At 63.8% G+C, this 111,720-nt stretch carries 105 protein-coding genes, 3 tRNA genes and 1 pseudogene (1 of these 109 cut by a window edge); 36 read left to right on the forward strand and 73 right to left on the reverse strand.

Going from position 1 to position 111,720, the window contains the following annotated elements:
• Both ACSFC5_RS10760 and ACSFC5_RS10765 read left to right on the forward strand, forming a co-directional pair.
• Positions 1 to 402, forward strand: the 3' portion of a protein-coding gene (locus tag ACSFC5_RS10760) for an FKBP-type peptidyl-prolyl cis-trans isomerase (protein ID WP_440765249.1). Its footprint begins 561 nt before the window's first position; 402 of the gene's 963 nt are visible here — the last part of the coding sequence; its start codon lies off the left edge, out of view; its stop codon occupies positions 400 to 402.
• 333 nt (positions 403 to 735) lie between these two features.
• Positions 736 to 870: a DUF7503 family protein gene (locus ACSFC5_RS10765; protein WP_440765250.1), complete on the forward strand. Its 135-nt coding sequence runs from the start codon at positions 736 to 738 to the stop codon at positions 868 to 870.
• A gap of 22 nt (positions 871 to 892) precedes the next feature.
• On the opposite strand, the gene ACSFC5_RS10770 is transcribed toward ACSFC5_RS10765, so the two are convergent.
• Both ACSFC5_RS10770 and ACSFC5_RS10775 read right to left on the reverse strand, forming a co-directional pair.
• Positions 893 to 2,929, reverse strand: coding sequence for a hypothetical protein (locus ACSFC5_RS10770; RefSeq protein WP_440765251.1), 2,037 nt, complete (start codon positions 2,927 to 2,929; stop codon positions 893 to 895).
• A 138-nt stretch (positions 2,930 to 3,067) separates the two neighbouring features.
• The gene (locus ACSFC5_RS10775; protein WP_440765252.1) at positions 3,068 to 4,294 is read right to left on the reverse strand and encodes a DUF7504 family protein; all 1,227 of its coding nucleotides are present in this window, start codon (positions 4,292 to 4,294) and stop codon (positions 3,068 to 3,070) included.
• Positions 4,295 to 4,483: 189 nt separating this feature from the next.
• Between ACSFC5_RS10775 and ACSFC5_RS10780 the strand changes: the two genes are divergently transcribed.
• Complete coding sequence (locus tag ACSFC5_RS10780; protein ID WP_440765253.1) at positions 4,484 to 4,933, forward strand: DUF7344 domain-containing protein; 450 nt, start codon at positions 4,484 to 4,486, stop codon at positions 4,931 to 4,933.
• A 68-nt stretch (positions 4,934 to 5,001) separates the two neighbouring features.
• Here ACSFC5_RS10780 and ACSFC5_RS10785 read toward each other — a convergent pair whose 3' ends face one another.
• Positions 5,002 to 5,628, reverse strand: a complete 627-nt coding sequence (locus ACSFC5_RS10785; RefSeq protein ID WP_440765254.1) for an RAD55 family ATPase — start codon at positions 5,626 to 5,628, stop codon at positions 5,002 to 5,004.
• A gap of 357 nt (positions 5,629 to 5,985) precedes the next feature.
• On the opposite strand from ACSFC5_RS10785, the gene pyrB reads away from it, so the two are divergent.
• The 4 genes from pyrB to ACSFC5_RS10805 all read left to right on the forward strand — a co-directional run bounded on the left by pyrB (position 5,986) and on the right by ACSFC5_RS10805 (position 10,024).
• Positions 5,986 to 6,918 (forward strand): aspartate carbamoyltransferase, encoded by a 933-nt coding sequence (gene pyrB, locus ACSFC5_RS10790; protein WP_440765255.1) that lies wholly within the window; start codon positions 5,986 to 5,988, stop codon positions 6,916 to 6,918.
• Positions 6,911 to 7,417: an aspartate carbamoyltransferase regulatory subunit gene (pyrI, locus tag ACSFC5_RS10795; RefSeq protein ID WP_440765256.1), complete on the forward strand. Its 507-nt coding sequence runs from the start codon at positions 6,911 to 6,913 to the stop codon at positions 7,415 to 7,417. The genes pyrB and pyrI overlap by 8 nt, the downstream gene beginning before the upstream one ends.
• Before the next feature lie 279 nt (positions 7,418 to 7,696).
• Positions 7,697 to 8,536, forward strand: a complete 840-nt coding sequence (locus ACSFC5_RS10800) for a hypothetical protein (protein ID WP_440765257.1) — start codon at positions 7,697 to 7,699, stop codon at positions 8,534 to 8,536.
• Between the two features lie 279 nt (positions 8,537 to 8,815).
• Complete coding sequence (locus ACSFC5_RS10805) at positions 8,816 to 10,024, forward strand: hypothetical protein (RefSeq protein WP_440765258.1); 1,209 nt, start codon at positions 8,816 to 8,818, stop codon at positions 10,022 to 10,024.
• 224 nt (positions 10,025 to 10,248) lie between these two features.
• Here ACSFC5_RS10805 and ACSFC5_RS10810 read toward each other — a convergent pair whose 3' ends face one another.
• The 10 genes from ACSFC5_RS10810 to ACSFC5_RS10855 form a co-directional block, all read right to left on the reverse strand.
• Complete coding sequence (locus tag ACSFC5_RS10810) at positions 10,249 to 10,872, reverse strand: DUF8593 domain-containing protein (protein WP_440765259.1); 624 nt, start codon at positions 10,870 to 10,872, stop codon at positions 10,249 to 10,251.
• A 120-nt stretch (positions 10,873 to 10,992) separates the two neighbouring features.
• Positions 10,993 to 11,760, reverse strand: coding sequence for an enoyl-CoA hydratase/isomerase family protein (locus ACSFC5_RS10815; RefSeq protein WP_440765260.1), 768 nt, complete (start codon positions 11,758 to 11,760; stop codon positions 10,993 to 10,995).
• 189 nt (positions 11,761 to 11,949) lie between these two features.
• Positions 11,950 to 12,618: a helix-turn-helix domain-containing protein gene (locus tag ACSFC5_RS10820; RefSeq protein ID WP_440765261.1), complete on the reverse strand. Its 669-nt coding sequence runs from the start codon at positions 12,616 to 12,618 to the stop codon at positions 11,950 to 11,952.
• 351 nt (positions 12,619 to 12,969) lie between these two features.
• Complete coding sequence (gene mobB / locus ACSFC5_RS10825) at positions 12,970 to 13,524, reverse strand: molybdopterin-guanine dinucleotide biosynthesis protein B (RefSeq protein WP_440765262.1); 555 nt, start codon at positions 13,522 to 13,524, stop codon at positions 12,970 to 12,972.
• 235 nt (positions 13,525 to 13,759) lie between these two features.
• Positions 13,760 to 14,578: a TorD/DmsD family molecular chaperone gene (locus ACSFC5_RS10830; RefSeq protein WP_440765263.1), complete on the reverse strand. Its 819-nt coding sequence runs from the start codon at positions 14,576 to 14,578 to the stop codon at positions 13,760 to 13,762.
• A gap of 2 nt (positions 14,579 to 14,580) precedes the next feature.
• Positions 14,581 to 15,780: a 4Fe-4S dicluster domain-containing protein gene (locus tag ACSFC5_RS10835; RefSeq protein WP_440765264.1), complete on the reverse strand. Its 1,200-nt coding sequence runs from the start codon at positions 15,778 to 15,780 to the stop codon at positions 14,581 to 14,583.
• 16 nt (positions 15,781 to 15,796) lie between these two features.
• Complete coding sequence (locus ACSFC5_RS10840) at positions 15,797 to 19,324, reverse strand: molybdopterin-dependent oxidoreductase (protein ID WP_440765265.1); 3,528 nt, start codon at positions 19,322 to 19,324, stop codon at positions 15,797 to 15,799.
• Positions 19,325 to 19,702: 378 nt separating this feature from the next.
• Complete coding sequence (locus ACSFC5_RS10845; protein ID WP_440765266.1) at positions 19,703 to 21,019, reverse strand: P-loop NTPase; 1,317 nt, start codon at positions 21,017 to 21,019, stop codon at positions 19,703 to 19,705.
• A 254-nt stretch (positions 21,020 to 21,273) separates the two neighbouring features.
• Complete coding sequence (locus ACSFC5_RS10850) at positions 21,274 to 21,582, reverse strand: HalOD1 output domain-containing protein (RefSeq protein ID WP_440765267.1); 309 nt, start codon at positions 21,580 to 21,582, stop codon at positions 21,274 to 21,276.
• Between the two features lie 130 nt (positions 21,583 to 21,712).
• Positions 21,713 to 22,378 (reverse strand): MBL fold metallo-hydrolase, encoded by a 666-nt coding sequence (locus tag ACSFC5_RS10855; protein ID WP_440765268.1) that lies wholly within the window; start codon positions 22,376 to 22,378, stop codon positions 21,713 to 21,715.
• A gap of 311 nt (positions 22,379 to 22,689) precedes the next feature.
• Between ACSFC5_RS10855 and ACSFC5_RS10860 the strand changes: the two genes are divergently transcribed.
• The 3 genes from ACSFC5_RS10860 (at position 22,690) to ACSFC5_RS10870 (ending at position 28,001) form a co-directional block, all read left to right on the forward strand.
• Entirely contained in the window at positions 22,690 to 24,297 is a 1,608-nt protein-coding gene (locus tag ACSFC5_RS10860; protein WP_440765269.1) for a hypothetical protein, read from the forward strand.
• A gap of 254 nt (positions 24,298 to 24,551) precedes the next feature.
• On the forward strand, positions 24,552 to 24,863 hold the full coding sequence (ddfA, locus tag ACSFC5_RS10865; protein WP_440765270.1) for a DdfA family disk-determining factor: 312 nt from the start codon (positions 24,552 to 24,554) through the stop codon (positions 24,861 to 24,863).
• A gap of 438 nt (positions 24,864 to 25,301) precedes the next feature.
• On the forward strand, positions 25,302 to 28,001 hold the full coding sequence (locus ACSFC5_RS10870; protein WP_440765271.1) for a PAS domain-containing protein: 2,700 nt from the start codon (positions 25,302 to 25,304) through the stop codon (positions 27,999 to 28,001).
• A gap of 114 nt (positions 28,002 to 28,115) precedes the next feature.
• On the opposite strand, the gene ACSFC5_RS10875 is transcribed toward ACSFC5_RS10870, so the two are convergent.
• Positions 28,116 to 28,189: transfer RNA gene (locus ACSFC5_RS10875), tRNA-Lys, on the reverse strand.
• 189 nt (positions 28,190 to 28,378) lie between these two features.
• Between ACSFC5_RS10875 and ACSFC5_RS10880 the strand changes: the two genes are divergently transcribed.
• Positions 28,379 to 29,830 carry a DHH family phosphoesterase gene (locus ACSFC5_RS10880; protein ID WP_440765272.1) on the forward strand — a complete coding sequence of 484 codons (1,452 nt, stop codon included), beginning with the start codon at positions 28,379 to 28,381 and terminating at the stop codon, positions 29,828 to 29,830.
• A gap of 124 nt (positions 29,831 to 29,954) precedes the next feature.
• Here ACSFC5_RS10880 and ACSFC5_RS10885 read toward each other — a convergent pair whose 3' ends face one another.
• The 12 genes from ACSFC5_RS10885 to ACSFC5_RS10940 all read right to left on the reverse strand — a co-directional run bounded on the left by ACSFC5_RS10885 (position 29,955) and on the right by ACSFC5_RS10940 (position 42,980).
• Entirely contained in the window at positions 29,955 to 30,248 is a 294-nt protein-coding gene (locus ACSFC5_RS10885) for a PRC-barrel domain-containing protein (RefSeq protein ID WP_440765273.1), read from the reverse strand.
• A gap of 104 nt (positions 30,249 to 30,352) precedes the next feature.
• Positions 30,353 to 31,549: a phosphotransacetylase family protein gene (locus ACSFC5_RS10890; RefSeq protein ID WP_440765274.1), complete on the reverse strand. Its 1,197-nt coding sequence runs from the start codon at positions 31,547 to 31,549 to the stop codon at positions 30,353 to 30,355.
• A complete protein-coding gene (locus ACSFC5_RS10895) occupies positions 31,546 to 33,666 on the reverse strand; it encodes an acetate--CoA ligase family protein (RefSeq protein WP_440765275.1) in 2,121 nt (706 codons plus the stop codon). Before ACSFC5_RS10895 ends, ACSFC5_RS10890 begins: the two co-directional genes overlap by 4 nt.
• Before the next feature lie 81 nt (positions 33,667 to 33,747).
• The gene (locus ACSFC5_RS10900) at positions 33,748 to 34,908 is read right to left on the reverse strand and encodes a metal ABC transporter permease (protein ID WP_440765276.1); all 1,161 of its coding nucleotides are present in this window, start codon (positions 34,906 to 34,908) and stop codon (positions 33,748 to 33,750) included.
• Positions 34,909 to 34,922: 14 nt separating this feature from the next.
• Positions 34,923 to 35,663 (reverse strand): metal ABC transporter ATP-binding protein, encoded by a 741-nt coding sequence (locus ACSFC5_RS10905; protein WP_440765277.1) that lies wholly within the window; start codon positions 35,661 to 35,663, stop codon positions 34,923 to 34,925.
• A 112-nt stretch (positions 35,664 to 35,775) separates the two neighbouring features.
• Positions 35,776 to 37,158: a metal ABC transporter solute-binding protein, Zn/Mn family gene (locus ACSFC5_RS10910; protein ID WP_440765278.1), complete on the reverse strand. Its 1,383-nt coding sequence runs from the start codon at positions 37,156 to 37,158 to the stop codon at positions 35,776 to 35,778.
• Between the two features lie 151 nt (positions 37,159 to 37,309).
• Positions 37,310 to 37,900 (reverse strand): hypothetical protein, encoded by a 591-nt coding sequence (locus ACSFC5_RS10915; protein WP_440765279.1) that lies wholly within the window; start codon positions 37,898 to 37,900, stop codon positions 37,310 to 37,312.
• 163 nt (positions 37,901 to 38,063) lie between these two features.
• Positions 38,064 to 38,540 carry a YbaK/EbsC family protein gene (locus tag ACSFC5_RS10920; RefSeq protein ID WP_440765280.1) on the reverse strand — a complete coding sequence of 159 codons (477 nt, stop codon included), beginning with the start codon at positions 38,538 to 38,540 and terminating at the stop codon, positions 38,064 to 38,066.
• A 33-nt stretch (positions 38,541 to 38,573) separates the two neighbouring features.
• Entirely contained in the window at positions 38,574 to 38,996 is a 423-nt protein-coding gene (locus ACSFC5_RS10925) for a DUF7988 family protein (RefSeq protein ID WP_440765281.1), read from the reverse strand.
• A 48-nt stretch (positions 38,997 to 39,044) separates the two neighbouring features.
• Entirely contained in the window at positions 39,045 to 40,217 is a 1,173-nt protein-coding gene (locus ACSFC5_RS10930; RefSeq protein WP_440765282.1) for a YihY/virulence factor BrkB family protein, read from the reverse strand.
• 66 nt (positions 40,218 to 40,283) lie between these two features.
• Positions 40,284 to 41,345 carry a carbohydrate kinase family protein gene (locus tag ACSFC5_RS10935; RefSeq protein ID WP_440765283.1) on the reverse strand — a complete coding sequence of 354 codons (1,062 nt, stop codon included), beginning with the start codon at positions 41,343 to 41,345 and terminating at the stop codon, positions 40,284 to 40,286.
• Positions 41,346 to 41,510: 165 nt separating this feature from the next.
• Positions 41,511 to 42,980: an aldehyde dehydrogenase family protein gene (locus ACSFC5_RS10940; protein ID WP_440765284.1), complete on the reverse strand. Its 1,470-nt coding sequence runs from the start codon at positions 42,978 to 42,980 to the stop codon at positions 41,511 to 41,513.
• Positions 42,981 to 43,186: 206 nt separating this feature from the next.
• Here ACSFC5_RS10940 and dpsA point away from each other — a divergent pair, with 206 nt between their 5' ends.
• On the forward strand, positions 43,187 to 43,732 hold the full coding sequence (gene dpsA / locus ACSFC5_RS10945; RefSeq protein WP_440765285.1) for a DNA starvation/stationary phase protection protein DpsA: 546 nt from the start codon (positions 43,187 to 43,189) through the stop codon (positions 43,730 to 43,732).
• Between the two features lie 362 nt (positions 43,733 to 44,094).
• On the opposite strand, the gene ACSFC5_RS10950 is transcribed toward dpsA, so the two are convergent.
• A complete protein-coding gene (locus ACSFC5_RS10950) occupies positions 44,095 to 44,259 on the reverse strand; it encodes a hypothetical protein (protein ID WP_440765286.1) in 165 nt (54 codons plus the stop codon).
• A 128-nt stretch (positions 44,260 to 44,387) separates the two neighbouring features.
• Between ACSFC5_RS10950 and ACSFC5_RS10955 the strand changes: the two genes are divergently transcribed.
• Positions 44,388 to 44,510: a hypothetical protein gene (locus ACSFC5_RS10955; RefSeq protein WP_440765287.1), complete on the forward strand. Its 123-nt coding sequence runs from the start codon at positions 44,388 to 44,390 to the stop codon at positions 44,508 to 44,510.
• Positions 44,511 to 44,546: 36 nt separating this feature from the next.
• On the opposite strand, the gene ACSFC5_RS10960 is transcribed toward ACSFC5_RS10955, so the two are convergent.
• The 8 genes from ACSFC5_RS10960 to ACSFC5_RS10995 form a co-directional block, all read right to left on the reverse strand.
• A complete protein-coding gene (locus ACSFC5_RS10960) occupies positions 44,547 to 44,924 on the reverse strand; it encodes a hypothetical protein (RefSeq protein WP_440765288.1) in 378 nt (125 codons plus the stop codon).
• A 142-nt stretch (positions 44,925 to 45,066) separates the two neighbouring features.
• Complete coding sequence (gene purM / locus ACSFC5_RS10965; RefSeq protein WP_440765289.1) at positions 45,067 to 46,059, reverse strand: phosphoribosylformylglycinamidine cyclo-ligase; 993 nt, start codon at positions 46,057 to 46,059, stop codon at positions 45,067 to 45,069.
• 82 nt (positions 46,060 to 46,141) lie between these two features.
• A complete protein-coding gene (locus tag ACSFC5_RS10970) occupies positions 46,142 to 46,438 on the reverse strand; it encodes a winged helix-turn-helix domain-containing protein (protein ID WP_440765290.1) in 297 nt (98 codons plus the stop codon).
• A 14-nt stretch (positions 46,439 to 46,452) separates the two neighbouring features.
• Positions 46,453 to 47,124, reverse strand: a complete 672-nt coding sequence (locus ACSFC5_RS10975) for a hypothetical protein (protein ID WP_440765291.1) — start codon at positions 47,122 to 47,124, stop codon at positions 46,453 to 46,455.
• The gene (locus ACSFC5_RS10980; RefSeq protein ID WP_440765292.1) at positions 47,121 to 48,131 is read right to left on the reverse strand and encodes an ABC transporter ATP-binding protein; all 1,011 of its coding nucleotides are present in this window, start codon (positions 48,129 to 48,131) and stop codon (positions 47,121 to 47,123) included. The genes ACSFC5_RS10975 and ACSFC5_RS10980 overlap by 4 nt, the downstream gene beginning before the upstream one ends.
• 2 nt (positions 48,132 to 48,133) lie before the next feature.
• Complete coding sequence (locus ACSFC5_RS10985; protein ID WP_440765293.1) at positions 48,134 to 48,967, reverse strand: ABC transporter permease; 834 nt, start codon at positions 48,965 to 48,967, stop codon at positions 48,134 to 48,136.
• 223 nt (positions 48,968 to 49,190) lie between these two features.
• On the reverse strand, positions 49,191 to 49,820 hold the full coding sequence (locus tag ACSFC5_RS10990; RefSeq protein ID WP_440765294.1) for a zinc metalloprotease: 630 nt from the start codon (positions 49,818 to 49,820) through the stop codon (positions 49,191 to 49,193).
• A complete protein-coding gene (locus ACSFC5_RS10995; protein WP_440765295.1) occupies positions 49,817 to 51,586 on the reverse strand; it encodes a TraB/GumN family protein in 1,770 nt (589 codons plus the stop codon). The genes ACSFC5_RS10990 and ACSFC5_RS10995 overlap by 4 nt, the downstream gene beginning before the upstream one ends.
• Before the next feature lie 172 nt (positions 51,587 to 51,758).
• Here ACSFC5_RS10995 and ACSFC5_RS11000 point away from each other — a divergent pair, with 172 nt between their 5' ends.
• A complete protein-coding gene (locus tag ACSFC5_RS11000) occupies positions 51,759 to 52,205 on the forward strand; it encodes an acyl-CoA thioesterase (RefSeq protein WP_440765296.1) in 447 nt (148 codons plus the stop codon).
• A 35-nt stretch (positions 52,206 to 52,240) separates the two neighbouring features.
• Here ACSFC5_RS11000 and ACSFC5_RS11005 read toward each other — a convergent pair whose 3' ends face one another.
• The 3 genes from ACSFC5_RS11005 to ACSFC5_RS11015 form a co-directional block, all read right to left on the reverse strand.
• Entirely contained in the window at positions 52,241 to 53,293 is a 1,053-nt protein-coding gene (locus ACSFC5_RS11005) for a S66 family peptidase (RefSeq protein ID WP_440765297.1), read from the reverse strand.
• Between the two features lie 133 nt (positions 53,294 to 53,426).
• A complete protein-coding gene (locus ACSFC5_RS11010; protein ID WP_440765298.1) occupies positions 53,427 to 53,672 on the reverse strand; it encodes a glycine zipper 2TM domain-containing protein in 246 nt (81 codons plus the stop codon).
• 95 nt (positions 53,673 to 53,767) lie between these two features.
• Complete coding sequence (locus tag ACSFC5_RS11015) at positions 53,768 to 54,547, reverse strand: HAD-IIA family hydrolase (RefSeq protein WP_440765299.1); 780 nt, start codon at positions 54,545 to 54,547, stop codon at positions 53,768 to 53,770.
• 156 nt (positions 54,548 to 54,703) lie between these two features.
• On the opposite strand from ACSFC5_RS11015, the gene ACSFC5_RS11020 reads away from it, so the two are divergent.
• Complete coding sequence (locus ACSFC5_RS11020) at positions 54,704 to 55,222, forward strand: DUF21 domain-containing protein (RefSeq protein ID WP_440766302.1); 519 nt, start codon at positions 54,704 to 54,706, stop codon at positions 55,220 to 55,222.
• 69 nt (positions 55,223 to 55,291) lie between these two features.
• Here ACSFC5_RS11020 and ACSFC5_RS11025 read toward each other — a convergent pair.
• From ACSFC5_RS11025 to ACSFC5_RS11035, 3 genes and pseudogenes are all read right to left on the reverse strand, one after another.
• Positions 55,292 to 55,456 (reverse strand): annotated as a pseudogene (locus ACSFC5_RS11025) (IS5/IS1182 family transposase); the annotation flags it as partial.
• Positions 55,440 to 55,703: a hypothetical protein gene (locus ACSFC5_RS11030; RefSeq protein ID WP_440765300.1), complete on the reverse strand. Its 264-nt coding sequence runs from the start codon at positions 55,701 to 55,703 to the stop codon at positions 55,440 to 55,442. The pseudogene ACSFC5_RS11025 and the gene ACSFC5_RS11030, both read right to left, overlap by 17 nt.
• Before the next feature lie 119 nt (positions 55,704 to 55,822).
• Positions 55,823 to 56,212, reverse strand: a complete 390-nt coding sequence (locus ACSFC5_RS11035; protein ID WP_440765301.1) for an SHOCT domain-containing protein — start codon at positions 56,210 to 56,212, stop codon at positions 55,823 to 55,825.
• A gap of 207 nt (positions 56,213 to 56,419) precedes the next feature.
• Between ACSFC5_RS11035 and ACSFC5_RS11040 the strand changes: the two genes are divergently transcribed.
• The gene (locus tag ACSFC5_RS11040; RefSeq protein ID WP_440765302.1) at positions 56,420 to 56,890 is read left to right on the forward strand and encodes a DUF7992 family protein; all 471 of its coding nucleotides are present in this window, start codon (positions 56,420 to 56,422) and stop codon (positions 56,888 to 56,890) included.
• 107 nt (positions 56,891 to 56,997) lie between these two features.
• On the opposite strand, the gene ACSFC5_RS11045 is transcribed toward ACSFC5_RS11040, so the two are convergent.
• Entirely contained in the window at positions 56,998 to 57,138 is a 141-nt protein-coding gene (locus ACSFC5_RS11045; protein WP_440765303.1) for a rubrerythrin-like domain-containing protein, read from the reverse strand.
• A gap of 206 nt (positions 57,139 to 57,344) precedes the next feature.
• On the opposite strand from ACSFC5_RS11045, the gene ACSFC5_RS11050 reads away from it, so the two are divergent.
• Together ACSFC5_RS11050 and ACSFC5_RS11055 are read left to right on the forward strand one after the other, a co-directional pair.
• Entirely contained in the window at positions 57,345 to 58,565 is a 1,221-nt protein-coding gene (locus ACSFC5_RS11050) for an MFS transporter (protein ID WP_440765304.1), read from the forward strand.
• Positions 58,566 to 58,642: 77 nt separating this feature from the next.
• The gene (locus tag ACSFC5_RS11055; RefSeq protein ID WP_440765305.1) at positions 58,643 to 58,771 is read left to right on the forward strand and encodes a rubrerythrin-like domain-containing protein; all 129 of its coding nucleotides are present in this window, start codon (positions 58,643 to 58,645) and stop codon (positions 58,769 to 58,771) included.
• A 158-nt stretch (positions 58,772 to 58,929) separates the two neighbouring features.
• On the opposite strand, the gene ACSFC5_RS11060 is transcribed toward ACSFC5_RS11055, so the two are convergent.
• Complete coding sequence (locus ACSFC5_RS11060; RefSeq protein ID WP_440765306.1) at positions 58,930 to 62,709, reverse strand: disk-shape morphogenesis protein volactin; 3,780 nt, start codon at positions 62,707 to 62,709, stop codon at positions 58,930 to 58,932.
• 156 nt (positions 62,710 to 62,865) lie between these two features.
• On the opposite strand from ACSFC5_RS11060, the gene ACSFC5_RS11065 reads away from it, so the two are divergent.
• Positions 62,866 to 63,210 carry a hypothetical protein gene (locus ACSFC5_RS11065; protein ID WP_440765307.1) on the forward strand — a complete coding sequence of 115 codons (345 nt, stop codon included), beginning with the start codon at positions 62,866 to 62,868 and terminating at the stop codon, positions 63,208 to 63,210.
• Positions 63,211 to 63,240: 30 nt separating this feature from the next.
• On the opposite strand, the gene ACSFC5_RS11070 is transcribed toward ACSFC5_RS11065, so the two are convergent.
• Positions 63,241 to 64,077, reverse strand: a complete 837-nt coding sequence (locus ACSFC5_RS11070; RefSeq protein WP_440765308.1) for an MOSC domain-containing protein — start codon at positions 64,075 to 64,077, stop codon at positions 63,241 to 63,243.
• Positions 64,078 to 64,179: 102 nt separating this feature from the next.
• On the reverse strand, positions 64,180 to 64,437 hold the full coding sequence (locus ACSFC5_RS11075) for a HalOD1 output domain-containing protein (RefSeq protein WP_440765309.1): 258 nt from the start codon (positions 64,435 to 64,437) through the stop codon (positions 64,180 to 64,182).
• A gap of 160 nt (positions 64,438 to 64,597) precedes the next feature.
• Here ACSFC5_RS11075 and ACSFC5_RS11080 point away from each other — a divergent pair, with 160 nt between their 5' ends.
• Positions 64,598 to 65,053, forward strand: coding sequence for a dCTP deaminase/dUTPase family protein (locus ACSFC5_RS11080; RefSeq protein ID WP_440765310.1), 456 nt, complete (start codon positions 64,598 to 64,600; stop codon positions 65,051 to 65,053).
• A 134-nt stretch (positions 65,054 to 65,187) separates the two neighbouring features.
• On the opposite strand, the gene ACSFC5_RS11085 is transcribed toward ACSFC5_RS11080, so the two are convergent.
• The 7 genes from ACSFC5_RS11085 to ACSFC5_RS11115 form a co-directional block, all read right to left on the reverse strand.
• Positions 65,188 to 65,988, reverse strand: coding sequence for an enoyl-CoA hydratase/isomerase family protein (locus tag ACSFC5_RS11085; protein WP_440765311.1), 801 nt, complete (start codon positions 65,986 to 65,988; stop codon positions 65,188 to 65,190).
• Positions 65,988 to 67,553 carry a long-chain-fatty-acid--CoA ligase gene (locus ACSFC5_RS11090; RefSeq protein ID WP_440765312.1) on the reverse strand — a complete coding sequence of 522 codons (1,566 nt, stop codon included), beginning with the start codon at positions 67,551 to 67,553 and terminating at the stop codon, positions 65,988 to 65,990. The genes ACSFC5_RS11085 and ACSFC5_RS11090 overlap by 1 nt, the downstream gene beginning before the upstream one ends.
• Positions 67,554 to 67,841: 288 nt before the next feature.
• A complete protein-coding gene (locus ACSFC5_RS11095) occupies positions 67,842 to 68,603 on the reverse strand; it encodes a 2-oxo acid dehydrogenase subunit E2 (RefSeq protein ID WP_440765313.1) in 762 nt (253 codons plus the stop codon).
• 32 nt (positions 68,604 to 68,635) lie between these two features.
• Positions 68,636 to 68,899, reverse strand: a complete 264-nt coding sequence (locus ACSFC5_RS11100; protein WP_440765314.1) for a lipoyl domain-containing protein — start codon at positions 68,897 to 68,899, stop codon at positions 68,636 to 68,638.
• Positions 68,896 to 69,948: an alpha-ketoacid dehydrogenase subunit beta gene (locus ACSFC5_RS11105; protein ID WP_440765315.1), complete on the reverse strand. Its 1,053-nt coding sequence runs from the start codon at positions 69,946 to 69,948 to the stop codon at positions 68,896 to 68,898. The genes ACSFC5_RS11100 and ACSFC5_RS11105 overlap by 4 nt, the downstream gene beginning before the upstream one ends.
• The gene (locus ACSFC5_RS11110; protein WP_440765316.1) at positions 69,948 to 70,961 is read right to left on the reverse strand and encodes a thiamine pyrophosphate-dependent dehydrogenase E1 component subunit alpha; all 1,014 of its coding nucleotides are present in this window, start codon (positions 70,959 to 70,961) and stop codon (positions 69,948 to 69,950) included. Before ACSFC5_RS11110 ends, ACSFC5_RS11105 begins: the two co-directional genes overlap by 1 nt.
• A gap of 173 nt (positions 70,962 to 71,134) precedes the next feature.
• The gene (locus ACSFC5_RS11115) at positions 71,135 to 71,962 is read right to left on the reverse strand and encodes a DUF6159 family protein (protein ID WP_440765317.1); all 828 of its coding nucleotides are present in this window, start codon (positions 71,960 to 71,962) and stop codon (positions 71,135 to 71,137) included.
• A gap of 120 nt (positions 71,963 to 72,082) precedes the next feature.
• Here ACSFC5_RS11115 and ACSFC5_RS11120 point away from each other — a divergent pair, with 120 nt between their 5' ends.
• Positions 72,083 to 72,703 carry a universal stress protein gene (locus ACSFC5_RS11120; protein ID WP_440765318.1) on the forward strand — a complete coding sequence of 207 codons (621 nt, stop codon included), beginning with the start codon at positions 72,083 to 72,085 and terminating at the stop codon, positions 72,701 to 72,703.
• 254 nt (positions 72,704 to 72,957) lie between these two features.
• Positions 72,958 to 74,337, forward strand: coding sequence for a hypothetical protein (locus ACSFC5_RS11125; protein WP_440765319.1), 1,380 nt, complete (start codon positions 72,958 to 72,960; stop codon positions 74,335 to 74,337).
• Between the two features lie 378 nt (positions 74,338 to 74,715).
• On the opposite strand, the gene ACSFC5_RS11130 is transcribed toward ACSFC5_RS11125, so the two are convergent.
• From ACSFC5_RS11130 to ACSFC5_RS11160, 7 genes are all read right to left on the reverse strand, one after another.
• On the reverse strand, positions 74,716 to 75,711 hold the full coding sequence (locus tag ACSFC5_RS11130) for an arsenic resistance protein (RefSeq protein WP_440765320.1): 996 nt from the start codon (positions 75,709 to 75,711) through the stop codon (positions 74,716 to 74,718).
• Positions 75,712 to 75,997: 286 nt separating this feature from the next.
• Positions 75,998 to 76,071, reverse strand: a tRNA-Thr gene (locus ACSFC5_RS11135).
• An 11-nt stretch (positions 76,072 to 76,082) separates the two neighbouring features.
• Positions 76,083 to 76,607: a GNAT family N-acetyltransferase gene (locus ACSFC5_RS11140; RefSeq protein WP_440765321.1), complete on the reverse strand. Its 525-nt coding sequence runs from the start codon at positions 76,605 to 76,607 to the stop codon at positions 76,083 to 76,085.
• Positions 76,573 to 77,799, reverse strand: coding sequence for a phosphoglycerate kinase (locus tag ACSFC5_RS11145; RefSeq protein ID WP_440765322.1), 1,227 nt, complete (start codon positions 77,797 to 77,799; stop codon positions 76,573 to 76,575). The genes ACSFC5_RS11140 and ACSFC5_RS11145 overlap by 35 nt, the downstream gene beginning before the upstream one ends.
• A gap of 167 nt (positions 77,800 to 77,966) precedes the next feature.
• Positions 77,967 to 78,590 (reverse strand): CBS domain-containing protein, encoded by a 624-nt coding sequence (locus ACSFC5_RS11150; RefSeq protein ID WP_440765323.1) that lies wholly within the window; start codon positions 78,588 to 78,590, stop codon positions 77,967 to 77,969.
• A 140-nt stretch (positions 78,591 to 78,730) separates the two neighbouring features.
• The gene (locus ACSFC5_RS11155) at positions 78,731 to 79,492 is read right to left on the reverse strand and encodes a GTP cyclohydrolase III (protein WP_440765324.1); all 762 of its coding nucleotides are present in this window, start codon (positions 79,490 to 79,492) and stop codon (positions 78,731 to 78,733) included.
• Positions 79,493 to 79,600: 108 nt separating this feature from the next.
• Complete coding sequence (locus tag ACSFC5_RS11160; protein ID WP_440765325.1) at positions 79,601 to 79,921, reverse strand: DUF5785 family protein; 321 nt, start codon at positions 79,919 to 79,921, stop codon at positions 79,601 to 79,603.
• 391 nt (positions 79,922 to 80,312) lie between these two features.
• On the opposite strand from ACSFC5_RS11160, the gene ACSFC5_RS11165 reads away from it, so the two are divergent.
• On the forward strand, positions 80,313 to 80,480 hold the full coding sequence (locus tag ACSFC5_RS11165) for a hypothetical protein (protein ID WP_440765326.1): 168 nt from the start codon (positions 80,313 to 80,315) through the stop codon (positions 80,478 to 80,480).
• Between the two features lie 344 nt (positions 80,481 to 80,824).
• On the opposite strand, the gene ACSFC5_RS11170 is transcribed toward ACSFC5_RS11165, so the two are convergent.
• On the reverse strand, positions 80,825 to 85,078 hold the full coding sequence (locus ACSFC5_RS11170; RefSeq protein ID WP_440765327.1) for an Eco57I restriction-modification methylase domain-containing protein: 4,254 nt from the start codon (positions 85,076 to 85,078) through the stop codon (positions 80,825 to 80,827).
• 18 nt (positions 85,079 to 85,096) lie between these two features.
• On the opposite strand from ACSFC5_RS11170, the gene ACSFC5_RS11175 reads away from it, so the two are divergent.
• Positions 85,097 to 85,399: a hypothetical protein gene (locus ACSFC5_RS11175; RefSeq protein WP_440765328.1), complete on the forward strand. Its 303-nt coding sequence runs from the start codon at positions 85,097 to 85,099 to the stop codon at positions 85,397 to 85,399.
• A 56-nt stretch (positions 85,400 to 85,455) separates the two neighbouring features.
• On the opposite strand, the gene ACSFC5_RS11180 is transcribed toward ACSFC5_RS11175, so the two are convergent.
• Together ACSFC5_RS11180 and mct are read right to left on the reverse strand one after the other, a co-directional pair.
• Complete coding sequence (locus ACSFC5_RS11180; protein ID WP_440765329.1) at positions 85,456 to 87,474, reverse strand: hypothetical protein; 2,019 nt, start codon at positions 87,472 to 87,474, stop codon at positions 85,456 to 85,458.
• Between the two features lie 305 nt (positions 87,475 to 87,779).
• On the reverse strand, positions 87,780 to 88,955 hold the full coding sequence (mct, locus tag ACSFC5_RS11185) for a succinyl-CoA:mesaconate CoA-transferase (RefSeq protein ID WP_440765330.1): 1,176 nt from the start codon (positions 88,953 to 88,955) through the stop codon (positions 87,780 to 87,782).
• A 138-nt stretch (positions 88,956 to 89,093) separates the two neighbouring features.
• Between mct and glmS the strand changes: the two genes are divergently transcribed.
• The 6 genes from glmS (at position 89,094) to ACSFC5_RS11215 (ending at position 95,627) form a co-directional block, all read left to right on the forward strand.
• Complete coding sequence (gene glmS, locus ACSFC5_RS11190) at positions 89,094 to 89,549, forward strand: methylaspartate mutase subunit S (RefSeq protein ID WP_440765331.1); 456 nt, start codon at positions 89,094 to 89,096, stop codon at positions 89,547 to 89,549.
• On the forward strand, positions 89,550 to 90,989 hold the full coding sequence (locus tag ACSFC5_RS11195) for a methylaspartate mutase subunit E (protein WP_440765332.1): 1,440 nt from the start codon (positions 89,550 to 89,552) through the stop codon (positions 90,987 to 90,989).
• Positions 90,986 to 92,275, forward strand: a complete 1,290-nt coding sequence (locus tag ACSFC5_RS11200) for a methylaspartate ammonia-lyase (RefSeq protein WP_440765333.1) — start codon at positions 90,986 to 90,988, stop codon at positions 92,273 to 92,275. Before ACSFC5_RS11195 ends, ACSFC5_RS11200 begins: the two co-directional genes overlap by 4 nt.
• Complete coding sequence (gene mch, locus ACSFC5_RS11205) at positions 92,268 to 93,332, forward strand: 2-methylfumaryl-CoA hydratase (RefSeq protein ID WP_440765334.1); 1,065 nt, start codon at positions 92,268 to 92,270, stop codon at positions 93,330 to 93,332. Before ACSFC5_RS11200 ends, mch begins: the two co-directional genes overlap by 8 nt.
• Positions 93,333 to 93,389: 57 nt before the next feature.
• The gene (citE, locus tag ACSFC5_RS11210) at positions 93,390 to 94,433 is read left to right on the forward strand and encodes an L-malyl-CoA/beta-methylmalyl-CoA lyase (RefSeq protein ID WP_440765335.1); all 1,044 of its coding nucleotides are present in this window, start codon (positions 93,390 to 93,392) and stop codon (positions 94,431 to 94,433) included.
• A 126-nt stretch (positions 94,434 to 94,559) separates the two neighbouring features.
• The gene (locus ACSFC5_RS11215) at positions 94,560 to 95,627 is read left to right on the forward strand and encodes a succinylglutamate desuccinylase/aspartoacylase family protein (RefSeq protein WP_440765336.1); all 1,068 of its coding nucleotides are present in this window, start codon (positions 94,560 to 94,562) and stop codon (positions 95,625 to 95,627) included.
• Between the two features lie 57 nt (positions 95,628 to 95,684).
• Here ACSFC5_RS11215 and ACSFC5_RS11220 read toward each other — a convergent pair whose 3' ends face one another.
• The 3 genes from ACSFC5_RS11220 to ACSFC5_RS11230 all read right to left on the reverse strand — a co-directional run bounded on the left by ACSFC5_RS11220 (position 95,685) and on the right by ACSFC5_RS11230 (position 98,590).
• On the reverse strand, positions 95,685 to 97,061 hold the full coding sequence (locus tag ACSFC5_RS11220; protein ID WP_440765337.1) for a COG1361 family protein: 1,377 nt from the start codon (positions 97,059 to 97,061) through the stop codon (positions 95,685 to 95,687).
• 640 nt (positions 97,062 to 97,701) lie between these two features.
• Positions 97,702 to 97,785 (reverse strand) — tRNA-Ser (locus tag ACSFC5_RS11225).
• A gap of 40 nt (positions 97,786 to 97,825) precedes the next feature.
• A complete protein-coding gene (locus tag ACSFC5_RS11230; RefSeq protein WP_440765338.1) occupies positions 97,826 to 98,590 on the reverse strand; it encodes a hypothetical protein in 765 nt (254 codons plus the stop codon).
• A gap of 146 nt (positions 98,591 to 98,736) precedes the next feature.
• On the opposite strand from ACSFC5_RS11230, the gene ACSFC5_RS11235 reads away from it, so the two are divergent.
• The gene (locus tag ACSFC5_RS11235) at positions 98,737 to 98,973 is read left to right on the forward strand and encodes a hypothetical protein (protein WP_440765339.1); all 237 of its coding nucleotides are present in this window, start codon (positions 98,737 to 98,739) and stop codon (positions 98,971 to 98,973) included.
• Positions 98,974 to 98,985: 12 nt separating this feature from the next.
• Here ACSFC5_RS11235 and ACSFC5_RS11240 read toward each other — a convergent pair whose 3' ends face one another.
• From ACSFC5_RS11240 to ACSFC5_RS11260, 5 genes are all read right to left on the reverse strand, one after another.
• On the reverse strand, positions 98,986 to 99,657 hold the full coding sequence (locus ACSFC5_RS11240; protein WP_440765340.1) for a uracil-DNA glycosylase: 672 nt from the start codon (positions 99,655 to 99,657) through the stop codon (positions 98,986 to 98,988).
• Positions 99,658 to 99,821: 164 nt separating this feature from the next.
• A complete protein-coding gene (locus tag ACSFC5_RS11245; RefSeq protein WP_440765341.1) occupies positions 99,822 to 100,829 on the reverse strand; it encodes a helix-hairpin-helix domain-containing protein in 1,008 nt (335 codons plus the stop codon).
• A gap of 312 nt (positions 100,830 to 101,141) precedes the next feature.
• Complete coding sequence (locus ACSFC5_RS11250; protein WP_440765342.1) at positions 101,142 to 101,426, reverse strand: DUF7976 family protein; 285 nt, start codon at positions 101,424 to 101,426, stop codon at positions 101,142 to 101,144.
• Positions 101,423 to 102,499, reverse strand: a complete 1,077-nt coding sequence (locus ACSFC5_RS11255) for an Mrp/NBP35 family ATP-binding protein (protein WP_440765343.1) — start codon at positions 102,497 to 102,499, stop codon at positions 101,423 to 101,425. The genes ACSFC5_RS11250 and ACSFC5_RS11255 overlap by 4 nt, the downstream gene beginning before the upstream one ends.
• 320 nt (positions 102,500 to 102,819) lie before the next feature.
• Complete coding sequence (locus ACSFC5_RS11260) at positions 102,820 to 103,143, reverse strand: DUF7969 family protein (protein ID WP_440765344.1); 324 nt, start codon at positions 103,141 to 103,143, stop codon at positions 102,820 to 102,822.
• Positions 103,144 to 103,559: 416 nt separating this feature from the next.
• Here ACSFC5_RS11260 and ACSFC5_RS11265 point away from each other — a divergent pair, with 416 nt between their 5' ends.
• The 4 genes from ACSFC5_RS11265 (at position 103,560) to ACSFC5_RS11280 (ending at position 108,032) form a co-directional block, all read left to right on the forward strand.
• The gene (locus tag ACSFC5_RS11265; RefSeq protein ID WP_440765345.1) at positions 103,560 to 103,883 is read left to right on the forward strand and encodes a DUF5783 family protein; all 324 of its coding nucleotides are present in this window, start codon (positions 103,560 to 103,562) and stop codon (positions 103,881 to 103,883) included.
• 77 nt (positions 103,884 to 103,960) lie between these two features.
• Positions 103,961 to 105,577, forward strand: coding sequence for an MBL fold metallo-hydrolase (locus tag ACSFC5_RS11270; protein WP_440765346.1), 1,617 nt, complete (start codon positions 103,961 to 103,963; stop codon positions 105,575 to 105,577).
• Between the two features lie 81 nt (positions 105,578 to 105,658).
• Entirely contained in the window at positions 105,659 to 106,510 is an 852-nt protein-coding gene (locus tag ACSFC5_RS11275) for an eIF2B alpha/beta/delta subunit family protein (RefSeq protein WP_440765347.1), read from the forward strand.
• 235 nt (positions 106,511 to 106,745) lie between these two features.
• Positions 106,746 to 108,032, forward strand: coding sequence for a TIGR00341 family protein (locus ACSFC5_RS11280; protein ID WP_440765348.1), 1,287 nt, complete (start codon positions 106,746 to 106,748; stop codon positions 108,030 to 108,032).
• Positions 108,033 to 108,060: 28 nt separating this feature from the next.
• Here ACSFC5_RS11280 and ACSFC5_RS11285 read toward each other — a convergent pair whose 3' ends face one another.
• Positions 108,061 to 108,777 carry a ThuA domain-containing protein gene (locus ACSFC5_RS11285; RefSeq protein WP_440765349.1) on the reverse strand — a complete coding sequence of 239 codons (717 nt, stop codon included), beginning with the start codon at positions 108,775 to 108,777 and terminating at the stop codon, positions 108,061 to 108,063.
• Between the two features lie 279 nt (positions 108,778 to 109,056).
• On the opposite strand from ACSFC5_RS11285, the gene ACSFC5_RS11290 reads away from it, so the two are divergent.
• On the forward strand, positions 109,057 to 110,172 hold the full coding sequence (locus ACSFC5_RS11290) for a Gfo/Idh/MocA family protein (protein WP_440765350.1): 1,116 nt from the start codon (positions 109,057 to 109,059) through the stop codon (positions 110,170 to 110,172).
• A gap of 173 nt (positions 110,173 to 110,345) precedes the next feature.
• On the opposite strand, the gene psmB is transcribed toward ACSFC5_RS11290, so the two are convergent.
• Together psmB and ACSFC5_RS11300 are read right to left on the reverse strand one after the other, a co-directional pair.
• The gene (gene psmB, locus ACSFC5_RS11295; RefSeq protein WP_440765351.1) at positions 110,346 to 111,077 is read right to left on the reverse strand and encodes an archaeal proteasome endopeptidase complex subunit beta; all 732 of its coding nucleotides are present in this window, start codon (positions 111,075 to 111,077) and stop codon (positions 110,346 to 110,348) included.
• 215 nt (positions 111,078 to 111,292) lie between these two features.
• The gene (locus tag ACSFC5_RS11300) at positions 111,293 to 111,472 is read right to left on the reverse strand and encodes a hypothetical protein (protein WP_440765352.1); all 180 of its coding nucleotides are present in this window, start codon (positions 111,470 to 111,472) and stop codon (positions 111,293 to 111,295) included.
• Positions 111,473 to 111,720: the final 248 nt, after the last annotated feature.

Here is a 111,720-nt window from a genome sequence, read left to right on the forward strand (position 1 = left end):
TTCGAGATGTACCTCGGGATGGAGCCCGAACTCTGGATCGAGACGGACGAGGTCGAAGAGGAGGTTCCCGTCGAACCCGACGAGGACGACGAGGACGCCGAGCCCGAGTTCGAGACCGAGACCGTCGAGAAGGAGACGGTCTACCTCGAGGCCACGCCCCAGATGACCATGAACCAGCAGTGGATGATGGGCAAACAGCAGATCGGCCAGCAGATCATCGACCAGATCGGTGTCGACCGCGTCATCGTCCAGGAGACCATCGACGGGATGGGCATGGGCGGTATGGGCGGCATGATGGGCGGTATGGGCGGCATGGGCGGCGGCGACATCGAGGAGGCCCTCGAGGACGCCGACGTCGACGCCGACGAAATCGTCGAAGAACTCGAAGGCGCCGAAGAGTAACGTCGGCCGTTCGGTTCGATTTTCGTATTTTTCGCCGCTCGAGCACTGGCGCTCCCGATTCGATCGACATTCGGGGTGCGAAATCGAATCGGTTTGCGTCTGTACTCCCGCTGCCGGCGGACCCTGTCACGACCCGTAAGCGGTGGTTACTCGGTAGCCGAGCGTAATGTCGTTCGGTTAGATCGCACAACCCGACGACCCTGCTGAAGTAACCCACTTTTGTTCATGGAATAAACACTAAGTTGTTTCACCGGTACGTGTAAGGTCTAATTACTTCGGTGGCATATACCTTGAGTTAATTATATTATCTCCCTCGATCAAGGAACGGTTGCAATGTCCGAAAGCAAATCCCAGATCCAAGCGTTCTTCGCCGAGCATCCGCGACTGATGGGCGTCCTGTTCGCAGCGTGTGTACTACTCTCACAGGCCGGCACCGCCGTTGCCGGAAACGGTGGCGGAACGTACTGAGAGCCGAGACAACGTTCTTTTGTTACAGGTAGCTAAACCGGTCGTCAGTCGACCAGCAGTGCTCACCGTCGAATTCAACCGCGATCTCCTCGAGTCCTAAAAACCGAGCGAGTGCGTCTCCGGGGAGGTCGATCGGGGGCAGTTCCTTGCCCGCGAGATAGTGTCGATCGATGCCGTCGAGATAGGGGATGTACTGCGCGCCGACGCCGCTGTCGACGTGGTAGAGCTGTACGAAGAGCCGATAGCGCTCGTCGTCGATCGACTCGATACGGCAACTGTTCGGAACGATACTTCCGGACTGGCCGACGGCCAGACCACCGTCTCCGACGACGATGTACTGATTGCCGACGAATCGGTACGATCGCGCCATCGCGACCGCAGACCGAAGCGTGAACCCGTTGTTCAGCAGTCGGGCGACGAACTGTCCCACGGCGATTGCGTCCTGGTTGCCGACCTCGCTGAGCGTGACGATCCCCCCGACGCTGCCGCTCTCGATCACTCGCGCTCCGATCTCGTACGACCGACAGCCGTTGATGAGGAAGGCGTCGACGCCGACCTTCGTGAGGGTACTCGGGTCGAGCGTGCCATCGCGACAGACGAACGCGTCGTCCTCGACGTGGCCGACGTAGTGGAGGAAGTCGACGTCTTCGGCGAAGAGCCGCCGCAGTTCGTCGCCGCTGACGTCCCGGTGGACGGTGACGTCGAAGGGGAGTTCCTCCCGGTCGCCGTAGAGGCCGTCGTCGGTCGCCTCGAGTTCGGCCGCCATTCGCTCGTCGTTACAGACGATGGTGACCTCGACGCCGTCGCCCGAAGGCGTGGCCTCGAGTCCGTTCTCGAAGCCGGCCTGGAGGAGTTTGTTCGCACCGATCGGGATCCCCTCGCCGAGCCACGCCCGCTCGAAGGCGTCGACCTCGGGGATCGAAACGTACGAATCGATACCTCGGTCGGCCGTCGACTCACTCTCTCCGGAGCGGGGAGTCGATCTGGTGAAGGCCTCGATCTCGCTCGGCACCGACGGTGCCGTGGCTGGCTCCGGGTTCGCGGGCAGGGACCGAACGCTCGCGAGTTCGTACGCCAGATACGGGAGCGCGGCCGCGTTCTCGGGAGCCGACGTCGCGTACGTGACCAGTCGCCACCGCGGAACGAGGTCCGCGACGGCGTCGAACGGAATCGAGAGCGCGGTAGCGAGTCGGTCCGCCAGCGACTGCTCGTAGAGGTCGTCGAACGCTAGCTCGAGGCGGTCCGCGACGCGCTGGCGCTCGTACAACTCGACCGGATAGAACCCCTCCGTTCGGGTCACGCAGTCGATGAAAAAGACGTGCTTGAGAACGCGATCGACCAGCCGGTCGAACGCGTACTCGGGGCGGTCCAGCGAGTACTCGAAGCCGCGGTCGGTCTCGATGCGCGGCTCGGTCCCCGTTTCGACCGTCGCGCCGAGGTAATAGGCGAGCGAACTGACCGCGTAGACGGCCGCTCGCTCCGACGGGACGACGATCCTGACGCCGGTGTCGGGAGTCTCGAGTCCGTCAGGGATTCGAACGTCGTCGGCCAGCGCGAGCCGCGGCGGGTGACCCCGGAACGACGGCAGCGAGCGCTCGGGGCTCGTCGTTTTCAGCGCGGAGCCAAAGGTCGATACGGCACGCGCCAGGTCGTTCGGATCGGCGGGCGTTTCGACCGTGGTCGCGGGCCGTTCGTGGCGCGACCGCGCGCCCAGTCGGACGGTCGTCGCCTCGCCGAAGTAAAACGCCAGGCGGTCGTCGGATGACGCGACGGTCAACTCGCCGTCGACGCGAACGTAGAGTTTGACCGGCGCCATCAACTCGACGAGGTACGTCCCGTCGGGCAGCGTCTCGTAGGCGTAGTGTTCGGCCTCGAGCAGCAACTCCCCCTCGGGATCGCGAACGTACGTCGGGACGACGAAGGGGAGGACCAACCGCTCGGTCGTCACCGCGGCCGCAGCGTCGACCGGGAAGGAGAAGTCGTCCGTTTCCACTGCGGTCGGCGTGACCCGCTCCGACGTCTGGATCGGGCACTGTCGGTTCTCAATCGGGTCGACCACCGTGAGTCCTGGTCTGTCATCGGCCGATTGAAACGTGGGTGTCAGTGTCATTCGTCGAGGATCGTCGTCTCGTCGGCTTCGGATCGTTCGCTCCCGTCGAACGGCGACCGTCGACGGGCTGGACAGGTCGCCACTCTTCTACCGCGAGTCCCGCAACGCGAACCAGTCGGTCGTGTAGTCGCTCTCGTGGAGGTGCCAGCGCTGTTCGGCCCCAAACTCCCCGACGCGGAGTTCGACCGTCGCGTCGAACAGTGCTTCGAGTCGCCGGACAGCGTCCGACGATCGCTCGATCGGAAGGACGTAGTGTCCCAGCGCCGAGACCGCTTTGACCGATCCGCAGACGGACTCGAGAAATCGCTCTGCCACTTCGATGTCTCGGTCTTCGATGATCGGGCGCAACGAGTCGACACAGAGACGGGTTGTCGCTGGACTCGACTCCGTTTCGGCTGCCGTGATCGTTCGGAGCGTCGAATCGATGGCCTCCTCGAGAGCGTCGATATCGTCGGGTTCGGAGACGATGCTGGGCATCGTCTCGGTATCGACACCGGGCTGAGCGCTCGCAGCAGACCGCGCGGTTGCCGCGTAGTCGACGACGTGTGCGGTCGACGCGTCTCCGGGAGATAATCGCGTACAAACGGCGTCGATATCGCGATCGAGCAGGGCGAAGAGGCGGCATCGGTCGCGCCCGCAGTTGCCCAGGAGTCTGGTGCTCGCGACGTCGACGAGATCGTCCGGAACGGCACCGACGACCAGCACGTTGCCGCCGACCCGTTTTAGTCGCCTGAGCGTCGAGCCGGCCGCGATCGTTCCGTCCGGGCGCACGACGACATCGTATCCGAGCGTCGAGAACGCGACCGTCGCGCCCGATCGCGGTGTGCCGTTCCGTCGGCGTTCGTTGAGTCGCACGACGGCGTCGAGATCGATGGTGTCCGCAATCGCCGACCGGACGTACGTCCGGTCGTGGTCGGTGTGCGCGGCGACCGCCGAGACGATTCGGACCGCTGCATCGTTCTCGCGGGCGACGTCGACGTCGGAGACGTGGGGCCAGTCGTCGGTCGCCGGCGGCTCGTCCGGGCTGGATGTGGTCACTCGGCCGTCGGCGGTTATCCGAACGCGCCGGTTCGCGTAGGAAAACGTGACAACCGCCCCCGCACCGCGATTCGATCCCCGGACGCTGTCGTGGAGGGCGTCGAGCGCGTCCGGATCGACGGTCTCGTTCAACTGCGGGAGTTCCATCGGCGAGACGCCGGTTTCGTCCGCGATCCGTTTCACCACCGCCACGCCGGACCGCATCTGCATCCCCCCGTCGATACCCCGGTGATGGGGAAACTGGTCCCTCCCGTCCCGAGAGGTATCCTTCGTCATCTGGACCCGCGTAGGCGTGGCGCGTACGAATAGTTCTCGTATAATTTCACGACTAACATATAACGTGTTAATTCAGAAACGAGTAGAACGGACTGTACGTCGTGTCGCCTCGTCTCTCTTCCTTTCGAATACGCTAATCCGGTATTCTCCTAGTACGTTTATTGCCGTCCCGCGACTGGCTACGATTATATGGTCGATTTCAGCCCGGAGGATACGGGCGGGCGATCCTCGACGCCTCACCGCCGCTTCGACCCCCCAACCCGGTCCGAACGAGCGTCGCCGCTCGACGAGTTGCTCGTCCTCCTCAGTCACCAGCGCCGGCGCGACGTGCTGTACTACCTCAGCGATCACGAGGTCGCCAGCCTCGAGTTGCTGGCGGCGACGATCGCCGCCAACGAAGCGGGGGTGGCTGCGGAACGGGTCTCCGCCGAACGACGCGAGTCCGTCCTCATCGATCTCTACCACAACCACCTGCCGAAACTGACGGATCGAAAGCTGGTCGAGTACGACCACCGGAGCGGGGCGATCAGGTGGTCTTCGCCCCCGGCGCTGTTCGACGAACTCCTCGAGTGCTGTCACTCGCTCGAGTCGACCGACGGGTCAGCGACGGACGACGAGTCCGGGACGAACGGCAACTGACACCACCGTCACTGACTCGCTCGGCAAGTGCGGCCAAATTGCGACCGGGCGTGTCCGCGTGGGTCTGTTCAGGCGATATCCCGGCTCGTATCGATCGCGACCTCTTCGGTTAACTCGAGTTTGATCGCTTCGGTCGGCTGGGCACCGCCGCGGAACTTGGGAATCGTCAGGTGGTTCTCGAGTTCGCTGCCGGCGGTCTTGGTCCGGAGATCGAAGACGGCGTCGGCGGCGTGGATCGTCCGCGTTCGTCCGTCGGGCACGTCGTCGCCTTCCAGACAGTGTAACACTGCGATCGAACCGGTCTCGAGCATCTGTGACTTGAGTTCGTTGAGAAAGGTAACGTACTCGTCGGTCTCGGCGCCTTCTAGAACGTCCATCGTGTCGATGATGAGATTTGCCCCGTCGGGGAGTGCACCGATGAGCCGGGTCGCCTCCTCGAGCGGGTCATCGCTGGTAACGTGTCGGACGGTCGGACTGCCGACTTCGGAGGGTGAGGCCTCGATCGCGTGACGGACGGCGTCGTCGGAGCGCTCGGTCGAGAGATACAGGGTGCCGCGGGCGGCCGTGAGTTCGTAGAGGAGAAGCTCCGACTGGCTGGCCGGCTGGGCGGTGTACGCGACGATACACCCCGGCGGTAACCCACCGTCGAGTTTCCGATCCAGCACGTCGATCCCGGTATCCAGTCGACCGACCATACAATTGTGATCAGTAGCCACAGCGCCCGCATAACTCTTTGGCTTCGAATCAATTCTTAGAAACAAATCAGTTTGCGCTGTAAATATACTGGTGGATAGCTCTTTGCCGACGTCCGAGCGCGGCGACGCGGGGCGGCCACCGACGCGCTCTGCGGGGTCACGGTGTATGCCGAACTGATCGTCGGCTGGTTCTGATACGGATTGCTGTAACGATTTACCGGCCCGACCGCAGGACGGCTCGCGGTCGGGCCGGAAATGACTTACAGTAAACCGTATGAGGGAGGCTGGTCCATCCGGAGTCTACCGACGACGCCGAATGGAGAGATTCAAGGGCTCGGCAGGAGCCAACACGAACGAATGCGACACGATCACCTCATCACGAGCAAACAACTCTCGCGGGCGGACATCGAGACCGTCCTCGATCGGGCGGCCGAAATCGACGACGATCCGTCGGCCGTCGCCGACCGTCACGCGAACCGATTGCTCGGCTTGCTCTTTTTCGAACCGAGTACGCGGACGAAGATGAGCTTCGAAACTGCGATGAAACGCCTCGGCGGCGACGTCGTCGACATGGGTTCGGTCGAATCCTCGAGCGTCAAAAAAGGCGAGACGCTCGCCGACACCGTTCGGGTCATCGAGGGCTACACCGACGCGCTCGTCCTGCGCCACCCCAAGCAGGGCGCGGCGACGATGGCCAGCGAGTTCGTCGACGTCCCGCTGTTGAACGCCGGCGACGGCGCGGGCCACCATCCCACGCAGACGCTGCTCGATCTCTATACGATCCGCGAGAACGCCGGACTCGACGACCTCACCATCGGGATCATGGGCGACCTGAAGTACGGCCGAACCGTCCACTCGCTGGCCTACGCGCTGACGAACTTCGACGCGCGCCAGCACTTCATCAGCCCCGAAAGTCTTCAGTTGCCTCGCGAGGTCGTCTACGACCTCCACCAGGCCGACGGCGGCGCCGGCATCCGCGAACACGACTCGCTCGAGGAGGTGCTCCCCTCGCTCGACGTACTCTACGTCACCCGCATCCAGCGCGAGCGATTCCCGGACGAACAGGAGTACCAGAAGGTCGCCGGCGAGTACCAGATCGATATGGAGACGCTCGAGGCCGCGAGCGACGATCTGACGATCATGCATCCGCTGCCGCGGGTGGACGAGATCGCCCCGGCGATCGACGAGACCGAGTGCGCGGCCTACTTCGAGCAGGCACACAACGGGGTGCCGGTACGGATGGCGCTGCTCGATCTGTTATTGCGGGAGGGAGGTGATGACGATGAGTAACGGACGCGACGAGTACGCAGACGGCGGTGATTCCCAGAACGGCGACGACCACCAGTTGCGCGTCAGCAAGATCCGCAGCGGCACCGTAATCGACCACGTTCGCGGGGGGCAGGCGCTGAACGTGCTGGCGATTCTCGGCATCGACGGCAGCGAGGGCGAAGAGCTCTCGGTCGGGATGAACGTCCCGTCGGATCGACTCGCGCGCAAGGACATCGTGAAGGTCGAAGGTCGGGAACTCAGCCAGGACGAAGTGGACGTGCTCTCGCTGATCGCGCCGGACGCGACGATCAACATCGTCCGGGACTACGAGGTGATCGAGAAACACCGGGTCGACCGCCCCGAAATCGTCGAAGACGTGCTCTCCTGTCCCAACGCGGGTTGCATCACGACGGGCGACGAACCGGTCACGTCCCAGTTCGAGGTGCTCGACGACGGCGTCCGCTGTGCGTACTGCGGAACGATCGTCCGCGAGGAGATCGCGGCGCTGATCGACACCTGAGGGCCGCACAGCGTCGACGACTGGAATCCGGCAAACCGTTCTTCATTTCTAGAAAACTATCCAGAATATCTAAGTGGGATGCAATGTAGTGTCTAGCTGTACATGTCTCGTACAGTCAAAATCCTGGTCGCCCTGTTCGTCATCGCCGTCCTCTGGAAAGTCGTGCTCAGCGGCTCCTCCGACGTCGATATCGAAGAGGTCGAGTACGACCCAGTCGAGTAAGTAGAGAGAACCGTTCGATTCCGAACGGCTTACGGATGCGGCGCCGTACCCGACAGTATGTACGGCGTCGTCACGCGTAACGCAGAAGAAGTCCGCTGGCCGGAGTTCGACCGCGGCTTTTACGAGGTCAAAGACGTCACCGGCCGGTCCGCCGAACCGATCGAAGACGGCGTGAACATGGTGTCCTGTTTCGGCGACAACGCCGCCGCGGACGCCGATCCGTCGTTGGTCGCCGTCGACGACCTCGGACGGCCGGCCACGCGCGATCGGACGTACTTCGACTGGGCCTACATCTGTCCCTCCAGACAGGACTACCGCGAAGGCCTGTTCGAGATCATCGACGACTGCGTCGCGGCCAACGAGGACGTTCGTCTCGACGACATCGGCTTCCCGCGCGCCGAGTACTGCCGCTGTGGCGTCTGCGAGGAGTCGTTCAAAGCGAGCGAGTACGACGACCGATTCGAGTGGCGCGCGAGCGTTATCACCGAATTCGTCGAGGAAGCCGTCGAGCGCATCCCCGGGACCGTCTACATGACCCTCTACCCCGATCCCTATCCGGGCCACCTCTACGAGCGCGCGGGAATCGACCTCGAGGCCCTCGAAGAACACGTCGACGAGTTCGTCGTCCCGCTGTACGACATGGCCTACGAGACGACGTACTGGCTCGAGACGATCGCCCGGGGCTTCGAGAGCGCGCTCGAGACACCTTTTAATATCGAGTTGTACGCAGTAAACATCGATATCGACAACCTAATCCACGCCACCGAGGTCGCCGACGCCTACGGGAAGGACGTCTTCTTTGGCTACGAGGCGAGCAACGCCCGGGGAGCGCTACGACGTATGCAGGCCGACGAACGGGACGGCGTAACTCACGGCGATCCGGAGTCGGACGCCTGAACGGAACTCGAGCGTCGCTAATCGTCTATTACTCGGCAAAACGCCATCGTCGCACCGGGCGATACGCGATGTCTCCCGCAATCGCGCGGGACCCGTCCACCGCGAAAGCGAGCCTCACGGTTTTCGATCGTTGTGCGTCGTTTCGAACCGCCGCTCGAGCGGCGGGCGTCGTTTCAGAAGTTGGTGTCGTTCTTCCGCGTGGAACTGACGGCGGCTTTTATTGAACCCTCCGTCTCCCTGCTGGGTGAGCGAGGATCGACGATCCTCGAGTGATTTCCGATGAGAGACAACCAGCAATTCCAACAGTCCCGGCACGAACCGACCGAACAGCTCCAGCAGTCGACGATGAATCAGGGGCAGGCGGCCATCGAACAAGCGATCGATCTTCAGCGGAACATCGCGCGAATGACCCTGAGCGCGATGCAGTGGCAGGACACGGCCCAGAGACAGGGTGTCGAAATTACGAAGTCGATGATGCAGGGATTCCCCGGCCAGCGGTTCACTCAGTCGATGATGGAGAGCTATCTGCAGGGACTCGAGGCCGTCATGCCGGAGATGGAACGCGCGATGGAGAAGGGGATGCAGGCGGCCACGCAGGCCCAGCCGGGGCCGGGCCAACAGATGGGGAGTCAGCACCAGTCCGGCCAACGGATGGGACAGTCGGACCAGCAGTTCGGAAGCCAGCAGCGGATGGGGGGTCAGCACCAGTCCGGACAGCAGTTCGGCGGCCAGATGGGCGACCAGCGGTCGACCGGTCGGACGAGCGGGCAGCAACCGGGCGGACAACAGCCACCCGATCAGCAGATGGGTGGGCAGCAGCAACCCCATCAGCAGATGGCTGATCAGCCACAGTCCAGCCAGCGGATGGGACAACACACCCACCAGCAGGAACGGCAGTATCCCCAGACTGGCGAGTGGGTCTCACAGGCGGGGACGTACGGCGGCGAAGCGTCTGGACCGGCCGACCAGCAACGAGCTCAACAGATGGGGCCTGGCAGCCAGTCCGGCCAGCAATCTCAGTCTCACGCCGGACGGCAGTCTCAATCACGGCCCGACGAGTCACACTCTCAGCCGACCGGGGCGGGCTCCCAGCAGGGGTCGTTCGGCCACGAGACACAGCAGCGATCGCAGCCGCAGCAACGCGGCGGCGACCGACCGGCTCGAGGACGCGAGCAGGAACACCGGCGACAGGATCGGGAGGTCGGCCAGTCGACGCCGCGAGGGCAGTCGTCGCAGCCTCGCAACGAACGGGGGCAGTACTCGCAGCGAATCGACACGGACCGGCGTGGGTCCCAGCAGGATCGGCAGCGACAGCCGATCGCTCAGGGACAGCACGACGGTGGCTCGTCCCCGGGAGAGTTCGACTCGTCCGACGAGTCGATCGACCGGGACTTCGACCAGGAGGAGATGCCACAGGACGACATGGAGGTCTCAGCCGAACGAGGACGGAACGGCACCGACGACGAGGACGACGAACAAGAAGAGTAGCACCGCTCGCTCTCCAGCCGTTCACACGTTGGGTTACGTCGTGTCGATAGCCAGCCCCAGATATCGGTTTTTTGACGCCGTCGATCGAGACGTCGGACCGTTCGCGATCTCGTGAGACGGGCGTCTCCTCGAGCGGTCGATCGGCAGTCGTGATCCAGTCGAACAAAAAGAGCGGTTTCGAAGGCACCTTCCGGCGGTGACTCGAGACGACGTCGTGATCGGGACTACCGAGTGTCTCGGTCGTCGAGGACATCGTCATCGTCGTCGTCGCCGATCAGGTCGTCGTCATCGTCGGTGAGTCCATCGTTGTCGTCGTCGCCGATCAGGCTGTCATCGTTGTCAGCATGCCTGTCGTTATCATCGCCGATCAGGTCGTCGTCGTTGTCAGCATGCCTGTCGTTATCATCGCCGATCAGGTCGTCGTCGTTGTCAGCATGCCTGTCGTTATCATCGCCGATGAGATCGTCGTCGTCGTCACCGATCAGGTCGTCATCACCCGTACCGGTTCCGCGGTCCGTTCCGGTACCGGCGTCAGTATCTCTGGTGGATCCGGCGTCCAGGTCCGTGGCCCCACCGGCGCTGGTGGCACCGCCGCCAGCGCTGCCGGACAGATCACTCTCGAGGTGGACCTCGTCGCTCGTCACCTGGGCTACCGAGCCCTCCTGGAGCGGGTAGGTATCGTCGTCGGTGCCGCCCCACCCGAGTTTCGCTTTGATCGTGTCGGTGATTCCGGGGTCGGGTTCGACGTGGGCTGTGCCGTGTTCGACGTCCGCGACGAGACCGACCTCGTCGCCGTTTGCGTTCACAACTGTCTTGCCGATGTCGTCGTCGGTAAACTCTGGAGACATTACACTCTGCTAGACGGCGAACCCGTGGAAGTTGGTGGTGCTTGCGGTGGCTTGCGGTTCGAGTAGTGATACGTCCCGTATCGGATCCTATCGACGTCCGGATCCGACGTGTCGAGACGGTTACAAGTCGAACTCGGGATCGCGACCCTCGAGGAACGCCGAGACGCCTTCCTCGTGGGCTTCGGAAGTTCGGGCCTGGACCTGTAGGAGGTTCTCGTAGTCGAGGGCCTCCGACCAGTGGCGACCCATGTTCTCGTGCATCGCCTGTTTCATCATGCCGACGATCTCGGTCGGCCGGTTTCGAAGTTGCTCGACGGTCTCCTCGACGCGGTCGTCCAGTTCGTCGGCGGTCACCGTCTCGTTGACTAACTCGAGGTCCGCGGCCCGCTCGGCGCCGAAGAACTCGCCGGTGAACGCGAGTTTCTTCGCGGCGCGGAGACCGATGATGTGCGGGAGCATGAACGTCCCGCCGGTGTCGGGGATGAGACCGACGCGGACGAACGCACAGGAGAACGTCGCGTCCTCGGCGGCGTAGGCGATGTCCGCGAGCGCGACGACCGCCAGTCCGGCGCCGATGGCGTCGCCGTTGACCTTCGCGACGATCGGCACGGCGGACTCGAGCATCGCTTCGACGACCCGTCCGAAGCTGTCGGTGACCGATTCGTAGGCGTCCCGCGCCGAAGCCGGGCCCTCAGCCAGCGCCTGGAGGTCGCCGCCGGCGCTGAACGCGTCGCCCTCGCCCGTGAGGACGATCGCGTGGTGTTCCTCCGGCGCGGCGTCCTCGATCGTGTCGGCGAGCGTGACGGCGGTCTCTCTCGTCATGGCGTTGAGCGCACCCGGTCGATCGAACGCGATTCGCAGGATCCCGTCGTCGGTATCAACGTGCATAGCTCGACAGTGACTGGCGCGCGACATAACGGTACTCGTTCGCAGTCGCGGCGTCGGCCACCGACCGAGCGGTCGCTCGACGACTCTGTCTGGCGACGATTTCGCGTGAAAACATCGACTGCCGGAATGCCGGATGGCAGCCAGCGTCGTGCAGTCTCGAGCGATAGCTGTCGGCTACTGGAAGTCGGTTCAGTCGGACGGCATCGGCGGGGCGACGGTCTCGTCCTCGGAGACGTTCAGCTCCGAGGTGACGAGGGCGCGGTAGGCGCGGCGGAGTCGCTCGGAGAGCGCCTGGTGGGAGATTCCCAGCTCCTCCGAGAGCTCCTGCATCGACACCTCGCGCGGGATTTCGAAGTAGCCGTGGTCGATCGCCGCGACGAGCGTTTCGTACTGGCGAGCGGTGAGCCCACACTGGGAGTGGCTCTCCTCGGCCAGGTCGAACAGGCGAACGATCGTCGGTGCGACGTCCTCCTCGTCGAGTCGGTCGTAGAGCGAACTTACGCTCTCCCGGTCGGTGAACCGGATGCTCAGCAGCCACGTGCCGTTCGAGGCCGACGCGCTCAGGACCGTCCCCTTCTCTGCGATAACCAGATCGAAGACGTCGACGGTGTCCGGCTCGAACTCGATGTCGTACAGCCACCGGTCTTCGTCGCTGTTGATCAACGCGTAGCCACCGATCGCGGTGGCGTCGTCCAGTGCCTCCTCGACGGCGTCCTGTGACGGACCCGACAGCCAGAGACCGTGCCCGCTCGAGGCGATCACTCGCTCCATCTCGCAGGTGAGCGATGGGACGGCCTCGAACAGCTCGCCAGCGCCAGTTCCCGCCGCGGGAATCTCGATGTCTGCAATCGATGTCATGATTCTCAACCAATGCTACGACGACGATCCCAATAACCCCACTTCCAAAGGGATTAGCCGTGATGAAGACGAATTACAGTTTGAATTATTGCTTCCGAATGACAGACCTTCCTGGCTTGTTATCAGAATTCTGTCAGTGGTGCCGTGACGGTCTATATCGGGGTGTAGGGGGAACGTCGGACTAGCAGCAGTCCCGGTCGATTGGTCCGGGGCCTGATCGATCCTACCGGGTGGTCCCCCAGACCGCCGGTCCGGTCGACGCGTTTCCCGTCCTAGGAGGAGCGTCGTCGACCGCTATCCGCGTCCTGAACGGACCGTCGTTACCGATCGTCGCTCTCGAGGAACTCGTCTTCAAGTCCCGTCTCCGGGACGCTCGAGAACGGAAACGGGATCGAGCGAACGGATCGTCGCCACGAGGTCGTCGACGGCGTCCGATCCGCGACCGACGATTTCGCCGCCGACGGCGGACGGGTCGCGGTCACCGACGAGAATCGTCGGCAGGGGGGCCGCCGAGAAGCCCTCGACGACGACGAACGCGTAGCCCCGGCGCTCGAGGCGAGCGAGCGTGCTCGCGAGGGCTCGCAGTTCGGAATCGTCCACGTCGGCAACGTCGGTGCCGAAGACGTCGCTACCGTCGGGTGCGTCGGGTGGATCGCGCTTCCCGCGCGTGCTGATGTCGAAGGTGAGTTCGGGAGTAACGCCGACGACCGTTTCGGCACCCGCAGTTCGGTGGCGATGCGTATCGGTTCCGGGCGTATCGATCTCGATATCGTGATGAATCGACTTGACGGTCGCGACGCGCCCGTGCTCGGCCAGTTTCGGCACGAGGGTCTCGACGAGCGTCGTCTTGCCGGAATCGCTCGGGCCGGCCAGCGAGATAATTCGAGGCGAAGCGCCGTTACTCATGCGATAACGGCTCCGTACGGGAGCCGAATACAAGACACGTTCGAACGAACGAACCGAGGCCGATCCGGCCCGACTCGAGGACTCCAGTATCCACCTGTGAGCCGAGTACTGGCGACCGGTGCGGTCCGTTTTCGGACCGGAGAGCGATATTAGGAGTCGACCAGCGGATCGATGGCAAGCGACGGTCGGACTGAGGTGGCACGATGTCGGACTCGAGTGGCCGTCCCTCGGTCACTCAGTACGGGCCATCGCGGTCGCCTCGTGGCGGTTGGGGCTGGGTCGGCGGGTCCGATTGCTGTCCGGTAGCTGGCGACGGCGTCGATCCACAGGTTCCACAGCGGAAATCGCCCTCGTCGGTGTCGGTGAACCCCTCCAGCGGCGAGGGCGGCGTCTCGTCGAAGACGTCGGGTTCGACGTCGAATCGCTCGGCGTCGATTTCCACGAGTCGCTCGACCAGTTCCGCGAGCGTCCGGTAGAACGCCACGTCGCTTTCGTCCAGCACCGTCTCGGCGAACCGGGGTATCCAGCGACCGAGGTGATCCTCGAGGAAGTCACCCTGTGCGTTGGTGACGATATCGATGCCGTCTTGGTCCTCGTCGAGTTCGAGGGAGGCCGTCTGGAGCGAGAGGTACGAGAGGAACTCGAGTTGCAGGCAGAGGTGATCCGCCCGTTCCCGATTCGCTTCGGTTAGCGACAGCCCAAATGCTTTGTAGAACCCCGAGAGGTCCGCCAGCGTGTCCGTGCTGGTCACGAGGGTTCCGGGGGCGTACTCGATCTGGTACTGCTGGATCTCACCGCCTTCCTCGAAGCCGAACAGCGCCGCCCAGTCGGAGTAGCGGTCGTCGATTTCGTCCGGATCGGTCGGGGCGGCCTCGGCGACCGCCTCGGCTCGATCCCGGAGTTCGTCGTCCTCGAAGTGGGCGGCCGATTCGAGCAGTTGCTCGACGAACTCGCCGGAGACGAGGGCCGCCTCGAGTTCGTCGCCCGGGCGGTCGAACGCCAGCGACGCGAGGTTGTACAGTCGTGCGCGGTGGACGTGTGTGTCTGGAGTCATGGTTACGTGACGTCGAGTCGGTAGGCGTCGTTCTGTTCGTCGTAGTGTTCACGCTCGTACTGCGGTTCCTCCATCGGGACGCGAGCGACGGTCGAGCCGCTACCGTCGTAGCCGATCGCCTCGTCCTCGGTGACCTCGAACTCCTCGACGCGCCACTCGGTCGAGCCCATCAGGTGGAGCAGGCCGCGAAGCTTCCGGTGTTCCTCGTCGCCGCGTCGAGCGGCTTTGTAGGTCTCTTTGGCCGCCTCGACGCCGGGGCCGAACATCTGGTAGAGGTAGTCGTCGGGCACGTTGATCGGCGGCACGTAGTAGACGTTCGGCTCGAGGCCGAGCTGTGGGTACAGCGGCAGCGCGACCTCGGCCTCGTGGACCATGAAGTCGATCGGATTGGTCGGGTCCGCTTCATCCGGCGGGTTGATCCAGCCGTGCTGACGGATCTTGCCGAGGCAGTTCTCGAAACACTGCGGGACCATTCCCTCTTCGATCTTCGGGTAACAGCCGACGCACTTCTGTGAGACGTTCTCGGCGGGGTTGTAAACGGACTTACCGTACGGACAGGCCCGAACGCACTCCTGGGCCGACTGACAGCTGTCCTCGTCGATGAGGACGATACCGTCTTCGGTCCGTTTGTAGACCGCTTGGACCGGACAGCCACCGGCACAGGCGGCGAACGAGCAGTGGTTGCACACTCGCGGGAGGTAGAAGAACCACATCGGGTGGGTCTCCTCCTGCTCCGAGATGTGGGTGTCCGACTCGAACGACTCGCCTGCCGGCTCGTCCTCGCCGATGTTCGGATGCGCCCAGTCCTGATCGTCGGGGCGGTAGCCGACGATATCCTCACCGTGCATGTTGCCCAGATCGTCGTCGATCAGCATGTCGTCCCAGTCGACGTCGTTGGCCTCGAAGATCGTATCGCCCTCGTAGACGCCATCGGACCCCCATTCCTGGGTACCCAGCCGGTCGAGGACCTCCTGGTCCCACCCGATCGGGTGGGAGCCGTAGGGCTTGGTCTCGACGTTGTTCCAGAACATGTGCTCTTGACCCTCGCCGTGGGTCCAAGTGGTCTTACACGACATCGTACATGTCTGACATGCGATACACTTGTTGATGTCGAACACCGCGCCCCACTGTCGGTCCGGGCGGGATTCGGCGTACGGGAATTCCATCTCGCGTCCGATCTGCCAGTTGTATACTTCTGCCATTGGTGGTCACCTCGTGTTAGTCGTCGGATTCGCTCGCGAAGCCGCCGCTCAGGTACTGCTCCATTCGTTCGTTCTCGTTGGCGGGTCGGATCCCTTTCTCGTTGGGAGCCCACTCTCCGTCAGGCTCGCCATCCTCGTCTATGCCGCCGTCTTCGGCCTTCTCGATCTTGACGAACGCTTCCTTGGGTGCGCCGTTCGCACAGTGGACGTCCGCGGCGAACCCTTCGCCGATGTTCTGGCCGGCCATATCCTTGCGGGCCATACTGTCGGTCAGCCGGGTCGGCCGGAAGAACGACGTCGTCGCGCTCTGGTGGCCGCCGCTGCGGTAGAGGGACACGTAGTCGGTGTCCTCGGCTTTGGCCATCCCGTCGTCGCGCTCTTCCTGGGCCTCGTAGGTCTTGTGTGAGGTCTGGTTGACGTTCATCCAGCTCCGGGTGACGCCTTCGGGCAGTCCGGGCTGGTAGCGCACCCGCATCATCGCACGGGCGTAGTCGTCCTCGCCGTCCTCTGGATCGTAGCCGTAGTACGGCCGGTCCTGTGGGTCGGCGTCGACCCACACGTAGTCGCCGTCGGCGAAGCCTTCGTCGCGAGCGTCGCCCGGGTTCATCTCGATGTAGCCCTCGCCGTAGTAGGGCATCCGCTCGTCCTCGCGGTGCATGTCGCCGTAGTTGCCCCACCAGACGGCGATGTTCGGCAGGGAGTTCGAGAACGTGTGCGCGCCGTGGCGGTACTTCGGCGTCATGTAGATGTAGTCGTACCCCTCGGCGAGGTCGGACAGCGGGTGCGTGCTGTCGAGCAGTTCCGTCGGCGTCTTGACCACGTTTCGAACCTGACGTGCGTTCGTGTCCTCGGCGCTTTCGTCGTCCCACTCGAGGTCCTCGGGCGTGTCCGGCGTGATCACCGGACTGTCACTGTCGTCGACGAGGACGTTCGGTTCGTAGGGCGTCGAGTCCATCGGTTCGCGGTGGACGGGGATGTTCTCGCCGGCCTGCGTGAACTCCTCCTCCTCGCGGAAGAACTCCATCCGGCCGGTCTTCGTGTACCAGGGCTCGTCCTCCTGGATCTGCCGGCTGCCCACGTACTTGGGGTAGGTCCGGGACATGATCAGCGCGGGCGTTCCGTCGGCGGCGTCGTCCAGCAGTTCGTCGACGTCGTACCCCTTCGTCATGTTGGAGTGATCGAGGATCCGCTGGAGGTACGGTTTGGCCTTGTACTCGTCTTCGTCGATGAACTGCCAGTAGTCCTCGAAGCGGTCGTCGCCGGTGATTTCGGCGAGCTTCTGGGCGACCCCCTTGTAGTGTTGGGCGTCGTTGCGAGTGTTGTAGATCCGATCGATCCCGGACTCGGGCATCGTGATGACGAACGGGTTCGTCACGGAGGCCGTGATGTCGTGGACGTTGTGTTCGGCCCACGAGTCCGCCGGGAAGACGATGTCCGAGTACTCACAGGTCATCGTCCACCACCACTCGCTACAGAAGAACGACTCGATGCGCCCCGTTCGCAAGGCGTTCTCGATGATCTTGTAGGACCCTTTCGCGTTGCCGAGGAAGGAGTTCGAGCCGGCGATCCACACCGACTTCGTCGGCGTGTGCATGTGGGAGTCGCCCTGGAAGTACTCGCCTTCGACCTTCAGCGGCTCGTCCAAGTTGGCGTACCAGTGGGCCGACTGCATATCGAACCGCCCGTCGACCTCGGCGTCCTCGTCGGGATCGAGTTCGGGGTTGAAGGGATCTTCCTGGGTGTACTGCCAGACGCCGTTGAAGTACGCCGCCCGGTAGTTTCCGGCGTAGCTACCGATGTTGCCGCTGAAGCTCCCGACGTTCTGGGTCAGCGACGCAACCAGGAAGGCGGCCCGGTCCTTCAGATCTTGGTTCGTGTAGTGGTTCGGCCCCATCCCGGTCAGGATGAGCGTCTCCTCCTGATTGTCCGCGAGATCCTGCGCGAGGTTCTCGATCGCCTCGGGCGCAGTGCCGGTCACGTCCGACGTCGACTCCAGATCCCACGTCCCGCTCAGGTGCTCCTTGATCAGGTCGAAGACGGGACGGACCTCGACGGTCTCGCCGTCGGCGAGTTCGACCTCGAAGGTACCCTCGAGCGTCGCGGCGACGTCGAACTCGTCGCCGACCTCCTCTCGAGTGACCGTCTCGAGTTGGCCCGTCTCGTCGTCGCGGACCACGAAGTCGCCCCACTCCTGGCGCATCTCGTCGGTGATGACCTGCTCGTCGATATCCGTGATGTCGACGCCGGGACGTTCGCTGTCGTCGGCGACGGTGGCCGTCTTCTCGAGGTCGCCGAGTTCGTGGTCCTCGTCGACGTCGCTCGCGCGAAGGAACTCGCCTTCGTCCAGTCGGACCAGCATGGGGAGGTCCGTGTACTTCCGGACGAACTCCTCGTCGTACTGTTCTTCTTCCATGAGAATCCGCGCAGCACCGAGGAACAGCGCGGAGTCGGTCGCCGGGCGGACGATCGTCAGTTCGTCGCACTTCGAGGCCGTCGCGTTGTAGTCGGTGAAGATGCCCGTGATCTTGGTCCCTTTCAGCCGAGCCTCGGTCAGCCAGTGACAGTCGGCCATCTTCGTCGTCAGGAAGTTGATCCCACAGAGGATCACGTGGTCGGCGTACTCGACGTTCGCCAGGTCGAAGTCGACCGTCTGCTGGCCGGTGACCATCGGGTGACCCGGGGGTAGGTCGGTGTGGAACGAGTAGTTGTCAAGTCCGACCGCGCCGAGTGCGTCTTCCTCACCCGTGTCGCGAACGTAGTTGTCCAGTAGCGCCATGGAGTTCGCGTTCCGGTACTGCCCGAACAGTTTGATCGGGCCGAGCAGCGGCATCCCGCCGCGGAACTTCATCGACCGGACGCCGGCGCCCTGGGTCTCCTCGACGACGCGTTCGTCGTAGTCCTGGTCGAGCAGCGACTGCATCCCGCTCTCGCCGCTGTAGTGCTGGGCGATCTCGAGGAACGTCTCCGCGGCGATCTCGTAGGCCTCGTCGTGTTCGACCTCGATGAAGTCGTCCTCGCCGCGCTGGGCGTACTCCGCGGGCATCGATCCGTTATCGTCGCGCGGGAAACCGTCCTCGTACCACTCGAGGAATCCTTCGCGGATCATCGGGGCTTTCACGCGACGGTCGCTGTAGAACCGCTCGATCATCGCGAGGCCCTTGTTGCAGACCCGCGGATCCCAGCGACTGGTCGCCTGATTGCCGTAGAGGTCTTCGGCGTCGCCGAATCCCATCGACGGGCCCAGTCGCGTAATCTCGCCGTTCTTGACGGAGGCCTCGAGGTAGCAGTTGTGGGTGTCGTTTGGCTGGCACGTGAGCATGTAGGCGTCGTCGCGGTCCCACACGTCACGGTAGTGTTCTTCCCAGCCCTGATTGGGATACTCCTCGAAGGGATTCATCGGGCCGTCGTCGGCGTCGGTTTCGGTGTCGCCGGTCAGCCGTCGGAATCCGAGGAGTCCGAGTCCGGAGGCTCCCGCGACGCCCGCCGCCGCGGCACCGAGTTCTCGTCGGGTTAGATTCAGTCCGTCGTCGTCGGTTTCAGACATCGTCCCACCTCGTGCGTGCAAGCGGTCGATAGTCGGGGGGCGATACCGTCGCCCGCTCGTGCGGACAGCGCCGATCGATTGGGGGGTGTCCGTGTGCCATCACGGACGTAACTCGACGGGCCATCGGTTAACCAAAACCGCCTGTTCCCACCTGCTGGGGACAGTTCGCGGGAAATCCTGCGAATAGTGGGCTTTTATGACAGTGTCCAGAGTCGCCCCGAACGATGAGTCGACGATCTCACCGTAACCGGGAGCATGTAAGGGCCGTCAGTGCCAGTCTCGAGGGGTCCCCGAACTACACTACACTCGACGCCACGCTCGGCTCGAGTCCCGCTCACACGACAACTGAAAAAACGGGCTGTAAACCGATGGGGCCAGCTACGCCGGCGGCTCGGATGTCGACGGCGTCGCCGCGTCGCTTTCGGGCTCGAATTCGATGACCCAGCCGTCCCGTCCGAGATCGTCGATTCTCGATTCGGCGATCGACCGGCCGTCGGACTCGAGTGCCGTCTCCACGACCTCGACGAGCTCTTCCGGGTCGCCCCGCATCAGTACCGAGATTGTCGCGTCGCCGACGCCGAACTCGGCGACCGAGTGTCGCTGCACCGCAGCTGGTGGCAGCCCGCGCAGATCGACCGCGTCCTCGGGCACCTCGGGGCCGTTCGACCCCGCGAGGAACTCCCGGACGTCCGATGCGAGGGCTTCGATCGCGGCTTCCCCTGCCGTCGCCGGCTCGTCGAAATCGCTCGTCAACGGCTCCCGGAGCGACGGATCGAAGGGCACCGGCTCGAGCGATTCGTTTGCAACCTCAACCGAATTGATCTCGTCTCCGAGGGCTCGGCCGTCGCCCTCGTATGGGGACTCGAGGCCCTCCTCGTCGGTCGCGACCATGTTCGGAACGACGCCGATCGTCGGGACGCCGTAGGCTTCGAACAGCGCACCGGTTCGCTCGGCCGACCGAGTGCCGGCGCTGGTCGGCGTACTGACGAGCAGCGCGCCGTCGAGCGGCGCTTGCTGGACCAGCGTGGTCACGGCTTCGCCGATGCCCGGGGGGAGATCGACGAGTAACACGTCTCGGTCCGCCCAGACGGCGTTCCCGAGCAGGTCGGTGACGACGTCGTGGACCATCGCCCCCCGCCAGGCGACCGGCCCGTCCTCGGCGATCAGTTCGACGCTAATGACCTCGATCCCGTCCGCCAGTACGGGCATCGGACCGCCCGAGGGCGTCGACTGCACCGGCCCTTCGGCCTCGAGCAAATCCGGTGCGTCGGGGGCGTGAACGTTCGCGTCGAAGACGGCGACGTCCAGACCCGCCGCATCGAGCGCCCGCGCGAGCGAGACGGTCACCGTGGTCTTGCCGACGCCGCCTTTCGCGCTGCCGACGGCGATCAGCGAGTCGACGCCGGTGACTGGAAGCCCAGTCTCGGGTGCCTCCGCGTCGACGGCCTCGACGCGCGCGTGGTCGACCCCTTCGGTTGCGAGTCCGGCACCGTACAGCTGGTCGGTGATTCGAGTACCCAGCCGCTGATCGAGTCGGCCGAAGTTCACGACGAACGTGACGATGCCGTCCTCGACGATGACGTCCTCGAGCAGTTGCTCGCTGATCGGGTCGCCACCGGGAATCTGGACCTCCCGCACGCGGTCGACGACCGTGCGTCTGATTTCGTCGTCGGTCTCGGGTGGCTCGGCTGACATAGCTGATCGTTCGATCCGGAACGGTATTTCACCCGTCGGGAGTTCCCAGGCCGCGGGAAGACTACGCCCGGTACGTGGATGAGCACCGACGGCCCGCTCGTCGAAACGACGGTTCAATCGCCGAAGAATGGACGGAAGCAATCGACCGGAGCAACCAACCCGCACACACCCGCTCGGATAGCCGCGTTCAGTCGCACCGATCGCTCGTCGGCACCGACTCGAGGACTCGGTAGAACGCGGTTCGTGAGCGCTCCCTACGTTGGTGCGAGGTGATCGTCGTTGCGAACACAGACGCAGTCGTGGTGGGTGACGACGACTGTGTGATTGTCGGTCGTGAACTCGACGCTGACAGTACTCTCAGCTCCCTCCGCGTGAGTGAGGAGACTGTCCAGCGCTTCGGTCTCGACCTGTTCGTAGAGCGGATCGAGCTCCCTGATTGGGACGTTTTTCATCACAGATAATCCTCGCAAAATCATGCGTGTGACCGATTCCGATTCGTCACGCACGGTCCGAATCTCCACACGATCGTCGTCCGGCCGACGGCTGTGGTTGTGATGGACCATATCACTGCTCGTGACCGTTCGGAAAAGAGGCTTGTCCCAAATTGAGAGGGTATCAATTGGACACTCCACAGAGGCCCATATCGGCGAGGATCACCGTCAAAAACGCAGTACCACTGGTACTCTGGTGCGGTTAGAACAGTTCGACGCGGATGCCGTCGGACTCGAGTTCCGCGGCGAACGCCTCGGCGTCGGTTTCGATCGGCTCGAAGGTGTCGTAATGTTCCGGAAGTACCAGGTCTGGCTGGACGTTCCGAGCGAAGTCGGCGGCCTCGTGGCGATCCATCGTGAAGTGGCCGCCGATCGGAGGCACGAACACATCCGCTGTGATCGACTCGTGGTGCTCGAGGAAGTCCGTGTCCGACGGGAAGAAGATTGTCGTCCCCTCGAGGTCGAACAGGAGTCCGATCACTTCGTCCTCGGCGTGGAACGGGGAGCCGTCGTCGTCGACGTGCTCGCCGTCGGGGTCGTTGTAAGCCGGGACCGTTCGGACCTCGATGCCGTCCACGGTCAGTTCGCCCTCGTGGGGGAGGTCGACGACGTCGTACGAGAGGTCGCTCGCGTCGACAGCCTCGAAGACCGCGACCGTGACGTCGTCGCCGGCGACGGCCTCGATCGCCTCGGGATCGTAGTGATCGAAGTCGTCGTGGGTGACGAAGACGATATCGCCGTCGCCCGGTTCGTCGTCGAGAACCTCGCTCCACGGATCGACGTAGATGACTCGGCCGTCGTCGGTCTCGAGTCGCTTGCTCGCGTGGCCGATCCGTTCGAACGTGATACCCTCGTAGGTGATGGACATGGGTACTCGAGTGTACGCGGGTTTCAGCCTTATAGGCCGGTTATTCCGGCAGAAGAGGACATCTCATTCGGTGCGTTAACCGGAGACGCGATTCCCGCCGAATCGGCCCTCCACGTCAGCACAACTGTTTCATCCACCGCGTTAGTCGATAATTCGGCTAGTTCTGGGCTAACTGCTCGAGCAGCCGAGGCGTTGATACCCCTTCAATCGCTCGCATTCCAGCCAGAGACCGTTGTTCGACCCGTTCGAAAACTGCGACAGTTTTGGGAGGGATTACCGCGAATATACGTAAGAACCCTCGGTGTCGACCGATGGACGTGACTTCAGACGATTCACACAGTCGGAGGATTGGGAGACGATCGTATCTACGAGGAACTCTCATCGGGCTCGGGACGCTATCAGTCACCGGTGTAGCGGCCGCGGACCAGTCCGACGAGGAGTGCTTTATCGAGGAGTCGAACGAAACCGAAGAACGGGACGAAACGGAGGACCAGGAGGAGACCGGGGGATCGGACGAAGCTGAAGACCAGGAGGAGATCGAAGCCCAGTACGAGACCGTCGTCGACGTCGTCGAAGCCGGTGCGGATCCCAACGGGAACGAACCGATCACATCCGTGTTACGGTCGATCATCGGTGACGATACGCTGCTCACGTTCCCGGAGGGACGATACTACGTGGACGAGCAGTTGCGGTTCACCGGGTTCGAAAACGTCGGGTTCGTCGGCGAGAACGCGACGCTGGTTCCGGCGACGTACCACGAGTTCGACGGGCCGCAGTATCGCCTGTTCCGACTGGGGACCAACGACGCTCCCGGTCGCGACCTTCGGTTCGAGGGCTTCGACGTCGACCAGACCGCCGACGAGACGGGGATCCGACTCATCAACGCCGAAGTCGAAGACGGACTCGTTGTCCGGAACGTCACCATCCGCGGCGTCCACGACAGCGGGACCTGGGGGCCGGGGCTGTTCAACGTTACCGAACCAGACGGAGAAGGGGTCGTTGCCGGATTCCACGCGGAGGACGGTGCCGTCCACGTCGACGAGACGCCAAACGCAGGGAACAGGTGGCGCGGCGCGACCGGCATCATCGTCAACCCGGCTCACCGCGGAACGCTCGTCTTCGAGGACTGCAGCCTGGGTGGGTTCCCCGACAACGGGTTGTACGCGTCGAACGAGACCGGGCGCGTCGGTGTGGACGGCGGCCGATTCCAGAACAGCGCCACCGCGTCGATCCGCCTCAGCGGGACGGAGGGCCGGATCAGGGACGCGACCGTCGTCGTCGACGACGATCCGCACGACTCGAAGGGCCAGCACGCGATTCGACTCGACGGCGGGGATCAGATCCTCGAGAACCTCACCGTCGACGTCCCACAGCCGAACGGCGACGCGATCAGGATCATGAACGACGTCGACAGCGCCTCGATCTCGAACTCCGAACTCGCCGTCGGCGACCGACCGAACAGCGGCATTCGGATCGATCCCGAAGCAGGAGCGACGACACTCGAGGACGTCGCGATCGACATCGACGGCAGCGCCAACGCGGTTCGAATCCTCGGCGGGGACGCCGAACCGGTCGTTCTCGAGGACGTTCGTATCACCGGTGATGCGATGGGAACCCGAAATCGCCACGCGATCTTCTGTGAACGGTCCGGTTGCCGGTTCGTTGATCTCGACGTCGAACAGGTGGGTGGTGACAGTCGACGCGGGATCGAACTGCGGGGATCGGAGTACGTCGTCGCCGACAGCGAGTTCGTGACGACGCACACGCCGATCGTCGTCAACGGCGGGGACGACGTCACGATCGAGAACACGGTCGCACGGTCCGTCGGTGATGGGTACTCCCTTCGTATCATCGGCGATTCCGGGACCGTCGGTCTCGAGGGGAACGAGTTCCCCGACGGCGTTCGAGACGACCGGTGACGGCGGTCTGAATCGCCGACGCACGCCGTTCCGACTCGGTGTGTTGCAGTCCGGTTCGGTTCCGCTCTCGAGCGTCACGCGGCCTCGAGGGAGACTGATTTTCTCGAGCGGGAGACAGTATTTGTGTAGCTGACACTCATTTTTAGCTGTCATTTGAGGGTAATCGAATCCATACACGCCTGATTGCGTATATAAACGACGAGGAATTGGACACGCTTTTATAGAAGAACAATGGCGTTAGGACAAGTAGTTTCATGAAGCCAGAACCACCTCTTGATGCTACCGCCGGGAGTAGCTCTCCGAACAGCGTCCACCACGATTTCACGGGGGACCAGACGGCTTCTCTCGCCGTTATCGAGGCCATCGCGGCTGTCTCGGGGACGGACCCGGTCGAGCTACCGCCGCTCTACGACGTCATCAATCCGGATGCGCTCAACGCGCTTTTCGAACCCCACGAGCGTCGAACCGGCTCCGGCCTCCACGTCGAGTTTTCCTACAACGGGTTCGATATCGTCGTTCGCGAGGGTCCGGAAGTTGTGGTTCGACTCGAGGACGCTCCTGAGTAGTTCCGGCAGAGTAATCGCTGTAGAGACATCTTTTCTCGCGTAATCGCTCACTGGGGATAGCAAGGAACTGGGACCGATTCCAACTCGACGATCGAACGGCCTCGACGCCGGTTCGCCCGTGCCGACGCTTACGGATCGTTCCCGCGACCGGGAGCCTGACGGCTCAGAATCAGCGGACGGTTTAAGATACTCTCGCGCCGACCTGGTCGGTGAACACGTCTCGCTCGTGCTCACCGATGACGACGTCGAACGCATCGAACGCAAAATCGTGAGCCGGATCGAAACGGACGGTGAGGACGTCGCGACCTTCGAAATCGGCGTCCAAACGGCCGATGGAGACGCGGTTCCGTGTGAACTACGGATCAACCTGTTACTCGAAGAGGAAGCGTTTCGAGGATCGATCGGCGTCGTCCGGACGTCTCCGAAGAAAAGCGGCGGGTGGCCACGCTCGAGTCCGCACGGGCGTCGTACGATTCGATCACGAGCGTTCTCGACGAGGCGAATATCGGCGTCTTCGTTCTCGACGACGCATTCGAGGTCGCGTGGGCCGACGAGACGATCGAACGGTACTTCGGCCTCGATCGAGACGCCCTCATCGGCCGCGACAAACGACGGGTCGTCCACGAACTCGTCGCGGATACAGTCGACGAGTCAGACAGATTTGCGGAGACGGTCTTGGCAACGTACGACGACAATAGCTACATCAAGGAGTTCGAATGCCGCATCACGGCGGGAGACGACCGCGAGGAACGCTGGCTCGAGCACCGGAGCAAACCGATCGAATCGGGCGAGTACGCCGGCGGCCGAATCGAACTCTACTACGATATCACGGATCGGAAGCGATCGGAGGATGCCCGCCGTGAAACCGAAGAGCAGTTTCAGTCGCTGGTCGACGCCGTCGAGGAGGACGCGATCTTTCGACTCGATCCGGCGGGTCACGTCGTCAGCTGGAACGAGGGGGCGACGGAGATCAAGGGATACGACGCCGAGGAAATCCTCGGCGAACACGTCTCGACGTTCTACACCGAGGACGATCGAGCAGCGGGCGTTCCCGAACGGAATCTCGAACGAGCCACCGAAGCGGGGTCCATCGAAGACGACGGCTGGCGCGTCAGAAAGGACGGTACGCGGTTCTGGGCGAACGTGACGATCACGGCGGTTCGGGACGAGGCTGGGTCCCCTCGAGGATACCTGAAGATCACCCGCGATATGACCGATCGGTACGAGCGCGAACGGGAACTCGAGAGCGAACTCCAGCAGGTGTTCGGCCGGATCTCCGACGCCTTCTACGCGGTCGACGAGGAGTATCGATTCACGCACGTCAACGACCGCGCCGAGAAGCTTCTCCAGCACTCCGAAGAAGAGTTGCTCGGCGAGAACCTCTGGGACGCGTTCCCCGCGATCGACCGAATGGACGATGTTCGGAACGCTTTCGAGACGGCGATGAACTCACAGGAGGCGACCCACCTCGAATTCTACAACGACAACCTCGAGTTCTGGGTCGAGGCGAATCTCCACCCCTCCGAAACGGGCATCTCGGTCTACTTCCGGGACGTCACCGAGCGCAAGGAGCGCGAACGCGAACTCGAGGAGACCGAACGCCTCTATCAAACGCTCGTCGAACACTTCCCAAACGGCGCCGTTGCACTCGTCGACACCGACAGTCGCTACATCACGTTCGGTGGCGTGCCGGAAGGGGACGTCGACGTAACGAGAGCGGATCTCGAGGGGAGCCTCGTTTCTGACTTACCGGAACAAATCAGGGACGTCGTGACACCGCACTACGACGCCGCTCTCGAGGGGGAGACGTCGACGCTCGAGCGGAAGATCGACGGGAAAATCTACCAGTTCCGCTTCGTTCCGGTCCGCGACGCTGCCGGCGATATCTTCGCGGCGTTGGGACTGTCACAGGAAGTTACTGAACAAAAAGAGCGCGAGCAGGCGATCCGTGAATCGGAACGCCGCTACCGGACACTCGTGGAGAACTTCCCGAACGGGATCGTCACCCTGTTCGACGAGGAGCTTCGGTACACGCTCGCCGAGGGACAGGCGTTCGACGACCTCTCCCACTCGCGGGACGACATCGAAGGCCATCACCTCCACGAGGTATGGGCCGACGACGTGGTCGAGATGATCGAACCCGCGTTCCGGGCCGCACTTGACGGCGAGAAGCAGTCGGTTGAGGGCGAGTCCGAGGGCCGCGAGTGGATTCTCCACGTCGTGCCGCTCGCGGATCAGGATGGCGAGATCCACGGGGGAATGACGATGGCCTTGGACATCACCGAGCGTAAGGAACGCGAGCGGGAACTAGCGAAATACGAGACGATCGTCGAGACCGTCAACGACGGAATCTACACGGTCGACGAGGATGGCCACTTCACGATGGTCAACGACACGTACACCGAGCTGACCGGCTACTCCCGGGAGGAACTACTCGGGTCACACGCCTCGCTGGTCGTCGACGACGAAACGATCGAGGAAGCAAAGACGGCGGAAACCGAGATCAGGGAAGGACACGCCGACGGTCCCAAGCTGGAAGCAGCGGTACAGACGGCAGATGGCGATCGTGTTCCCGCTGAAGCGACCTTCTCGGTATTACCCGGCGATGAGCGCAAACGAATCGGCGTCGTCCGTGACATCACCGAACGCAAGGAACGCGAACGTGCGTTAGAGGAGTCCGAACGGCGCTACCGGACGCTCGCGGAAAACTTCCCAAACGGTGCAGTCGGACTGTACGACGATGACTTGCGGTACACGGCCATCGGCGGGGAGCTCGTGGACGCAGTCGGCGTCTCTCCGGAGGATCGGATTGGAAACAGCGTCTACGACATATATCCGGACGATTTCGTCGAGGAGGTCGAACCATACTTCGAGGCCGCGCTGGAGGGTGAGGCGAACTCGTTCGAGGTCGAGTATCACGATCGAAACCTGTTTGCCTACACATTGCCCGTCAGAAACGACGTCGAAGGGGTGAACGGGACGCGTAACCGAGCCAGTCACGGTGCATTAACAGCGAGGCAGGTTACCGGGGATGATCCCGGCGACGGTGTTCCAAGTCGAACTCGAACGGCTCGTCACCGCAACCGACACTGCCTCGGAAAAACACGCCGCGAGGAAGCGGGCCGGGCGCGATTATGAACACACGGTCGATCGCTTCCTCGCTCACTCCGTTCGCGAGACTGCGCTCTCCCTGCGTTCAAATCCCGCCGGTTCCGTTACCTGTCGCTCACGAAGTTGTTCGCGACAGGAAAGCGGGCCGGGCGCGATTTGAACACGCGACCGTCTGATTAAGAGTCAGACGCTCTCCCTAACTGAGCTACCGGCCCTGTACCTGCGACTTTTTCGTGGGCAGGGATATACGTTTCCCTTAGACGGCGTCGTGGCAGGCGTAACCATACGTCAACCGGCTCACAGCGTACGTGCCCGCCATACGACGGCAGTATCGACACGAACGCCCATTCGCCACGTAACAATCTTCGGGAGCGTTAAGTGCGGTCGGGCCGACCACACGTTCAATGAGTACGGGGGTTACGATCTCGTCGATCTCTGACTACGCGATCTTGGGCTGTGGGAGCGTCGGCTACGCCGTCGCGGAGGAACTCGTCGAACAGGGTAAGGACGTTCTGATCATCGACCGCGACGAGAGCCGCGTCGAGTCGCTCCGCGATCAGGACTTAGACGCCCGTACGGCCGACATCCGCGAGCCAGAAACCGCCGACCTCGTGGCCGACCGCGACGTCGTCCTCATCCTCGCCTCCGACGTCGAATCCAACAAGCAGGCCGTCGAACACGTCCGCGCCGTCGACGACACCCAGTTTCTCGTCGCCCGCGCGAGCGATCCAGTCTCCGGTGACGAACTCGAGGAGCTCGGCGCCGACATCGTCATCAACCCCTCCTCGGTGATCGCCGAGTCCGCGCTTCGGGCCCTCGAGTCCGGCGAACTTGAGTACAACGCGGGGAAACTCGCCCAGCTATTGGAGCAGACCTCCGAGCGGCTGGCGATCGTCACGCAGGACAGTCCGGATCCGGACTCGATCGCGAGCGCGGCGGCCTTACAGGCCATCGCTTCCCATCTCGGCATCGAGTCGGACATCATCTATCTGGGCGACGTCGGCCACCAGGAGAACCGCGCGTTCGTCAACCTCCTGGGAATCGATCTGGTTCAGTGGGACGAGATCGAGGATCACACGGTGTACGACACCGTCGCGCTGGTCGACCACGCGACGTCATCGGAGATGGATCTTTCGGTGGACATCATCGTCGACCACCACGAACCCGAGGAGGAGTACGAACCCGAGTTCGTCGACATCCGGCCGAACATGTCCTCGACGTCGACGATCATGACGAAGTACATCCAGGAGTTCGACATGAACGTCTCCGAGGAGGTCGCGACCGCCCTCCTCTACGGTATCCGGGCCGAGACGCTGGATTTCAAACGCGACACCACCCCCGCCGATCTCACCGCCGCGGCGTATCTCTACCCCTTCGCCAACCACGACACGTTAGAGCAGGTCGAATCGCCGTCGATGTCCCCTGAGACGTTAGACGTCCTCGCCGAAGCGATCACCAACCGGGACGTCCAGGGGAGCCACCTGGTCTCGAACGCCGGACTGGTCCGGGACCGCGAGGCGCTGACCCAGGCCGCCAACCACCTGCTCGATCTCGAGGGCGTCACCACCACGGCGGTCTTCGGCATCGCCGACGAGACCATCTTCCTCGCCGGTCGCTCGAAGGACATCCGCATCAACATTGGCAAGGTATTGGAGGACGCCTACGGCGAGATGGGCGAGACCGCGGGTCACTCGACGCAGGCCAGCGCGGAGATTCCGCTGGGTATCTTCACCGGCATCGAAATCTCGGAGGATACGCGGGATACCTTACTCGAGTTGACCGAGGAAGCGGTCAAACGGACGCTGTTCGACGCGATGGGCGTCGAGGGCACCAGCGAGGGGTCGAACGGGAACTAGCGGGTCGATCGTCTCGAGGGAAAGAACCGTTTTTGTCATCGGTATTCCACGGTCGTACGCAGGAACTGCCGTGCGAGTCGCTCACCACACAGTATCGACGAGCAGTGAACGGTGTCGGGTCCCGTCAGGCGATCAGTTCGTCCTCTTCCTCGTCGGGCTGGCGGACGCGTTCGACGACGTCGTTGATCAGAATCACGTCACCGACGGCGCGAACCCAGCGGTAAGGGACGATGACGCCCTGTCCGCCGTGGGACGTGCCCGTGAATAGTTCGGAGTTCAGGTCGCCGAGTGCGAGTCCGGTGACGGTCTGGCCGTCGACGTTCAGGCGGAGGTCCTCGACTTCGCCGACGAAGACGCCGTTGTTCGAGTACACCTCGCGTCCGACGAGAGAGGTAATTTCTTGCGGAGTGTCGTCCATGTCTGGGTTCATGCGTGGTGGACTCTTTAATCTTGGTCAGACATGAGAGTCGTCGGGACGTGCATGCGCGAAATCAGAACCGGTGTCCGCCCGGATGCCACCGACTACCGACCCTCGAGAATCGCGTCGATGGCCGCGTGAGCGGACAGCAGTTCCTCCATCCGATCGACCGTCTCGGCGTCGCGCGTCCGGCCGCTCCGGACGACGTCTTCGGCCCGCTCGACCGTCGTGAGCGTGTCCGTCTGCACCGAGAGGATCGGCAGTCCCTGCTCCGTCGCTTGCCCGATGATCGCGCCGGACGGCCGGTGGCCGCCGGTCAGAATAAGACAGCGGACGCCGGGGGCCTCGAGCGCGGCCGTATGGATTTCGGCGCGGTCGCCGCCCGTGATCACGGCGGCGTCTTTCGTCCGCCGGAAGTGACGCAGGGCGCTGTTCGGTCCCATCGCGCCGACGCTGAACCGTTCGACGTAGCCGTCCGTGTCGCCCTCGACGAGCGTCGTCGCGCCGAGTGCCTCCGCCAGCTCCGCCACCGTGACGCCCGACAGCGCCCGTTCGCTCGGCACGACACCGAAGACCGGTACGCCCCGATTCTCGAGGAAGGGGACCACGTCGGTCTCGAGCGGATCGTACGCGGCGTCCGCGACGTCGTTGAAGACGACGCCGGCCAGCCGATCGCCGAAGGCCTCGGCCGCGGCCAGCACGTCGTCGACGTCCCCGGGAACCGCGTAGGGAGCGACGAGGACGACGCGAGCGTCCAGTAGCTCTGCGATGTCGGCATCGGTCAGTTCGACGATCCCACCGATGTCGTACTCGCCGCCGCCCTCGAGGAACAGTCGGTCGCGGTCGGCCGCGAGTGTCTCGAAGGCCTCGACGACGCGCTCGCGGAGTTCTCCCGGGTCCTCTCGTCCGCGCATCGCCTGCTCGACGAACGTCGGCGAGTAAACGATCGGCTCCAGATCGTGCATCTCCGCCTCGAGGTCGAGCAACTCTCGAGCGAGCATCGGGTCCTCGTCGAGCGTCTTACCGACGTTGCTCTGCAGGCGAGTTCCCTTGGGCTTCATGTAGCCGACGCTGTCGCCCTCGCGCTGGGCGATGCGGGCGAGTGCGAGCACAATCGCCGTCTTACCGGTGCTCTCCTCGAGCGACGCGACGAGAATCGCGTCCGTGTCACGCTCGCTCGCGGCGTCGCTCGTCGCGGCGGCGATCGATTCGCTGTCGGTCGTCTCTGGGTCAGTACCGGCTCCTGAGTCGGTTCCGGTTTCTGGATCGGTGGGTGAGTCCGTGGATTCGGTGTCGGTCATGGTTTCTCCGTATCGTCCGTCTCGAGCGTCTCCGCGTCGACGGTCAGTCTGAGGTCGATCGCCTGTACGCCGTCGGGCCCCGCCACGAGCGGGTTCACGTCGAGTTCGAGGATCGACGGGAAGTCGGTCACGAGCTGTGAGAGCCGCTGGATCGTCTCGACGATCTGCTCGACATCCGCGGGCTCGCGGCCGCGAGCGCCACGTAACAGCGGAGCGGCCTGGATCTCGTCGACCATCGCCCGGGCCTCGTCCGCCCCGATCGGGGCGACGCGAACCGAGGTGTCCTCCAGGATCTCGACGAAGATGCCACCGAGACCGAACAGCAGGAGCGGACCGAACTGCGGGTCGCGGTTCACGCCGACGATCGTCTCGGTAGCGGTGTCGAGATCGACCAACTCCTGGACTTGCACGCCGAGGATCGCCGCGTCGGGCTGGTAGTTACGCGCTCGAGCGACGAGGTCCTCGTAGGCGTCGTAGACGTCGTCGTCCGCGACGCCGACCTTGACGCCGCCGATGTCGGACTTGTGTGAGATATCCGGGCTGACGATCTTCATGACGACGTCGCCTGCGATCGACGCGGCGACCTCGCGCGCCCGTTCCGGATCGTCGACGATCTCGCCGTCGGGCGTCGGAATCCCGTACGCCTCGAGCAGGTCCATCGACTCGACGCCGAGTCGGTTGTCGTCGCGGCATTCGGCTCGCGCGAGGATCTTGCGGGCCCGTTCGCGGTCGACATCGAACCGCTCGGGATCGTCGATGGTCCGCTCGCGAATCTCGCGGAAGCGGGCGAGCGCGTCGAGCCCCGAGACCGCTCGCGCGGGATCGAAGTAGTTCGGGATACCGAACTCCCGGAGCACCTCTTCGGCAGCTCGCGCCCGCTCGCCGCCCATCAGACAGGTGACGACGGGGGTGTCGTGGTCCTCGCGTTTCTCGATCACCGTCTCGGCGAGTTTGTCGTACTGGAGGACGGCGGTCGGCGCACTGACGACGACCGCGCTGCCGACGTTCGGATCGCCGAGTGCGATGTCGAGCGCCTCGCCGAAGCGTTCGACGTCCGCGTCGCCGATGGCGTCGATCGGGTTGTAGACGTTTGCCTCATCGGGCATCCGTTCGGCCAGTGCGGCGATCGTCTCGTCGGTGAACGTCGCCATCTCGAGGCGCGAGTCCCCCACCGCGTCGGTCGTGAGCACGCCGGGTCCGCCGGCGTTCGTGACCACGGCGACGCCGTCGCCTTCGGGTTCGGGAAGCCCCGACAGCGCTCGTGCGTAGTCGAACAGTTCCTGGACGGAATTCGCGCGAATCACGCCGGCCTGCTCGAGGCCGGCCTCGTACGCTCGCTCGCTGCCGGCGATCGCCCCCGTGTGCGAGGAGGCGGCCTGCGCCCCGGCGTCCGTCCGACCTGACTTGACGAGGACGATCGGCGTGTCGTCGGTGACCTCGCGAGCGGCCTCGATGAACTCGTCGCCGTCGTCGATCCCCTCGAGGTAGCCGATGATGACGTCGGTGTCCGGATCCTCGCCCCACTCGCGGACGAAGTCCGTCTCGTCGAGCACGGCCTTGTTGCCGAGCGAGACGACGTCCTGAAAGCCGATCTCCTGTTCGTTGGCCCAGTCGAGGACGGCGGTGATGAACGCCCCCGACTGGCTCATGAAGGAAATCGACCCCTCGAGGGCGTTCTCGGGGCCGAACGTGGCGTTCATGCCGTTCGGCGTCGACATGATTCCGAGGCTGTTCGGGCCGACGACGTTGAGATCGTACTCGTCGGCGACCGCGCGGAGTTCGCGTTCGCGCGTGGCCCCCTCGCCGCCCGTCTCGGAGAAGCCGGCGGTAATGACGACGGCGTTCTCCGTCCCGGCCTCGCCGGCGTCCCGCAAGGTTTCGATCACGGCGTCGGGTGGAACCACGACGACCGCCAGATCAACAGGCGGCGCGCTCGACACGTCTGCGTAGCACTCGAGCCCCAGGACCTCCTCGCGCGTCGGATTGATCGGCACGACCTCGCCGTCGAACTCGTCGCGCAAGTTCTCGAGGATCGCCCGGCCGACGGCACCCTCGCGGTCGGTCGCACCGACGACGGCGACGGACTGGGGATCGAAGAGTGCGGATAACCGTCCCATCGTTCGACGAGTCGGGCCGCGACGGATTAAAGGCGTCCCCTGCTCCCACAATCGAGGAGTTAGTGCCGATCCGCCGGCCGTTCAGTGCATCGAAAGCGCGGCGGATCGTTCGGAGAACACAACTGCGACCACGTAGATGAGGATCGCGACGACGATAATCGATCCGCCCGACGGGAGGCTCTGCCCGATCGCGAACGCGAAGCCGCCGAGCACCGAAATCTGTCCGATCAGGATCGAGAGATAGAGCGTCTCCCGAAAGCTGCGGGCGATCTGCGAGGCCGCCGCGACGGGGATCACGAGCATTCCGGCGACGAGGATCACGCCCAGGACCTGCATCGCGCCGACGACCACGACCGCGGTCATGACGACGAGCAGGGTGTTGTACCAGCCGACGTTGAGCTGGGCGACCCGCGCGGCCTGTTCGTCGAACGTGATGAACAACAGCTGTTTGTACGTGAACGCGACCACGCCGACGACGGCGACGCTCAACACGGCCATCAAGCGGGCACCGCCCACGGTGACGACGGCGAGGCTGCCGAAGAGGTAGGCCTCGATGTCGATCGACACCGGAACGGTGCCACGGCCCCAACTGATGAGCAAGGTCCCGACGGCGAAGCTCCCGCTGAGCATGATCGCGATCGGCACGTCGCCGAACGTGTTCGTGCGTTCGGTGAGCCACTGGACGGCTAGCGCGCCGATAATGCTCACGACGAGCGCGATGAACAGCAGCGACCCCTCGAGTCCCGTTCCCCCAGATCCGAGACCGGTCACCCCGATCACGATGAGCCCGACCGCGACGCCAGCAAACGCCGTGTGTGCGAGCGTCTCGCCGATCAGGGCCATCTGTCGGTGGACCAGATAGGTACCGACCAGGGGCGCGACGATCCCGATGAGAACGCCGGTCGCGATCGACCGCCACATGAACGGGTGCTTGAAGACGTTCGTTCCGAGCCAGTAGTCCATCCACTGGCCGACGATCATGACTTGCTCGAAGACGAATCCGATGCCGGGATCGATCCCCGTTGCCGAGTAGAACGTCTCGACGACGGAATACGAGTCGGCGTACGGATACAGCCGGAGCCAGTCGAGCGCGATGAACCCGATCATCACCGCCGCCAGCAGACCGACCAAGACGATCCCGAAAAGTTGGAGCAGGCGGAACGGATCGGCCGCGGCGGCCGGTGTCGAAGTGGTCGTACTCGAGACGTCGGGGTCGACGGCGTGATCTTCGCCTTGACTCATTGCTCACTCATCGGTCAATGGTGGTGGTGGACGACGGTGCCCGTCGTCCCGTACGCTTCGGCCAGCGCGTCGCTCTCGACGAACGACTCGGTGTCGCCGTGGTGGTACAGTTCAGTGTTGATGCAAGCGATACGATTCGCGCGGTCCGTGACGACGCCGATGTCGTGTTCGATCAGGACGATCGTGATTCCCGACTCGTTGAGCGAATCCAACAGCTGGTAGAAGGCATCTCGAGATTCGGCGTCGACGCCGACTGTCGGCTCGTCCAGCGCGAGCAGGTCGGCCTCCGAGGCCAACGCCCGCGCGATGTAGGCTCGCTGGCGTTGGCCGCCCGAAAGCTGATTGACCCGGCGGTCGGCCAGGTTCGTGATGTCGACCGTCTCGAGCGCTTCGTCGGCTATTTCGCGATCCTCGTGGGTCATTCTCGAGTGACCGACGTGGGCGAATCGGCCCATCCGAACGCACTCGCGGACGGTGACCGGCATGGTGCCGCCGCCGCTGGTCGCCTGCTGGGAGACGTAGCCGATCCGGTCGCCCTGGTCGAATTCGTCGACGGGCTGGCCGAACAGCTCGATCTCACCGCTGTCGGGGGAGTGCAGGCCGAGCATGAGGTGCAACAGCGTCGTTTTGCCGGAGCCGTTGGGGCCGATCAGGCCGAGGAAATCGCCCTCCTCGATGGTCAACGATACGTCCTTGACCGCAGGCTGTCCGCCGTACGCGAACGAAACGTCCCGAACGTCGACGACAGAACTCACTGTGTATTCACTCCGGTTTCGCACGCGGATGCGCTTAGTTCTTCCAGTTTCGACGCCGCTCCCGTTCCGGTCGGGTCGCCCGACCGTTCGACCGCCGCGCGTGACACCGCGATCATTCCGCACCGAGGGCCTTTCGAAGCGAGGGCAGGTTCAGTTCCGCCATCTGTTCGACCCACCCCCAGCCGTCGTCGTCCCACTTCTGGGTCGTCCCCTCCGCGGGGCTGATTGGCTCCGCGCTCTCCGCATCGCTGTTCTCGAGGAGGTGTTCGACGTCGGTCGGCAGGGACCCCTCGTCGCCCTCGAACGGGTCGTAGAGGATGGTCTCGATGCCGTTGTCGTCGATAATCTCGATCGTGTCGGCGAGGTCGCCCGACGTGACGCCCGCGTCGGGCGAGATATTCTGTGCCGTGTGGATCTCGAACCCGTATCGGTGCTCGAGGTACTGGAACGAGTCGTGTCCAGCGAGGACGGCGACGTCGCGCTCCGCGTTCGCGGAGAGGTCCTCGAACTGCTGGTGAACCGCCTCGAGTCGGTCGACATAGTCCGCGGCGTTTTGTTCGTACACTTCGGCGTTGTCCGGATCCGCATCGGCGAGTCCGTCGGCGACCGTCTCGACGATCTCCTGTGCGAGGACGGGATCCACCCAGACGTGTGGGTCGTAGGACTCCGGCGGTTCGGCGTCCTCGACGACGTCCGCGCGCATGTTGTCCGCGCTGGTGTCCCAGACGACCTCGCCGTCGGCGACGAGTTCGAAGACGATCCGAGTTTGCCCGGTCTCGAGGCCGCGGAAGACGACGTGATCGCCTTCAGACTCGATCTCGAGAACGTCCTCGTTCGCGCCGTCGACGATCCGCGCGTCGAGTTGGAACGGCTCGTCCTCGCCGAGCGGCAGGACGCGGTCGTCGGCGTCTTCGAACACGCCCTTGACCGCCGTCGTGCCGCCAACGGGGATCTCGGGGAGTTCGCCGTGCCAGTGGTCGGCGCTGGTGTGCCAGTAGGCGACTTCGGTGCCCGACGGCCGGCCGTAGAGGTCGAAGCTCTTGACCGAGACGGCTGCCGGATCGTCGTCGTACTCGTCCGGCACGCGGTCGGCACCGTCGTCATCGTCGTCGCCGAGCGGGAGTAACTGGTTCTCGAGTCCCGCCATTCCGTCGATCAGCGTGACGTGCTCGTAGTCGGTCTCGATGTCGGCGGCGACGTCCTGTGCCCAACTGAACTCGACCGTATCGAGGTAGACGAAGACGTCCCCGCCGACGATATCGCGTTGGATGTCGGCCGGCGGCTCCTCGCCGTGTCCCATTTCGCCGGTCGGAATGGGGTTTTCGAACCCCATTTCGTCACCGGCAACCTCTTGCGCCCAGTCGTGTAGAGCGAAAAACGCTGCGTACCCCCCTTCTGTGGCGTCGCTGTCGGGCTCGCTCAAACAGCCGGCGAGCGTACTGAAGGCGAGCACGCCGGCCCCCGATTGCAGCACCGAACGGCGTGTACGGTTCATATCGGACGAAGTCGATGCGCGCTTAAAAGTATTATTATTTCAAAGAAGGTGTTTAATAACTGCTGCTACCGGGTTCTCGAGTGTTAGCAACGAGTGGACCCGCCAGTAGACGCTGGATCGAAACCGAAGCGCGGCTCAGTGAGCGACGACGTTAGTGGTCGTCATCGTGGTCGTGGTCATCATCGTGGTCGTGATCGTCATCCATATCGACGTGCTCCTGCTCGCCGTCGCCGACCTCGACCTCGAGTTCGGGCGTCTCGTAGACGACCTCGTCGCCCTCGACTAACTGGAAGATGACATCGGTGAATCCCTCTTCGTCGCCCTCGACGTCGAGGTGGTCGCCGTGGGCGTCGATGGAGACGATTTCGTCGGCTCCCTCGTAGATCTTGGCGTCGAGTTCGATGTCCTCTCCGAGTTCGACCTCGTCGCCGTCGGCATCCACGGCGTGTGCGCCGAGCGAGACGTGATCGCCGTCCGGAACCATCAACGGACCGTGATCCCAGTGGTCGCCGTGGACGTAGGCGATAACGTCTTCGTCGTGGTCCCGGTCGAGCAGGTGGAACTCCTCGATCTCGAGGGATTCGGCCTCGTCTCCACCGTTTTCGTTGGCACCGTTTTCGTCGTCATCGCCATTATCGTCGTCATCGTCGCCGCCGAGACAGCCGGCGAGACCAGCCAGTGCGATCGAACCGGACGTTGCGAGCAGCGTTCGGCGAGTCGCCGATCGTGGATCTGCGGTCATGATAGGTATCAACGGAGAGTTGCGACTCATTAGTAATGAATTTGCCGATATTAATAATAGGGAACAAACAGAGTTTGTGAGATGCTAAACACTCGTCGAACGGCTCGCTACGTTCACGAGTGCCAAAAACGGTGACGGAGTCGTTTCGACGAGACGTCGCGTGTTAGGCGGTGACGACCGTCGGCTCGGCGTCTGCGAGGCGTCGTAGCTCGTCCGGGTCGATCGGGAAGACAGCCTCGGGAGTGCCCGCGGCCGCCCAGACGGTCTCGTGCTCGAGCAACGTTTCGTCGACGACGACCGGAACGGATCGGTCGTGACAGAACGGCGGAACGCCGCCGATCGACCAGCCGAGTTCGTCCTTGATCTCCCCGGCGTCCGCCATGGAGACGGCGTCGCCGCTTACGTCGAACGCCGCCCCGAGCGCTCCCTCGTCGACTCGGTTCGCACCGCTCGTCACCGACACGACGAGCGAGCCGTCGACGTCGAACACGAGCGAGCTGGCGATCTGACCGACGTCACAGCCGACCGCGTCCGCCGCGTCGGCTGCCGTTTTCGTCCCCTCCGGGAACTCTTCGACGTCTGGATCGAACTCGTACTCCTCGCGGGCGCGTTCTGCGAACGCCGTCGCACGTGGATGCATGGGCCCTTATTACGATCAGGGGCACAAAAACGTTCACTCGAGCGAGACCGAGAGCCGAACGCCGTTTCGGCGTCGGTACGCCGGCAACTGCCCCGTCTCGCGGTCGCGGACGACGTCGAAGACGTCGAATCGGACGACCAGCCGTCCGGGATCGATCGTCGCCCGCAGGACCGGTCCGCGACTCGTGACGACGACGTACGGCGGCGCGGCGACCGGCTGCGCTCGCAGTTCGTAGCCCGTCGCGTCGACGACGTCGGCGAGCACGAGCGGTAGCTGCTCGAGCAGGCCGGTCGCCTCGAGTGCCCCTCGAAGGCCGTCGACAACCGCATCGCGATCGGTCGTGCGGGCGGTGTCCCAGGGGTCGGCGACCTGCGTCGCACAGTGATCGATTCCGTCGACGATCGCGGCGTGCTCGTCCTGAATCCGGCGTCGAGCGTCTCGGACCGGGTACGACACGGCTACGACTGCGAGTGGAAGTCACTAAGGTGTCCCGACTCGCCCCGACTACTCTCGCCGGCGCTCGACCGTCCCGATCTTTAGCGTCTGCACGTGCCGTGCCACCGTTCGTATCGCTCGCCGCCACGCCGGATCGTCCGTCGCCGCTCGCCGGTGCTCCTCGAGTTCGCGCCGGAGTCGCTCGTTCGCCTCGGCGAGATCCTGGTTGGTCGTCTCGAGGTCGTCGACGCGGTCCTCGAGCCGGTAGCGACGGTCCCGCTGGGCCTCGAGGTCGAGTTGTATCTGCTTTCGCTCGCGCTCGAGGCTGTCTACGCGGTCGGCGAATCGCTCGCGCTCGCGCTGGTCCTCGTCGACGAACGACTCGCGGTCGGTCGCAGCGATAGATTCCTCGGAGAGATCCACCTCCTCGTCGTCGGTCTCGGACTCCTCCTCGGGGACGAGATAGCCGGTGCCGATCGCGTTGACGACGGCGCCCGAAAGCAGGATGAGGCCGCCGAAGTAGAGCCACGTCAGCAACAGGAGGATGGCACCGACTGCTCCACCTCCCGAGTCGGCGGCGAAGGTGACGTACACGCGAAAGAGCGACTGCAGTGCCATCCAGCCGACGGCCGCGACGACGACGCCGGGAATCACCTCGCGTTTGGAGATTCCCTCGACATCGGGGAAGTAGTAGTACATCGGATAGAACGCGGCCGTGAGCACGATGAGGAGCAGGAGTGACTGCAATAGACCGAACCCTGGAACGTTCGGCAGGAAGGCAAAAACGATGCCCATACCGGCCGCCGCGACCACCGCGCCGCCGATCGCACCGAAGACGAGCAGCGCGTCGCGCAGCTGGTCGACGAGCGAATTATCTCCGGTCGTCCCGTAAATCTCGGAGAAGGCCGTATCCAACCCCCTGAAAATTTTCAGCGACCCCCAAACGAGGACGACGACGCCGATTATCGTCGAGCCCGCCGTCGCCGGTGAGTCCTCGAGCGACTCCTCGACGAGTAGCTGGCCGCTCTCGGGAAGGGTGCCCTGAGTCGTCTCCGTGACCTGCGTCGCGAACTGTTCGTCCGGGACGAGCGTCACGAGGAAGAAGACGAGCACGAGCAACGGGATCAGCGAGATAAACGCCTGGTAGGCGATGCTCGCGGCCATGAAGGGCACGTTTGTCTCCTGTATACCGTCGACGACCGTCTTCCCGAAGGCGATACCGTCCCGAACGTCCGTAGACATACGATAGGAACGGTACCGAACCACAATAGCCCGTTGGCTTGCAGCCACCGTGTTCGCTATCACCCCTCAGCTGTCGGTCGGATTGCTCTCTACGTCGTCCTCGAGAATCGAGTCGACCGCGCCCCGCGTCGGGAGCGCGGTCATCGCTCCCGTGGCTGTCGTCGTCGTCGCCGCGACCGCGTTCGCGAACTCGAGCGTCGCCTCGAGCGATCGGTCGTCGCGCAACGCGGCGATCACGCCCGCAACGAACGCATCGCCGGCCCCGGTCGTGTCGACGACGTCGATGTCGAAGCCGCGGTGCTCGACGAGACGGGAATCGGCTTCGGCCGCTGTCGACCCCGAATCGGCTGTCGGCCACGGCGCACGCGGGGACGACAGCCCGACGGCTCCCTCGTTTCCACGCGTCACGAACACGGTATGCGGGCCGTCTTCCGCCCCATCGCTCTCGAGTACGGTTCGAGCGATTCTCTCGGCTTTCGATACCGACCCGGGGTCCGTCGAAACGGATCCGGCGTCGAATCCGAGCCGTTCGAGCTCCTCGACGGTGGCCTTGCAGACGTCGACGTGCGCGAATGCGTCGCGGCCGACGCGGGCGAAGGTCTCCGCGTCGGGCCAGAGCTCCGGCCGGAAGTTCGGATCGAACGAGGTGGTACACCCCGCCGCGGACGCCCGCTCGAGCAGGTCCAGCGTCGCCTCCCGCGACGCGCCGCTCGCGAGGGTGACCCCGCCAGCGTGGACCCACTCGAACTCCGCGAGCGTTGCGTCGTCGACTCGACCGGGCTCGAGGCGCGTATCCGCGGTTCCGTCGCGGTAGAAGCTGAACTCGCGGTCGCCCGTCTCGTCGTGGGTGACGAACGCCAGCGTCGTCTTCGCGTCGGGATCGCGTTCGACGAATCGGGTCGAAAGCCCCGCCTCCGAGAGCGTCGACTCGAGGTAGCGACCGAACGGATCGTCGCCGACGCGGGTCCAGAACTGCGGCGCGTGCTCGAGGCGAGCGAGCCCGACGGCCACGTTCGCCGGGGCGCCGCCGGGTCGCCGCTCGAAACCCGGGACGTCCTCGAGCGAGCCCGGTCGTTCGGGCAAGAAATCGATCAGCGTCTCGCCGGCGACGAGTAGCTCGTGTGTCATAACTGCCACTCGCGCAGCCGACAAGTTAGGCGTACCTGTGTCGGGCGATCGCTCTCGAGGGGGGAGCACTGCAGACAATCGCAAACGAGAGCGGAGAGTTCGCAACGCGGTCAGCGAAGCGTGCTGACAGGCGAAGAGCGGGTGGGACGGTTCGTGCGCCGCCGGTTAGAGGACGATGCTCTTCTTGCGGAGCATCGCGTGGATGGAGGCGTCGAGGCCCTCGCGGCCGATACCGGAGTCTTTGTTGCCACCGAAGGGGATGTCGCCGAGCCCGTGACTCGGCGCGCCGTTGATTCGTACCGCGCCGGCGTCGACGCGGTTCGCGACGTCCATCGCGCGGTTGTGGTCACTGGTGAAGACGGCGGCGTCGAGGGCGAGATCGGAGCCGTTAGCGATCTCGATCGCCTCCTCCTGGTCCGAGAAAGTGGTGACGACGGCGACGGGACCGAACTGCTCTTCGTCGACGATGCGGGCGTCGTGGGGAACGTTCGCGAGCAGCGTCGGTTCGAAAAACTGGTTGCCAAGTTCCTCGGGAACGCCTTCGGGTGCGCGTCGCTCGCCACCGCGGACGAGGTCGGCACCTTTCTCGAGGGCGTCGTCGACGAGTTCCTCGACCCAGTCGGCCTGGTCCTCGCTGATGAGCGGCCCGAAGGCGGTGTCTTCGTCGAAGAGGTCGCCGGCTACCCAGTTATCCATCTCTGCGTCGATTAGCTCGACGAGTTCGTCGTGGACCGACTCGTGGGCGAGCACGCGCGAGACGGCCGAGCAGCGCTGGCCGGCGTACTTGAACGAGCCCTTGGCGCAGTTGCCCGCGACGTCCTCGAGGTCGGCGTCGTCGAAGACGATCGCCGGCGCGTTGCCGCCGAGTTCCATGTGGAGGTTGACCATGCCGCTCTCGCGGGCGACGTGTTTGCCCGCGCCCGAGGAGCCGGTCATCGCGATGGCGTTGATACGGTCATCGCCCGAGAGCACGTCACCGATTTCGCTGGCTTCGCCGGGGACGAAGTTGAACGCGCCGTCCGGGATGCCGTCGACGTCGGCGATGACGTCCGCGAGGATCGCGGCCGAGATCGGCGTCTTGCTCGCCGGTTTGAGCAGGACGCTGTTACCGGCGGCGAGTGCAGGGGCAACCTGTAACGCCGTCGTCGCTAACGGATAGTTGTACGGCGTGATACAGAGCACCGCACCGATCGGCTCGTGTTTGACGATGGCTTGCCAGCCCTCGTGGCCCTCGGTCGAGCCCTCGCGATACTCGCCCTTGCTGACGATGTTTCGAGCCTCCTCGGCCGCGCGGTCGAATCGCTCTGCGGCCTGGCCGACCTCGCCGCGTGCCGAGGAGACCGGTTTGCCGGCCTCGCGGACGATGATCTCCGTCAGTTCCTCCTCGCGCTCACGAAGCCCGTCGGCGATCTCCTCACACCAGGTTGCGCGCTCGACGACCGACGTCTCGCGCAGTTCCGGTTTGATCTCGTGGGCCGCCTCGAGCGCGGTCTGTGCCGTCGCCGGATCCGCGGCGTCCACCTGGGCGAAGGTGCCGCCGTCGGCGAGATCCGAGACCGTGATGACGTTCTCCATCTCGAGCCACTCCCCGTCGACGTAGATCCGCTCTCTCCGCTGTGCGACTCTCGTTGCCATACGAACGCTTAGGACGCCCACACTAAAAATGTTTACTCACTCTCGAAAAAACTACACATTGTGTAGTGGTAGCAGCTACCAGGTGCGAGGACGTTGCACGACCCGAAATATAACGGTGCATAAGGAAACAAAGATTTACTTTTGCATAAGGATTTTTCTGTCATGGGAAATCTTTAAGTGGAACGCCCGTGTAGTATCGGAATACGATGAGCACTCAGAAGACCGTCCGTCAACAGGCCGACGTCGTCGAGGAGAACGAACTTCGCCTCGATCAGGAGAAGGCCGAACAGATCGTCGAAGCACTCAACACGGAGCTGGCGAACGCGTACGTGCTGTACCACCAGCTCAAAAAGCACCACTGGGTCGTCGAGGGCGCGGAGTTCCTCCCGCTCCACGAGTTCCTCGAGGAGGCCTACGAACACGTCGAAGAAGGGGCCGACGTCATCGCAGAGCGCGCACAGGCGCTCGGCGGCGTCCCCGTCTCCGGTCCGACCAACCAGGAGCGCCGTGCCACCGTCGAGTTCGAGGGCGAGGACGTCTACGACGCCCGGACGATGTTTCAGAACGACCTCGAGATGTACGGCGACATCATCGAGTCGATGCGCGACAGCATCGAACTCGCGGAGAACCTCGGCGATTACGCCACCACCGAGATCCTGCGCGAGATCCTCGTGACGCTCGAGGAAGACGGTCACCACTTCGAGCACTACCTCGAGGATGACACCCTCGTGCTCGAAGAGGCGACGAAGTAAGCCGGCCGACGGCGGTAGTTGCTCCGATTTTCGTCTTTTTTCAGCCGCCGTGAGCGACGGCTGTGCGTTCGGACGTGTCGTACAGCAGTCGACCGAGTTCGGTTCAGCGACCGCTTACCGACGCCGATAGCGGATTCGGGCGAAAAGCGCGACACCGACGAGAGCCGTCGTCGCTCCCGTAAGAAAATACGACTCGGTCGCGGCGTGCGGTCCGGAGAAACGATCGGTTCCGACGGTGAAGACGACGTTCTCGCTCGAGTCGAGAGCGGAGGGCTCGGTCGACGAATTCGAACGCGTTCGCTGAACACGGTTCCGAAGCGGCTATCGATCAGCGACCGACGGAGCCGACAGCGCCGACCGACTCACCGCTCGAGGTCGACGGCGAGGTCGGTGGCGATCCAGCCGTCCGTGTTGCCGCGTTCGGTAAAGATGAGTTTGCCGGGGCGGGGTTCGTGACTGCACACGATTGCCGTCGGCTCCTCGTGTTCGTCGGTGTCGGAATCCTGCCTACGGGCGGGTACGTCCATCAGGTGGAATTAGGTGAGCCTAAATCTAAAAAGGTTTTGGTTGGCCTAAGATCCTGGGAGTACGGAAACGCACTTGCCTCGACGGCTGCATGGGTACTTTCACACTGATCGCGGTCATAGCCGCGCGCATGGAGTACGACGTCGTCCAGGGCGACATCGCCTACAGCGACGAGGAGTACGATACCGTACGCGCGGCGGCCGGGAGAGCGACCCAGTCCGAGTTCGCGGCGGCGGACGAGGCCGATCGGTAACTGTGTGCCGAGTCCCGTTCGATCACGGACGTCCGTTCACTCGACAGTGACCCGCGCGGAGCCGCCGGTTACCATCACCTCGTAGTAGCCGTCGGTCGGGATTTCGATATCGAAGGTCTCCTCGTCCTCGACTGATTCGTCGAGCACGGGTCCGGAGTACGCCGTGGCTCCGTCCTCGTCGTCGTCCGCGTTCTCGACGGTTTCGTCGAGATCGTAGCTGATCCAGACGTCGACGGCGTCTCCGTCTTCGACGGTCACGGTCACCTCGAGTTCGTCGCCCTTATTGGCCTCGAAGGATTCCGTGCCGTCGTCCTCGAGTTCCGCGGATAGCTCTTTTTCGTCCCCGAACGCACAGCCGGCGAGCGCGGCTGTGGTGGCGGTCGCAACGCCTGTCACGAATCGTCGTCGGTCCATGGATCTGTGCTCAACGACGACAGTGTTAATATCACGGTTGTCACTCACGACAGGATATCGACCGATATGGAACGAGACGACGGCAGAACGAGACTGACAGCGGAACCAAACGGTTAGTACCGAAACGGACTGCGCTCGCGGGTTACTTGAGCGAGAGGCCGCGAATCGCCACGCTCTCGCCGTCCTCGACGCGACCGATGATCTGCCCGTCGGTGGCGGCGACGAGGTCGTCGGCTCGATCCTCGGGAACGGCGACGACGAAGCCGGTCCCCATGTTGAACGTCCGGTGCATCTCCTCGTCGGTCACGTTCCCTTCCTCCTGGACGAACTCGAAGATCGGCTGGGCGGGGAACGGCTCCTCGACCACGTACTCCCGGTCGCCCATTCGCAGCAGGTTCGTCCACCCGCCGCCCGTGATGTGGGCCGCCGCGCGGACGTCGTGTTCGCGCATCGGCTCGAGTAAATTCGTGTAGATCCGCGTCGGCCGGAGCAGTTCCTCGCCGATCGATCGCTCGGGGTTCGGGGGGAACGCGTCGGTGTACTCGTGTGCTCGCGTGACGGCCTCGCGAGCGAGCGTCAGCCCGTTCGAGTGAACGCCGTTTGAGGCGAAGCCGACGAGCACGTCGCCGACCGCAGCCTCGCCCTCGAGAATGTCGTCTTTCCCGGCGAGTCCGGCGCAGGTGCCCGCGAGGTCGAAGCCGGAAACGACCTCTGGCATGACGGCCGTTTCGCCGCCCAACAGGGTCATGCCGGACTCCTCGAGTCCGACGGCGAGCCCCTCGCCGATCTCGTTCGTCAGGTCGTCGTCCGGTTCGTCGATCGCGAGGTAGTCGACGAACGCGACGGGTTCGACGCCCGCCGCGACGAGGTCGTTGACGTTCATCGCGATGCAGTCGATTCCGATGGTCGAGAACTCCGAGATCGCTTCGGCCACCAGAAGTTTCGTGCCGACGCCGTCGGTCGCGAGCGCGAGATAGCGATCACCGATGTCGAGCAAGCCGGCGTACTCGGTCGTCAGATCGCTGCCGAACGCCTCGAGCAGCGCCGCGGTCGCGTCCTCGCTGGCGTCGATGTCGACGCCCGTTTCGGCGTAGGTGAGCCGTTCTTCGCTCCCGTCGTCCGCTGAATCGGTCATGTCTGAACGACCTCCCGGGGCGAGCAAAAGGTCACCGGTCCGAGAGCGGTCGAGGGTTCGCGTGCCGAACGCGACTCTCACCTCACTCGTCGTCTCCCTCGAGTTGCTCGAGCAGCGCCTCGAGCGTCTCGACGTGGGCTTCGAACGTCTCCCGTCCCTCGTCGGTGAGTTCGTAGGTGGTCCGCGGTCGCCGGTCGACGAACTGTTTCTCGACGGCGACGGCGCCAGCGTCTTCCATGCGCTGGACGTGTCCCGAGAGGTTGCCGTCGGTGATGTCCAGTTCGTCCTGTATTTCGGAGAAGGTGGCCCGCTCGTGGCGGTAGAGATAGGCGAAGATCTGCAGTCGGGTCGGCTGGTGGACGAGTTTGTCGAATTCCATGAGGGAGTCGGTGGTCAGTCGGCCAGGCGATAGCTCAGCAGGTAGTACGTTCCTGCCCCGTGCAGGAAAAAGAGGATTCCGAAGACGGCGTAGCCGGCGTAGTGGAGCCACTCGACGAACGGCATGAGCCAGGCGAACAGGAGGATCCAGACGCCGTTGGTGTAGAACGGGTAGCGGTCGATCGCCCGAATCCGGTACGCTCGCAGGATCGTGCCGGCCAGTAGATATCCCATGCCGAGGACGGTAAACGCGACGCTGAAGAAGAACGCTCCCCGCAAGACGCTCTCGACGTCGGCGAGTACGGGATCGACGATCGACGTCAGGACGAACAACCCGGCAACGAGCGTCCCGAAGACGATCTTCCAGCTCGGTTTCGGAGTGGGATCGTCGACATCGATGCCGGTACGGACTGATGTCTGCCACTGCGTGTACCCGACCAGTGCGAAGACGGCCGCCCAGACGAGAATGTAGACGTACTGGGGCCACGGGTAGACGAACATGACGTTCGTCAGCACGCCGGCCAATCCGACGACGGTGCCGTGGACGAGCCACAGGCGCCGCTGACCGGGGTATCGATCCTCGATAGCCATCGCCGACTTGATCTGCCGAATGTCCTCGCGCAACGCGTCGACGTCCGGCTGCCCGTCCGGGGCGCGGTCATCCGTTCGGTCGACGTTGTCCGTCATCGTCGGCTCACCTCACTCCGTTCGGATCCGGACCGATCGGACCGGGTACCGTCGGTCGGTTCGGCCGCTGATCCGTCCCGGGACGGCTGCACGTACGTGTAGTAGTTGAAAAGATCGGTGTACGACGGCGAGTCGCGGTCGACGGTCACGTGGTCTCGCTTCCGATCGATCGCGCCTTCGATCGATTCGAGATCGGCTCCCGGCGGCGTGAACCCGCGAATTTCGTCGCCCCGCTGGAAGACCCGGTCGCCGAGAAACGGTGACTCGGGTGCCGTCGCCCCGCGGATTCGAACGACCGGTGGCAACTCCTCGAGCAGCGCCGTCGGCTCGTCCGTGACGACGACACGCCCGTCCCGGACGAACGCGATCCGATCGGCGATTCCCGCATCCAGCGGCGCGTGGCTCGTCAGAAGGATCGTCTTTCCGGCCGCGCGGTACTCGAGTAGGAGGTCGTGGACGACCTGAATCATCGAGAGATCGAGTTCCGCAGTCGGCTCGTCCAGCAGGTAGAGCCTCGCGTCGACGGTGAGCGCGATCACCAGTTCGAGTTTCCGCGTCATCCCGCCGGAGTACTCCCGCGCCGGACGGTCGAGGTCGTCGGCGAGTTCGAGGCGGTCGACCAGTCCGCGCCAGTCTTCGGTCGCGCCCGGATGCAGGTCGCCGTAGAACTGGATGTTCTCCCGGCCGGTCAGGTCCGGATCGATCGACTGGCCCTGTAACATGACGCTCGTCGCCGATCGCGCCTCGGTCGGCGCGCGCCCGTCGAAGAGTTCGATCGATCCGGTCTCGGGGTGACTGCTACCGGCGAGACACGAGAGGAACACGGACTTTCCGACGCCGTTCGGCCCCATCAGGGTGAGCACCTCTCCCTCCTCGACCGTCAGATCGAGACCGGTGAGGACCCGCCCGTCGCCGAACCCTTTCGTGACGTTCCGGGCCTCGAGCAGCGGTTCGTTCGGTCGATCGGCCGGCTCCCCGTCCGCGGTGTCCGTAATATCGGTCGTCATGATCAGGGCTCACCTCCGTAGGCGAACCGTCGGACGATCGTAACGGCGAGCGCGCACAGCCCGACCGCGTAGCCGACCAGCAACGCGCCGTACTCGAGCGATACCGGGACCTCCGGCGGCGTCATGAAGTCGACGTTCTCGGCGCCCGCCCAGACGGCGATCTGCATCCGGGTTGCCAGCGAGTTCGGCAGGTAGTTGACGAACGTCGCATCGCTGCCGATCAGGCTCGGGACGGTTCCGTTGAACCCCGTCAGGTAGAATGCCATCAGCACGATGACGACCGAAATCGTCGTCATGTGTTCCGGCTTGGTGATCACGAGCGCCAGAAGCAGAGCCAACGCCATCGCGATCGTACAGAACAGGACGAACGAGAGGGCGAGAATCGCGAACTGGACCGCGTGCAACTGCCCCACTTCGAAGGACCCGCCGTGAGCGACTGCGGCGAGGATCGTCACGAGATAGGAACACCCGCCCAGCGCGGTGCCCGCGGCGAACCGGCCGGCGAGATCCGCGGTCGGTGACACCGGCATCGCGCGGAGTTTTCGATACCGGTCGCCCTCGAGATCGCGGGCGAACTCACCGGCGAACACCGCGATGGTGACGGTGAACGCCCCGAACAGACCGAAGGTAATTCCCTGCGAAGCCTTGACGTACGGGAGGTCGGCAGCGGGGACGCCCTCGATGAAAAACATCATCGTCAGGAAGTACCACGCGACCGGCCAGCCGACCGCGAGGAAGACGATCAGTTTGTTGCGACGCAGTTGCTGTACGTGACGCCGTGTAAACGCTCGCGCCTGTCCGGTCCAGGGGACCGCGTGCGGTGTCGTATCGGGCATTGTGATCAGGTGCTCGAGTGCCAGCCACGCGTATCGGGAACGCGGTCGGCTCGTCCTGATGCTCGAGTTACAGGATTAAAAACCTTGCCACACAGATCACTCTATAGAGCAAAGTAGCGAAAGGTTTATAAACAGGTTCCAGGAGCAGCCGTCATCGGTCGAGTCACACGATTCGGAGCGTTGCAGCCAGGCACTCGTGGTCGGCCGAACGACGAGGAGAGACTCAGAACAGACCGACGAACAGCAGCACGTAGGCCGCAAGCGCCACGCTCGGGACGAAGACCAGCGCGAAGATTCCCTTGTTCCAGTCGTAGACGGACTTGCCGTCCAGCGGGCCGAAGGGGATCATGTTGAACGCGGCCAACAGGAGATTGATCCAGACGCCCATCTGTCCGATGGTACCGAGCAGGCCAGGGAAGAGCATCAGCGGGAGGAACATGAGCGCGAGCAGGTGGTTGGTGACCGGCCCGGCGAGGGCGATCATCGCGTTCTCCTTTTTCGTGATTCGGCCCCGATGGTAGACGGCTCCTGGCGCGGCGAAGAGGAAGCCGATCAGGGCGCCCATGATCGCCAGAAACAGCATCTGGTAGTCCGCGCGGAACTCGGCGATCTGGCCGTACTCGATCGCGACGACCTTGTGGGCGAGTTCGTGCAACAGGAAGGCGATGCCGACGGTGACGAAACTCAATCCGACCATCGCGCCGAAGTAGCCGACCTCGGCCAGCCCGCGGTGAATCGGGGCGAACAGTAGCGCGAACGCAACCGAAAGTGTGACCCACGCCACCGCGAGATCGAACAGTTCCTTACTGGAGAAGGTCAACTCCGGCTCTGATCGACGGGTTTGCGTGCTCATGTCAGCAGTCCCCTGATCAGCTCGAGCGTGTTCTCAGCGCCCCGAAACAGTTCGCCCATCAGCGCGTCGACGCCTCCGATCTCGGGGGCTAGCCACGGCACGACCACGATGAAGAACAGGAACGTGGCGATCATGCTCCCGATATTCGTCAGCGCGACGATCATGATGAGCCGAAACAGCGGCACGTCGAACATCTCTGAGAGCGCGTCCTCCATCGGTCGGTCGGCGTCGCCGATGATGTCATTGAGCCGCTGGATGTCCCGCACGTTGACCGGCCGGTGTTTGAGTTCGACGTAGCCGGCGAACCAGCCGGGAGCCAGCAACGGGTTGATACTTGTCAACCAGGCGACGGAGCCACCGACGCCGGCACTGGTCCAGTGAGCGCCGGCGAGGCGCGCGAGTGCGAACGCGAACACGCCGTTGAAAAGGAACCACGCGCCGAACAGCTGGAGCAGAAAGGTGTCCTGCACCCCGGCCATAATCAGGAGGAAGAAAAAGCCGATGAAGCCGAACATAATCAGGTAGCCGAAGATCTTGACCGGAGCGAATCGCCGCCCCGAGGCGGCTCCGGAGAGCGACTCGAGCGCCGGGATCTCCGTCGGATTCGCTAAGTGACGTTCGATTCCGGCTTTGTGGCCGGCGCCGACGACGGCGACGACGTCGTACCCCTGGGCGCGAAGTTGGTGAAGATGATTCGCGATGTAGGCGTCGCGTTCGTCGATCAACGCGTTCGCCCCGCGGGGGCTAAACTGACGGAACTCCTCCATCATCGCTCTGACGACATCGCCGTCGGTCATCTCCTCGATGTCGACTTCCTCTATGTCCTCGACGTCGCTGCCGAGTGCGTCGAGGACGAGTCCGATCACGGCACCGATCGCGACCCCGATACCGAGACCGGCGACGACGCCGACTGTCCCACGAATCGCGTAGGTGCCGGCGCTCTCGAAGGTCCCGGCCGACAGCGGCCCGACGAACGTCTCGGTCGCGACGAGCGCGAGACAGCCCCCGATACCCAGTACCGCACCCGCGATAACCCGTATCGAGAAACCGCTGAGTATCCCGGTCGACTCGCCGACCGACTCGAGCGAGGGGAGAAAGAGCAGTCCGACGAGCGCCCCGCCGACGGCCCCGCCGATGGCGGCGCCGGCGTACTGAAGTGTGGTCGCGTCGGAGAAACCGAGCAACAGCACATCGCCGAGGCCGAGCATTGGTGCGAGAAAGGCGGCGAAGACGAACCCGACGAAGAGACCGGCCGCGGCGCCGAACGCGAGACCGATGGTTCGTGGGTCGGTGACGCCGAGGGCGAGTCCGCCGATCATCTTCAGCTTCTCGGTAAAGGATAACCGACTCCAGAACCGCTGGATCGTCACCTGAATGTCCCGGTCGACGAGTGCGACGCCGCTCCCGTTGCGTTCGGCGGCTTCGATGGCGGCGCGCATGTCCGCACCGGGTTCGATGTCGAACTTCTCGCCGAGTCGCGACTGGACGTAGGAAAGCATCCAGTAGGCCAGAAACTGGAAGACGGTGTTGCCCGAGAGGAGGTCCTTGGCCTCGATATCGTCGGGCGTCCCGCCTTGCATCTGATTGTACCGGTCCTCGTCGAGTTCGACGGCGACGACGTCCGGCTGTTCCCGATCGATCGTTTCGTGGACTTCGTCGACGCTCGCCTGCGAGACGTGTGCCGTCCCGAGGACGTGCACCGAGCCCTCTTCATCAGCGGGGGGATCCGGTGGCTCCGGCACGCCGGCGTCGCCTGCATCGCTCATTAGCGGATCAACTCGGCGCGGACTTTTACCAGTATCGAACTACAGAGAAATAATAAATTCGGTTCGCTTTCTGTTGTATCTATATACGGGAGGCGAGAGCTAGCAGCTGAATGCGTCCCGACAGCGAACGGCGACGGCAAGAGTGATTGGGGGCGTCGCGCAAGAACGACCGATGACGAATCTCATGGAGACGCTGGTCGAGAATCGCGAGATGGTCCAGCCCAACCACGCCAACATGCTCGATACGGCTCACGGCGGGAACGTAATGAAATGGATGGACGAGGTGGGTGCAATGTCTGCCATGCTCTTTTCCGGCGAGACCTGCGTCACCGCACGGGTCGATCAGATGAACTTCGAGCGCCCGATTCGGGTGGGTGATACGGCGTACATCACCGCCTACGTCTACGACTCCGGGACCTCGAGCGTGAAGGTTCGACTGATCACCGAGCGCGAGGACCTCCGAACTCGAGAGCGCGAAAAGACCACCGAGTCCTACTTCGTCTACGTCGCCATCGACGAGCACAAGGAGCCGACTACGGTCCCGGAGTTGACCGTCAGTAGCGAGGAGGCCGAGCGGCTGCGACGGGAGGCGCTCGAGGGAGAGAACGGGAACTGTTGACCACGGCCGTCGCAAATCGGAGCGGCCGTTCGGCGTCAGTCGAACCGAATCGTCTCGGTCCGCGGATCGATCTCGACGCGGGCCCCGAGCGGGATCGGCGTCGTCGGATAGGTGTGTCCGAAGTCGACGTCGAAGACGATCGGCGCGTCAGGGTTGTAGCGGTCGAAAACGCTCGAGACGGCCTCGCGCTGAGTCGCTCGATACCGTTCGCGCTGGTCCGGCGGCGTATCCTTCAGGTGTGACCGCGCGGCCGGTCGGCCGACGAGCACGCCGTCGAATCGCTCGAGCAATCCCCGCTCGCCGAACGCGCGAAGTACACCCGCGACCCAGGTGTGGGCCGGCAGCTTCTCGGACGTTTCGAGGGCGAGGATTGCCCCGTCGAGATCGGTCGGCTCCGGGAGATCACGGCCGGCGAGGTACCGCTGATCGAGGATTTCGAGGCAGCCACCCCAGAGGCGTCCCTCCGCGGCGTCACGTCCGCCGGCCCACCGCCAGCCCGGGTTCGGCTCGGTTTCGCGAGCGGTCTCGAGCGAGTCGGGATCCGCCCAGTCGCCGGGTTCGTCGGTGAACTCGGGAGCCGACTCGAGCGCCCCGAACGAATCGTCGAAGAACGCGCGCTCGACGTATTCGATCGTGTGCTCGAAGAGCCGACCGTCCATCCCCAGTTCGACGATCACGCTCGGCCCGTAGTAGGAGACGATGCCGAGATTCCACAGCGAGAGTGCGAGTTGCGTGTTGTCGCTGTAGCCGTAGAACCGGGTTGGATTCTCGCACAACACGTCGGAATCGAGGTGCTCAAGGATGCGTATCTGGTCGTTTCCGCCTTTCGTGCTGATCACACCGCGGATCTCGGGGTCTTCGAACGCGTCCATCACGTCTCGAGCGCGCTCTGCAGGGTGATCGGCGAGATAGTTCGCGCTCTTCGACGCGGTGGGGTACTCGACCGGTTCGAGGTCGAACACCTCGCGGAGGCGTTCGAGACCGAGTTCGTAGACGTGTGGAAACCGCTTTGCGCCGTTCGAGGCCGGCGCGATGACCGCGATTCGATCGCCGCGCTCGAGCGGCGGGGGCGTCTCGAACTCCGTCATGCACAGTTGCTGTCGCCACAGCAATAAATCAGTTCGGGCGACAGTCGCTGCTAGTTCACGGTCTCTACGAACACTCGTATCCGCCCCTATGGGTCTTCAGACCGGGAAAAACGGCCGCTCGTCGAAACTGACTTCAGTTCCGGGCGCCGTCGCCGTCGTCGTCGCTCGTGAGCGTTCCGAACTCGACCTCCCTGGCTTCCTCGAGGTAGCTACTCGCCGAGTCGCGGGTGTCCGCGACGGTTGCACCGACCATCGCACCGATCGCGCCGCCGGTGCTGGCTGCGTTTCGACTGAAGACCGAACCGATCGCGGCCCCGACCGCCGCGCCCATGGCTGCGTACCGGGCGCGGAGCAGGACACGTTTGAGACGTGCTTTCATACGTTTAGTACCGTTACAGTTCCTGATAAATATGTCTCCCGGATGCACGATCTGCAGCGGATCGGCCGATATCGATGCGGAACCGACAGTCTCCATTACAGTAGCGTTTCGATCTCGGCAAGAGAGTCGAGGACGTGATCGGGCTGGACGGTCGCGGTCTCGAGGTCGGCCTGCTCCGTGACGCCGGTACGGACGAGCACCGTCGTCATACCGGCCTGCTCCCCTAACGCAATATCGGTGTTCAGCCGGTCGCCGACGACGAGTGTCCGTTCGGGATCGCTCTCGAGGCGGTTCATCGCCGTCGCGGCGGCGATCGAGGAGGGCTTGCCCAGGATCGAATCGGCCTCGCGGTCGGCGACGGCCTCCATCGCGGCGATGATCGCGCCGGAGCCGGGAATGAGGCCACCGTCGATCGGAATCGTCGTGTCCGGGTCGGTCCCGTAGAACGGCACGTCGCCCTCGAGCGCCCGCAGGGATTCCCAGAGCGTCCCGTAGGAGAACTCCTTGTCGAACGATCCCAACACGACCTCGGCCGCCTCGGGATCGTCGGTCAGCTCGACGGCCGCGTCCTCGAGGATCGCCTCGAGCCGGTCGCTGCCGACGAGGTAGACCCGTTCGTCGGGGTGGTTCGTTGCGAGATACTCCGCCGACACCGTCCCGGAGGTGAGCACGGCGTTCGGATCGACCTCGAGTCCGTGGGGCTCGAGCGTCTCGCCGTAGTGGTCGCTGCCGCGCGTCGGGTTGTTCGAGAACAGAAGTCTGTCGATGCCGGCGTCCTCGAGCGCGTGCAGGCCGTCGGTCACGTTCGGCAGCAGTTCCTCACCGCGAACGATCGTTCCGTCGACGTCGAGGATCGCCGCCTCGTAGTCGGTCATCGGTCGTCTCTACGGTCGACCGGCGATTGAATGTTGGGTTTCAGGGGCTCCGTTGAAATCATGATGCTCAGACACAAAATCGCATGAAACAGCCGGTCCCTGAAAAGTGCGAACCAACCACCCGTATTGATACTCCTGCGAGCGTACGAGTTATATATGAGTACATATTCGATTTTGGTGCCGTCGCTTCTCTCTGTCGTGATTCTGTTGGCACTGAGTGCGTTCTTTTCCAGCAGCGAGTCAGCGATCTTTTCGCTCCCAGACGAATGGATACAGACCGCTACCGAAGATGGTACAAGCGAAAGCCGCACACTCCAACACCTCCGCGGGAACCCGCATCGACTCCTCGTCACGCTGCTGGTCGGTAACAACCTCGTCAACATCGCTATTACCAGTATCATCACACTCCTCGTCGCCCAATTCGTTCCCCCCGGTTTCACCGTCGTGATCGCAACACTCAGCGTGAGCGTGCTCATCCTCATCTTCGGGGAGATCGTACCGAAATCCTACGGGCTCGGCCATGCAGAGTCGTGGAGTCTTCGAGTCGCCCGGCCGATCTCGTACGTCGAACGCACACTGAGTCCACTCGTTACGTTGTTCGATATCGTCACTCGGTGGTTGACGGCACGTATTGGGGGCGACCAACACATCGAGAACCCATATCTCGATGACTGAGCAGCCACACTGTCCTCAGGATCCCACCTTCTTGTACTGACCGCCACGTTTCACATCTGTATTCATCTCTCAGAGTGATCGATCTACAGTGTGAATGAGACAAGCGATGGTGAGTTCACGGAGCTGTTTCCACCAGCGTCGTGATCAGACGAACGCACCATAGTTCCGCTTGAGCGTTGAGTTGACTGTCTCTGATCGACTCCGTTGGCCGTAGAGATTAGCGTCTATCGTAGCCACTGAAAGTCAGTAGCTGCGATAGGAGTACCGCGAGCGCGAGAACGATCGCCGTCGCGACGTGTGTATACTCGGTGGACTGGTGGACCGACGCAGCTACGAACAGCAAGACGTCCGCGATGGCCAGTCCCTGCAGGTGAAAGTCGGTTCTGAGAGACGGGGCGACCGCGGTCGTCATCCGGACCGAACGAGGCTCCGGCTCCACCCGGTCGTCGACCGGGAGGGCTTCCGAGGAGTCTTCGTCCACACCCGTCGCTTATTTTCAGTTCGACGGCGCCGGATATAGTGGTTCCGCGCAGTGTATTCCGTTCGAACGTGAGTCCGATTGCGGACCGCTCCTCGCTCACAGTACCGTCTGAGTCACTGCTACCGCGAGCGCTCGAGTTCGAGTTCCTCCGTGTCGATTCCGGCGGCCTCGGCCTGCTCGTTCGAATCGATCAATCGGTCCAGTTTCGTCTCGAACTCCTCGTCGGAGAGGTCGCCGGCGGCGTATCGTTCCTGGAGTTGCGTGACGGGATCGTGTTCGACCTCCGACTCCTCGGCGGTAGCGCCCTCCGGCACCGTCTCTTCGGTCTCCGAACGCTCCACGAGATACCAGATGAGAAACGACGTCACCACGAACAGGAGCGTAATCGCAAGGGCGAACCACGGGCCGGCCAACAGTAAGACGGCGATGATCACGATGTCGGCGAGGACGAACTTGATGGCGAAGATTTCCGTGAGACTGTAACTTCGACCACCGCTCTCACTGCCCATAGACGGCCTTCGGACCGGCCGGAAATAATTGTAGGGATCGATCACGACGGGTGACAGCGATGAGTGTCGACTGGAAGCAACACGGTCGACGACTGGGACCGGCAGGAACGATGAACGAGGAACATCACGAATACCGGCCGACGTGCGCGACAGACTGAGGCGTACGCGGTGGGAATTCTTTTGCACGCACCGGCCCTACGGTCGGCTATGACACTCGAGGTCGAAGCCCCCGATCCGCCGGAACTGGACTTCGTCGATCCCAACGAGTACGAGGACGCGACGATCAGCGCCGACGGCGACGAAGAGATCGACTACCGCCGCGAGGAACTCCAGGCGTTTCTCGAGGAGGGCGCCTGGGAGGAGGCGTTCGCGGAGTGGCTCGAGGACACCGACCTCGAGGAGCGCGCGTACGGGATCGCTCGAGAGCTCGATCTCTTCGCCGGCTTCGACTTCTTTTGGGACGATTTCGCCGACCGCGTCGGCTATCACGCCCCCGGCATTCCGGAAGACTGGCAGGAGCGGGAGTACCACCCCGACCTCGACACGTGGGGGACCGTCTCGTCGATCAACGCCGAACTGACGGAGTTCGGCCAGATCGTCTCCGTGATTCTCAAAGAGGAGTACATCGACTGGGAAGCGGCATACGAACCGCCGGAGGATCTGCCGGATTTCGACTGACGAAGCGAACGGCGGGATGGAGTACCAGCGGTGACGCTCAAGCGCCGGAGCGCCGAAAACCGAAGCGGACTGCTGTGTGAGCTATGGGCTGCTGTCGGCCGAGCGAACTACTCCCGCCCGACGGCGATATTTCTCGTGGCACCGTCGCAGTCCGGACAGCTCCGGAGCGACTCGGTCGCTTCGCGGTAGCCACAGTCGAGACATTCGTAGTACGATCGGGTCGGCGTGTACGGATCCGTGTAACCCATACTGCAATGAGATACCGTACCACGAAAAAGCGTTGTCCTGATAGTCGGTAAAACAACTATGTTGAGATAAATAGCCTAGTATCGTGGACGGACGTCCAAAAGAAACGACCCCGTATCATCGGCGCGACCCCCCACAGGGATCGAGCCTCGAGTCCGAATCGGAGACTATTCCTCCGTCGCTTCGCGTATCTTTCCTCGAGAACGAGATGTCGGTTCGAGAGCGGGCCGGTCGGCTCACCCACTACGACGTCCTCGCAGTGACGGCAGCGATCTGGTTTCTCGCGAAATTTTTGCGATACGCCTTTCCGCCGCTGTTCGAGTCGTTTCAGCTGAGTTACGGCGTCTCGAACGCCGTGCTCGGTGCCGCGTACACCGGATTCATGCTCGTCTACGCCGCGATGCAGTTCCCGTCGGGCGTGCTCGCGGACCGGTTCGGTTCGGTGGTCATCATCACGACGGGCACAATCGTCGCGGCAGTCGCCGCGCTCGTCCTCGTCGTCGACTCGCCGTTTCTCGTCCTCGTCGCCGCCATGCTCGTCATGGGTGCCGGCACCGGCGCGCACAAGACCGTCGCGGTTCGACTGCTGTCACAGGCCTATCCCTCTCGAACGGGCCGAGCGCTCGGGGTCCTCGATACGTTCGGCGCCTTCGGCGGCGTCGTCGCCCCGGCCGCCGTCGTCGCCGTCGCCGGCATCGGCTTCGCGCTGGGGGCGAGCTGGCGCCTGCTCTTTCTGGTCGCCGGACTCGTCGGGCTCGCACTCGCCGGTGCCTTCTGGATTCGGGTGCCGAAACGAGTCCCGAGCGCCGCCGAGGGCGACGCCGCCTCGAGCGCGTTCTCGGCTGCCGAGTTCACCCAGTACGCGACGCTTTTCCGCGACTGGCGATTCTCGGTCTTCGCGCTCCTGACGGTGCTGTTTTCCTTTACGTACAACGGCTTCGTTGCGTTCGCACCGCTGTATCTCACCCAGGAGGCCGGACTGGCCGACGCGACGGCGGGCTTGCTCTACAGCGCGCTCTTCCTCGCGAGCCTGAGCCAACTCCTGACCGGCGACCTCAGCGACCGCGTCGGGAAGCTCCCGATCATCGTTTTGCTGCTCGGACTCGCCGCCGCCGCGCTGGTCGCGTTCGTCTCCCTGACCGACACCGCCGGACCGCTCCTCCTCGGCGCCGCACTGATCGCCGTCGGCATCGGCGCCCACGGCTTCCGCCCCGTCAGAGGTGCCTACCTGATGGAAGTCATCCCCGACGACGTCGCGGGCGGCGGACTCGGCGTCGTCCGGACGCTGCTGATGGCCGCCGGTGCGGTCGCCCCCGTGATCGTCGGTACGCTCTCGGAGGTCGTCGGATTTCAGCCCGCGTTCTGGCTCCTCGCCGCGTCAATCGTCTCCGCGACGGTGCTCGGCGCGTTGCTCTGGGTTCTGGAGTGACGACTCCCGGGTCGGTCCGCTCCGAGACTCGATTTACCACGGAAAGAGTTAACACACCTCGTGACGTACTCGTTCGTATGTCACTCGCCGAATCACTCGAGTACGAGTGCATGTCCTGTGACCACCGAGAGACGGTCGCGGATGCGCTCGTGAGTACCTGTCGGCGGTGCGGGGGCGAGATGCGCAACGTGGATCCGGTTCGGTAGTCGGAGTCGCTGCACGGTCGAGTCGTCGCCATTGCGCGGACGCCCGTAAGCGGCCGCCACAGATTATTGCCGCCGTTCGGGACATCTAGAGGTGAGTCAGTACGCCGTACCGATCTCTCCGAAGCCGTCGGATCGATTCGGAACTCCCCTTCGACGCGTTACCGGCTGAGAGCGGCCCCGATTCCGAACAGCGCGACGCCGAGCACGACCGCGAGGGCACCGACGACGGCGTCACCGGCGAAGACGAGCGTCCCGCCGGCGACGAGTCCGGCACCGCCGCCACCGGCGGCCACCGGGACACCGAGTTGCTGGACGGGACTCGAGTCGGATCGATCCTCGACCACCGCTCGAGACTGCTGTCGATCCCGCATCTCGTCCAGATCCGCACGGAGGGCTTCGAGATCCGCGTCCCGGCTGTCCGACGGCGTCCCGTCGACGGTCGATTCGAGGTCCTCGATCTCCGCCGCGAGCGTGTCGAGTCGAGCGTCGTGGCCCTCGAGGTCGGTCGCGTGGCTCTCGAGTCGCTCCTCGTACTCGCTCGTCCGATCGTCGAGCGGATCAGTGCGGGCAGCGATCTCGTCGACTCGCTCTCCCACGTCGTCGATTTCGTCCGCGAGATCCTCGAGGCGGTCGGGGGCGTCATCGAGCGCAGCAGTTTCCTCCCGTATCGAGACGATTTCGCGCTCGAGCGACTCGATCGTCTTCTCGAGCGCCGCAACGTCGTCTCCGGAGACGGACGTGTCGTCGAGCGCCGTTACCCGCTCGTCGACGGTGGCCACGCGCTCGTCGAGATCGTCGGTCGTCGTGCCCAACTCCCCGACCGTCTCGTCGAGGTCCCCGAGTTCGGCGTTGACCGTCTCGGTGGCCGTCGCGACGTCCTCGAGTCGATTCTCGACGTGGACGGACCGGCTGTCGACGGTCTCGAGACGCGACTCGAACCGGTCGGTTTCGTCCTCGACCTCCGTTCGGAGATCGGTGACGGCGTCGTCGAGATCGGTCTCGAGCGCTTCGATGCGGTCCGTCAGCGTCGTCTCGACGTCTTCGATCTGCGTTTTTAGTCCCTCGAGATCGGTCTCGAGCGTCCCGAGGTCGCCGCCGACGGCATCGATCTCGGCGGTGAGCGATTCGACCGTCTCTCGCGTGTCGGCGAGCGAGTCGGACAGTGCTTCGACTGCGTCGTCGCTGACGGTCCCTTCGTCGAGTCGGTTGACGGCCGTCTCGAGGGTCTCGAGATCGTCCGCGACCGCTGCGATGTCGTCCTCGATCGCCTCGGTCGCGTCGCCGAGGTGCGCCTCCAGCTCGGCTATCGTTTCCTCCAGGCGTGACTCGAGCCTCGCTTCGAACGTCTCGACTTCGTTCGTAAGTTCCCCGACGTCGCCGTCGACCGCCTCGAGATCGGCTGCGAGATCGTCGACCGTCGTCTCGAGCGCCGTTCGCTCCTCGAGTTCGGCCACCGTCTCCGAAATGGCCGTCATCGAGTCGCCGAGTTCGACGAGTTCCGCCTCGAGCGACGCGAGTTCGGCTTCCACGTCGTCGACGCGGTCGCCGTCGGCCGCCGTCGAATCGATCCCGTCGATCGTCTCCCGTGCGTCCTTGAGTCGACGCTCGAGATCCTCGACGCGGTCGGAGACGGACTGCCGAACGTCTGCCACCTCGAGTTCGACCGATTCGATGTCGCTTTCGACGGCTTCGACATCCGTTTCGACCGTCTCAACCCGTTCGTCCGTCGATTCGAGGCCGTCTGCGACGGTTTCGACGCGGTCGTCCGTGGCGGTCAGTCGCTCGTCGACGGCCTCGAGCGTCGTCGCAGTCGCATCGATCTCGTCGTCGAGTTCGGTCAGTCGATCGTCGACGCTCTCGACCCGTTCGTCGACGGCCGCGAGTTCGCCACCGACGGCGTCGATCTCGTCCGCGATCGTCGTTTCGACGGCGTCGATGGCATCCTCGAGTCGCTCGCGTTCGTCGCCCGCCCGCTCCGTCTCCTCGACGAGCCGGTCCGAGACGCCGGTGATTTCGACCGACTGCTCTTCGAGTCGACCGGTGAGCCCTGTAGCTCGAGTTTCGAGTCGGTCGACGTCCTCGTCGACGCGCTCGAGCGCGTCGTCCAGGTCCGAGACGGTCTCCGTGACTGCCTCGAGGTCGGCTGCGGAGGCGGTTTCGGCGCCCAGCGTTTCCAGATCGGACTCGAGTGCCTCCAAGTCCGCTCGCCGGTCCTCGAGTCGGTCGTCGAGCCGCTCCGTTCGGTCGGTCGTCGCCTCGAGGTCCGCGGCGAGATCGCCGATCCGGTCGTCGAGGGCCGCTCGCTCGTCCGCGGTAGTCTCCTCGATCGCCTCGAGAGTCTCTTCGACCGATTCGAGGTCGTTCGTGAGATCCGTTTCGACCGACTCGAGGTCGTCCGTTAGTTCCACTTCGAGGGCGTCGAGATCCCCTTCCAGCCCCGTCTCGAGTGCGTCGAGGTCGTCCGCGATGTCCGCCTCGAGCGACTCGATGTCGTCCACGAGCGTCGACTCCATCCCCTCGATATCGTCCTCGAGCACGTCGAAGGCCGCCGACAGCCCGTCAAGTTCGTCCCGAAGGTCGCTCTCGAGTTCGTCGACCGTTCCCTCGCTCGCGTGCGTCTCGCTTTCGGTTTCTAGGTCCCGAAGATCGTCGGCGAACGCCTCGAGTCGCTCGTCGAGCGCCGCGACGGCCTCGGCTTCGGCCGCCCGTTCCTCGACGTAGTCGAGTTCCTCGAACGCCGACTCGAGGTCGGTGCGGACCGACTGTATCTCCTCGTCGCGGGTGGCGAGTCGATCGAACAGCTGATCGATGGCGTCGTTCGACCGGTCGTGATCCGTCTCGGCTCCGTCGTCGAACGAGAGGGACGTCCGTCCGCCAGTGCCGCCCGCCTCGGCTGTCGCTATCGCTGGATCGTCCCCGTCTGAGCCACTGTCGTTCGCGCCGTTCTCCGACCACGTGACGTCCTCGTAGGCGTCGACGTCGTCCACGGCGGCTGCGAGTGCCCCTCTGGCCGCACTCGCTGCGGGATCGTCGGCCAGACGGACCCCGCGAACCGAGAACGGCAACGGAGCGGCGTCGAACCGACCGCCGAGCAGGTACTCGAGCCCCTCGACGGTCCCCGACCCGGCGACCGCGATCGGGACGGCCAGCCCCTGTTGGACGTCGTTCTCGTCGGCCTCGGTCTCGATCGCGTCGACAACGTCGCCAATCAGCGCGTCGAACGCCTGTGCGAGCGCGCTCTCGATGTCGCCGGACGCCGCGTCGGGATCGAGCGCAAACTCCTCGAGCACGCTCGCGACCTGTGCACGCTCGTGGCCGGTATCATCGGCCGCTCGCTGGACGACCCACTCGCTCCCGTTCCCCACCGAGAACGCCAGTGCGGGGACGCCGTAGTAGGCCAGCGAGACGTTCGTCGTCTGCGAGCCGATACAGATCCCGAGTCCGGTGTAGTTGTCGTCCGCGAACTGGTCGTAGACGACGGCGAAGCCTCTGGAGGTCGGCGTCGCGTCGACGCCGAGATCGGCGAACACCGATTCGAGGGTGTCGCGGTGTTCGTCGGTCGGTTCCGCTACGTCGACGACGGTTCCCGGCGTCGTGTAACAGAGTCGGTCGTCGTCGGTATCGATCTCGAGTACGTCGTCGACGAGCGCCTCGAGCGCCGGCTCGACGTAGCCGTCGACGGTCAGCACGCCGTTCGAAAACAGCGATTCGGGAGGGTCGCCCGTCGCGTCGGCGACCGCGAGGGCCGCCGATCCGACCGCGTAAGTGGTCTCATCGTGTTCGACCAGTAACTCCTCGTCCACTCCCTCGTCGACCGACTCGAGCGTCTCGTCGTCGGTCGAAACGACGACCGGCGGTACCGATTCGATCGCCACCCCATCGGCCGCCTCGGTGGCCGCGCGGAGTGCCCCAGGTCCGATATCGAGACCGTATCCCATGGCATCGATGAGTCGGAGCGTCCTCTTTGAGCTTTGGTCTCGAATACCAGATGTGAAAATCAGCGCAGCGCCGACACAGTGCGTGGAGTCGGTCGCCCGGCTCCCGCGTTCACCTGCCTGCATCCCGTTTTTTGCCGTCGGCCACAACCGTCGACTATGGAGCACGAACGCCAACTCGAGTCCGATCTCGAGGCGGCGATCCTGGAGGTCCGGCGCGACGACGACGAACTCGAGATCGGGCAGGTCAGCGAGTACCTGCTCTCCGAAGACCGAATCAATCGGTATCTGATCGGGCTTCAAGACGAGTGTACGCGGGCCTCGTTCTACTGTACGGCAACCAGATCGATCGCGTACAAACCGGTCGCCGGGGAGTCGCCGTCGAAACTCGTCGATACGGTTCCCGGTCTCGCGAACCGAAAACAGCTACGCGACTGGATCGTCGATCAGGAGTGGTCGTGGATCCATCCACGATATCGGTGGCTGCTCGAGTCCGAGTCGTGAGAGCGGATCGAGCGACGGCAGTTCGTCGGATTAGCTGGCCGGACTGGGATCGGCGGCGGTCTCGCCGATGCTGACGGACTCGTCGACGGAGAGCGTCTCACCCCATGACGACTCGGGGATGCGCGTGTTAGTCATAAGCCGGAAGTAGTGGTCGAACCACGCCTCGTCGGCCCACTCCGGGAGGGTCGCCTCTCGCCGCTCGAGGAACGTTTCTCGAAACCCCTCGGTTGCCTCGCCCGTATCGGGGTCGCGCGTCGGCACGACACAGCGCTGGCACGGGTTGACGCCCTGCAGCGTGACCCGGCCGATATCGAATGAGACGACCCGTCCAGGGCCGTCGTACAGTCGATCCTCCCAGAACGCCGGCGCGTCGAGGACGAGGTTCGGCCGCAGTCGACGACACATCTCCTCGGCGTCGATCCCGTCGTACCAGGAGGCGACCGCCTCGAGGGTGCCCGTGGCGATGACCGTCGGTCCCGAGGCGTCCGTATCGTCGGGAAACCCGCCCTCGTCGTCGCGAACGACCTCGACCGGGTAGCCGAAGTACTCCGACAGCCACGAGGCGAAACAGTCCCGATCGAGTTCGAGGTGGAACGTATTGGTTTCGTCGCTCCCGCGTTTGCCCACCGTGACCGTTTCGCGCTCGAGATCGTACGTCGCCTCGAGGTCGTGAACCTGCCGCTCGCGTTTGCCGTTGACGTACTGCCCGACCGAGTCGGCCGTCGACCCGGTCTCCGACGGCTGTTCGACGATCGCGTACCGTCGATCCCACCCGAGTCCACCGTTGTCGACGATCTCGCCCGACGCAACCGACACCGCGTCGAGGGATTTGATCGGGTGAACGCGAATGCGCTCGAGGTGTACCATTGACAGTACGCTCAGTCCGACGACTCTTAGCTGTGTTCGTTTCAGTCTTATTTATCCTGGATTCGACTCCGGCGGAGTCGGATCAATCAGCTGAGTGCCCGATCACGCGCTTACTTTCGTCGCCGTCGCGTCGGGGTTCGGCTCCGACGCGCGAACGTCGCCGTCGCCGTTGACTCGAACGGTGTAGCCGCAGTACTCGAACGCGACCGACGCGTCCACTCCCGGCGTCGCAAATAGCGATTCGAGCGCTTCCGTGTCGATGGCTTCGTGCAACGGGGACGCCAGTTCGGTGATATCGACTCCCTCTCGCGCGGCGACAGTCTCGGCGATTTCGAGGACGAGTTCGTTTTCTTGGACCATACTCAGCGGGCCAATATCGTCCCATATAACAGTAGGGGATCGTATTCTGACGGGCGTCTGTCGCCCGTCAGACGTTCAGTAGACGCGTGGAACACAGTGTCTTCGAGCCGGCCCGTCGAAGCCATACTTTTTGCCGCTTGAGCGCGTCAATAAGACCGACATGTCAGCCGCAAACGCGCTCGCCGAGGTCGTCGACAACCTCGTTTACGAATCGGTACAGGTCCACGAGCACGGCGTCGATCTGACCGTCGGCGCGATTTACGAGGTCGTCGGTCCCGGCCGACTCGATTTCGGCGGCGACGAACTCGAGGACGCGGCCCTCGAGCCGGTGCCCACCGAACTCCGCGATCCCGACGACGAGTACGGCTGGTGGGACCTCGAGGGCGGCCAGTACGTGATCCAGCACAACGAGTTTCTGACCGACCTCGAGGAGCCGGTCCAGCTCCAGCCGCGAAACGAACTCCTCGCTCGCGGCGGCTCGCATCCGTCGGTGCTGGTAGCGTCACACCTCCCGTTGATGCCGCTAACCGTTTCGGAGGGCGGGTTACGGATCAAGGAGAACGCGCGAGTGTCGACGCTAGTGTGGCTCGGCGAACGGTCGCCCGTCGCGGAGTAAGCGCCGCGATTCGACCGTTACCGACCGACGTGACGGTCTCGAGTGCAATCACGACGCCTCCGAGTCGCGATCGACTGCTACAGGTGGTGAAATCGGGATTATGAACGGAAAACGAATCGAATAAAATTGCGGTGCTACCGGCCTTCGTACTCGGGATCTCGGTCTTCGAGGAAGGCGTTGACCCCCTCCGCGTGGTCGTCCGTGTCGAAGACGATTCCCTGTGCGATCGCTTCGTCGGTCAGGGCCTGTCCAAGGGACTTCTCGAGCCCTTCGCCGACGAGTCGGTTGGCGTGGCGCAGCGCGATCGGCGGGCCGGAGACGATCTTCTCGACGAACTCGTCGACCTTCTCGTCGAACTCCTCGGCCCCGTAGACGTGGTTGACCAGTCCGAGCTCCTTCGCGCGGTCCGCACCGAAGATGTCGCCCGTCAGGACGAGTTCCTTGGCGACGTTCTCGCCGACGATCCGCGGGAGGAGGTAGGAGGTTCCGGCGTCGACGCTCAGGCCGACCTGCCGAAAGACGAAGCCGAAGACGGACCGATCGCTCGCCAGTTGGACGTCACAGCCGATCGCGAGGTTCGCGCCCGCGCCGACCGCGGGGCCGTCGATCGCCGCGATCGTCGGGATCGGGAACTCGACGAGCGTCGTCATCATCTCTTTCGTCCGCTGCTCGAGACTCTGCGCCCGGTCGTCGGCCGGGAGATCTTCCTCGAGTGCACTCGTCATTCGCTTCACGTCGCCGCCCGCGGAGAACGCACCGCCTGCGCCTTCGATCACCACACAGCGGGCGTCGCTGCCCTCGATCTCCTCGAGAGCCGCGACGAACCCCTCGTGGATCTCAGTGGAGAAGGCGTTGCGCCGATCCGGTTGGTTGAGCGTGATCGTCGCCGGACCGTCATCCTCGATCTCGAGGAGGACTGCGTCGCCGAGCGTCATTATTCGGCCTCCTCCCCGCGGAGTTTGAACTTCTGGACCTTCCCGGTCGTGGTCCGCGGCAGTTCCTCGACGAACTCGACCTCGCGGGGGTGTTTGTACTCCGCGAGGTTGGTCAGACAGTACTCCCTGATCTCGTCGGCCGTCACGTCGGCGTCGGGCGTGCGGACGATGAACGCCTTGATCGTCTCGCCGCGGCGCTCGTCGGGAATGCCGGCGACGGCGGCGTCGGCGACGGCCTCGTGCTCGAAGAGCAACTCTTCGACCTCACGGGGGTAGACGTTGTAGCCGCCGGTGACGATCATGTGCTTTTCGCGGTCGACGACGTAGTAGAAGCCGTCCTCGTCACGGTAGCCGATGTCGCCGGTGTGGAACCAGCGCCGGCCGCCCTCCTCGGTAAAGGCCTCCTCGTTGGCTTCGGGCAGGCCGTAGTAGCCTTTCATCACGTTCGGCCCGGCGACGACGATCTCGCCGGTGATCTCGCGGAGATCCGTGGTCTCCTCGTCGATCGGTCCCTCCTCGACGGGGTCGACCTCCTCGAACGCCTCGTCGACGACCTTGGAATCGACGCCGGGGACGGTCTTACCCACGCTCCCGACGCGTCGCCCTTCGATCGGGCTGTTGAAGTGCGTGATCGGACTGGTTTCGGTCAGCCCGTAGCCCTCGTAGACCTTCGGCTCGTACAGCTCTTCGAACTTGCGCAGGACTTCGACCGGAATCCCGGAGCCGCCGACGCCACAGAGCCGAACCGACGAGAGATCGAACTCCTCGGCGTTCGGCTGGTTGATGACGTCGTTGTACATCGCGGGTACGCCGTGCATTAGCGTCAGTTCCTCGTCCTCGATGAGCGAGACGGCCTCCTGTGCGTCCCAGGATGGTAACGGGTAGAACGCACCGCCGTTGAACAGCGTCGAGTTCATCACGACGGTCATCCCGTAGATGTGGAACAACGGGAGGACGCCGAGCTGTTTGTCGTCCTCGCGGATCCCGTCGGGGATCAGCTCCGAGGCGGCGTTCGCGTTCGACGCGAGGTTGTCGTGTGTGAGCTGAACCCCTTTGGGTTGGCCCGTCGTTCCCGACGTGTAGGGCTGGACCGCGACGTCGTCGTCGTCTCGGTCGACGATGTCGGGATCGCCCGGCTCGAGGAACTCCGTCAGTTCCGTCGCACCGTCGGCATCCCCGCCGACGCTGACGATATGTTCGACGCTCGTCTCGTCCTGGACTTCGGTGACGAACGGGACGAGATCCGCGAGCGCGACGACCACTTTGGCCTCGCTGTCGGAGAGCAGGTGACCGATCTCCCGGGCTTTGTACTGCGGGTTCATCGGGACGACAGCCCCGCCGGCTCGAAGCGTCCCGTGGAAGGCGATTAGAAACGGCGGCACGTTCGGCAGATAGATCGCAACGCGATCGTCGGCCCCGACGCCGCGACTTTCGAGTGCGGTCGCGAAGGCGCCGGTTTGCCCCCAGAACTCCTCGTAGTTCGTTTCAGACCCCTGATAACCGATCGCGGTGTTGTCGCCGTATTCCTCGACGGCTCCCGCGAGATTAGTGACAAGATTTGTCATGCTCCGTGCGATACGTGTCCGTGTACCGTAAAAAAGATTGTTAAAGAAGAGGCCGGCTGCCCCTTCCTCTGGAAACCGAAGAGTCTGGACGATCGATACGAGTGACGCTCGCGGCCGATCCGGAATCGGTACCGACAGCGGCCCTGAGACAAAACGTACGGGACAGTTGATAATCAAACTCGCCGTGACACTCCGAGGGGATGAATCGACCACCGAGCGACTGAGGCCGTTGGCGACGGGATCGTCTCGATCCGTCTCAAGGACGGCGGATTGGACGACACGAATCGACTAGCTACGCTCGGGGACGAACCGCTCGGCGGTGTCCGTATACTCCGCGAGCGATCCGAGGAATCGGGCCGCATCGGCTCCGTCGACGAGTCGGTGGTCGAAACTGAGATCGAAGGCGATCCGCTTGCGAAACTCGATCCCGTCGTCGCCCCGTTGTGGCCGTTCTCGAATTCGATTGACGCCGAGAACCGCGACCTCCGGCGGGTTGATGATCGGCGTGAACGAATCGACGCCGAGCACGCCGAGATTCGTGACGGTAAACGTCCCGCCGCGGAGGTCGCTCATCGTGTACTCGCCGGACTGAACCGCCTCCGTCAGTCGTCGCCGCTCCGTCGCGACCTCGCCGAGGGATTTCGATCCGATATCGCGGAGCACGGGTGCGACGAGCCCCGCGTCGATATCGACGGCGACGCCGACGTTGTGCTCCTCGTACAGCCGATGCGTCTCCTCCTCGAACGTCGCATTGAACGCCGGATGATCGTCGAGCGTCGCCGAGACCGCACATAACAGGAGGTCGACGACGGAGACGTCCGCCTCGAGCCGATCGTCCGCGATCTCGGTCGCCTGGAGCAGTTCCTCCGCGTCGACGTCCCGATTTGCGGTCACGTGAACCGCGTTCCGATAGCTCTCCTGCAGTCGGTTCGCGATGGTCGCTCGCATCGGCGAGAGCGATCGTTCCTCGCGGACGGTGCGCCCCGTCTCGTCAGTGTCCGCCGTCGACTCGTCGTCGTTCCGGTCGGACTCCGTATCGGTCGGTGGCATACGATGATTGTACGATCTACGGCCGAGTGCGATCAATCCGGACGAATCCAGGCGAGGATGCTCCCCCGTTCGAACTCGTCGTTCTCCTCGAGAGCGATCTCCTCGAGCGTTCCGGTGGCGGGTGCCGGAACGTCGACGCTCACCTTCTCGACCTGGAACTCACAGAGGTCGTCACCCGCCTCGACGCGGCTCCCCTCGCGCAGGAACCAGTTGACGACGACGCCTTCCTCTTCCGCCGTATCCTCGGGCCAGACGTCGCCCGTGTCGACGGCGATGCGGTCGTCCCTCCCGCTCATTCGCCGTCGTGTACCTCGCGGACGGCGTTCTCGACGTCCTCTGCGTTCGGGATGACCTCGTTCTCCATCGGCCGCGCGTACGGAATCGGAACGTCCGGCACGGCGACTCGCTCGACGGCTTCCAGATTCTCCAGTCCGTCTTCGGCCTCGACCACGCTCGCGACGATTTCGCCGGTGACGCCGAACGAGCGGTAATCTTCGTCGACGACGACCAGTCGGCCGGTCTTCGCGACGGAGTCGGCGATCGTCTCGGTGTCCAGCGGCACGAGCGTCCGGAGGTCGATCACTTCGACGTCGATTTCGTCGTCGGCGAGGGACTCCGCGGCCTCGAGCGCCCGGTGGACGTGCAAACCGAGCGTGACGACGGTCACGTCCGCTCCCTCGCGCTTGACGTCGGCGCTGCCGAACGGGATCGTGTACTCGTCCTCGGGAACGCCCGTTTTCGGCCCGTCCGGGGCCGGCATCCAGCCGATGCCCATCAGTCGCTTGTGGAACAGGTAGACGACCGGGTCGTCGTCGCGGATGGCGTTGTGCATCAGCCCCTTCGCGTCGTAAGCGGTCGAGGGCACGACGACCTTCATCCCCGGCATGTGCGCGAAGGTACCGTAGAGCGTCTGGGAGTGCTGAGCGGCGTCGTTGTACGTCCCGCCGACGGCGGCCGTGAGCACCATCGGCACGCTCACGGAGCCGCCGCTCATGTAGGTGTTCTTCGCCATCTGGTTGTAGATCTGGTCCATCCCGACGCCGAAGAAGTCGACGAACATGAGCTCCGCAATCGGGCGCATGCCGGCTTGGGCCGCACCCACGGCGGCCCCGATGTAGGCCGTCTCGCTGATGGGAACGTCCATAATCCGGTCGTAGCCGAACTCCTCGAGCAAGCCCTGCGTGCTGTCGAAGATGCCGCCGTAGTCCGCGACGTCTTCGCCCATGTAGAAGACGTCGTCGTCCTCGCGCATCTCGTGAGCGATGGCCTCGACCATCGCCCGGCTCATCGTCAACGTTCGGTCAGTCCGTCCGGCGCTCGCCGGATCTCGCTCCTGTTGTGCCATCAGTCGTCACCTCCGAGTTCCGCGGCCGACGGATCGCTGTCGGTCGCGCCCGAGAGCGGGTTCACGAACACGTCCTCGTAGGCGTCGTCCGGCTCCGGTTCGGGCTGGTCTTTCGCCCACTCGATGGCCTCCTCGACGCGCTCGTGAGCGCGATCGCGCAGGTCGTCGATCGTCTCGTCGTCGACGCCGTGCCCTCGGAGGTCCGCCTCGAGTCGCTCGATCGAATCCCGTTCCATCGCGGCCGCCTCGTCCTGGGCGGGGCGGTACTCCTGTGGGTCGCCCATAAAGTGACCCATGCGTCGGTGGACCTGTACCTCGAGCAGCGACGGCCCGTTCCTGTCGCGAGCGCGGCCGACGGCTTCTCTCGCCGCCTCGTAGACAGCGACGGCGTCGTCGGCGTCCACGCGAGCGCCCGGCAGACCGAATCCGTCGGCGCGATCTGCCCCGTTCGCGACGTCGGTGATGCGCTCTTTCGGCATGCTGATGGCCCAGTCGTTGTCCTCGACGACGAAGACGACGGGCAAGTTCTGGACGCTCGCCATGTTGAGCGACTCGAGGAACGCCCCCTGATCGATTGCGCCCTCGCCGAGGAACGCGACGGCGACGCTGTCGGTGTTTCGCTTCTTCGCGGCCAGTCCGGCCCCGACGGCGGGCGGACAGCCCTCGGCGATAATCCCGCTACACGCGAAGTTGACCTCGGGATCGAAGAGGTGCATGTGGCCACCTTTCCCCTTGCTCAGGCCGGTCTCGCGGCCGAAGATCTCGGCGGTCATCCGCTTCAGATCGACGCCCTTCGCGATGGCGATGTGGTGGGGTCGGTGGGGTGCCGTCACCGTATCGTCGTCCCGTAAGTGTTGACAGACGCCCGCACCGGACGCTTCGTGACCCGCAGCCAGATGCAACTCACCTGGAATGGGACCAGCGGAGATATCGAACGCCGGCTGTTTTCCATCGAGATACTCCTCCTGCAGGCGTTCCTCGTACTGGCGCGCCGTCACCATGTTCTCGTACATCGAATGTAGTTCGTTAACAGACACCATGACACGTGGGACTGACGGTACACGCGACTAAAATAGCCATATTCCGTATCGAAGACGGTCTGAATTCCGTGACCGTTCGCAGCCGAAAGAGGTTTGGCGTCGCGGGACGGCAGCGACCGACGATCGGTCGACCGCACGGCGAGCGGTCAGTCGTCGACGAAGACATCGTTCGGCTCGAGGGCCTCGAGCGGGCCGACTCGGTCGCCGGCGGTCGCGTACTGGTAGAGGGCGGCGCGGACGATCATCCCGAGAACCTGTGCGAGAACGATCGTCGCGACGAGGAGGAGGCCGCCGATCACACCCATCGCGTACGCGACGAGCCCGGAGCCCGAAACGTAGGCGGCGACGAGCAGGCAGATACCGACGATACTCACCGGGAGCAGGGCCAGGCCGATGCCGAACGCTGCGGTGATGCTCTCGCCCCACGTTCGGGAGAACGCGGCACCGCTCTTTCGCAGATCCGACCGGAGCGAGTCGGTTCGGTCGGTAACGATCACCGGGACGACGAAGAACGTCAGGAGTCCCCACGCCAGATCGAACAGCGAGTGCGTGAGCGTTCCGACGCCGGGGACGTTGTCCTCGACGATGTAGAACGCGGTTCCGATCGTCGCGGAGACGAGCCCCCACGCGATAATCTTCCGGCGGACCGCCCACGCGGCGGCCAGCCCCTCGCCGACCGTCGGCTCCTCGCCGGCGAAGTGCCGCGTCGCGCAGTGGACCACCGCGGCGTTGAAGAAGATGCCGACGCCGGAGGCGATGGCGATCGCGACGAACACGACGCTGTACTGCACGACGTTGCTCGTAAACACCGCACCGACGAGATCGTAATGCAAGATCGCGACGGCGAGGGCTGCGTACGCACTCCCGACGGCGGCGAGACTCAACAGGGGGAGGATCGCGAGCCGAGGACGCGCTCGAAACACGCCGAGGCTGGCGTCGATGACCCGAAGCCCGTGACGGAATCGTCCAGTCATATTCCACAGTATTCGGACCGAATATATATTCCTGTTGGACCGTTGACTTTCGGGCCGGCAGATCGAGTTCGGAACCCCGACTCGAGGCTATATACCTCTGTCTGCCCAATATCTACCCAGATGTACGACGACCTGCTCATTCCGACGGACGGGAGCGACGGGACGCGACAGTCGATCACGCACGGACTGGCGATCGCCAAACGGTTCGATGCGACGATTCACGCGCTGTCGATCGTCCCGGAAGGACCGCTCGGGACGCTGCAGAACGAGGCGGCGTCGCCCGCCGCCCACCGTGCGGTCGAACGCGTCGCGGTCGACGCCGAGCGAGCGGATATCGACGTCGAGACGGCGGTCGAACAGGGCGTTCCCCACGAGGAGATCCTCGAGTATGCCGATGAGCACGATATCGACATGATCGTGATGGGGACACAGGGCCGCACCGGCCTCGACCGCGTGCTGGTCGGCAGCGTCACCGAACGGGTCGTCCGCATGGCCGACGTTCCGGTCGTCACCGTCCGCTTCACCGACGACATCCGAATCGAGGACGCCGACGAGGCCGACCGAATCGCTCGAGAGGCGCTCGCAGGCGAAACGGCCGCAGACGAGGAGTCGATCACTTCGCTCGAGGAGCCACATCGGACCAGCGCGTCCTGGATCGTTCCGCTCGAGACCGACAGCGAAACCGTCCACGTTCACGTCGACGCGCTGACCGGCGAGGCGCGCGTCGCGAGACGCGAGTAGTCAGTCGAGTACAGTTCTCGACTGACGCCAGTGTCTCGGCCCGCGATCGATCGGTTCGTCGGGACGGATCGTCGATCGCGGATGCGTCCGATTTCGACGCCGCTACCGTTGTTAACCGGAGACAACAGCAGGGTAACGTCACCCATCGAATATACGTTGGGAGCGACACGATCCAAATATCCGATTAGTGCGCACAACGGTACTCCCCCTTTTTGCTGTGATTCCGGGTTGACGACCGGTAGGAGGTCAGATACGTGAACAGACGAACGCTATTGAAAGGGGTTGCAGTAGGAAGTATCGTCCCGGCTACGAACGTCGCTACGACACCGGCCGGTGCGCAGGACGGCGGGACGCCGAGTGACGATTCGAACTCGGACGACGCCGAACCAGACACCACCGGTGCCGGACCGGACGACGCCGGTAACGCGCCCGTATCCGTTCGGATCGTCGAAATTCCGGAGTCCGTTACGGGTGGGGCGTTGCTCGACTGGACCGTCGAGGTCGAGAACCCGACGGACGAGCCGGTCCGACCGACGGTCGAGTACACCGTCGACGGCGAATCCCTCGGAACAGTAACGTTGACGGTCGATCCCGGCGAGACGGTACAACCGACCGCCCCGAGCTACCAGACCGAGCCCGTCGTGACGGCGGACTCGGTGACGGTCCGGGTCGAGGCGAACGGCGATTCGGACGAGCGAACCGTCCAGCTTCTCCCCGCCCAGGAACTGGACGAGGCGCTGCAATTCCCTGCGCCCGAACTCACCGTCGAGCCGGAGACGACGGTTCACTTCGAGGTCGGGGCCGTCGATCCAGAGGTATCCCAGACGACTACGTGGTGGATCGACGGCGAGCGAGTCGGCGACACGTTCGCCGATCCGTGGCAGAGTACCTACTTCTTCGAACAGGGGGCCCACTACTGGCAGGAGACGTTCGAGACCCAGGGCGCCCACGAAGTCGTCGCGGCTGTGGCCGTCGACGGCGAGCAGTACCGAGCCAGCTGGACCGTCACCGTCGCGCCAGGCGGGCTCGCCGATCCCGCTATCGAGGCCGCCCGTCCGGACGCGGGTATCCTCGAGGTCGATCGCGAGGACCCGTCGCCGACCACGCTCGAGATCGACGTCGCCGACCCGGACGGCAACCTCGACCGGGTCGTCTGGTGGCTCACGCAGGCCGATACCATCCTCGGCGTGAGCGAGGTGTCGGGTGCCAGCGATACGGCGACGCTCACCGTCGACGGCGGCCTGTGTCACACCTGCGTCGTCGTTCCGTGGGTGATCACCGGCGACGGGACGTTTACGTCCGAGTTCCTCTGGGAAGTCGACGACGTGAACGTCGATTTCGAGGTGCCGGACGATGATCCGAGCGAGCCCGACGATCCGACAGATCCGGACGACCCCGGAGTGGAACCCGATGATCCCGCAGATCCGGACGACCCCGACGAACCGGTGAAGGAACCGGAAAAAACTCGAGACGAGCCGAAGGGTTCTCGAGACAGACACGACGGGCCTCACGCTGATCCCGAAAAACCAGGCGACGACCACCACCAGCACGGATCCGACGGTGAGAAGCCTCGAGATGACCACACGAAGACGAAACCGTCCGACACTTCCCCGGACGGCGACTGCTCGACCTGATCACAGCCGTCACGATCGGTCGAGCGGTTCCCGTGTGCGTCTCCCGGCGACAGTATCGATAACGCAGTCGACAATAGTCTCGACGAAGGCCCCTGCGTGTGGCAAAATCAGCGGTACCCGGGCTTCGACGACGGAGACTCGAGCGAGCACCTACACAATTTGGAACCAGAATTATCAGTAGGTGCGATGTTCATCCGATCGACGAGGGTAGAACGCCAGTCGTTGCCACGAAGGGGGTTCGACTATGAGACATCGACCCTCGTCCCGTTCCAACGTCGGCCTTCATCGGCCGGCATTTCGGATACAGTACCCGACAGCGCCCGCTATCCGAGCGCGTTCTCGCCCGGCTTCGAAATCGACGTGAGTGCAGTTCCGTCCTCAGGATCTGCCGCGCAGAGCAGCGACGTCCAGCGGCCACCACGCTCGGTCGCGGACGGCGACGTGAATCTGTGCGATGATCCCCAGTAACGGCAGCTCTAACAGCGGTCCGATGACCAGCGCCAGCGGGATGAGCGGCTCGTTCGGAAACGCGACGACGGCGATCGCGAGGGCCGTCGGGGAGTTCCGCGAGAGGATCGTGTTGTTGAAACAGACCAGCTCTTCGTAGGAAAACGACAGCAGTCGAGCGACGCCGAAGCCGACGCCGAGGTTGATCGCGTAAAAGGCGATCACGGGAACGGCGAGGAGGGCGAGGAGTTCCGGATTCTCGAGGATCACCTCTCCTTGCGAGGCGAACATCGCCCCGATCGCGAGGCTCAGAAAGACGATTTGAATCGGACTCAGTGTGGGGAGAAATCGCCCGGCGAACCACTCTCGCCCCCTCGTTCGCGTCAGTCCCCACCGAGCGAGTCCGCCGAGAACGAGCGGCACGACGAGCACGAGCACGACGCTCTCGATCAACACGTCCAGCGGCAGTTCGACCAGCGTTCCTGCGAACGCGTACAGATACACCGGGAGCAGTACGAACTGGAGGACGAGGTTGTACGGCAGGATGGAGGTCGCCAGCGGCACGTCGCCGTCGGCGATATCGGTGAAGACGAGATACCAGTCCGTACACGGGGTGACCATGAGCATGATGAGTCCCACCCACAGCGCGGGATGGTCCCGGAGGAAGACGGCACCGAGCCCGACGGCCAGCAGCGGGCTCCAGATGAAATTGACGAGCAGACTCGAGCCGACGACGCGCCGATTGCCGAACGCATCACGGAGGCGAGACAGCGGAATCCCCGCAAAGGCGGCGAACAGCATGACCATCAGAAACGGCAGGATAAGACGGTCCGCGACGGCGGGAACGCCCGAGACCTGACCGAGCGCGAGGCCGCCGACGATGGCGACGAGAACGAACGCCGTCTGATACTTCTCGACGAAGTCCATCTGGGCAGTTCTTACGCGTGGAGCGTGCTAAGGCTGTGGTTTCGGGACGGATAGTGGCTCGAGGAGTCGGTATCGGTGGCCGGAGACAGCGGTCCCTGTTCCGACGCTCGATTCCGGTCTGGACGAACGACGGGTGTTCGATCGCTTCGCTCCGTCAGTTTGCAGGAAGATTCGTCGGGCGGGGATTTGAACTACGCCCGAGAACCTGCGCCTGCGGCGCAGAACCTCGGTTTCATTCAAATCCCCGTACTTGTTGCTGACGCTCACGACTTTGTTCGCGTCAGCAAGCCAGGGCGGGGATTTGAACCCCGGGAGTCTCGATTACAAGTCGAGTGCATGAACCACCCATGCTCCCCTGGCGCAACTGGCGATTAGCGATCCTCCTTTGAATGTGTATCGTTTTCCGACCGATCGTCGTCCCCGAGTTCTCGTTTCATCGCGACCCGGTACGTGTCGTAGCCGTGTCGGTCGTAGAACCGGCGTGCGTCGTCGTTCGCCGCCATCACCTCGAGAATCACCGTCTCGGCGCCCTGTTCGGCGAGTTCGGCTTCGGCGGCCTCGAGCAGCGCCGTCCCGATCCCAAGATTCTGGTAGCCAGCATCGACGTAGATGTTCGAGAGGAGTCCCCGGGTCGTATCGAGGGCGAGCGAGCCGCGCTCGAGGGTGAACGACGCGAAGCCGACGATCCTCCCGCCCGTGCGTGCGACGAGCAGGCCGTCGTTGACCTGGTGGGCCGCGAGGGTGTCCCGGATCATCTCGCGATTCGGGTCGGCGAGGACGGCGGAATCGTACGCTCGCTGGTCGCGAGCGAGTCGCACCCAGAGGTCCGCGACCGGTTCGATGTCGTTCTGGGCGGCCCGTTCAATCGTCGGCTGGCTGTCGTTGGGAGGGTCCATTTTCGAGTGCCGTGACGGCGGGGAGCGGTTCCGCGGTGAGCATCCGCAGGGCGGCCCCGCCGCCGGTGCTGACGTGGGAGAAGCCCTCGACGCCGAGTCGGCGGAGCGCCGAGGCGGTGTCGCCGCCGCCGACGATGCTCGTCTCGACGTCGGTCGCCGCCTCGTAGAGCTGACGGGTCCCCTGTTCGAACGCATCCTCTTCGAAGACGCCGGCAGGGCCGTTGAGAATCACCGTGCCCGCGTCCTCGAGAAGCCGTTCGTAGTAGGCGAGCGTCGAACTCCCGATATCCATCGCAGCTTCGTCGTTTTTGGGGGGCAGCGCGTTGACGCCGATTTCGTGTCGTTCGCCGTCGCGTTCGACGGCGACGTCTCGAGGGAGGGCGACGTGTTCGCCGTAGGCGTCGAGGAGGTCGGCAGCGCGGTCGATCTCGTCCCAGTAGCCCTGGTCGTAGATGAAGTCCGAACTGGCGTCGCCGAGGTCGACGCCGTCGGCGATGAGGAAGACGTTGCCGACGACGCCAGCCGTGAGGACGTGATCCGCGAGCCCCTTCTCGAGGACGGACCAGGCGACGTCGATCGAGTCGGTGACTTTCGCCCCGCCGAGGACGTAGACGCGGGGTTCGGGCGTCTCCTCGATCGAGCCCAGCACGTCGAGTTCGGACTCCATCACGCGACCCGCGTAGCCGGGCAACACGGTCGGGAAGCCGACCAGCGAGGGCTGCGAGCGGTGGGCCGCGGCGAAGGCGTCGTTGACGTAGGCGTCGAGTACCGGCGCGAGCCCTTCCACGAGGTGAGTCTGGGCGGCGCGCTCGGGTTCGAACTCCATGTACTCCTCGCTGTAGAAACGGGTGTTCTCGAGGACGACGCAGTCGCCGTTTGCGAGGTCGTCGACGATCTCGCGAGCGGCCCCGCTGAACGTCACGTCCACGTAGTCGACGGGCTGGCCGAGCAGTTCCGAGAGCCGGTCGGCGTGGGATTCGAGGGAGACGAAGTCGTCGCCGCCGGGTCGTCCCTGGTGGGCGAGGACGGCGACCCGACCGCCGCGGTCGAGCAATTCCGAGAGGGTATCGACGTGGGCCCGTAGTCGGGCGTCGTCGGCGAGGGTACCGTCGTCGCCGATAGGACTGTTGATATCGACGCGGACGCCGACGGTGGTCCCTTCGACGGCCAGATCGTCGAGGGTATCGGTCATTATCGACCAGTCCACCGCGGCACCCGAAAGGTCTTTCCATCGGAGAAATCGCTGACGATGACCGTCTACGCGGGACGGAACTGCGTCGGCGAGTTTTGCTGGTAGCGGACGGCCGTCGAACCGCTCAAAATCGATGCCGGCGAAGTCCGTTCGAGAGCCACGCCGACTCAGACCGTCCGGCAGTCCGCACAGACCAACTGACCGTTAGAATCCCACAACGCGTCCGCGAGCGAGCCGCAGGTCTCACAGACGCCCTGCGTGGTGTACTCGTCGCCGCCGTTGGCGACAAGCCGCGTCTCGAGTTCCTCGCTCGCCGCGGTCGCCGACGGCGTGGCTCGGTCCTCGGTGGCTGGGTCCTGGTTTCGCTCGAGTGCGGCGTCGCTCGTGCGCAGTGGGGTCATCGTGGCCTGAAACGAGCCGGCGGCGGCGATGACGTCGCGCTGGGTGACCAGTCCAAGGACGCCGTCCTCGTCCTCGACAACGACGTTGCGGATGTTCTCGCGAGCCATCACGTCGGCCGCGTCGGTGAGCGACCGATTCGGGTCGAACGTGATGACCGGCGAACTCATCACGTCGCCGACGGTCGTCGCGTCCGGATCCTGGTCGTCGTCGACGACGCCGAGAACGTCCCATTCGGTGACGATGCCGACCGGGTTCGCGCCGCGAACGACGAGGACGCAACTCGCCCGCTCCTCGCGCATGAGTCCCACGACGCCGCGAACGGTGTCTGACTCGCTGACACCGACGTAATCGTTCGTCAGGACATCCCTGACCGACAGTTCCGATTCCATATGTGAACAATGACCACAGACGGGCTAAAAGCTACCCCCGCCACACTTAAGCAAACTCGCCTCGAATGTTCGTAATTCGGTGTGTTAAGGCTTCTACCGTTCGGGTTCCGAAACGGGGCTGACGGCGAGATTCGGACCGGTCACCACTCGAGTTCGACCCTGGTCCCGTCGGCGCGACAGGTCTCGAGGGCGTGTTTCGCGGCGAAGCCGGCATCGTGAGCGCTCTTCCCGCGGCCGACGCCGACCTGGAGTTCGACGTCGACGGCCTCTTGGACGTGGTGAATCGCCTCTTCGTACTCGGCTTCGCCGAGATCCGGGCAGACGACGATGATGTTGTCGCCGCCGACGAAAAAGGAGAGGCTGTCGTGGGCGTAGCGCATGTGGCGCATGAGTTCGGCGTAGCCCTGTTCGATCTCGATGAAGGTGTCGAAGGCGTTGAGTTCGTCGGTGTAGTTGCCGGTCGCGTCGACGACGTCGAAGTGAGCGATCTGAATGTCGTCGGCGGCCCGGTGGCCGTCTCCGACGACACGTCCCTCGAGACACTCGCGTCGGTTCTTGTCCTGTGCGCTGCCGGCTTCCTGAACCAGTTCGGTCGCGTCCGCGAGCGCCTGGACGGGACTGGTGCCGGTCGCGACGCCGAGGCTGAGCGTCACGGGGTAGCGGTTGCCGACGGACTCCTGGAGGAGCGCGTGGTCCTCGAGGTCGAGACCGTTCGTGACGGCGATCATGTTGTCGAAGCGAGTGAAGAAGGTGTAGCCGTCTCGGTTGCCGACGAACTGAGAGATATCTGCGTAGAGCCGGGACTGGAGCGTCTGGAGGTCGGCCTCCCGTCGCGGTTCGGGTGTGACGGTCCACGGCCCGTAGTTATCGATCTGAACGAGCGTCACCTGCGTATTAGTCACGGTGAGAAACCCTTTCGAACGCCATCGTATAAGTGATACGTAATCCAGATTCGAGATGGGGCCGAAAAACGGGAGTCGGGGAACTCGAGTCGGGGTACGCGACCCGACTCAGGCCGGTTTCTTCTCTGGGTCTGCACCCTTCGGGTGGTACTCCCAGAAGTCGCCGGCGCGCATCGCGGCACCGACTCCCTTGTGCATGTCGAGGATGGTCTCGAACTCCTCGGGCTCGACGTACTCGAAGATCTCGCGCATCGGGACGACGCGCTGGTAGTTGATCCGGATCGGATCGTCGCCGTGTTCCTCGACGAACTCGTCGCGGACCATCGGGAAGTCCTCCTCCTCGTCGACTTTGTCGGCGATGATTCGCATGTCGAACTTGCGCATCCCCTCGCTCCCTTGTTCACCGTCGGGATCGTGTGGCCAGTCCATACGTCGATGTGTGCAGGGACCCCGCAAAAGCGTTACTCTCTATCGTCGAGACGTCGGCCGGAACGGACGCGATAGTCGAGCCGGGCACGTCTCGAGGTAATCGTGCCGTTCGAAGTACGGGTGGCACGCGGCGGTCTCTCGAGTACCCACCCACTCTTTTCTTTATATATTCGGCAGATATAAGCCACTACAGGTCAACAATTAGACCGGAAGCCGCGCTCCGCGAGGGGGTATCGAAATGCCCCGGGTGGTGATGACACCCGAGACGTGGCTTCCAAAGCCCACGAGGCTTTGAAGCCATGATTACGTACATTCTGTCGGGATATAAACGTCCCGAACGGCAGCCGTACCGATATCGACCAGTAGCAGCGTCCACGGCCCGGTGGTTGCCGTGGGGGTGAACGACGACCTCGAGGATGCTGAACGCGAGTGCCCGTCGTTCCCCGAGTGTCCCCGCTGTGGCTCCGAAATCGTCGCGACCACCGTGGTCGGGCCGACCGAGGGGACGGCCTCACCCTGTGGCTGTCGGGTGATTCCGTCGGTGCTCGAGTTTGAATAGGGAGGACTCAAGTGCGGCAAAATCCGCATTTAGGACCAGCTCATGGGGTCCATGGCATGTTGCCATCACCTAGCAGGACGAATCGCCGCCAGTCCTCGAACCACATCATCAATCGGAATCTGAGGGACCCATCCGCTTCGTGGTCCTTCTCGCGTCCAGTGATAATCTGCCAGAGGACACTCGGCACGAACAGAATGAGTGCGAGTACGAACCCAACGAATGTTCCCACAGCAATGACAGGAAAGTAGGCAATCCCGACCAGCCGTAACACGGCGGTTTTCCGTCCGCTCATGGTTTTCTGTCAGAAGCGATCAATAAGAAAGTTGGGGATTTGATCGAGTGTACTACTCGCCAACAGCCTCCTCAACGATTTCGATCTCCTCGTCGGTCAGCCCGTACAGTTCGTACACGATTTCGTCGATCAGTTCGTCGGTCTTCTCGATCTTCGCCTCGAGTTCATCCGCTCGTTCTTTGGTCTCGAGGTAGCTTTCCAATCCGTCTCGAACGTCGTCGACGGCGGGCAGGGTGAGCTTCCGCAAGCGATCAACGAGCGAGTTGGTCTTGGTGGCGGTCTCGCGGAAGTTCGCGAACCCGCCCGCCTCGTCGACGGCGACGGGGACGAACGCCTCGATCAGGTCGGCTTCGGTTTCGGTGAGGTCCGAAAGCTCGAGGGCTGGCAAGGGTTCGGTTTCGGTGTAGCCCCAGCGATCGGTTTCGTAGTCGTCCTCGTTTTCGGGTTTGTAGCGGGCAGTGAGTCGGATCTCGAGGGAGGTGGGTGACTCGCGGACGATTTCGACGGTTCCGACGCGGAGGTTGTCGCGGTCCGCGGCGGTGTCGGTGAGGATGGAGTCGGCAGTGCCCTCAGGAGGCTGAGAGAGTCCGATTTCAGAAATGCACTGACCAGAGGAATAGGTGCCCAGATGGTCCACCAAAGAAAGATTCAACGAATCTAGATCGATATGGAATGACCGATTATTTTCGGCTAAGAACCCTAAGAATCCGTGACGGTTTTCTGGAATTTCAACACCGTTTCTCTGCAAAATCGCCTCAAATTTTGATTCAAAATCTGGTTTTGTTTCTTCGACAGGCGAATATTCAGGAACAGGCACACGAGAGAGATAAGAAGTCATGAACCGACGGAAGTCGCCCCGAAGGACTGGGCTAGTGTGATATATATAGAACCAAACTGGTGAACTATTCAGGACAGCAAGCAGGTATGATCGATGCTCTGCACTGTTTTCTTCTGGAACGACGCCATATGCACTATTTGGTAGAAAAATCTCTCCATCCATATCCAATGTGAACTCAGATCGTTGGCAAATATCTGGCACGAGTAATTTTGGAGATTCAAAAAGACGTTTTTCACGAGGACACCAGAGAGAGTACCATGTAGGGTAATTCATAGACTCTGTCCCCCTTTCTGAGAGTCGCGTACGAAACTCGGATAAGTAGCTGTACGTTTCTGGATATTCACTCTCTAGTTGTGATTCTAGTATTTCTTTTGTTCCTGCTTGGGTAGTTTGATACGGATATATTACTGCAAGATCTGTAACTGTAGACCCATATCGCTCAATTTCGTCACCGTCAAGTAGTGGCTTGACAACTTCTGATTCCATCCGATACTGTTCCTCGTTCACAGTACACCGGACGAGATGTTCTTCCTCGCCCCAATCATCCACTTCAACGAAGAGAACGTCATTGTCACCAGAAACAATGCCTTCCGACATGAATTCGGTTATTTCGCCGAGTGGATTGGCAGTTGATTCCATCTGGGACATGGCCTGTCGTTCGAGAGGTCCTGTCAGAACCCACCCAGAATTGTCCAATTCATCGAATGGAATAGTACTGAATTTTACTTGGGATAGCGATAACTTATCATTCTTGAAATTCCGAACCTCACCATAGTTAAGATTGGCACTTTCACCTAAAAATAAGAGGCAAGTGTATGTTGTTGCACCTTCAAACACCTGATGCTGACCAAAATCAACTATCTTCCGGACTCGATCTTCTTTACTGAGGAATTTTCTAAGACCTTCTCCAGATTGCGATTCGAAAAATTTGTTTGGAAGAATATATCCCAACTCATCATCTGCTGCAATATTCGAACCCTGTTCAACGAACAATCCGTATAGATCGAATCGGCCAGTCGAAGTCGTATACTGCTCCGATGCGTAATCAGCTAATGCAGAATTCGACTGTCGTATATTCTGGATCTTCACATACGGCGGATTCCCAATCACCGCATCAAACCCAGCATCATCTCGCTTCTCTCCATCGTCGTCGAAGAAGACCTCCGGATACTCGAGTTCCCAGTGGAAAAACGCCTCCCCACCGGCCATCGACTGCGCGGTCTGGAACCAGCCTTCCTCCCGAACCGCGGCCCACTCGTCTTCGTCATCGATCGCTCGAGCCATCCGCTCGTACGCTCCCTCGGGGACGTCCAGATCGAACCGTTCGGCCGTGTGCACGTTCGTCAACTCGAACAGGCGCTGGTAGAACGGATCGCTCCGAACCTCGTCGTACAGCTCCTCCATCGATTTGACGTCCTCGAGCGTCTCGTTGTCGATCTCGAGTAGCTCCTGCATCCGGTCCATCACGTGCTCGAGGGTATCCTGTCGAACTCGAGCCAGCGCCTGCTGAAGCGTGAGCTGGCCGCCGTCGTCGTCAGTGTCAGCGCCGTTCGAGAGCACCTCCGTCACGTCCGAACCGACGAGCGAGTTGCCCGCCTTGAGGTGGTGATCCAGAAACGCGAGCGGCTGATCCGCGGCGAGGGTCTCGAGCCACATCGAGAGCTTCGCGAGTTCGACAGCCATCCCGTTCAGGTCGACGCCGTAGATACACTCCTTCGCAACGTCCCGTCGCACTCGCTGCTCGTCGAAGGCCGTCGCCTCCTCGATCTCTCGCACCTCGGTCATCACCTGCTCCGCGAGGTACTCGGTCGCCCGCGTGAGGAAGTGTCCGCTCCCCATCGCGGGATCGAGAATCTTCAGGTCGGTCGCCCGGCGGTAGAACGCGCCGAGATGCTCGTGGGTTCCCGGCTCGAAGCCCTGCTCCTCGAGATCGGCCTTGATCTCGTCGACCAGCGGCCCGACCGTCTCCTCGACGATGTAGGTCACCACGTAGTCCGGCGTGTAGTAGGCTCCTGTGGCCTTCCGTTCGCCTTCGTCGTTGACGACGTACAGCCCTCCCTCGTCGACGGTTTCGACCGCGTCCGCAACCGACACCTCCGTCGCGGGCTTCCAGACCTCGCCGCCGTCTTCGGACACCGCCGCGTAGTCTTCGGGGGCGATCCGGAACTGGTGCTCGAGCAGCCCCTCGTAGACGCTGCCGAGGTGACGCGTGTCGAGGTCCGCGTAGTCGGCCAGTACGTACCGTCCCTCGTCGTTTTCGGTCGTCGAAATTCGGTAGATAACTTCCGCGATATAGCGGTTGCTGACCTCGTGTTCGGTCAGAAACTCGTGTTTGTCCTGATTGAAGAGCCCGCCGTTGTACGGCGGAATGCCCAGCGACTCCTCGCCCTCGTCGACGAGTCGGAACAGATCCTCGAGTCTGCTCCACATCGTCGTCGAGTGCTCACTGTAGGTGTCGAAGCCGTCGTCGACCTCGCCGATCTCCTCGTGAATCTCGAGGCGCAGTTCGTCCAGACTGAAATTCTCCTCGTACTCCGTGACCGCATCCTGACCCTCCGGGTGGATCAGCCCCCGCGATTCGGCGTAGAGAACGAACATCAACCGATACAGAAGAACGAGAGACTGCTCTTTGAGTTCCCCGAGGCCAGCCTCGTCGTCCGGATCGATATCCAGATCGTTCGTCTCGACGAACCCGCGGCCGAGCACCCGCACCGCGGTGAAGACGTTGTCCTGCAGGTCCTCACCGAGCTCCTGAGCGACCGTCTCACTCTCGGACCAGACCGAATCAAGGAACGTCGTTCCACCCGCGGTCCGGAACGCGTCCGGCCGGAAAAACAGATAGAAGTACTTGAACGCCTCGAGGTCACCACGCTCGAGCAACTCCGGTAGATCGATCTCGTAGTAGGTTTGCGTCTCGTAGTCTTTCGTTCCGTACAGTCGCCACTTGCGGCCGTTCGTCAGCACTCCCCACTGAATCGATTCGGGCGTTCGCTCGAGGTAGTGTTTGATCTGATGGGAGGCGTTCCGATAGGGCCGCTGTTCGCTGAACCGCTTCGAGAAGTCGGCGTCCCACTGTTTGGCCTCGACGAGCCCGATTCCGCGGTCGAACAGATCCGTCGTATCCTCGCTACTCAGATAGACCTCGGCTGCCCCGCGCCGTGACTCGGTATCCTCGAAGAGGAGCACGTCGACGTATCCGCCACCGCCCGGCAGCGTCGTCTCGACGTTCGTCCCGAACCCCAGTACGTCGAGCACCTCGTCGATCCAGTTATCGATCAGTGAATCCTCCTTGTAGCCATCGACCAGCCCGGACTCGAGTTCGTACAGCGCTTGCAACTCGGTCATCGCTTCGCCCGCTTCCTCGTCGCAGTCCCACTCCTCGCGATCATGAATCCGCTCGTCGAGATAGTGACCGGAGAAGAGATTCGAGTTCGCATATGGCCGCTCGGATAGCGTCGCCTGACTCATGATACTCGTCACCTCGAATTGTCACGACAAGAATCCACTGGTAGTGCGGACCCGACCGGGGCCATCGTTTCGACCGACGATATCGCCGGTGATTCGGCGGAAGTCCTTCGAGTACTCGCCTTCTGCCGGGTCAACGAGGAGTTCGTCTTCGGTCCCGACGAAGACGATTACTTCGGCTCGGGCTGGAACGGCCTGCTGGTCACGCAGGACCTCGAGGACGAGACGGCGTCGCTCGAGGAGCAGGCCGACAACCCGGTGACGATTCTGCAGGCCTCGGAGATAGAACGGGACCTCGAGCGAATCTTGCTCGAGATCCTATAACAAAACCAACTGGAAACCGAAGCCGATCGGAGCGACGCCACCCCGCCCGCACGAACTCACTCCCGATCCATGTACTCGAGGCTGAACGTCACGGCTTCGTTAGCTTGTTCGGCCAGCAGGTCGGCCGCTCGAGCGGGCGATCGAAACGCGGCGCGGCCGACAGCGGGCATCGCGTAGACTTCGTCGACGGACGCGTCCGTATCGTCCGCGAGATCGATCCCGCCCCCATCGAGAAACCGGTCTCGCTCGAGGCCGTGGCAGATGGCGAGGTCGTCCGTCGACGCGACGACGCCGGCGTCCGCAGGGGCTCGTTCCCCCCCGTCTGCGTCCCGAATCGACGGGAGTACGGACGGATCAGCCAGGCCCGAGCCGCGCAACCAGAGGTCGAATGAGTCCGATGGATCGACGGTCTCGCTGCCCTCGAACGACGGGAGCCGGCGGATCGACTCGAGGTGATCGGGGTGGCGAAGGCGCTCGAGGGACGCTCCCTCGCCGTCGACGGGAATCGCGAGGTGCATCGCCGATCCGGGCTCCAGCGCGACGGACTCGTCCGTCCGCCCGAGACTGCACTTCTCGAGTGGCGCGCCCTCGCGAGCGAACGCCGCCGCCTCTCGCTCGCTCACGTAGGCGTCCGGCTCGCAGGGCATCACGAGCGCCGACTGCAACTCGGCGCCCGAACTCCCGTCGGCCGTCTCGACGCGACACTCGAGCGCGCCCCCCGTCAGCAGGCGGTCGCGATCCAGGCCGCGAAAGACGGTCGCCCGATCGGTGGCCTCGCTGGTATCCGGATAGTCGCCGTCCGCGTACCCGCCGAAGTCCCCGACGTACTCCCACGCGCCGTCGCCGTCTCCGTCCGCGGTCCGCACCGACAGCCGGTGGTCGTAGAAGTCGAAGCCGTCGCCGAGCAGCCAGAGATCGAACGTCTCGTCCGACTCGAAGCCGTCACCGGATTCGAGCGTCGCCAGCCACGGGTACAGGAACCGGTCGCGAGCGATCGTCAGCGTGTTGATCGAGTCGCCCTCGAGGTCGGCGCCCTCGACGTTCGGAACGAACGGATCGAACCCGCTCTCGGTCGGCACGTAGCCGCTGCGGACGTACCAACTCAGCCCGGCGGCCCCGGCTTCGATCGAGGCCCGCAAATTCATCCGCATCGCCTGCTTGCTCGGCGTGTGGTTCGGATTGACGGTGTGGCACTGTCCGAGGTAGAACACGGGTCGCTCGAGGGCCTCGCGGGTGTTCGAGACGAGGCTACGGACGGCGTCGTCGGCGCGTTCCGGCCCGACGTCCTTCTCGTACCAGCCCCGGTAGAAGTCGACGAATCCGAAGTCGGGATCGGCGTTCCGTCTCCGCAGACCACGTGCGAGCGCGTCGAACACCTCCGGACGCTTCGAGTCGACGATGTACGGAAAGTGGACGAACGGACCGACGTCGAGCGCGTCGTTCGCCTCCTCGATGGCCCGTTTCTGGGCGTCGAATATCTCCGGCCCGAACGCGATCAGGTTCTCGACCGCCGCATCGTTCCAGTCGCCGCCCTCGACCCACTGTCCCATGACCGGCGCTTCCTGCCAGAGGATAATGCGCCCGGTATCGAAGAACTCACCGTGGACGCGGGCCACCTCCCTGAGCCGGTCGAGGTGGTCCTCGCGGGCGTCCCTGTCACGGACGAACTCCTCGACCGGGAGATCGTTCAATAGGCCCACGTTGAGCCAGACCTCGAGATCGAACTCGCTCGCGGCGGCCAACAGTGGCTCGAGGTTTTCGTCGAGCGGGTTCTCGTCCGTGTGCGTCTTCACGAGCGCGACCGCGAGGTCGTGGCGGCGCGCGAACGCGAACAGGTTCTCCCGGACCGCGTCGTCCCGCCACAGGCTGCCGCCGAGCCAGAGGAAGTCCTCCCGAGGCCCCGGCTCCTCGCCCAGCGGGGACGATTCGTCGTCCGACCGCTGCTCGAGGAGCCGGCGATAACCCGCGTAGCCGCCCGCCAGACCGGTTCCGAGGCCCCCGGCCGCGACGAGGTAGCCGCGACGCGAGAGGCGAGAGTCGTCGGTACTCGTCTCGTACGTTGAGTCGTCAACCATAGTGTTCGTTGTTCCGGACCGTCGAGCGCTAGGTGGCGCGTCGACGGCTTCGTCGTAGTGGCCCTGTCGAGAGCGGTCGGCTTGAGCGTTGGCCCGGCAACGTCCCCGCTGTGGCTGACTGTTCGATTCGAAATCGCAAGAGAGGAGGATTCGCCACGGTGTACGTGAATGCGTGCGCGAACGGCGTCGATGCGTGAGCGGCGTTCGCGTGGCTCGTCGTCTCGAGTCTTTCGATCGCGGACGAAGGCGGCAAGCGACGGGTCGAGAACCGGATACTGAGACGAGCGGTGAGCGGAGCGACCCGGTTAGTCGTCGGCCGCCGTTTCCGCTTCTTTCTCGTCCAGAATCTCCTCGCGGTGCTCGTCCAGCAGCGGCGCACGGCCACGCGGCTGGGGCATCGTCTCGCTCATCTTGATCGGGTTGCCCGCGACCTCGACGTCGCGGTCGGCACCGGGCTGTTCGACTGGCACAAGCATGTCTCGAATCCGGACGTGCTCGTCCTCGAAGATTTCCTTCGTGGTCTGGACGGGGGCAGCGGGCACGCGGCCCTCGAGTTGCCCCACCAGTTCGTCGTTGGTTTGCTCGAGCGCCCAGTCGGCGATCACCCCGCGAAGCGAGTCGCGATTCCGCAGGCGCTCGGGCGTCGTGGGGTACTCCTCGGCTAACTCCTCGCGGTCCATGATCTCACAGAGCTGCGCCCAGTGGTTGTTGTTGAACGCGGCGATGACGGCGTGGCCGTCGTCGGTCTCGAAGGCGTTGTAGGGAAACAGCGTCGGGTGGGAGTTGCCCCGACGGGTGGGCGCTTCGCCCGTGTAGGACTGCTGGTAGACGGCGCGCTCAGTGAAGCTGAGCATCGAGTCGTACATGGCGGTGTCGACGTACTGGCCCTCGCCGGTCTGTTCGCGGTGGTTGACCGCCGCCAGAATACCGATGCAGTTCAGCGTGGCGGTAAAGAGGTCGCCGACGCCGGGACCGGTCTTCGTCGGCGGACCGTCCGGCTGCCCCGTCGTTTCCATGACGCCGCCCAGCGCCTGGGCGATGAGATCGAAGGAGGGCTGGCCCTGCCGATCGGTTTCTCCCGTGCGCGGGTCGCCGAAGCCCCGAATCGAGGAGTAGATGAGATCCTCGTTGTACTCGGTGAGCGTCTCGTAGCCCAGATCGTACTTCTCCATCGTCCCCGCGCGGTAGTTCTCCACGACGATATCGACGTCCTCGACGAGCGAGAGGAAGTCCGCGCGGTCCGCCTCGTCGCCGAGATTCAGCTCGATGCTCTTCTTGCCGCGGTTGACGCTCTGGAAGTAGCCGCCGTAGGCTTCCGCCTCGGGGTCGTCGACAAACGGCGGGTTCGAGCGGATCATATCGCCGCCCGGGCGCTCTACCTTGACGACATCCGCGCCCATATCCGCGAGCAACATCGTGCAGTACGGCCCGGCGAGAACCTGGGTCAGATCGAGCACGCGTAGATTCGAAAGTGCTCCCATGTACGCAGCTATTCCCAGACCACGACCAAAATCCTTACCATCGATAATGTACATTGTGACATCGTCCCATAGGGTGCCTGTTAGGATGTTTAAGGAGTATTATCATGGAAGATCATTAGGTTTATAGGGACGTTCCTCATGGTTCTGCATACGATGTCCCAAACGGTCGTCCTCGGCGTGATCGGCTCCGACGCCCACGTCGTTGGAATCACAATCTTAGAGCAGGCCTTCAGTGCAGCGGGCTTCGACGTCATCAACCTCGGTGTTCAGACCTCCCAGGAGGAGTTCGCCGAGGCCGCGGTAGACCACGACGCCGAGGCCGTACTGGTCTCCTCGCTCTACGGCCACGCCGAGCAGGACTGTCAGGGATTTCATGAAGTCCTCGAGGCGGCAGAGGTCGACGCCGTCACCTACATCGGTGGCAACCTCGCCGTCGGTCAGGACGAATTCGAGCAGACCCGGCGCACGTTCCGGGAGCTCGGCTTCGACCGCGTCTTCGATTCCGAAACCGATCCCGAAGACGCGATCGAGGCGCTCCGACAGGATCTGCAGATTACACCGACCGAGTCGGAACGCGCTACTATCAGTTCCTAGATGATACGAGACGAACGTATTCCCGCCGACGAGCTACGGCGTATCGACGAGGAGATTCGGTCCGACTGGCACACGGGTGCAGACGTCGACTTCGAGGAGGCTATCGAGTACCACGAGTCGCTGCCCGCACACAAGCGATTCGCGGACGTCCTCGAGTCGGCCGACAAGCCGCTTCTCCAGCCTCGAGCCGGCGTTCCCCGGCTCGAAGACCAGATCGAACTCCTCCAGTACCTTCTCGAGGAGGGCCAGGCCGACCTCCTCCCGACGACGATCGACTCGTACACGCGCGACAACGAGTACGAGAAGGCCCAGCAAGGGCTCGAGAAGGCCCGCGAGACGGGAGACGACACGCTCAACGGCTTCCCGGCTGTCAACCACGGCATCGACGGCTGCCGGAGGCTGATCGACGAGGTCGACGCCCCGATCGAAGTCCGCCACGGGACGCCGGACGCCCGGCTGCTCGCCGCGATCACGTTCGCGGGCGGCTTCCAGAGCTTCGAGGGCGGGCCGATCTCCTACAACATTCCCTACACGAAACGCCACGGGCTCGAGGAGACCATCGAGAAGTGGCAGTTCGTCGACCGACTGGCGGGGGCCTACACCGAACGCGGCATTCGGATCAACCGCGAGCCGTTCGGCCCGCTCACCGGAACGCTGGTCCCGCCCTCGATCGCTATTGCGATCATGCTGGTCGAAGGGAAACTCGCCGCCACGCAGGGCGTGCGCTCGATCACCCTCGGCTACGGGCAGGTCGGCAACGTCGTCCAGGACGTCGCCGCCTTGCACGCCCTCAAGAAACTGGGCAACGAGTATCTGCCGGACGAGGTTGTCGTCACGACGGTCTTCCACGAGTGGATGGGCGGCTTCCCGCCGGACGAGGCTCGCGCCAACGGCGTGATCAGTTTCGGCGGCATGACCGCGGCCATCGCCCAGCCGGACAAGGTCATCACCAAGTCGCCACAGGAGTTCCAGGGCGTGCCGACGATGGAGGCGAACTCGGCCGGCCTGCGAACGACGCGACAGGTCATCGATATGGCCATCGAGCAGGATATCCAGATCGACGGCATCGAAGAGGAACAGGACCTCATCGAGCGCGAGACTCGGTGTCTGATGGACACCATCTTCGAGCACGGCGACGGCGACGTCGTCCAGGGGACGCTCAAGGCGTTCGACTCCGGTGCACTCGACGTGCCGTTCGCACCCAGCGACAGCGCGGCGGGGGCGGTGCTCCCCGCTCGAGACGACGACGGACGCGTCCGCATCTTCGAGTGGGCCGACCTCGAGATGGACGACGACATCAAGGAGATTCACAAAGCCCGGCTCTCTCAGCGCGCCGCCACGGAGGGCCGCGAACAGTCGTTCCGCATGGTCGCGGACGACGTCGACGCGATCAGCGACGGCAAGCTCATCGGCCGACCACAGGGTGACGTCAAGATATGACTATTACAGGACTATACGCCACGCCCGGCTACTCCGGGTTCTTCTTCGACGACCAGCGCGCGATCAAGCAGGGTGCCGAACACGACGGCTTCACCTACGAGGGTGCCCCCGTCACCGACGGCTTCGACGAGATTCGCCAGGCGGGCGAGTCGATCATCGTCGACGTCGAACTCGAGGACGGCACCGTCGTCCGCGGCGACTGCGCCGCGGTCCAGTACTCCGGTGCCGGCGGGCGCGATCCGCTGTTTCAGGCCGAAGAGTACGCCCCAGTCATCGAGGGCCCCGTCGCCGACGAACTCGAGGGACGGGACGCGACGGACTTCCTCGAGAACGCACAACTGCTCGAGGAGCTACAGGTAGACGGCGACCGACTCCACACGGCAATCCGGTACGGCGTCTCGCAGGCGTTGCTCGCCGCCGCAGCCGAAGCCGGAAACACCACGAAGACGGACGTGATGGCCGACGCCCTGGGCACCGAACCCGCGACGGAGCCGGTTCCCGTCTTCGGTCAGTCCGGCGACGATCGCTACAATAACACGGAAAAGATGTTCGTCAAGGGCGTCCCCGTCCTGCCCCACGCGCTCATCAACAGCGTCGAGAAGATCGGCGAGAACGGCGAGATCCTCCTCGAGTACGTCGAGTGGCTCACCGAACGATCACAAGAACTCGGCCCCGACGGCTACGAGCCCCGGTTCCACATCGACGTCTACGGCATGATCGGCGAGGTTTTCGGTGCGCCTTACGACCGCGACGAAGTGGTTGACTACTTCGCGGCACTCGAGGCGGCCGCCGCGCCGTACCCGATCCAGATCGAGGGGCCGATGGACGTCGGCAACCGCGAAAAACAGATCGAGGCGATGGTCGAACTCCGCGAGGGGCTCAAAGACGCCGGCGTGTCAGTTGATATCGTCGCCGACGAGTGGTGCAACACCTTCGAAGACGTCCAGGCGTTCGTCGACGCCGAGGCGGCCGACCTCGTGCAGATCAAGACCCCTGACCTGGGCGGGATCCACCGCAGCGGACAAGCGGTCCGCTACTGCGAGGGGACCGACACCCGCGCCTATCTCGGTGGGACCTGCAACGAGACGGAAACCTCCGCGCGCGCCTGCGCTCACGTCGCGCTCGCGACGAACGCCGCACAGGTGCTCGCAAAGCCGGGAATGGGCTTCGACGAGGGCTACATGATCGTCGAAAACGAGATGCGCCGAACCATCGCCCGCCGCGAGCGGGACCGGCAGGCCGAAACTGACGAGACCGAAACCGACGAACTCACCGCCGATGACTGACTGGACAGATCCCGAGACGTTCGCACAGGCGCTCGAACAGGTCGAAACGAAGGAGAAAGGCAACTGCTTCGAGGACTTCGAAGAAGGGGACGTCATCGAACACGACCCCGGCCTCACCCTCACGCGGTTCGGCAACGAAGCCTGGATGAGCCAGACCCTGAACCACGACCCCGCCTACTGGCGCACCGACGCCGCCGAGGCCCGCGGCTTCGAGGAACCGCCGGTCCACCCGGACTACCTCACCGCTGCAACCCTCGGCATCACCGTCGAGGATTTGAGCGAGAAAGGTGGCTACTTCCTCGGTCGCACCGACGTCCGATTCCCCACCGCGCCCGTCTACACGGGCACCGAACTTCACGTCGAGAGCGAGGTCGTCAACCGGGCGACCTCGAGTTCCCGGCCCGCGTACGGTATCGTTAGCTGGCGAACCCGCGGCAAGGACGCCGAGACGGGCGACGTGCTCTGTTCCTACGAGCGCACGAACATGATCCCGCGGCGCGATCCGATTGCGACCGACGGGAGCGGGGCTGCGGCCGCTGAAGACGGCGACGACGGGCCGGAACTCCCCGAGGAGTTCATCGCCCCGGAAGGCGGCTACTTCGAGGACTTCGTCGCGGCCCTCGAGACGGCTGCCGACGAGAACGCGGCCGTCGCCTACCGCCACGAGCGTGGCCGCACGCAGGACGATGTCACCGTCGCTGCTCTGCCGCTGTCGACGCTCAACACGGCCAAACAGCACCACAACGTCGACGTGATGAGCGACTCGCCGTCGGGCGACATCGTCACCTACGGCGACGTCACCCGCTCGACCGCGCTGGGCCACGCCCGCTCGGACGAGGAGACCTGGCGCGAAGTCGGCTTCGACGACGAGTCGTTCCACACGTTCGTCGCCGTGGGCGACACCGTCTACGCCTTCACGCGGGTGCTCTCCGCAGACGAGGACGCGTCGAGCGACGAAGCGGGTACCGTCCGGTTCCAGCACATCGCGTTCAACCAGAACGACGAACCCGTCTACTCGGGGACGCGCACGGCCGAGATTCGAAAGCGCCCTCACTAACACGATCGAATATCACAAACGACCGCAGCTAAATCCACTCCCACCCACTCACAAGCCATGACCGAAGACATCCGACTCTGTCGAACGTTCCAGACCGCACCGGCCGCCGTTCCGAAAGACGACTCGGCGAAGTACCTCCGCTCCGGCCTCGAGGCCGAGGGCTTCCAGGCCCCCGACTGGCTCGTCCCCGACATGGAGGACGGCACCGCGCCGAACATGAAAGACGAGGGGCTCGAGAACACGATCGAACTCGTTCCCGAACACGAGTTCGCGGGCGAGATCTGGCCCCGCGTCGAGTGGAGCTACGAGGACGCCTCCTTTCGCGACCGCGGTCGCGAACAGATCGACCAGCTCGTCGGCGAGATCGGCGACGAACTCGAGGGCGTCGTCGTCCCCAAGGTCGGCCGCGTCGAGGACGTCGAGCGCGCCGCCGACGTCGTTGCCGAGGCGGAGGCCGAACACGGCTACGCCGAGGGCTCGATCAAGCTCTCGATCATTATTGAAACCGGGCGCGCCCGCTCGGACCTGCGCGAGATTTCGAAGTTCGGTGCCGACTCCCGACTCACCGCGCTCGTCTTCGGTCCCGTCGACTACGCGGCCGAACTCGGCGCTCGAGACCTCGGCGACGGTCGTCCGCGCTGGGATGGCCTGCTTGAGGCGCTCTCGAACGAAGCCAGCGCCGGCGACCTGCTCAGTATCGGCGGCCCGTTCGACGACCTGTTCAAAGAGCGCGCCGGCTTGACCTACTACAACGCGGATGCCTACGCGGACCAGGTCGAACACGAGGCTCACCTCGGACTCGACGGCTCCTGGTCGCTCTACCCGAAACAGACGATTCAGGCCAACACGATCCACATGCCGACGCCGGAGGAGCTCGAACGCGACGTGAGCAAGATCGAGCGCTTCAACGAAGCCAAAGCGGAGGGGACCGGTGCGGTCACCCTCGACGGCCAGATGGTCGACGAAGCCACGTTCAAGGTCTTCCGCAACACGATCCAGCAGGTCCGGTCAATCGACGACACCCGTCCCGCCCAGACCGAGGAGTACTACGACGAGAGCCTGCTCGAGCGCGCTCGAGACCTCGACCTCTCTTACCAGTAGCTCACTCCCGAGGATCACGAACCGAGCCGACCGTATTTTTCAGGTATCTATCGCCACTCGATCGCACGTTTGCTCGACAGTGGCGAGGACCGGCGGGATTATCCCCGAACGCGACCAGTCACGGATATGGATGCTCTCGATTCCGAACCCGAACCGTTCAGATACGACGGCGAAGTCGCACCCGGTGAGACGCGCCACATTCGCTACGAAGTGGGCGAGACGTACCTCGGCGACCCCGTCGAGATCCCGGTGACGATCATCAACGGCCACCACGGCGGTCCGACGTTCTTTCTGACGGCCGCGATCCACGGCGACGAACTCAACGGCGTCAAGGTCGTCCAGGAGGTCGCGGACCGATACGATCCCGCGGACGTTCACGGCACACTCGTCTGTTTACACGTCACCAACGTCCCGGCGTATCACGCCCAGCAGCGATACATCCCGATCTACGATCAGGACCTCAACCGCTCGTTCCCAGGAAAGGCTCGAAGCAACACGGCCGAACGGATGGCCAACCGGATCTATCGGACGTTCATCAGTCAGTGCGACTACGGGATCGACTTCCACACCTCCACGCGCAACCGAACGACGATGTATCACGTCCGGGCCGATCTCGAGGACCCCGCCGTGTCGCGACTGGCTCGAGCCTTCGGGGCGAACGTCCGCCTCTACGGCGGCGGCGACGGCGGCTCGCTTCGGTCGACGGCCACCGCAGATGGGATTCCGACGATCACCGTCGAGATGGGACGCGCCCAGCGACTCCAGCCGGCGCTGATCGAGAAGGCCGTCGCCGGCACCGAGAGCGTCCTCGCCGAGTACGACCTGCTCCCGGACCTCGAGCCGACCGAACCGAGCTGGGTCACCGAAACCGCGGCCGACAGCACGAAACAGTGGCTCCGGGCCGATACCGGCGGGCTCGTCGAGATGCAGTGGGGTCCTTACCCGCTGGTCCACGAAGGCGAGACCATCTGCACCGTTTCGGATCACTTCAAAACCGAAGAGCACGTGGTCACCGCGCCGTTCACCGGCCTGATCGTCGGCAGCCTCGAGAACCCCGTCGCCCTCCCGGGACATCCGCTCTGTCACCTCCTCAAGATCGACGCGGCAACGCGAGACGAGATCGAAGCGGAGATCGACGCCGGCGAGTTCGACGGCTATCGCGTCTGGAACCAAGACTTCTCGAGCGACGACTGATCGATACGCGCCGAAAACCGGATCGGAGTCGCCGCGCCGAGACGCTCGGCGAGTCGGTCACTGCTCGACGACGACCGTGACGGTGTCCGCGTCCGCACCGGTGTCGACTTCGATCGGGAACTCCTCAGTGTCGCCCGCCGGGTGGCCCGCCTGGAACGTCAGCGTGAGGTCGGCGGATTCGCCAGCCTCGAGGGTCAGCATCTCGCTATCCTCGACGACTGGATCGTGACCAACGACGAGTTCGATATCGGTGGTGCCGGTTTCGTCGCCGACGTTCTCGATCGTCGCGGCGACCTCGAGCGTCTCCCCGCCACCGATCGGGGAGTTCGTCGACATCCTCACCACGTTGAACGTCGCTGGCGTCGGCTCCCTGGACTCGACGGCGACCATCTCGGACGCCGTGTCCGCGCCGGTGTCGACCACCACCGGGAACTCCTCGATATCGCCCGCCGGGTCGCCGGCTTCGAACAGCAGCGTGATCTCGGTCGATTCGCCGGGATCGAGCGTCAGCATCCGGCTGTCTTCGATCACGGGGTCGTGGCCGACGACGAGGTCGACGTCGGTCGTCCCGGTTTCGTCGCCGATGTTGTGAATCGTCGTGGTAACCTCGAGCGTCTCCCCGCCACCGATCGGGGAGTTCGTCGCCATCTCCGCGACCTGGAACGTGGCCGGAACGTCTTCGGCTTCGTGATCGAGGATCCACGGCTCCGGCCGCAACAACAGGTTGTCCTCGGTGATCACCCAGCAGGTGATCGCGCAGGTATGACAGCCCGCGCCGTCGGCGACCGACAGCGTCGCCGTTCCGGAGTCGTCCGGATCGCCGAACTCGAGGATGACGTCCGCCTGGCTGAGCCACCAAACGGTCCGCGCGGGATCGCTGTCGGACGAGGCGACGTCGACGTCGATCTCGAAGGGCTCGTTGCGACCGACCGCGAGCATCTCGCCGGGTTCCGGATCCGCGCTCGCGACGGACGGGGGCGCCGCGCCGTCGGACGTGACGTGGACGGTCCACCGTATTTCGTCTGCCCCCTCGTAGTCCGGATCGTCCCGGTTCCCCGTTTCGGGGTCGTAGAAGACGTAAGCGGTGACCTCGTAGGTGCCACTCGAGTCGAACGTTTCGGTGAAGTACGACGCGCCGTACTGCTCGACGTACTGCAAGTAGTCCTGGGTTCGCATGTCGTAGTTCGCATCGTATTGGGCACGTTCGCCGTCGATCTGCCACTCCACGTCCCAGTTCGCGTCCGGATACTCGATGTCGGCCTCGAACAGGAGTTCGGTTCCCGGTTGCACGGTACGTTCGCGATGGACGTCCTGTACGCTGCCACGGAGCGTGTTCCCACCGACGGCACTCGCGCCTAGAACGCCACTGCCGACAGCGCCGCCTGCTGCAACTCCCTTGAGAAGCATTCGCCGTTCTATCTGGTCCCCACTCATACGTGCATCTGCGTCGTCCAGTTTGAGAAAGGCGGAGATTCTTGCAGCCGACAATCTATTGTTACAGCAGAATACCAGTTCTGAGCGGAGAGTCTGCGACACGTAGTCGCTCCCGTCGCCGTCGGATCGTGAACTCCCCAATCAGACCTGTTTCTCCAGCCGTTGTGATCGTTCTCACTCGAGTGAGAACCGATCTCCAGCGGTGGGAGCGGGCTTGGAGTAGACGTTCGATCGTGGATACGACGGAAACTCGGGGGGATGGGATTGTGAACTACGCCGAGACGGTCGTCCTCATTTCGCTCGAACGCTGCGACTCGTCTAGTTCAAATCCCATCGTTCTCGATTTGCCGCTCGAGGAGTTGTTCGCGGTAAAATACGGTGGGGATGGGATTTGAACCACCTGAACTTCAGTCGCTTCGCTCCCTCGTTCCGTAATCCAAATCCCACCGACGTCGCTGTCGCTCACGGAGTTGTTCGCGACTGAGCGGAGCGAAGCTCCGCGATGTCCAAACGAGTGCGACGCACTCGTTTGAGGACAGCAACGTGGGGATGGGATTTGAACCACGGTGGAAGCAAAGCTTCTCCCTGATTCATATCCCATCGTCTCCGCTTTGCTCCTCACGTCAGTTCGTCGCAAAAGCGGTGGGGATGGGATTTGAACCCATGAGGCTTGAAGGCCACCTGCTCTCAAGGCAGGCGCGTTAGGCCGCTCTGCCACCCCACCTCACCTCCGCCTTTTCCGTCCGTTCAAAAAGGGTTGTCGGTTACGCTCGCTCGAGCGACCCGTCCGCCCCGATCGCCAGCCCGAGTTCGTCTACCGCAGCGGCCGTCGCCTCGGCACCCGGCTTCTCCGCGATCCGTCTGGCCTCGAGCAACGCGACCGTCGACCGAAGCCCCGCGGGGGTCGCGACGGTCGGACGTATCGGCGCGAACCCGACGTCGAGTCCGGCCTCGCGGGCGCGTTCGGCCAGCGTCGCCACCTCGGGCGCGGCGTACGCGTCGCCGAAGTCGATCGGCTCGCCGAAAGCCGCGAGATAGGTTCGCCCCGCCGAGGACGGTCCGACGACGACCTCGTGGCGGCGGGTCGACATCGCGGCGCCGTCGATGTGCGTCCGGCCGACGAGGGGAACCGTGGGTTCGAGGACGCCGACGCTTCCGGCCTCCTCGCGCTTTAGGAGATGCGTGACCGTGTTGCCGACTCTGGCCGTTCGACTCGAGCCGACCTGCCGTTCGAATCGGACATCGCCATCCGTGCCGTCGGTGTCCTCGGAAAACTCCCCTAGCGCGCTGGCAGTTAACCCGCGGACTTCGTTCTCCGGGTCGCCGCCGGCGAACTCGTCGGGGAGCGTCTCCGCGTCGCGGTAGTTGACCAGCAGTTCGCCCCCGCTCGAGGCGACCGCCCGAAGTACGTCGACGACGGCGGCCTCGTAGAGGCCGCACGCCTCGGCGTTCGAGAGCGGCGTTCGATCGACGAGCGACGACAGGACGAGCCCTTCCCGGGGCGGATCGACCGGAACGACGACCTTCATACCCGTGTCTCGGTGACGGCCGGCCTTGAACGCGGCGTTTCCGGCGGCTCTCTCGCCGTCAAATGCGTCCCTCGAGTCGCGAGTTCGTCTCCGCTCGCCGAGCCGACGTCGGACAAATTATAGTGATGGACCGTCAGGCATTCCGTATGGACGATCAAACCGTGACCCGATCGGTTCCACGCTCGGTCGGACTGCTCGGGACGCTGACTATCGCCGCGCTTGTAGCGCTCGGGCTCTGGGGATTCGCGGACAGCTACCTGATCGAGTCGGGCGACTACCTCGCGCCGACGATCGGCGTGTTCATCGCGACCGTCGTCTTCATCGGCGCGCTGGTCGTCCTCGGCGCGCGATCGAAAGAGTGGCTCGAGGGCCCGTACTGGTAGTCTCGCAGTCGATCAGCGATCCCGCTGTCCTTTCGTCTGGCGATAATCCGACGCCATCAGATCGACGAACGTCTCGAGCCACGCCTGGGTCTGTGCGTCGGATTGGTCGCGTGGCTCCACCATCGGGACGAGTTCGAACCCGCGGCCCCGGATTCGCGTCGCGTGATCCGCCGGCAACGAGAGGTCGCCGGCCGGCGTCGTCGTGTACTCCACGCCGATCTCCGTCAGGGCTCGCTCGCCGACGGGAATCAGGATCTCGGGGTTGATCATCCGAATCTCGGCCGTGAGATAGGGGTCGCAGTTGCCGATCTCCTCGTCCGTCGGCGGGCGCTCCGGGTCGCGACACCGCGTCAGATTCGTCAGGTAGACGTTCTCGAGGACGGGGTCGTTCGCCGGCGAGGTCGAATCGCAGAGGCCGAGTCGCTCGAGCATCCGACGGAGGCTGGTTCCTGATTCCGATTCCGCACCTCGGTCGTCGTCGATCGCCGAGGGCTCGGGGCTTGCAAAGGGCACGCCCAGTTCGTCGGCGCTCGCGGTCGGTCGCTCGCCGACGAACAGGAAGTCCGCCGCGACGTCGCCGTAGCCGTGGACGACCTGCGTCCGCGTCTCACAGAGCGCCGGACAGTTTCGACACTCCTCGTCCATCCCGTAGGGGTTCGCTCGAGACCGTTGATTCGCGTCCACAATCGCGTTTCGGACGGAGAAAGTAAAAGCAACGCGCCTGGTGAGTGCCTCGCGTCGATCGAGGGCGAGGGGGGAACTCTCTCGAGAGTCAGGACACACCGAAAACACGCGACGAAAATCGAACTACGACTGGGTCCGCGTTATCGGAAACCGCTAGATATCGATCACGACTGCGACTGTGCGGCCTGAATCCAGTCGGCCGCACGGACCTGCGAGATCTCTGCGGCCTCCGCGACGGCGTTCGCCTGTGACCGAGAGAGATCGGCAAGGGTCTCGATACCTGCTTCGGCGAGACGGTCGGCGTACGTCTGCCCGACGCCCTCGAGCGTCTGCAGGTTCTGCACCGCAGCGTCGGTGCCCCGTTCGGTCGCGGTCTCGATCGCGTCCGTCGTCTCGACGGCGAGCTCTTCGGTCGCGTCGCCGGCTTCGTCGACGACCTCCTGAGTGTTCTCCTGGGTCGTCTCGACGACCGATTCGGCCTGCTGCTGGGTCGTCTGCATAGTCGCTTCAGTCCCCTGCTGGATGGTGTCCGCGACCTCTTCGGTTTGTTGCTGGACGGTCTCGACAGTCTCCTCGGCTCGTCGAACGCCGTCGACGGTCTGCTGTTCGGTCTCCTGATGTGCCTCGAGGAGCGATTCGATCGACTCCGTCAGCACCTGCTGTTGCTGGTCGGTGAGCTCCGCCACGGCGTCGACGAACTCCATCTCGAACTCGTCCCAGACTTCGTCCTGGCGCTGTTCGAACTCCTCGAACTGCCGATCGACGGTCGATCGAACGTCGGAGCCGTTTTCGTCGAACGCAGACTCCATCGCGTCGAACTGTGCGTGGAGCAACTGCTGGAACAGGGCGGCGCTTTGCTCGAACCCGTCGTTCAGCAGCCGTTGGGTTTGTTTCGTTCCCTCCTCGAACTGCTGATCGATCGTCGAGCGAACGTCGCCTCCGCTCTCGTCGAGGGACGACTCGAGGGTGTCGAACTGTGCGTCGAAGAGCTGACGGACGAGTTCGGTGCCCTGCCGCTGGGCGCTTCGCTGGGCAGCGAAGCCGTTTCGCAGGAACGATTCGGCGGCGTTCTCCTGGAACTTGAGTCCCTGCTGGACGAACTGCTGGCTCTGTTTGATCGACTGGCGCTGTAGTTCGAACGTGGCTTCGATTGGTGTGGTTGCGTTGGTCATAGGTGGTGGCGGGACGAGCAACGAGGCACGAGTGCTTCGCCCCTATTTCCTAACTAACCGAACGGGCCAGAGACGGATAACAGCTGTCCTTGAAAGGTTTTAGAGACCATCTGATACCACAGAAGGGTATAGACTCTCGGCTCACTGCAGGCAGCGGGTTTCAGTCTCGACTGTCAATCCGTCGTAATTACAGCCGCGAAAATCGACCGCGTACACCGAAGCCGACGTCGGAGTACCGGCTGAGAGTACTTCACCTGACGGCCGCTGAGTCTGCTGAGCAGATTCAGCGGATAAACTCCGTAATCCGGCCGATCAGCGCTCGAGCCCGCCGCGTTCGGTGACCTCGAGAATGAACTTGACGTTGCGGACGATCTCCTCGGGCGTCGTCTCCTCGTCCGCGTCGTAGAGGTCGCTCGTTCGGTAGAGAATGTTCGCGAGTTGTTTGCTCTCGCTGGAGTCGCTTCGGATCTCGTCGGCGACCTCGCGGAGGAACGCGACCCGTTCGGGATCTGGATCGAACGCGGCCTCTGATTCGACGTTCTTGCGGCCGTCGCTGCTGTTGCTGTCGTCGCTGCCGTCCTCGCCGTCGGCGGTCATCGGTCCGGAGAGGCGGCCTCGCTGCGTCTGGCCTGGGAGACGCCGCGTCGGTGGACGATCCCGGTGTTGTTCGCGACGTTCTCGGTGATCGTTCGGAACGCGTCGCCGGTGGCCGACTCGTCGGAGAGCACGGTCGGCTGACCCCCGTCGCCGCTCTCGCGGACGGCGGGGTCGAGGGGAATCGATCCCAGGAACGGCATCTCGTGTTCGTCGGCGAACTCACGGCCGCCGCCGGAGCCGAAGATGTCGTGTTCGCCGCCGCAGTCGGGGCAGGCGAACGTCGACATGTTCTCGGCGATGCCCAGCACGACGGTGTCGTGTTTGGCGAACATCTCGAGGCCCTTGCGGGCGTCGTCGAGGGCAACGTCCTGCGGAGTCGTCACGATGACGGCGCCTGTGACGGGCATCGTCTGGAGCATCGTCAGCTGGGTGTCGCCGGTCCCCGGGGGCAGGTCGATCACGAGATAGTCGAGGTGGCCCCACTCGACGTCCTCCGTTAGCTGGGTGATGACCTTGTGGACCATCGGACCGCGCCAGATGACCGGATCGTCCTCGCCCGTGAGGAAGGCCATGCTCATCAGCTTCACGCCGTACTTTTCGGGCGGCACGAGCGTTTCCTCCTCGGTCGCCATCGGCGGCTCGTCGGCGTCGACCATCCGCGGTACGTTCGGCCCGTAGACGTCGGCGTCGAAGAGCCCGACCTGCGCCCCCAGTTGCGAGAGTCCCGCGGCGAGGTTCACTGCGACCGTCGATTTGCCGACCCCACCCTTTCCGGACGAGACGGCGATGACGTTCTTGACGTTCGGGAGGACCTGCTCCTCGGTGACAAAATCGTCGCGGTCGGGAATGCTCGCCGAGAGATCCGGCTCGAGCCCGTCCTCGAGAAGCAGTTCGCGGATCTCGGCGGCCATGTCGCTCTCGGTCGGCGAGTACGGTGCACCCAGTGCGAGATCGATATCGACTTGGTCGCCGTCAACGCTGATGTCGTTGACGAGTCCGAGCGAGACGATATCGTCGCCGAGTTCCGGATCCTCGACCGTCCGGAGGCGGTCGCGAACGGCGTCTTCGTCCATGTCCGAAGGTGGGACCGGCCGTCGAAAAGGGTTGTGTTCCCACCTTTTTTCTTCGGGTCCTCCCTCGTGGTTCGAGAGGTCTCCGGCCGCTCGTTATCAAGCGAAATCGGAGAGTTCGCGGACCTCGCGGAACTTCGTTCCGCTCAGTCACGAAACGGTTCCGCCGTTTCGAACGACTACGCTCGGTCGGGCCGCTCGAAGAAATCTGTCTGGCGAGAGCGAAGCTCTCGCTGACCGTTGCTCACTTCGTTCGCAAAGAGATAAAAAACCGCTCGCTCCCGTCGGTCGCTCGCGGGTGCGATGCTTGCGATTACAGCCCCTTACGCGTTGAAATCGAACCGCGGCCCGCCGTAGGTCGGCGGATCGGGTTCGAGTTCGACCCCCTGCTGGAATCGCACGAAATTGAGGTAAAAGGGCCGTCCGCAGCCCTCGACCGAGTCGCCCTCGAGGTCGGTGACCGGGCCATCCTCGCCGCAGAGAAACTCGATCCCGTCGGCGGATTCGCGCTCTTGATCGTCGGGGTCCGCGTATTCCCAACCTGGCTGCCGAACTTTCGTGACCGACCGATCCGCGAGATCCGGCGGCCGCTCGAGGCTCACGACGGCGTTGCAGTAGGGACAGGTGTAGCGGACGGTGACGGTCATCAGCGCCTGCTAGGGGCCTCGAGAACGTAAGTCTGCGGTAGCCCGGAGGAGTGCTCCCGCCAGTGGCGCGCGCAGTCGGGTCGTCCGAGCGAAGCGAGGTTCGAGCGGAGTGAGAACCTCGGAAAGAGAACGGTGAACGGAGTGAACCGTGAGGGATAGCGAGGACGGCCGACAACGTCGTGCGAGGTCTTCGCGAGTCTCACGAGCGAATGGCCTGGAAGACGCTCGTGTCTTCCAATGGACGAGGACCGCAGCGACCAGCGGGAGCGAGGACCGAAGTCGGTTGGGGAGGGTGTGGAAATCCCCGTTGCCACGATCGCAGCGCGCTCGAGTCGTCTCGAGCGCCCGAACACCGCTCGAGACCGCATTCAAATTGGTCCCGAACCGTTTACCCGCCCGCTACCTCACATTCTACTATGACCGAGTTCGATCCCGAAAAATTCGAGGAGAAGTACGTCCACTACTTCGAGGAACTCGAGGAGGCCTACTCGAACGCGTACAACCAGCTTCACGGCCGGTACGACTCCACGGTGCTCAAAGCGATCGACCGGAAGGTGCTGAGCGAGAGCGAGCCGTTTTATGAAGGAGACGGAGAATTCCGCGTCGAACTACCGGACGACGCTCGAGAACGCGTCGGCGCGGTCGCCGACCACGACCAGTTCGACGTCGTCCTCGAGGAACTCGTCGAGCGGATCGAGCGGGAGTTGCGGAGGATTTTCGGTTTTGGCCCTCGCGAGTGACAGCGATACGTACCGGTGCTGTTTCCACCGGAATAGCGTACATTTAAAACACCGAGAATGATAGTTAATTCGAAGCGATGCGTGTCTCCTACCAGAACGCGAATCTCCACGGGGGGAACGAGTCGACGCTACTGCGGTTTACTGAGGACGGGACACGTGTCTGTATTCTCGTCGACGCTGGCGACGGCGTCGACCTCGACGAACTCCTCGAGCCTGACGAGTACCTGAACGCAATCTTGCTCACCCACGCCCACATCGACCACTACCGGAGTCTTGGGGCGAACCTCCGACACAACGCGCCGATCTACGTCTCGCCCGGGACCGCGGCGGTGCTCGAGCAGTCGCTGCCCGAAGCGCGGAAGGACAACGACCTCGGAGATATCGACGCGGTTCTCGAGGCACTCGAGCCGATCGAGGAGTGGACCGCGATTCTCGACGAGCTCGCGGTTCGGCCGGTTCCCGCCGGCCACGCTCCCGGCGCGGCAGGCTTTCTAATCCGGTTTCGCGATCGGACTGGTTCGACCGGCGTCGATCTCCCGACGGCCGACAACCACATCCTCGTCACGGGCGATTTCACGGTGCGTCCCTGCGCCGGGTTTCCGCCGATTCCGGACGCGTATCCGGTCGATATCGACGCTGTCTTCCTCAACGCGTCGACGAACGAGTCCGTCACCGAGACGCTCACCGACTCGATCGAAACCATCCTCGAACGGGCGTACGGCGGGTCCCGCGTCGTCGTCGCCTCGAGTTCGCTCACCGGCGTCCACTACGCCGTCCTGCTTGGACGGATCGCGGCGATCCTCGAGCGACCGCTACCGGTGACGCTCGTCGGACAGACCGCCCGGGTCTACAAGGCGCTCGGACTCGATATTCCTGGTGTCGAGACGCGCGAAGTGTTCGACGATCCGGCGACGGTCGTCGAACAGGGGCGCGTTACCGTTGCCGGACCCGACTCTCCGACGCGAGGAAGCGCGAAACGACTGTTGCTCGAACTCCACGACGATCCGGCCGCCGTCTTCGTCCAACTCGCGACCGGCAGCGCCGATGTGGTGTCCACCGTCCGTTGTACGACGCACTACTACGAGGCGCAAAACCACCCGCCGCAGGCGGCGATCGACGACTTCGTTCGAGGGCTTGCACCGACACATGTCGTCGTCAAACACGCCCGCGGATATGCGCTCAACCAGTTCCAGTGCCGATACGACAGCTGTTTTACGTGGGGAACCGACGACGAGAAGATCCACCGCCTCTACGACGACGAGTGGGTTGCACCGGGCTGGCTCGGCGACGCGGCCGTCAAAAAGATTCGGCAAAAGCAGTGGGAAGCGAATCTGGATCGAGCGTTCGATCCGACGGTCTCGTTACGTCTCGAGCGACAGACTCTGGAGCCCGCTGCGGAGGGCGTCGATATCGAGGCGCTCGAAGCGACGTTTTCGGCGTCCGTCTCAAACCCCTACGCTGTGGATTCGACGGGGTCTACCGCCACAGAACGGAGTGAGACGAGGACAGAGAGTGACGACGGCGAGATCACCGTCGCCGAATCGTCGTCACTCGACGATCCCTCGGCGACGGTTCGGGCCCGCGTCTTCGGTGACGGCGACGGCGAAACGCTGTTACAACTCCTCGATCGAACGGAGCTCTCGCCGGGCGAACTGGTCGACGTTTCGATCTCACGACCGGACGACGACGAGTGAGCCGCTGGCGTCGAACAGGCGCGTTCCCTCGGTCGGTGACTACCCGGAACACCTTTCCCGCTGACGGGAATCTGTGCAGGTATGATCGACGAGACGGTCGAGGAGATCCAGGAGATGCAGAGTCACAGCTCCTCGGTGGTTGCCGTGCGCGCGACGCGGGCCTTAGAGGAGCTGCTCGATCGGGAGTTCGCCACCGTCGAGGAGTACATTCGCTCGCTCGAGCGCAACGGCTCGGTGCTCCGGCGAGCCAACCACTCCCACGCCTCGCTGCAGAACGCGGTTCGGGCGGTCGTCGACGACGTCACTGACGCCGATCCCGAGAGCGTCGAGGAGGCGAAGCGACTCACCCAGGAGCGGATCGACGCGGTCGTCTCGCGGGTTGAATCCGGCAAACGGCTGGCGGCCGAAAACGCCGCTGAAATCCTCGAGGACGGCGCGACACTGCTTACGCACGACTATTCCTCGACGGTGCTCGAGGCCCTCGAGCAGGCGACCGAGGCGGGCAAGACCTTCGACGTCTACATCACGGAGGCGCGGCCCCGCTACATCGGCCGCAAGACGGCCCGGACGCTCGCCGAGATGGACGGCGTCGACGCCACGCTGATCACGGACAGCGCACACGGCGTCTATCTCGAGGACTGCGACCGCGTCGTCGTCGGCATGGACTGTATCGTCGACGAGACGCTGTACAACCGCGTGGGGACGTTCCCGATCGCCGCCACGGCCGCCCAACTCGACGTGCCGGTGACCGTGCTGGGATCGGCGTCGAAGATCGTCAGCGAGGGATTCGTCTTCGAAAACGAGTTCCGAACCGGCAGCGAGGTCATGCCGGAACCCGCCGAGGGCTTCGCCGTCGAAAATCCGAACTACGACGCGACGCCGGTCGGGTTGCTCGAGAGCGTCGTCACGGACGAGGGCCGCCGGGAGTTCTGACGCCGTTCGGTTCCGATCGTTGCCCGTTGAGCCGTCGGCGAGAACGGGTCGTTGGGCACTGGTGACGAGAACGGGTCGCTCAGCGCTGCCGGTGGGCCAAGGGTGCTCAGTGCTGATGGCGGGCGCGGTCCGCTCAGTACTAGCAGCGAAGTTGATACGTCCAGCAGTATCACCGTAATCGGACAGTCACGCCCCTGTGGCGACAGCCTATCCCTGTTTCCGTCGTATCACTCGTATGCGTCTCGTTCAGGTGTTCGTTCCACACGGCGATCTGGATCTCGTCCTCGAGACAGCGGAGGCGACGGGCGTCGATTACGCCGTCTCCGAACAGACGAGTCGTGGCGAGTTCGAGGCACTCGTTTCGGTTCCCGTTCCGCCGGCCGCAGTCGAACCGTTTCTCTCGGAGCTTCGGGCTGCCGGTCTCGATGAAGGGGCGTACACGGTCGTCACGGCGTCCGAGACGGTCGTTTCGGATCGAGCGGACGAACTACACCGTGAGTTCGCGGGAACCAGAATTTCCCGGGAGGAACTCCAGTCGCGGGCGGCCGATCTCGCGCCCGCCGCGTCGACGTACTTTATTCTGCTCGTGGTGAGCACCGCCATCGCGACGGCCGGACTATTGCTCGATTCCGCGGCAACCATCATCGGGGCGATGGTCGTTGCGCCGTTGATGGGGCCCGCGCTGTCCGCGAGCGTCGGGGTCGTCGTCGACGACGATACGCTCGCAGGCCGCGGCGTGGTCCTGCAGGTCACCGGAATTTGCGTCGCCGTCGTGACGGCGGCAGTGATCGGGTGGCTCCTGCGGGGAACCGTGTTGCTCCCACCCGGATTCGATATCACGACCGTTCCCGAGATCAGAGAGCGGACCACACCGAGCGTCCTCGCGCTGTTTCTCGCGCTCGGCTCGGGCATCGCCGGCGTCGTCAGCCTCGTTCGTAACGTCGGCTCGGTACTCGTCGGTGTCGCCATCGCCGTTGCACTCGTGCCGCCGGCTGCCACCGCCGGACTCGGCATCGCCTGGGGACACCCGACCGTCGTCGTTACCGCCGGCACGCTCGTGCTCATCAATGTGCTATCGATCAACCTCACCGCGTTGATCCTGCTGTGGCTCTCCGGCTACCGTCCGCACCGAACGGACCGGATCGATCACGCCTACGGCCAGTTGCGCTCGCGAGTCGTCGTGCTCATCGTCGCGATCGCCGTCCTCTCGCTCGTCCTCGGCGGCGTCACCTACGGGAGCTATCAGACCGCCGCGGTCGAACACGATATCCAGACGGAACTCGAGGCGATGACCGACGATCCGACGTTCGACGAGTTCGCCTTCCACGAGAGTAGCGTCGAGTACGAACTCGTCGACGTCTACACCGGTGGGCAGCCGTCGGTGACCGTACTCGTCGAACGCCCGCCCGGCGAGCAGGAACCACCCGACTTCGCCGACACCGTTCGGGAACGGCTGGAAGCGGCGACCGGAACCGATCTCGAGGTCGCCGTCGAACTGGTCGACACGCAGCGAAGCGGGTGACCGCCGCGTCCCGGAGTCGTCGATCGCTTCAGTCCCGTTCGCCGAAGGTCCGCGGCGCGCCCTCCGTGGGGGTGGCCCACTCGACGGCGTTGCGAAGTACGCGCCGAACGTCGTCGTTCTCGTAGATCGGGTACGTCTCGTGGCCCGGCCGGAAGTAGAAGATCCGGCCGCTCCCGCGGCGGTAACAGCAGCCGCTGCGGAACACCTCGCCGCCCTCGAACCAGCTGTTGAACACCAGTCGATCCGGTTCGGGAACGTCGAACGGTTCGCCGTACATCTCCGTTCGGGGCAGTTCGACGCACTCGTCGAGCCCGTCGGCGATCGGGTGACCGGGGTCGACGACCCAGAGACGCTCTTTCGCGCCGTCCTCGCGGTACTGGAGGCTACACGTGGTCCCCATGAGTCGCTTGAACGGCTTCGAGTAGTGGCCGGAGTGGAGGACGATCAGCCCCATCCCCTCGAGTACACGCTCCTGTACGCGCCGGGCGACCGCATCCGAGACCTCGTCGTGGGCCTCGTGACCCCACCACAGCAGGACGTCCGTGCGCTCGAGGACGTCCTCGGTGAGTCCGTGTTCGGGTTCGTCGAGCGTCGCGGTGCGGACGTCGTGGTCGGACTCGCCGTCGCGGTCGCGTTCGCTGAGTGCGTCGGCAATCGTCTCGTGCATGCCGTCCGGATAGACGGCTGCGACCTCGTCGTCTTCGCGTTCGTGTCGAAACTCGTTCCAGATCGTAACTGCAGCCATCAGTTAGTCCTCGGCGGCCAGCCGCTTAGGACGGCCGGTGCGAAGATGTGACTATCACGTAAAAATACCATTTTATTCCTACTATTTCCGTAAGTACTCGGAGTAATACTGTTATTCGTAGAGAAAGACACACATAGTACGCACATTAATCGGTCACAACCCTTATTTTGGTCGCCGCCTCCCTCTCTCTATGGACTGGAATCGCACACAAACGAGATCGAAATGGGTTGTTTCTCAGGGTCCTTCCTTCTCGACGGTTCAGCAATCGAGGGTTTCGCGATGATCGGCGCCGGAATCGGCGTCGGGATCGTTGGACTCGGCGGAATGGGCCACCTCCACGCACGAAGTATCTCCGAACTCGGTGCGGACGTCGTCGCCGGCGCCGACCTCGTCGAGGCACAGCGCCAGCGCTTCGCCACCGAGTTCGGCGCAGCGACGTACGAAACCCACGAGGGGCTGGTCGAAGACGACGCCGTCGACGCCGTCATCGTGACGACTCCCAACCGATTCCACGAACCGATCACCGTCGACGCCCTCGAGGCCGGCCGTCACGTCCTCGTCGAGAAACCGCTCGCACACACCTTGGAGAGTGCAGAGCGGGTCGCACGGGCCGCGGCGAGAGCGGACGGCATCTGTATGGTCGGCTTTCACAACCGTCACGCCGCGTCGATGGCCATGTTCAGCGAGCACCACGCTCGCGGCCGATTCGGTGATCTCACGCACATCGAGGCGAACTACGTTCGGCGACGGGGGGTCCCCGGACCTGGCTCCTGGTTCACCGACCCCGAACTCGCCGGCGGCGGCGCCCTGCTCGACATCGGCGTCCACGCGCTCGACCTCGCCCTCTACGCGCTCGACTTCCCGGAGATTACGGAGGTCTCGGGCGTCACCAGAACGACGTTCGGAACGACCGAAGAGTACGCCGACCCCGACGGCTTCGGCGACAACTGGAACGCCGAGAGCGAAACCTACGAGGTCGACGACTCCGTCAGCGCCTTCGTCCGCTGTGCGGGCGGCGAGACTATCTCACTCGAGGCCGCGTGGGCGACCAACCGCGAGGAGAGCATGGACTTCCGCGTGCGCGGCACGAACGCCGGCGCGCAGTTCGAGATCGGCGACACGAGCCTCGACATCCTCGAGACCGGGACTGTCGGCGGCGATCACTACGCCGACGTGGCGCTCACGGGCGACTCGTCGCTAACCGGCTACACGGAACAGGACGAACAGTTCCTCGCGGCCGTCGCCGCCGGCACCCCGCCCGAGACGAACACCGTCGAGGAGGCGCTGACGGTCCAGCGCGTGATCGAGGCGATCTACCGCTCGAGCGAGACCGGGCGCGCGACGCAACTGATGGAGCCGGAACTCGAGGCCGAGCAGCGCGCACGGCTCAACTAACGGTTTTCGGCGTGTCCAGTCTTCGCCGGATTTGCTGTGTTCGACCGCCGGTCGACTGTCCCAATCCGTTCTGAGCGACAGCGACCGACGATCGATGCGCGCGAACTCGTCACTGTCGAATCGAACGAGCGGGTCGAAAAACGGAATCGATCGTGGCGGGAGCCGCCTTCGCCTTAGATGACTTCGTCGAAGTCGTGGTGTCCGTGGATGTCGACGCCCTCGTCGGTGATCTCACAGAGGAAGACACCGTTACCGGAGCCGGTGTCGCGTTCGGCGGCGGACTTGATACTGCGTGCGGCGATGGTCTTCGCCTCGTCGTTCGAGAGGTCGTCCTCGTAGGCCTGCTCTAAGTGACCGTAGGCGAGTTGCATCCCGGAACCGGTGACCGTGTAGTCGTCTTTCATGACGCCGCCGGCGGGGTCGATGCTGTAGACGTGGGAGCCCTCGTCGTCGACGCCGCCCAGGATCGGGTGGATGGCGAAGAACGGACCGCCGCGGGCGAAGTTCCCCGCGAGCGTGGCGAGGGCGTCGATGCTCATTTCCTCGCCCCGTCGGGCCTCGTAGAGGTTGACCTCGGCTCGGAGGGTCGAGATGAACGACTGTGCGCCGCCGACGCTGCCGACGAGGGTTAACGCGCCGGTCGGGTGAATCTGTTCGACCTTCTGGACGTTCTTGTTCGAGACGAAGCGGCCGCCGAGGCTGGCGCGCATGTCAGTTGCGATGACGACGCCGTCGGTCGTCGTGATGCCGATTGTCGTCGTGCCAGTCTTGTTGACGTTGTCGAGGTCGGCACGCGAGAGGTCGTTCTGAGGCATCGAACCGATCTCCGGCCCGTAGGGGTCCGGATCGTCGGCCAGTTGGTCGACGGTGCGGGAGAAGTCCGAGTTATGTTGGGGCGCTCGCATTGACCGAAGGGTAGGGCTGGCACGATATAAAACCCCGGCGGTCACCGCCGAGGTTTCCGGTTTTATCGGCCCCGCCGAACGGTACTGCACACCCCATCCACGGGGGCCGTGTGATCGGTCGTGCCCGGTTTCAGTGGGGCCGACGGGAGCAGCGGCTCTCGAGTGGATCCGTGAGAAAGGGAGTGGTCGGTCGGTGGACGTCGGGGACGAGCTGATCAGGCGTCGGCGGGTTGCGTGGTTTCGTAAACTGCCTCAACAGTTTCGAGCATGCGGTGGACCGGGATGGTAACTCCAGCTTGGCGGGCGGCCATTGCGAGTGGCATCGCGGCGATACCGATCACAATGCACAACTGGTACAGTGCGAACAGCGTCGCGCGGAAGACGCGGGATATCATCGACGTTCAACCGGGCACAGTTCAGGGGTGTATATAAGCTTTCCTGACGAGCGGAATCCGTAACGATCGTTGATCGCTCAGGAGGTCGACGCAGTCTTGCGATTCAACTCAGATTTCAGTAGCTCCAAATCGAGACGGACTCGAGGCGATGTACAGCTACGTGCGCCGCAATCGATGCGGACAATTCTCGTAACTTATGAGCACTATCCGGCTCACGTGCGCACCTCGAGCGCGCGGATGACGGGCGG

Origin of the sequence: Natronorubrum marinum (assembly GCF_052040125.1) — an archaeon.
Lineage (GTDB): Archaea > Halobacteriota > Halobacteria > Halobacteriales > Natrialbaceae > Natronorubrum.

Bases quoted from the DNA above. Each gene is read 5' to 3' on its own strand.
- ACSFC5_RS10985 (WP_440765293.1), bottom strand. From the start codon at position 48,967: ATGCCCGATACGACACCGCACGCGGTCCCCTGGACCGGACAGGCGCGA.
- ACSFC5_RS10765 (WP_440765250.1), top strand. From the start codon at position 736: ATGTCCGAAAGCAAATCCCAGATCCAAGCGTTCTTCGCCGAGCATCCG.
- ACSFC5_RS11140 (WP_440765321.1), bottom strand. From the start codon at position 76,607: ATGGACCCTCCCAACGACAGCCAGCCGACGATTGAACGGGCCGCCCAG.
- ACSFC5_RS11300 (WP_440765352.1), bottom strand. From the start codon at position 111,472: ATGATATCCCGCGTCTTCCGCGCGACGCTGTTCGCACTGTACCAGTTG.
- dpsA (WP_440765285.1), top strand. From the start codon at position 43,187: ATGAGCACTCAGAAGACCGTCCGTCAACAGGCCGACGTCGTCGAGGAG.
- ACSFC5_RS11280 (WP_440765348.1), top strand. From the start codon at position 106,746: ATGCGTCTCGTTCAGGTGTTCGTTCCACACGGCGATCTGGATCTCGTC.
- ACSFC5_RS11120 (WP_440765318.1), top strand. From the start codon at position 72,083: ATGTACGACGACCTGCTCATTCCGACGGACGGGAGCGACGGGACGCGA.
- ACSFC5_RS10830 (WP_440765263.1), bottom strand. From the start codon at position 14,578: ATGACTCCAGACACACACGTCCACCGCGCACGACTGTACAACCTCGCG.
- ACSFC5_RS10845 (WP_440765266.1), bottom strand. From the start codon at position 21,019: ATGTCAGCCGAGCCACCCGAGACCGACGACGAAATCAGACGCACGGTC.
- ACSFC5_RS11260 (WP_440765344.1), bottom strand. From the start codon at position 103,143: ATGACCGTCACCGTCCGCTACACCTGTCCCTACTGCAACGCCGTCGTG.
- ACSFC5_RS10935 (WP_440765283.1), bottom strand. From the start codon at position 41,345: ATGACACACGAGCTACTCGTCGCCGGCGAGACGCTGATCGATTTCTTG.
- ACSFC5_RS11230 (WP_440765338.1), bottom strand. From the start codon at position 98,590: ATGAAGGTCGTCGTTCCGGTCGATCCGCCCCGGGAAGGGCTCGTCCTG.
- ACSFC5_RS10990 (WP_440765294.1), bottom strand. From the start codon at position 49,820: ATGAGCACGCAAACCCGTCGATCAGAGCCGGAGTTGACCTTCTCCAGT.
- ACSFC5_RS10805 (WP_440765258.1), top strand. From the start codon at position 8,816: ATGAGAGACAACCAGCAATTCCAACAGTCCCGGCACGAACCGACCGAA.
- ACSFC5_RS11285 (WP_440765349.1), bottom strand. From the start codon at position 108,777: ATGGCTGCAGTTACGATCTGGAACGAGTTTCGACACGAACGCGAAGAC.
- ACSFC5_RS10885 (WP_440765273.1), bottom strand. From the start codon at position 30,248: ATGGACGACACTCCGCAAGAAATTACCTCTCTCGTCGGACGCGAGGTG.
- ACSFC5_RS11055 (WP_440765305.1), top strand. From the start codon at position 58,643: ATGTCACTCGCCGAATCACTCGAGTACGAGTGCATGTCCTGTGACCAC.
- ACSFC5_RS10880 (WP_440765272.1), top strand. From the start codon at position 28,379: ATGAGTACGGGGGTTACGATCTCGTCGATCTCTGACTACGCGATCTTG.
- ACSFC5_RS11200 (WP_440765333.1), top strand. From the start codon at position 90,986: ATGACTATTACAGGACTATACGCCACGCCCGGCTACTCCGGGTTCTTC.
- ACSFC5_RS10975 (WP_440765291.1), bottom strand. From the start codon at position 47,124: ATGACGGACAACGTCGACCGAACGGATGACCGCGCCCCGGACGGGCAG.
- ACSFC5_RS11110 (WP_440765316.1), bottom strand. From the start codon at position 70,961: ATGTACGAGAACATGGTGACGGCGCGCCAGTACGAGGAACGCCTGCAG.
- ACSFC5_RS11000 (WP_440765296.1), top strand. From the start codon at position 51,759: ATGACGAATCTCATGGAGACGCTGGTCGAGAATCGCGAGATGGTCCAG.
- ACSFC5_RS10800 (WP_440765257.1), top strand. From the start codon at position 7,697: ATGTACGGCGTCGTCACGCGTAACGCAGAAGAAGTCCGCTGGCCGGAG.
- ACSFC5_RS10910 (WP_440765278.1), bottom strand. From the start codon at position 37,158: ATGAACCGTACACGCCGTTCGGTGCTGCAATCGGGGGCCGGCGTGCTC.
- ACSFC5_RS11020 (WP_440766302.1), top strand. From the start codon at position 54,704: ATGAGTACATATTCGATTTTGGTGCCGTCGCTTCTCTCTGTCGTGATT.
- ddfA (WP_440765270.1), top strand. From the start codon at position 24,552: ATGAAGCCAGAACCACCTCTTGATGCTACCGCCGGGAGTAGCTCTCCG.
- ACSFC5_RS10920 (WP_440765280.1), bottom strand. From the start codon at position 38,540: ATGCATCCACGTGCGACGGCGTTCGCAGAACGCGCCCGCGAGGAGTAC.
- ACSFC5_RS11090 (WP_440765312.1), bottom strand. From the start codon at position 67,553: ATGACAAATCTTGTCACTAATCTCGCGGGAGCCGTCGAGGAATACGGC.
- ACSFC5_RS10960 (WP_440765288.1), bottom strand. From the start codon at position 44,924: ATGGACCGACGACGATTCGTGACAGGCGTTGCGACCGCCACCACAGCC.
- ACSFC5_RS11070 (WP_440765308.1), bottom strand. From the start codon at position 64,077: ATGGTACACCTCGAGCGCATTCGCGTTCACCCGATCAAATCCCTCGAC.
- ACSFC5_RS11115 (WP_440765317.1), bottom strand. From the start codon at position 71,962: ATGACTGGACGATTCCGTCACGGGCTTCGGGTCATCGACGCCAGCCTC.
- ACSFC5_RS10820 (WP_440765261.1), bottom strand. From the start codon at position 12,618: ATGACATCGATTGCAGACATCGAGATTCCCGCGGCGGGAACTGGCGCT.
- ACSFC5_RS11160 (WP_440765325.1), bottom strand. From the start codon at position 79,921: ATGGACTGGCCACACGATCCCGACGGTGAACAAGGGAGCGAGGGGATG.
- ACSFC5_RS11195 (WP_440765332.1), top strand. From the start codon at position 89,550: ATGATACGAGACGAACGTATTCCCGCCGACGAGCTACGGCGTATCGAC.
- ACSFC5_RS11130 (WP_440765320.1), bottom strand. From the start codon at position 75,711: ATGGACTTCGTCGAGAAGTATCAGACGGCGTTCGTTCTCGTCGCCATC.
- pyrI (WP_440765256.1), top strand. From the start codon at position 6,911: ATGAGTAACGGACGCGACGAGTACGCAGACGGCGGTGATTCCCAGAAC.
- ACSFC5_RS11145 (WP_440765322.1), bottom strand. From the start codon at position 77,799: ATGACCGATACCCTCGACGATCTGGCCGTCGAAGGGACCACCGTCGGC.
- ACSFC5_RS11015 (WP_440765299.1), bottom strand. From the start codon at position 54,547: ATGACCGACTACGAGGCGGCGATCCTCGACGTCGACGGAACGATCGTT.
- ACSFC5_RS11075 (WP_440765309.1), bottom strand. From the start codon at position 64,437: ATGGTCCAAGAAAACGAACTCGTCCTCGAAATCGCCGAGACTGTCGCC.
- ACSFC5_RS11105 (WP_440765315.1), bottom strand. From the start codon at position 69,948: ATGGCACAACAGGAGCGAGATCCGGCGAGCGCCGGACGGACTGACCGA.
- mobB (WP_440765262.1), bottom strand. From the start codon at position 13,524: ATGAGTAACGGCGCTTCGCCTCGAATTATCTCGCTGGCCGGCCCGAGC.
- ACSFC5_RS11010 (WP_440765298.1), bottom strand. From the start codon at position 53,672: ATGAAAGCACGTCTCAAACGTGTCCTGCTCCGCGCCCGGTACGCAGCC.
- ACSFC5_RS10955 (WP_440765287.1), top strand. From the start codon at position 44,388: ATGGAGTACGACGTCGTCCAGGGCGACATCGCCTACAGCGACGAGGAG.
- ACSFC5_RS11065 (WP_440765307.1), top strand. From the start codon at position 62,866: ATGGAGCACGAACGCCAACTCGAGTCCGATCTCGAGGCGGCGATCCTG.
- ACSFC5_RS11265 (WP_440765345.1), top strand. From the start codon at position 103,560: ATGACCGAGTTCGATCCCGAAAAATTCGAGGAGAAGTACGTCCACTAC.
- ACSFC5_RS10915 (WP_440765279.1), bottom strand. From the start codon at position 37,900: ATGACCGCAGATCCACGATCGGCGACTCGCCGAACGCTGCTCGCAACG.
- ACSFC5_RS10780 (WP_440765253.1), top strand. From the start codon at position 4,484: ATGGTCGATTTCAGCCCGGAGGATACGGGCGGGCGATCCTCGACGCCT.
- ACSFC5_RS10950 (WP_440765286.1), bottom strand. From the start codon at position 44,259: ATGGACGTACCCGCCCGTAGGCAGGATTCCGACACCGACGAACACGAG.
- psmB (WP_440765351.1), bottom strand. From the start codon at position 111,077: ATGCGAGCGCCCCAACATAACTCGGACTTCTCCCGCACCGTCGACCAA.
- ACSFC5_RS10840 (WP_440765265.1), bottom strand. From the start codon at position 19,324: ATGTCTGAAACCGACGACGACGGACTGAATCTAACCCGACGAGAACTC.
- glmS (WP_440765331.1), top strand. From the start codon at position 89,094: ATGGTTCTGCATACGATGTCCCAAACGGTCGTCCTCGGCGTGATCGGC.
- ACSFC5_RS11035 (WP_440765301.1), bottom strand. From the start codon at position 56,212: ATGGGCAGTGAGAGCGGTGGTCGAAGTTACAGTCTCACGGAAATCTTC.
- ACSFC5_RS10860 (WP_440765269.1), top strand. From the start codon at position 22,690: ATGGACGTGACTTCAGACGATTCACACAGTCGGAGGATTGGGAGACGA.
- ACSFC5_RS10930 (WP_440765282.1), bottom strand. From the start codon at position 40,217: ATGTCTACGGACGTTCGGGACGGTATCGCCTTCGGGAAGACGGTCGTC.
- ACSFC5_RS11170 (WP_440765327.1), bottom strand. From the start codon at position 85,078: ATGAGTCAGGCGACGCTATCCGAGCGGCCATATGCGAACTCGAATCTC.
- citE (WP_440765335.1), top strand. From the start codon at position 93,390: ATGACCGAAGACATCCGACTCTGTCGAACGTTCCAGACCGCACCGGCC.
- ACSFC5_RS11220 (WP_440765337.1), bottom strand. From the start codon at position 97,061: ATGAGTGGGGACCAGATAGAACGGCGAATGCTTCTCAAGGGAGTTGCA.
- ACSFC5_RS10810 (WP_440765259.1), bottom strand. From the start codon at position 10,872: ATGTCTCCAGAGTTTACCGACGACGACATCGGCAAGACAGTTGTGAAC.
- ACSFC5_RS11050 (WP_440765304.1), top strand. From the start codon at position 57,345: ATGTCGGTTCGAGAGCGGGCCGGTCGGCTCACCCACTACGACGTCCTC.
- ACSFC5_RS11005 (WP_440765297.1), bottom strand. From the start codon at position 53,293: ATGACGGAGTTCGAGACGCCCCCGCCGCTCGAGCGCGGCGATCGAATC.
- ACSFC5_RS10970 (WP_440765290.1), bottom strand. From the start codon at position 46,438: ATGGAATTCGACAAACTCGTCCACCAGCCGACCCGACTGCAGATCTTC.
- ACSFC5_RS10815 (WP_440765260.1), bottom strand. From the start codon at position 11,760: ATGCACGTTGATACCGACGACGGGATCCTGCGAATCGCGTTCGATCGA.
- ACSFC5_RS10785 (WP_440765254.1), bottom strand. From the start codon at position 5,628: ATGGTCGGTCGACTGGATACCGGGATCGACGTGCTGGATCGGAAACTC.
- ACSFC5_RS11180 (WP_440765329.1), bottom strand. From the start codon at position 87,474: ATGGTTGACGACTCAACGTACGAGACGAGTACCGACGACTCTCGCCTC.
- ACSFC5_RS10855 (WP_440765268.1), bottom strand. From the start codon at position 22,378: ATGTCCATCACCTACGAGGGTATCACGTTCGAACGGATCGGCCACGCG.
- ACSFC5_RS10895 (WP_440765275.1), bottom strand. From the start codon at position 33,666: ATGGGACGGTTATCCGCACTCTTCGATCCCCAGTCCGTCGCCGTCGTC.
- ACSFC5_RS11060 (WP_440765306.1), bottom strand. From the start codon at position 62,709: ATGGGATACGGTCTCGATATCGGACCTGGGGCACTCCGCGCGGCCACC.
- ACSFC5_RS11085 (WP_440765311.1), bottom strand. From the start codon at position 65,988: ATGACGCTCGGCGACGCAGTCCTCCTCGAGATCGAGGATGACGGTCCG.
- purM (WP_440765289.1), bottom strand. From the start codon at position 46,059: ATGACCGATTCAGCGGACGACGGGAGCGAAGAACGGCTCACCTACGCC.
- ACSFC5_RS11235 (WP_440765339.1), top strand. From the start codon at position 98,737: ATGGACGATCAAACCGTGACCCGATCGGTTCCACGCTCGGTCGGACTG.
- ACSFC5_RS11255 (WP_440765343.1), bottom strand. From the start codon at position 102,499: ATGGACGAAGACGCCGTTCGCGACCGCCTCCGGACGGTCGAGGATCCG.
- ACSFC5_RS11245 (WP_440765341.1), bottom strand. From the start codon at position 100,829: ATGACCAACGCAACCACACCAATCGAAGCCACGTTCGAACTACAGCGC.
- ACSFC5_RS11045 (WP_440765303.1), bottom strand. From the start codon at position 57,138: ATGGGTTACACGGATCCGTACACGCCGACCCGATCGTACTACGAATGT.
- ACSFC5_RS11250 (WP_440765342.1), bottom strand. From the start codon at position 101,426: ATGACCGCCGACGGCGAGGACGGCAGCGACGACAGCAACAGCAGCGAC.
- ACSFC5_RS11275 (WP_440765347.1), top strand. From the start codon at position 105,659: ATGATCGACGAGACGGTCGAGGAGATCCAGGAGATGCAGAGTCACAGC.
- ACSFC5_RS10835 (WP_440765264.1), bottom strand. From the start codon at position 15,780: ATGGCAGAAGTATACAACTGGCAGATCGGACGCGAGATGGAATTCCCG.
- ACSFC5_RS11080 (WP_440765310.1), top strand. From the start codon at position 64,598: ATGTCAGCCGCAAACGCGCTCGCCGAGGTCGTCGACAACCTCGTTTAC.
- ACSFC5_RS11270 (WP_440765346.1), top strand. From the start codon at position 103,961: ATGCGTGTCTCCTACCAGAACGCGAATCTCCACGGGGGGAACGAGTCG.
- ACSFC5_RS10890 (WP_440765274.1), bottom strand. From the start codon at position 31,549: ATGACCGACACCGAATCCACGGACTCACCCACCGATCCAGAAACCGGA.
- ACSFC5_RS11290 (WP_440765350.1), top strand. From the start codon at position 109,057: ATGATCGGCGCCGGAATCGGCGTCGGGATCGTTGGACTCGGCGGAATG.
- ACSFC5_RS10980 (WP_440765292.1), bottom strand. From the start codon at position 48,131: ATGACGACCGATATTACGGACACCGCGGACGGGGAGCCGGCCGATCGA.
- ACSFC5_RS11040 (WP_440765302.1), top strand. From the start codon at position 56,420: ATGACACTCGAGGTCGAAGCCCCCGATCCGCCGGAACTGGACTTCGTC.
- ACSFC5_RS10940 (WP_440765284.1), bottom strand. From the start codon at position 42,980: ATGGCAACGAGAGTCGCACAGCGGAGAGAGCGGATCTACGTCGACGGG.
- ACSFC5_RS10900 (WP_440765276.1), bottom strand. From the start codon at position 34,908: ATGAGTCAAGGCGAAGATCACGCCGTCGACCCCGACGTCTCGAGTACG.
- ACSFC5_RS10850 (WP_440765267.1), bottom strand. From the start codon at position 21,582: ATGGTCCATCACAACCACAGCCGTCGGCCGGACGACGATCGTGTGGAG.
- ACSFC5_RS10775 (WP_440765252.1), bottom strand. From the start codon at position 4,294: ATGACGAAGGATACCTCTCGGGACGGGAGGGACCAGTTTCCCCATCAC.
- mch (WP_440765334.1), top strand. From the start codon at position 92,268: ATGACTGACTGGACAGATCCCGAGACGTTCGCACAGGCGCTCGAACAG.
- ACSFC5_RS11150 (WP_440765323.1), bottom strand. From the start codon at position 78,590: ATGGAATCGGAACTGTCGGTCAGGGATGTCCTGACGAACGATTACGTC.
- mct (WP_440765330.1), bottom strand. From the start codon at position 88,955: ATGGGAGCACTTTCGAATCTACGCGTGCTCGATCTGACCCAGGTTCTC.
- ACSFC5_RS11215 (WP_440765336.1), top strand. From the start codon at position 94,560: ATGGATGCTCTCGATTCCGAACCCGAACCGTTCAGATACGACGGCGAA.
- ACSFC5_RS11095 (WP_440765313.1), bottom strand. From the start codon at position 68,603: ATGCCACCGACCGATACGGAGTCCGACCGGAACGACGACGAGTCGACG.
- ACSFC5_RS10995 (WP_440765295.1), bottom strand. From the start codon at position 51,586: ATGAGCGATGCAGGCGACGCCGGCGTGCCGGAGCCACCGGATCCCCCC.
- ACSFC5_RS11100 (WP_440765314.1), bottom strand. From the start codon at position 68,899: ATGAGCGGGAGGGACGACCGCATCGCCGTCGACACGGGCGACGTCTGG.
- pyrB (WP_440765255.1), top strand. From the start codon at position 5,986: ATGCGACACGATCACCTCATCACGAGCAAACAACTCTCGCGGGCGGAC.